Annotated in this window: 97 protein-coding genes and 25 pseudogenes (2 of these 122 running past the window's edge); 59 read left to right on the forward strand and 63 right to left on the reverse strand. The window is 68.5% G+C overall.

From position 1 onward, the window contains the following. From O5O46_RS15450 to O5O46_RS35490, 3 genes and pseudogenes are all read right to left on the reverse strand, one after another. Window positions 1–124, reverse strand: the 5' end (the start) of a protein-coding gene (locus O5O46_RS15450) for an RNA polymerase sigma factor (protein WP_269856124.1). 1,022 nt of this gene lie to the left of the window's left edge; the window shows 124 of its 1,146 coding nt (coding positions 1–124); its start codon is at window positions 122–124; its stop codon lies off the left edge, out of view. A gap of 8 nt (window positions 125–132) precedes the next feature. Further along, window positions 133–540, reverse strand: a complete 408-nt coding sequence (locus tag O5O46_RS15455; RefSeq protein WP_269855999.1) for a YciI family protein — start codon at window positions 538–540, stop codon at window positions 133–135. A 325-nt stretch (window positions 541–865) separates the two neighbouring features. After that, window positions 866–1,048 (reverse strand): annotated as a pseudogene (locus tag O5O46_RS35490) (Tn3 family transposase); the annotation flags it as partial. Between the two features lie 556 nt (window positions 1,049–1,604). On the opposite strand from O5O46_RS35490, the gene O5O46_RS15460 reads away from it, so the two are divergent. From O5O46_RS15460 to O5O46_RS15475, 3 genes are all read left to right on the forward strand, one after another. Continuing rightward, window positions 1,605–2,036 (forward strand): Rrf2 family transcriptional regulator, encoded by a 432-nt coding sequence (locus O5O46_RS15460; protein WP_269856125.1) that lies wholly within the window; start codon window positions 1,605–1,607, stop codon window positions 2,034–2,036. Window positions 2,037–2,136: 100 nt separating this feature from the next. After that, window positions 2,137–2,892, forward strand: coding sequence for an SDR family NAD(P)-dependent oxidoreductase (locus tag O5O46_RS15465; protein WP_269856000.1), 756 nt, complete (start codon window positions 2,137–2,139; stop codon window positions 2,890–2,892). 634 nt (window positions 2,893–3,526) lie between these two features. After that, the gene (locus O5O46_RS15475; protein WP_269856001.1) at window positions 3,527–3,838 is read left to right on the forward strand and encodes a cupin domain-containing protein; all 312 of its coding nucleotides are present in this window, start codon (window positions 3,527–3,529) and stop codon (window positions 3,836–3,838) included. Window positions 3,839–4,574: 736 nt separating this feature from the next. On the opposite strand, the gene O5O46_RS15485 is transcribed toward O5O46_RS15475, so the two are convergent. Then, window positions 4,575–4,778: a hypothetical protein gene (locus O5O46_RS15485; protein WP_269856003.1), complete on the reverse strand. Its 204-nt coding sequence runs from the start codon at window positions 4,776–4,778 to the stop codon at window positions 4,575–4,577. A 506-nt stretch (window positions 4,779–5,284) separates the two neighbouring features. Further along, the gene (locus O5O46_RS15490) at window positions 5,285–6,145 is read right to left on the reverse strand and encodes a helix-turn-helix transcriptional regulator (protein ID WP_269856004.1); all 861 of its coding nucleotides are present in this window, start codon (window positions 6,143–6,145) and stop codon (window positions 5,285–5,287) included. 126 nt (window positions 6,146–6,271) lie between these two features. Here O5O46_RS15490 and O5O46_RS15495 point away from each other — a divergent pair, with 126 nt between their 5' ends. Continuing rightward, window positions 6,272–7,267, forward strand: coding sequence for an aldo/keto reductase (locus O5O46_RS15495; protein WP_269856005.1), 996 nt, complete (start codon window positions 6,272–6,274; stop codon window positions 7,265–7,267). A gap of 388 nt (window positions 7,268–7,655) precedes the next feature. On the opposite strand, the gene rph is transcribed toward O5O46_RS15495, so the two are convergent. The 3 genes and pseudogenes from rph to O5O46_RS35495 all read right to left on the reverse strand — a co-directional run. Beyond that, complete coding sequence (gene rph / locus O5O46_RS15500; RefSeq protein ID WP_269856126.1) at window positions 7,656–10,253, reverse strand: rifamycin-inactivating phosphotransferase; 2,598 nt, start codon at window positions 10,251–10,253, stop codon at window positions 7,656–7,658. A 534-nt stretch (window positions 10,254–10,787) separates the two neighbouring features. After that, complete coding sequence (locus O5O46_RS15505; protein ID WP_269856006.1) at window positions 10,788–10,997, reverse strand: hypothetical protein; 210 nt, start codon at window positions 10,995–10,997, stop codon at window positions 10,788–10,790. Window positions 10,998–11,650: 653 nt separating this feature from the next. Further along, window positions 11,651–11,840, reverse strand: a pseudogene (locus O5O46_RS35495) (IS630 family transposase); the annotation flags it as partial. Between the two features lie 108 nt (window positions 11,841–11,948). On the opposite strand from O5O46_RS35495, the gene O5O46_RS15510 reads away from it, so the two are divergent. After that, the gene (locus tag O5O46_RS15510) at window positions 11,949–12,542 is read left to right on the forward strand and encodes a TetR/AcrR family transcriptional regulator (protein WP_269856007.1); all 594 of its coding nucleotides are present in this window, start codon (window positions 11,949–11,951) and stop codon (window positions 12,540–12,542) included. Between the two features lie 100 nt (window positions 12,543–12,642). Next, window positions 12,643–13,500: an NmrA family NAD(P)-binding protein gene (locus O5O46_RS15515; protein WP_269856008.1), complete on the forward strand. Its 858-nt coding sequence runs from the start codon at window positions 12,643–12,645 to the stop codon at window positions 13,498–13,500. A 755-nt stretch (window positions 13,501–14,255) separates the two neighbouring features. On the opposite strand, the gene O5O46_RS15520 is transcribed toward O5O46_RS15515, so the two are convergent. The 3 genes from O5O46_RS15520 to O5O46_RS15530 all read right to left on the reverse strand — a co-directional run bounded on the left by O5O46_RS15520 (window position 14,256) and on the right by O5O46_RS15530 (window position 16,057). Then, complete coding sequence (locus O5O46_RS15520) at window positions 14,256–14,609, reverse strand: hypothetical protein (RefSeq protein ID WP_269856009.1); 354 nt, start codon at window positions 14,607–14,609, stop codon at window positions 14,256–14,258. Window positions 14,610–15,029: 420 nt separating this feature from the next. Next, window positions 15,030–15,374, reverse strand: a complete 345-nt coding sequence (locus tag O5O46_RS15525) for a hypothetical protein (protein ID WP_269856010.1) — start codon at window positions 15,372–15,374, stop codon at window positions 15,030–15,032. Beyond that, window positions 15,371–16,057 (reverse strand): RNA polymerase sigma factor, encoded by a 687-nt coding sequence (locus O5O46_RS15530; protein WP_269856011.1) that lies wholly within the window; start codon window positions 16,055–16,057, stop codon window positions 15,371–15,373. The genes O5O46_RS15525 and O5O46_RS15530 overlap by 4 nt, the downstream gene beginning before the upstream one ends. A 912-nt stretch (window positions 16,058–16,969) precedes the next feature. Here O5O46_RS15530 and O5O46_RS15535 point away from each other — a divergent pair. Both O5O46_RS15535 and O5O46_RS15540 read left to right on the forward strand, forming a co-directional pair. After that, entirely contained in the window at window positions 16,970–17,428 is a 459-nt protein-coding gene (locus O5O46_RS15535; RefSeq protein ID WP_269856012.1) for an ATP-binding protein, read from the forward strand. Between the two features lie 235 nt (window positions 17,429–17,663). Further along, a pseudogene (locus tag O5O46_RS15540) lies at window positions 17,664–18,254 on the forward strand (TetR/AcrR family transcriptional regulator); the annotation flags it as partial. 94 nt (window positions 18,255–18,348) lie between these two features. Here O5O46_RS15540 and O5O46_RS15545 read toward each other — a convergent pair. Then, window positions 18,349–19,311: a quinone oxidoreductase family protein gene (locus O5O46_RS15545; protein WP_269856013.1), complete on the reverse strand. Its 963-nt coding sequence runs from the start codon at window positions 19,309–19,311 to the stop codon at window positions 18,349–18,351. Between the two features lie 811 nt (window positions 19,312–20,122). On the opposite strand from O5O46_RS15545, the pseudogene O5O46_RS35500 reads away from it, so the two are divergent. Then, window positions 20,123–20,733, forward strand: a pseudogene (locus O5O46_RS35500) (site-specific integrase); the annotation flags it as partial. Window positions 20,734–20,773: 40 nt separating this feature from the next. On the opposite strand, the pseudogene O5O46_RS15550 reads toward O5O46_RS35500, so the two are convergent. Next, window positions 20,774–21,765, reverse strand: a pseudogene (locus tag O5O46_RS15550) (GlxA family transcriptional regulator). Between the two features lie 52 nt (window positions 21,766–21,817). On the opposite strand from O5O46_RS15550, the gene O5O46_RS15555 reads away from it, so the two are divergent. Next, on the forward strand, window positions 21,818–22,213 hold the full coding sequence (locus O5O46_RS15555; RefSeq protein ID WP_269856014.1) for a cupin domain-containing protein: 396 nt from the start codon (window positions 21,818–21,820) through the stop codon (window positions 22,211–22,213). Between the two features lie 443 nt (window positions 22,214–22,656). Here O5O46_RS15555 and O5O46_RS15560 read toward each other — a convergent pair whose 3' ends face one another. The 4 genes from O5O46_RS15560 to O5O46_RS15575 all read right to left on the reverse strand — a co-directional run bounded on the left by O5O46_RS15560 (window position 22,657) and on the right by O5O46_RS15575 (window position 24,831). Then, window positions 22,657–22,857: a hypothetical protein gene (locus O5O46_RS15560; protein ID WP_269856015.1), complete on the reverse strand. Its 201-nt coding sequence runs from the start codon at window positions 22,855–22,857 to the stop codon at window positions 22,657–22,659. Between the two features lie 202 nt (window positions 22,858–23,059). Beyond that, entirely contained in the window at window positions 23,060–23,785 is a 726-nt protein-coding gene (locus O5O46_RS15565; RefSeq protein ID WP_269856016.1) for a class I SAM-dependent methyltransferase, read from the reverse strand. A 188-nt stretch (window positions 23,786–23,973) separates the two neighbouring features. Next, window positions 23,974–24,234, reverse strand: a complete 261-nt coding sequence (locus tag O5O46_RS15570; RefSeq protein WP_333482383.1) for a DUF6193 family natural product biosynthesis protein — start codon at window positions 24,232–24,234, stop codon at window positions 23,974–23,976. Window positions 24,235–24,456: 222 nt separating this feature from the next. After that, window positions 24,457–24,831: a hypothetical protein gene (locus O5O46_RS15575; protein WP_269856017.1), complete on the reverse strand. Its 375-nt coding sequence runs from the start codon at window positions 24,829–24,831 to the stop codon at window positions 24,457–24,459. Window positions 24,832–25,130: 299 nt separating this feature from the next. Between O5O46_RS15575 and O5O46_RS15580 the strand changes: the two genes are divergently transcribed. Beyond that, window positions 25,131–25,559 (forward strand): VOC family protein, encoded by a 429-nt coding sequence (locus tag O5O46_RS15580; protein ID WP_269856018.1) that lies wholly within the window; start codon window positions 25,131–25,133, stop codon window positions 25,557–25,559. A gap of 70 nt (window positions 25,560–25,629) precedes the next feature. Here O5O46_RS15580 and O5O46_RS15585 read toward each other — a convergent pair. After that, window positions 25,630–26,063 (reverse strand): annotated as a pseudogene (locus tag O5O46_RS15585) (transposase); the annotation flags it as partial. 208 nt (window positions 26,064–26,271) lie between these two features. Between O5O46_RS15585 and O5O46_RS15590 the strand changes: the two are divergent. Continuing rightward, window positions 26,272–26,481 (forward strand): hypothetical protein, encoded by a 210-nt coding sequence (locus O5O46_RS15590; protein ID WP_269856019.1) that lies wholly within the window; start codon window positions 26,272–26,274, stop codon window positions 26,479–26,481. A gap of 94 nt (window positions 26,482–26,575) precedes the next feature. After that, window positions 26,576–27,064, forward strand: coding sequence for a hypothetical protein (locus O5O46_RS15595; protein WP_269856020.1), 489 nt, complete (start codon window positions 26,576–26,578; stop codon window positions 27,062–27,064). Between the two features lie 225 nt (window positions 27,065–27,289). Here O5O46_RS15595 and O5O46_RS15600 read toward each other — a convergent pair whose 3' ends face one another. Further along, window positions 27,290–27,904, reverse strand: a complete 615-nt coding sequence (locus O5O46_RS15600; RefSeq protein ID WP_269856021.1) for a TetR/AcrR family transcriptional regulator C-terminal domain-containing protein — start codon at window positions 27,902–27,904, stop codon at window positions 27,290–27,292. 66 nt (window positions 27,905–27,970) lie between these two features. Between O5O46_RS15600 and O5O46_RS15605 the strand changes: the two genes are divergently transcribed. Both O5O46_RS15605 and O5O46_RS15610 read left to right on the forward strand, forming a co-directional pair. Then, window positions 27,971–29,233 carry a beta-ketoacyl-[acyl-carrier-protein] synthase family protein gene (locus tag O5O46_RS15605; RefSeq protein WP_269856128.1) on the forward strand — a complete coding sequence of 421 codons (1,263 nt, stop codon included), beginning with the start codon at window positions 27,971–27,973 and terminating at the stop codon, window positions 29,231–29,233. Between the two features lie 400 nt (window positions 29,234–29,633). Next, window positions 29,634–29,840: a hypothetical protein gene (locus O5O46_RS15610; protein ID WP_269856022.1), complete on the forward strand. Its 207-nt coding sequence runs from the start codon at window positions 29,634–29,636 to the stop codon at window positions 29,838–29,840. 128 nt (window positions 29,841–29,968) lie between these two features. Here the strand turns inward: O5O46_RS15610 and O5O46_RS15615 are convergent, their stop codons facing one another. Further along, window positions 29,969–30,511 (reverse strand): acyl-CoA dehydrogenase, encoded by a 543-nt coding sequence (locus O5O46_RS15615; RefSeq protein WP_269856023.1) that lies wholly within the window; start codon window positions 30,509–30,511, stop codon window positions 29,969–29,971. 49 nt (window positions 30,512–30,560) lie between these two features. Next, window positions 30,561–31,040: pseudogene (locus O5O46_RS35505) on the reverse strand (hypothetical protein); the annotation flags it as partial. A 1,128-nt stretch (window positions 31,041–32,168) separates the two neighbouring features. Between O5O46_RS35505 and O5O46_RS15620 the strand changes: the two are divergent. The 3 genes from O5O46_RS15620 (at window position 32,169) to O5O46_RS15630 (ending at window position 34,545) form a co-directional block, all read left to right on the forward strand. Then, the gene (locus tag O5O46_RS15620) at window positions 32,169–32,780 is read left to right on the forward strand and encodes a hypothetical protein (RefSeq protein ID WP_269856024.1); all 612 of its coding nucleotides are present in this window, start codon (window positions 32,169–32,171) and stop codon (window positions 32,778–32,780) included. Window positions 32,781–33,317: 537 nt separating this feature from the next. Then, window positions 33,318–33,728 (forward strand): hypothetical protein, encoded by a 411-nt coding sequence (locus O5O46_RS15625; RefSeq protein WP_269856025.1) that lies wholly within the window; start codon window positions 33,318–33,320, stop codon window positions 33,726–33,728. Window positions 33,729–34,020: 292 nt separating this feature from the next. Further along, a complete protein-coding gene (locus O5O46_RS15630) occupies window positions 34,021–34,545 on the forward strand; it encodes a hypothetical protein (RefSeq protein WP_269856026.1) in 525 nt (174 codons plus the stop codon). Between the two features lie 124 nt (window positions 34,546–34,669). Here O5O46_RS15630 and O5O46_RS15635 read toward each other — a convergent pair. Then, window positions 34,670–34,903, reverse strand: a pseudogene (locus tag O5O46_RS15635) (cytochrome P450); the annotation flags it as partial. Between the two features lie 200 nt (window positions 34,904–35,103). Beyond that, entirely contained in the window at window positions 35,104–36,003 is a 900-nt protein-coding gene (locus O5O46_RS15640; protein ID WP_269856027.1) for an alpha/beta fold hydrolase, read from the reverse strand. Window positions 36,004–36,088: 85 nt separating this feature from the next. Between O5O46_RS15640 and O5O46_RS15645 the strand changes: the two genes are divergently transcribed. The 6 genes and pseudogenes from O5O46_RS15645 to O5O46_RS15665 all read left to right on the forward strand — a co-directional run bounded on the left by O5O46_RS15645 (window position 36,089) and on the right by O5O46_RS15665 (window position 40,287). Continuing rightward, window positions 36,089–36,679 carry a TetR/AcrR family transcriptional regulator gene (locus O5O46_RS15645; RefSeq protein ID WP_269856028.1) on the forward strand — a complete coding sequence of 197 codons (591 nt, stop codon included), beginning with the start codon at window positions 36,089–36,091 and terminating at the stop codon, window positions 36,677–36,679. A 198-nt stretch (window positions 36,680–36,877) separates the two neighbouring features. Next, a pseudogene (locus O5O46_RS15650) lies at window positions 36,878–37,903 on the forward strand (ISAs1 family transposase); the annotation flags it as partial. A gap of 80 nt (window positions 37,904–37,983) precedes the next feature. Continuing rightward, window positions 37,984–38,100: pseudogene (locus tag O5O46_RS35510) on the forward strand (IS630 family transposase); the annotation flags it as partial. Window positions 38,101–38,163: 63 nt separating this feature from the next. Continuing rightward, window positions 38,164–38,523, forward strand: a complete 360-nt coding sequence (locus tag O5O46_RS15655; protein WP_269856029.1) for a hypothetical protein — start codon at window positions 38,164–38,166, stop codon at window positions 38,521–38,523. A 356-nt stretch (window positions 38,524–38,879) separates the two neighbouring features. Then, window positions 38,880–39,050 (forward strand): annotated as a pseudogene (locus O5O46_RS15660) (IS5 family transposase); the annotation flags it as partial. 694 nt (window positions 39,051–39,744) lie between these two features. Beyond that, complete coding sequence (locus tag O5O46_RS15665) at window positions 39,745–40,287, forward strand: GNAT family N-acetyltransferase (RefSeq protein ID WP_269856030.1); 543 nt, start codon at window positions 39,745–39,747, stop codon at window positions 40,285–40,287. 633 nt (window positions 40,288–40,920) lie between these two features. Here O5O46_RS15665 and O5O46_RS15670 read toward each other — a convergent pair. Together O5O46_RS15670 and O5O46_RS15675 are read right to left on the reverse strand one after the other, a co-directional pair. Further along, window positions 40,921–43,458 (reverse strand): SpoIIE family protein phosphatase, encoded by a 2,538-nt coding sequence (locus tag O5O46_RS15670; RefSeq protein ID WP_269856031.1) that lies wholly within the window; start codon window positions 43,456–43,458, stop codon window positions 40,921–40,923. Window positions 43,459–43,549: 91 nt separating this feature from the next. Next, entirely contained in the window at window positions 43,550–47,878 is a 4,329-nt protein-coding gene (locus O5O46_RS15675; protein ID WP_269856032.1) for a HAMP domain-containing protein, read from the reverse strand. 583 nt (window positions 47,879–48,461) lie between these two features. On the opposite strand from O5O46_RS15675, the pseudogene O5O46_RS15680 reads away from it, so the two are divergent. Continuing rightward, window positions 48,462–48,762: pseudogene (locus O5O46_RS15680) on the forward strand (IS5/IS1182 family transposase); the annotation flags it as partial. Window positions 48,763–48,792: 30 nt separating this feature from the next. Here the strand turns inward: O5O46_RS15680 and O5O46_RS15685 are convergent. Further along, a complete protein-coding gene (locus tag O5O46_RS15685; RefSeq protein ID WP_269856033.1) occupies window positions 48,793–50,757 on the reverse strand; it encodes a S9 family peptidase in 1,965 nt (654 codons plus the stop codon). A gap of 477 nt (window positions 50,758–51,234) precedes the next feature. Here O5O46_RS15685 and O5O46_RS15690 point away from each other — a divergent pair, with 477 nt between their 5' ends. Both O5O46_RS15690 and O5O46_RS15695 read left to right on the forward strand, forming a co-directional pair. After that, window positions 51,235–51,594 carry a hypothetical protein gene (locus tag O5O46_RS15690; protein WP_269856034.1) on the forward strand — a complete coding sequence of 120 codons (360 nt, stop codon included), beginning with the start codon at window positions 51,235–51,237 and terminating at the stop codon, window positions 51,592–51,594. Window positions 51,595–51,621: 27 nt separating this feature from the next. Then, entirely contained in the window at window positions 51,622–51,759 is a 138-nt protein-coding gene (locus tag O5O46_RS15695) for a hypothetical protein (protein ID WP_269856035.1), read from the forward strand. A 302-nt stretch (window positions 51,760–52,061) separates the two neighbouring features. Here O5O46_RS15695 and O5O46_RS15700 read toward each other — a convergent pair whose 3' ends face one another. Together O5O46_RS15700 and O5O46_RS15705 are read right to left on the reverse strand one after the other, a co-directional pair. Then, entirely contained in the window at window positions 52,062–52,940 is an 879-nt protein-coding gene (locus O5O46_RS15700; protein ID WP_269856036.1) for a GNAT family N-acetyltransferase, read from the reverse strand. A 168-nt stretch (window positions 52,941–53,108) separates the two neighbouring features. After that, window positions 53,109–53,750: a TetR/AcrR family transcriptional regulator gene (locus O5O46_RS15705; protein WP_269856037.1), complete on the reverse strand. Its 642-nt coding sequence runs from the start codon at window positions 53,748–53,750 to the stop codon at window positions 53,109–53,111. 93 nt (window positions 53,751–53,843) lie between these two features. Between O5O46_RS15705 and O5O46_RS15710 the strand changes: the two genes are divergently transcribed. After that, window positions 53,844–55,274 carry an amidase gene (locus O5O46_RS15710; protein ID WP_269856129.1) on the forward strand — a complete coding sequence of 477 codons (1,431 nt, stop codon included), beginning with the start codon at window positions 53,844–53,846 and terminating at the stop codon, window positions 55,272–55,274. Window positions 55,275–55,629: 355 nt separating this feature from the next. Here O5O46_RS15710 and O5O46_RS15715 read toward each other — a convergent pair whose 3' ends face one another. The 3 genes from O5O46_RS15715 to O5O46_RS15725 all read right to left on the reverse strand — a co-directional run bounded on the left by O5O46_RS15715 (window position 55,630) and on the right by O5O46_RS15725 (window position 59,489). Then, complete coding sequence (locus O5O46_RS15715) at window positions 55,630–56,988, reverse strand: MFS transporter (RefSeq protein ID WP_269856038.1); 1,359 nt, start codon at window positions 56,986–56,988, stop codon at window positions 55,630–55,632. Window positions 56,989–57,046: 58 nt separating this feature from the next. Continuing rightward, complete coding sequence (locus tag O5O46_RS15720) at window positions 57,047–58,516, reverse strand: NAD-dependent succinate-semialdehyde dehydrogenase (RefSeq protein WP_269856039.1); 1,470 nt, start codon at window positions 58,514–58,516, stop codon at window positions 57,047–57,049. 148 nt (window positions 58,517–58,664) lie between these two features. After that, window positions 58,665–59,489 (reverse strand): IclR family transcriptional regulator, encoded by an 825-nt coding sequence (locus O5O46_RS15725; RefSeq protein ID WP_269856040.1) that lies wholly within the window; start codon window positions 59,487–59,489, stop codon window positions 58,665–58,667. Between the two features lie 198 nt (window positions 59,490–59,687). Here O5O46_RS15725 and fae point away from each other — a divergent pair, with 198 nt between their 5' ends. The 6 genes from fae to O5O46_RS15755 all read left to right on the forward strand — a co-directional run bounded on the left by fae (window position 59,688) and on the right by O5O46_RS15755 (window position 66,583). Further along, on the forward strand, window positions 59,688–60,251 hold the full coding sequence (gene fae, locus O5O46_RS15730) for a formaldehyde-activating enzyme (protein WP_269856041.1): 564 nt from the start codon (window positions 59,688–59,690) through the stop codon (window positions 60,249–60,251). Further along, window positions 60,248–61,360 (forward strand): mandelate racemase/muconate lactonizing enzyme family protein, encoded by a 1,113-nt coding sequence (locus tag O5O46_RS15735; RefSeq protein ID WP_269856042.1) that lies wholly within the window; start codon window positions 60,248–60,250, stop codon window positions 61,358–61,360. Before fae ends, O5O46_RS15735 begins: the two co-directional genes overlap by 4 nt. Next, on the forward strand, window positions 61,357–62,904 hold the full coding sequence (locus O5O46_RS15740) for an aldehyde dehydrogenase (RefSeq protein ID WP_269856043.1): 1,548 nt from the start codon (window positions 61,357–61,359) through the stop codon (window positions 62,902–62,904). Before O5O46_RS15735 ends, O5O46_RS15740 begins: the two co-directional genes overlap by 4 nt. 79 nt (window positions 62,905–62,983) lie before the next feature. After that, on the forward strand, window positions 62,984–63,907 hold the full coding sequence (locus tag O5O46_RS15745) for an NAD(P)-dependent oxidoreductase (protein WP_269856044.1): 924 nt from the start codon (window positions 62,984–62,986) through the stop codon (window positions 63,905–63,907). Window positions 63,908–63,936: 29 nt separating this feature from the next. Next, on the forward strand, window positions 63,937–65,118 hold the full coding sequence (locus O5O46_RS15750) for an iron-containing alcohol dehydrogenase family protein (protein ID WP_269856045.1): 1,182 nt from the start codon (window positions 63,937–63,939) through the stop codon (window positions 65,116–65,118). Window positions 65,119–65,722: 604 nt separating this feature from the next. Then, window positions 65,723–66,583 (forward strand): PhzF family phenazine biosynthesis protein, encoded by an 861-nt coding sequence (locus O5O46_RS15755; RefSeq protein ID WP_269856046.1) that lies wholly within the window; start codon window positions 65,723–65,725, stop codon window positions 66,581–66,583. A gap of 138 nt (window positions 66,584–66,721) precedes the next feature. Here O5O46_RS15755 and O5O46_RS15760 read toward each other — a convergent pair whose 3' ends face one another. The 6 genes and pseudogenes from O5O46_RS15760 to O5O46_RS15780 form a co-directional block, all read right to left on the reverse strand. Next, a complete protein-coding gene (locus O5O46_RS15760) occupies window positions 66,722–66,886 on the reverse strand; it encodes a family 16 glycosylhydrolase (protein ID WP_269856047.1) in 165 nt (54 codons plus the stop codon). Window positions 66,887–66,959: 73 nt separating this feature from the next. Next, window positions 66,960–68,477: an alpha/beta hydrolase gene (locus tag O5O46_RS15765; protein ID WP_269856048.1), complete on the reverse strand. Its 1,518-nt coding sequence runs from the start codon at window positions 68,475–68,477 to the stop codon at window positions 66,960–66,962. A 160-nt stretch (window positions 68,478–68,637) separates the two neighbouring features. Beyond that, window positions 68,638–68,823, reverse strand: a pseudogene (locus O5O46_RS15770) (hypothetical protein); the annotation flags it as partial. Between the two features lie 88 nt (window positions 68,824–68,911). Further along, window positions 68,912–69,116 (reverse strand): annotated as a pseudogene (locus tag O5O46_RS35515) (hypothetical protein); the annotation flags it as partial. A 97-nt stretch (window positions 69,117–69,213) separates the two neighbouring features. Continuing rightward, window positions 69,214–71,787 (reverse strand): hypothetical protein, encoded by a 2,574-nt coding sequence (locus O5O46_RS15775; protein WP_269856049.1) that lies wholly within the window; start codon window positions 71,785–71,787, stop codon window positions 69,214–69,216. A gap of 874 nt (window positions 71,788–72,661) precedes the next feature. Next, window positions 72,662–73,606, reverse strand: a complete 945-nt coding sequence (locus O5O46_RS15780) for an AraC family transcriptional regulator (protein ID WP_269856050.1) — start codon at window positions 73,604–73,606, stop codon at window positions 72,662–72,664. 111 nt (window positions 73,607–73,717) lie between these two features. Here O5O46_RS15780 and O5O46_RS15785 point away from each other — a divergent pair, with 111 nt between their 5' ends. Both O5O46_RS15785 and O5O46_RS15790 read left to right on the forward strand, forming a co-directional pair. Further along, entirely contained in the window at window positions 73,718–74,566 is an 849-nt protein-coding gene (locus O5O46_RS15785; RefSeq protein WP_269856051.1) for an NmrA family NAD(P)-binding protein, read from the forward strand. Beyond that, complete coding sequence (locus O5O46_RS15790) at window positions 74,563–75,015, forward strand: nuclear transport factor 2 family protein (protein WP_269856052.1); 453 nt, start codon at window positions 74,563–74,565, stop codon at window positions 75,013–75,015. The genes O5O46_RS15785 and O5O46_RS15790 overlap by 4 nt, the downstream gene beginning before the upstream one ends. A 291-nt stretch (window positions 75,016–75,306) precedes the next feature. Here O5O46_RS15790 and O5O46_RS15795 read toward each other — a convergent pair whose 3' ends face one another. Then, the gene (locus O5O46_RS15795) at window positions 75,307–76,464 is read right to left on the reverse strand and encodes an FAD-dependent monooxygenase (RefSeq protein WP_269856053.1); all 1,158 of its coding nucleotides are present in this window, start codon (window positions 76,462–76,464) and stop codon (window positions 75,307–75,309) included. 72 nt (window positions 76,465–76,536) lie between these two features. Between O5O46_RS15795 and O5O46_RS15800 the strand changes: the two genes are divergently transcribed. Then, the gene (locus tag O5O46_RS15800) at window positions 76,537–77,094 is read left to right on the forward strand and encodes a TetR/AcrR family transcriptional regulator (protein WP_269856054.1); all 558 of its coding nucleotides are present in this window, start codon (window positions 76,537–76,539) and stop codon (window positions 77,092–77,094) included. A gap of 301 nt (window positions 77,095–77,395) precedes the next feature. Here the strand turns inward: O5O46_RS15800 and O5O46_RS15805 are convergent, their stop codons facing one another. Further along, entirely contained in the window at window positions 77,396–78,361 is a 966-nt protein-coding gene (locus O5O46_RS15805) for an alpha/beta hydrolase family protein (protein WP_269856055.1), read from the reverse strand. Window positions 78,362–78,462: 101 nt separating this feature from the next. Here O5O46_RS15805 and O5O46_RS15810 point away from each other — a divergent pair, with 101 nt between their 5' ends. After that, window positions 78,463–79,308 carry a helix-turn-helix transcriptional regulator gene (locus tag O5O46_RS15810; protein WP_269856056.1) on the forward strand — a complete coding sequence of 282 codons (846 nt, stop codon included), beginning with the start codon at window positions 78,463–78,465 and terminating at the stop codon, window positions 79,306–79,308. 262 nt (window positions 79,309–79,570) lie between these two features. Here O5O46_RS15810 and O5O46_RS35520 read toward each other — a convergent pair whose 3' ends face one another. Both O5O46_RS35520 and O5O46_RS35525 read right to left on the reverse strand, forming a co-directional pair. Then, entirely contained in the window at window positions 79,571–79,729 is a 159-nt protein-coding gene (locus O5O46_RS35520; protein ID WP_443072542.1) for a DUF6188 family protein, read from the reverse strand. Continuing rightward, a pseudogene (locus tag O5O46_RS35525) lies at window positions 79,710–80,075 on the reverse strand (DUF6188 family protein); the annotation flags it as partial. The pseudogene O5O46_RS35525 and the gene O5O46_RS35520, both read right to left, overlap by 20 nt. Before the next feature lie 176 nt (window positions 80,076–80,251). Here O5O46_RS35525 and O5O46_RS15815 point away from each other — a divergent pair. From O5O46_RS15815 to O5O46_RS15825, 3 genes and pseudogenes are all read left to right on the forward strand, one after another. Further along, a complete protein-coding gene (locus O5O46_RS15815) occupies window positions 80,252–80,986 on the forward strand; it encodes a hypothetical protein (RefSeq protein WP_269856057.1) in 735 nt (244 codons plus the stop codon). A gap of 591 nt (window positions 80,987–81,577) precedes the next feature. Continuing rightward, window positions 81,578–81,844: pseudogene (locus O5O46_RS15820) on the forward strand (DUF3291 domain-containing protein); the annotation flags it as partial. 103 nt (window positions 81,845–81,947) lie between these two features. After that, window positions 81,948–82,592 carry a dihydrofolate reductase family protein gene (locus tag O5O46_RS15825; RefSeq protein ID WP_269856058.1) on the forward strand — a complete coding sequence of 215 codons (645 nt, stop codon included), beginning with the start codon at window positions 81,948–81,950 and terminating at the stop codon, window positions 82,590–82,592. Window positions 82,593–82,611: 19 nt separating this feature from the next. Here O5O46_RS15825 and O5O46_RS15830 read toward each other — a convergent pair. The 6 genes and pseudogenes from O5O46_RS15830 to O5O46_RS15855 all read right to left on the reverse strand — a co-directional run. Next, window positions 82,612–82,874 (reverse strand): annotated as a pseudogene (locus tag O5O46_RS15830) (IS630 family transposase); the annotation flags it as partial. Between the two features lie 372 nt (window positions 82,875–83,246). After that, window positions 83,247–83,630, reverse strand: a complete 384-nt coding sequence (locus O5O46_RS15835; RefSeq protein WP_269856059.1) for a peptidoglycan-binding domain-containing protein — start codon at window positions 83,628–83,630, stop codon at window positions 83,247–83,249. A gap of 80 nt (window positions 83,631–83,710) precedes the next feature. Then, complete coding sequence (locus tag O5O46_RS15840; RefSeq protein WP_269856060.1) at window positions 83,711–84,142, reverse strand: hypothetical protein; 432 nt, start codon at window positions 84,140–84,142, stop codon at window positions 83,711–83,713. A gap of 316 nt (window positions 84,143–84,458) precedes the next feature. Beyond that, window positions 84,459–85,079, reverse strand: coding sequence for a hypothetical protein (locus O5O46_RS15845; RefSeq protein WP_269856061.1), 621 nt, complete (start codon window positions 85,077–85,079; stop codon window positions 84,459–84,461). Window positions 85,080–85,466: 387 nt separating this feature from the next. Further along, entirely contained in the window at window positions 85,467–85,550 is an 84-nt protein-coding gene (locus O5O46_RS35530) for a peptidoglycan-binding domain-containing protein (RefSeq protein ID WP_443072546.1), read from the reverse strand. Beyond that, complete coding sequence (locus O5O46_RS15855) at window positions 85,547–85,801, reverse strand: integrase core domain-containing protein (RefSeq protein WP_269856062.1); 255 nt, start codon at window positions 85,799–85,801, stop codon at window positions 85,547–85,549. The genes O5O46_RS35530 and O5O46_RS15855 overlap by 4 nt, the downstream gene beginning before the upstream one ends. Between O5O46_RS15855 and O5O46_RS15860 the strand changes: the two genes are divergently transcribed. Together O5O46_RS15860 and O5O46_RS15865 are read left to right on the forward strand one after the other, a co-directional pair. After that, complete coding sequence (locus tag O5O46_RS15860; protein ID WP_269856134.1) at window positions 85,737–85,877, forward strand: hypothetical protein; 141 nt, start codon at window positions 85,737–85,739, stop codon at window positions 85,875–85,877. The two genes, O5O46_RS15855 and O5O46_RS15860, sit on opposite strands and share 65 nt — an antisense overlap. 245 nt (window positions 85,878–86,122) lie before the next feature. Then, a complete protein-coding gene (locus O5O46_RS15865) occupies window positions 86,123–86,458 on the forward strand; it encodes a GNAT family N-acetyltransferase (protein ID WP_269856131.1) in 336 nt (111 codons plus the stop codon). Here O5O46_RS15865 and O5O46_RS15870 read toward each other — a convergent pair. Next, a complete protein-coding gene (locus O5O46_RS15870; RefSeq protein ID WP_269856063.1) occupies window positions 86,442–86,939 on the reverse strand; it encodes an Lrp/AsnC family transcriptional regulator in 498 nt (165 codons plus the stop codon). The genes O5O46_RS15865 and O5O46_RS15870 overlap by 17 nt on opposite strands. 93 nt (window positions 86,940–87,032) lie before the next feature. Between O5O46_RS15870 and O5O46_RS15875 the strand changes: the two genes are divergently transcribed. Continuing rightward, window positions 87,033–87,503 (forward strand): rhodanese-like domain-containing protein, encoded by a 471-nt coding sequence (locus O5O46_RS15875; RefSeq protein ID WP_269856064.1) that lies wholly within the window; start codon window positions 87,033–87,035, stop codon window positions 87,501–87,503. Continuing rightward, window positions 87,503–87,737, forward strand: a pseudogene (locus tag O5O46_RS15880) (helix-turn-helix domain-containing protein); the annotation flags it as partial. The gene O5O46_RS15875 and the pseudogene O5O46_RS15880, both read left to right, overlap by 1 nt. A gap of 68 nt (window positions 87,738–87,805) precedes the next feature. On the opposite strand, the gene O5O46_RS15885 reads toward O5O46_RS15880, so the two are convergent. Next, window positions 87,806–88,210, reverse strand: coding sequence for a hypothetical protein (locus tag O5O46_RS15885; protein ID WP_269856135.1), 405 nt, complete (start codon window positions 88,208–88,210; stop codon window positions 87,806–87,808). A 223-nt stretch (window positions 88,211–88,433) separates the two neighbouring features. On the opposite strand from O5O46_RS15885, the pseudogene O5O46_RS15890 reads away from it, so the two are divergent. Together O5O46_RS15890 and O5O46_RS15895 are read left to right on the forward strand one after the other, a co-directional pair. Continuing rightward, window positions 88,434–88,990: pseudogene (locus O5O46_RS15890) on the forward strand (winged helix-turn-helix domain-containing protein); the annotation flags it as partial. Between the two features lie 240 nt (window positions 88,991–89,230). Next, window positions 89,231–89,344 (forward strand): annotated as a pseudogene (locus O5O46_RS15895) (IS5/IS1182 family transposase); the annotation flags it as partial. Window positions 89,345–89,369: 25 nt separating this feature from the next. On the opposite strand, the gene O5O46_RS15900 reads toward O5O46_RS15895, so the two are convergent. Together O5O46_RS15900 and O5O46_RS15905 are read right to left on the reverse strand one after the other, a co-directional pair. Next, window positions 89,370–92,312 (reverse strand): hypothetical protein, encoded by a 2,943-nt coding sequence (locus tag O5O46_RS15900; protein WP_269856065.1) that lies wholly within the window; start codon window positions 92,310–92,312, stop codon window positions 89,370–89,372. Between the two features lie 4 nt (window positions 92,313–92,316). Continuing rightward, window positions 92,317–92,628 (reverse strand): trypco2 family protein, encoded by a 312-nt coding sequence (locus O5O46_RS15905; protein WP_269856066.1) that lies wholly within the window; start codon window positions 92,626–92,628, stop codon window positions 92,317–92,319. Window positions 92,629–92,743: 115 nt separating this feature from the next. Here O5O46_RS15905 and O5O46_RS15910 point away from each other — a divergent pair, with 115 nt between their 5' ends. Continuing rightward, window positions 92,744–92,908, forward strand: a complete 165-nt coding sequence (locus O5O46_RS15910) for a hypothetical protein (protein WP_269856136.1) — start codon at window positions 92,744–92,746, stop codon at window positions 92,906–92,908. On the opposite strand, the gene O5O46_RS15915 is transcribed toward O5O46_RS15910, so the two are convergent. From O5O46_RS15915 to O5O46_RS15935, 4 genes and pseudogenes are all read right to left on the reverse strand, one after another. Further along, a complete protein-coding gene (locus tag O5O46_RS15915; protein WP_269856137.1) occupies window positions 92,887–93,150 on the reverse strand; it encodes a hypothetical protein in 264 nt (87 codons plus the stop codon). The genes O5O46_RS15910 and O5O46_RS15915 overlap by 22 nt on opposite strands. Before the next feature lie 155 nt (window positions 93,151–93,305). Continuing rightward, window positions 93,306–93,875, reverse strand: a complete 570-nt coding sequence (locus tag O5O46_RS15920) for a V-type ATP synthase subunit D (protein WP_269856067.1) — start codon at window positions 93,873–93,875, stop codon at window positions 93,306–93,308. A gap of 110 nt (window positions 93,876–93,985) precedes the next feature. Further along, a pseudogene (locus O5O46_RS35535) lies at window positions 93,986–94,754 on the reverse strand (ATP synthase beta subunit C-terminal domain-containing protein); the annotation flags it as partial. Window positions 94,755–94,917: 163 nt separating this feature from the next. Continuing rightward, a complete protein-coding gene (locus O5O46_RS15935) occupies window positions 94,918–95,139 on the reverse strand; it encodes a cold-shock protein (protein WP_269856068.1) in 222 nt (73 codons plus the stop codon). A gap of 309 nt (window positions 95,140–95,448) precedes the next feature. Between O5O46_RS15935 and O5O46_RS15940 the strand changes: the two genes are divergently transcribed. After that, window positions 95,449–96,426 carry an L-threonylcarbamoyladenylate synthase gene (locus O5O46_RS15940; RefSeq protein WP_269856069.1) on the forward strand — a complete coding sequence of 326 codons (978 nt, stop codon included), beginning with the start codon at window positions 95,449–95,451 and terminating at the stop codon, window positions 96,424–96,426. Window positions 96,427–96,503: 77 nt separating this feature from the next. On the opposite strand, the gene O5O46_RS15945 is transcribed toward O5O46_RS15940, so the two are convergent. Then, window positions 96,504–96,899 (reverse strand): hypothetical protein, encoded by a 396-nt coding sequence (locus O5O46_RS15945; protein WP_269856070.1) that lies wholly within the window; start codon window positions 96,897–96,899, stop codon window positions 96,504–96,506. 327 nt (window positions 96,900–97,226) lie between these two features. After that, complete coding sequence (locus O5O46_RS15950) at window positions 97,227–97,868, reverse strand: carbonic anhydrase (RefSeq protein WP_269856071.1); 642 nt, start codon at window positions 97,866–97,868, stop codon at window positions 97,227–97,229. Between the two features lie 131 nt (window positions 97,869–97,999). Here O5O46_RS15950 and O5O46_RS15955 point away from each other — a divergent pair, with 131 nt between their 5' ends. Both O5O46_RS15955 and O5O46_RS15960 read left to right on the forward strand, forming a co-directional pair. Beyond that, a complete protein-coding gene (locus O5O46_RS15955; protein WP_269856072.1) occupies window positions 98,000–98,122 on the forward strand; it encodes a hypothetical protein in 123 nt (40 codons plus the stop codon). 380 nt (window positions 98,123–98,502) lie between these two features. Beyond that, window positions 98,503–98,757 (forward strand): hypothetical protein, encoded by a 255-nt coding sequence (locus O5O46_RS15960; protein ID WP_269856073.1) that lies wholly within the window; start codon window positions 98,503–98,505, stop codon window positions 98,755–98,757. Between the two features lie 669 nt (window positions 98,758–99,426). Here the strand turns inward: O5O46_RS15960 and O5O46_RS15965 are convergent. Next, the gene (locus tag O5O46_RS15965; RefSeq protein ID WP_269856074.1) at window positions 99,427–99,975 is read right to left on the reverse strand and encodes a hypothetical protein; all 549 of its coding nucleotides are present in this window, start codon (window positions 99,973–99,975) and stop codon (window positions 99,427–99,429) included. Window positions 99,976–100,176: 201 nt separating this feature from the next. Between O5O46_RS15965 and O5O46_RS15970 the strand changes: the two genes are divergently transcribed. The 3 genes from O5O46_RS15970 (at window position 100,177) to O5O46_RS15980 (ending at window position 103,080) form a co-directional block, all read left to right on the forward strand. Beyond that, entirely contained in the window at window positions 100,177–100,989 is an 813-nt protein-coding gene (locus tag O5O46_RS15970) for an alpha/beta fold hydrolase (RefSeq protein ID WP_269856075.1), read from the forward strand. Between the two features lie 18 nt (window positions 100,990–101,007). Continuing rightward, window positions 101,008–102,255, forward strand: coding sequence for a hypothetical protein (locus O5O46_RS15975; protein ID WP_269856076.1), 1,248 nt, complete (start codon window positions 101,008–101,010; stop codon window positions 102,253–102,255). A gap of 180 nt (window positions 102,256–102,435) precedes the next feature. Next, window positions 102,436–103,080 (forward strand): hypothetical protein, encoded by a 645-nt coding sequence (locus O5O46_RS15980; protein ID WP_269856077.1) that lies wholly within the window; start codon window positions 102,436–102,438, stop codon window positions 103,078–103,080. Between the two features lie 193 nt (window positions 103,081–103,273). On the opposite strand, the gene O5O46_RS15985 is transcribed toward O5O46_RS15980, so the two are convergent. Next, window positions 103,274–103,453, reverse strand: a complete 180-nt coding sequence (locus tag O5O46_RS15985) for a hypothetical protein (protein WP_269856078.1) — start codon at window positions 103,451–103,453, stop codon at window positions 103,274–103,276. Window positions 103,454–103,712: 259 nt separating this feature from the next. Between O5O46_RS15985 and O5O46_RS35540 the strand changes: the two are divergent. Both O5O46_RS35540 and O5O46_RS35545 read left to right on the forward strand, forming a co-directional pair. Continuing rightward, window positions 103,713–103,835: pseudogene (locus tag O5O46_RS35540) on the forward strand (dTDP-4-dehydrorhamnose reductase); the annotation flags it as partial. A 71-nt stretch (window positions 103,836–103,906) separates the two neighbouring features. After that, window positions 103,907–104,119 (forward strand): hypothetical protein, encoded by a 213-nt coding sequence (locus O5O46_RS35545; RefSeq protein WP_443072547.1) that lies wholly within the window; start codon window positions 103,907–103,909, stop codon window positions 104,117–104,119. Between the two features lie 222 nt (window positions 104,120–104,341). Here the strand turns inward: O5O46_RS35545 and O5O46_RS16000 are convergent, their stop codons facing one another. Next, a complete protein-coding gene (locus tag O5O46_RS16000) occupies window positions 104,342–105,091 on the reverse strand; it encodes a PIG-L deacetylase family protein (protein WP_269856079.1) in 750 nt (249 codons plus the stop codon). 505 nt (window positions 105,092–105,596) lie between these two features. Here O5O46_RS16000 and O5O46_RS35335 point away from each other — a divergent pair. Further along, window positions 105,597–105,763: pseudogene (locus O5O46_RS35335) on the forward strand (IS630 family transposase); the annotation flags it as partial. After that, window positions 105,688–106,065 (forward strand): annotated as a pseudogene (locus O5O46_RS16005) (hypothetical protein). The pseudogenes O5O46_RS35335 and O5O46_RS16005, both read left to right, overlap by 76 nt. Before the next feature lie 128 nt (window positions 106,066–106,193). Here O5O46_RS16005 and O5O46_RS16010 read toward each other — a convergent pair. Then, complete coding sequence (locus tag O5O46_RS16010) at window positions 106,194–108,989, reverse strand: molybdopterin-dependent oxidoreductase (protein ID WP_269856080.1); 2,796 nt, start codon at window positions 108,987–108,989, stop codon at window positions 106,194–106,196. After that, window positions 108,986–109,819, reverse strand: coding sequence for an FAD binding domain-containing protein (locus O5O46_RS16015; protein WP_269856081.1), 834 nt, complete (start codon window positions 109,817–109,819; stop codon window positions 108,986–108,988). Before O5O46_RS16015 ends, O5O46_RS16010 begins: the two co-directional genes overlap by 4 nt. Before the next feature lie 231 nt (window positions 109,820–110,050). Between O5O46_RS16015 and O5O46_RS16020 the strand changes: the two genes are divergently transcribed. After that, window positions 110,051–111,655: a PucR family transcriptional regulator gene (locus O5O46_RS16020; protein WP_269856082.1), complete on the forward strand. Its 1,605-nt coding sequence runs from the start codon at window positions 110,051–110,053 to the stop codon at window positions 111,653–111,655. A gap of 507 nt (window positions 111,656–112,162) precedes the next feature. Here the strand turns inward: O5O46_RS16020 and O5O46_RS16025 are convergent. Next, a pseudogene (locus O5O46_RS16025) lies at window positions 112,163–112,667 on the reverse strand (IS701 family transposase); its annotated part runs 227 nt beyond the window's last position; the annotation flags it as partial.

Genomic DNA, 112,667 nt, shown 5'->3' on the forward strand with positions numbered 1-112,667 from the left:
AAACGCGGACCGCCTCGACCAGTGCGTCCTGCACGGCGTCCTCGGCCGCCGCGAAGTCGGCTCCGCGGCGGACGAGGACGGCGAGCACGCTCGGCGTGAGGCTCCGGATCAGGGCCTCGTTCATCGATGAGGTCACTCCGTGATGGTGGGATGCGAGCCCAGGAACGGGCGCAGCTCGAGCCACTCGTGGATCGGCTTGCCGCCCGCCCCGGGGGCGGCCGACAGTTCCCCGGCCAGCTCGACGGCGCGCTCGTAGCTGTCGACGTCGATCACCATCCAGCCGGCGATGAGGTCCTTGGTCTCGGCGAACGGGCCGTCGGTGACCGGCGGGCGCCCCTCACCGTCGTACCGGACCCACGTCCCCTCGGGGGCCAGCGCCTGACCGTCGACGAACTCGCCGGTCTGCTCCAGCCGGGCCGCGAAGTCGTTCATGTACTGCACGTGCGCCGAGATCTCCTCCGGCGTCCACTTCTCCATCGGCACGTCGTTGACCGCAGCCGGCGCGCCACGGTAGTGCTTGAGCAGCAAGTACTTGGCCATCGTGTTTCTCCTCGCTGATGCGACTCATTGTGGTCGCGTTCATTGGGGGGACGGAGCCAGTCACAGGTTCTCGACATCGCCGTCCGATTTTTTTGGCTCTCGTGTATGAGCCCGGGTGAGCCGTCTCGCGGTGTCCGGGGTCCACAGCGTGGCGCGAGGGTGAGGGTTCGAAGATCGGCACCAACCAAACAACTAGGCGGTGGGGGCAGTCGGTCGACGAGAGCGCGGCGTCGTGCGCGGGCCTTTCCGTGTCCAACGACCTCGCCAGGAGCGGGTGCGTGTTCGTCGTCGACGGTGTCCGGCTCCTGGAAGGGACGCGTGCCCTGGCCGGGGCGCTGGCCTGGACGTTGAACTTGTAGCGGCCCAGGGGGTTGATGTGCCGCCCTTGAGCGGGAAGAGCCGGGCGACGTCCTCGTCCTTGATCTCGTGGACTTCGGCGGCGGAGTTGGGCGACGGCGGCGTCGAGGGAGCGGGTGTTCCACAGCACCACGGCCTTGAGGACCAGGCCAGGAGGGCGGGCTGACACGTCGGCTGAATTCCGGGCCGTCGCCAAGTCGAGGCTTCGGCAGAGCACGGACAGGACTGACGCCTTCGCTGGATGGTCCGGAAGCACCAGTAAGGAAGGTGTTGGGCAGCACAGCGATCAGGTCCCTCGGGTACGGCCCGCAGCGCCGACAATGGCCAACCGACGGCTCCTCGGCCCTCGGTCCGTCGGCCGTGCCCCAACCGAGTGCGTGGTCGATGGGGTACACGAGGGTAGGCGGCAGTTCGGGTCGCGCAGGCAGATGGGTCTACGCCAGCAGAAGAAGGGCGGGACCAGGAGCAGGCCCGCCCCCCTAGGTGCTAGTCACGCTCGGAAGACTGGTAGGGGAGGCTGAGCACCGTGCTGTCCTGCCAGCGCATCGAAGGGGGAGCCCCGAAGCATCTGACCGAGGCCGTGATCGGCCATGACCCGCGCGCGACGTGGCCGGTCCGCGCGTCCGCCCAGGAGCCGATCTGCCGGGTACTTGCCGGGAGTAGTCGTAACCTTTACAGTTACAACATGGTTGGAGGTGATGGACGGCATGAGTGCCAACAGTAGGCTGACCGTCGCCGCACACGCCCTGACCTGGATCGGGCTGTACCAGCGACGCGGCCATGAGGTCGCCACGTCTGAGCAGATCGCGACGAGCGTCAACACCAATCCCGTGGTGATCCGTCGCCTGCTGGCCCAGTTGCGCAAGGCTGGCCTGGTTGACTCGCGAAGGGGTGCCGGCGCCGGCTGGACGCTGTCGCGGGACTTGTCGACGATCACTCTGCTCGATGTCTACGAGGCGGTGGAACCGGGGCCGGTCTTCGCCCTGCACCCCGCCACGCCCGACCCCGAGTGTGTCGTGGGTCATGGCATCGCACCGGCACTGGGCGCCGTCTACGACGGGGTCGAAGCCGTTCTTCGTGCGGAGCTGGCGAGAACCACGCTTGAGAACGTGCTGCACGACGTGCTGAAAGCCACCTAATTTCGGCCGCTGGCCTCACCGGGTCGCGGCGATATAGGTGCTTGCTCTCTGCGCCCCGAATCGTAACTGCAATGGTTACATCAACCATCCGGAGAATCTCATGGGACAGCTGGACAACAAGACCGCCCTCGTGACCGGGGCCTCCACCGGCATCGGCCTGGCCGTCGCCCGCCGGTTCGCCACCGAGGGAGCCACCGTCTACCTCACCGGCCGCCGCAAGGCCGAGTTGGAGGCGGCCGTCGAACAGGTCGGCCGCGGCGCCATCGCCATCCAGAGCGACGTATCGAAACTCGACGACCTCGACCGGCTGTTTGCCGAGATCGCCGAGCGCAGCGGTCGTCTCGACGTCGTCGTGGCCAACGCTGGCGTCGGCGGCTTCGGTCCACTCGGTTCAATCACCGAGGAGGAGTACGACCGCACCACCTCCATCAACCTCAAGGGCACGGTCTTCACCGTCCAAAAGGCACTCCCGCTGCTGTCGGCCGGCGCCTCGGTGATCCTGCTCTCCTCCAGCGCGGCCCTGCGCGGCGTCCCGGGCCTGGGCGTCTACGCCGCCACCAAGGCCGCGATCCGCAGCCTCGCCCGCACCTGGGCCGCCGAACTCGCCGACCGCGGCATCCGCGTCAACGCCCTCACCCCCGGTCCCGTCGCAACCCCCGGCGGCGACGACCTGCGGGCCGCATTCCCGCAAGGCGACCAGGCCACCGCGGCGACCGAGCCCGCCACGCCGACCCCGCTCGGTCGAGCGGGCCGTCCCGACGAGGTCGCCGCCACTGCCCTCTATCTGGCCGGGGAGCAGAGCTCCTTCACCACCGGCGCGGAACTGTTCGTCGACGGCGGTGCCACCCAGCTCTAGACGAAAGCTGTTGCTCGCCACCGCCGGTCTGCCGCGTTCCTGGTTTGGGGCCACCGGTGGTGACGGGCACCTTGTGCGAAGAGCGGCACCGCATCACGACGTACCGCGGGCCGTGGAAGTCGAGCGGTCGGACTTCGGACGCTGCCCCGCCATGGCGCATGCGCCTGACGCCGACGGTGTGCGTCGAGTTGATGGAAACCTCCCACTCAATTACGCCGTCCGCGTCGGCCTTGACCTGTAACTCTTCGAGGATGCGGGCCCAGGCGCCGTCGATCTGCCGACGCCGGAGGGTCGAGTACACCGTCTCCCGCGGCCCATATCGCCCGGCCGCGTCCCGAGGCGGCGAGCCGGTCCCAGTCAGCGCCATCGGCGGCAGTAGCGAACTCCAGCCGCTCCCACCGGTGTCGGTCAGGTCCCGACCACAGCAAGATCGTTTCGCCGCCGCATCCGGCGTTCCGCACGCCACTCGCCGGCATCACAATCGCGGAGGGGCCACGTCGGGGAGGTTTTACCCAACGGTCGACCAGCGGTGGGCCGCCGTGTCGTAACGTCGCTGCCCCCCTTGATCACGATCGCGGACGTCTCCGGCGGCTCATTCGGCCCTTCGGCGAGGCGGCCCGCCAGGAGGCATGCCATGAACTTTGTCGACATACGGAGAACGGCCGCGCAACTGCCGGACGACTGGAACTCGCTCCTGCTCGCGCAGGTCGCGAGCACAGCGGTGAAAGTGCTGCGGATGGACGGACGCCCCTCGGTATCGGAATCCCATGACACAGCGGAAGCACTGCTGGTAGTGGACGGCACACTGCACCTGGTGGCCGACGGCATCGAGATCGAAGTACGCGCGGGGGAGATGTACGTCGTCGAGGCGGGGGTAGAGCATGCCGTCCACCCGGGCAGTCAAGGCGCGCTCGTCATCATCGAACACACTTCAAACGCGGCCTAGCGCAGGTTGCGGGTCGGGGCTGGCGATGCTGCCGACGTCGAGGATCCACGGTTTACGGGAGGCCGGGGTAGACCATCCTGTTCAGAGTGATATGCGGATAAGCGGGTATGGGAAGGTTCTTCCGACGGAGACACGGCCGAGAGGGGCCAACGATGTCGAAGACACCCAAGAAATCCCATCCTCCGCACGGTGAGGGCCCTACCAGGTTCAAGGAAGAAGGAACCGCTCAGCACGGCTGGGGGCCGGATATCGACGATCCCGGCCGAGACAATCCGAGCGCCCACCGCTCATTCCACCCCGACGAGTACGCCCCCAAACCTGATCGAAGCCGACCGGCCGCACCGGAGAGCGCCTCATCGAAGGGTGCACCGGAGAAATCAGGGGAAAGCCTGACCCGCGGGGCAGAGGAACAGACGACATCTGGCGAGAAGGGGATCCACGACCGAGGTCGCAAGGGTAGGTCCCAACGCCCGAGTGGCGGCAAGGACGCCTCCGCGTACACCGGGGTCGATCCGCAAGATCATCGGAAGGGCAAGAGGTAAGCAGTCCTCACCAGATGACCGGCCTCCACTGGCCCGCCGGATTACGACGGACTACGCCGGACTCGACGGCAGCCAAAACGCTGGCGCGCGGCTCACACGCCCGGCGACAGCGCAGGCTTAACTGCCCGAAACGACCGCCGGCCCAGCCTGTGGTGCGGGCTGGCGCAGCCTTCGCTTCGGTGGGTTGACTGGGTCTAGCTCCACACCTCTGGGCCGCCGCCTCGCCATTCGATCAGGTCGGGGCTGTCCAGGGCTATCTCGTCCGGGTTGATGCCAGCGCGGCGCAGGAGGTCCTCGACGTCGACGAGTGACTTCGCGACGCCGACTGGCTCGCCGAGGATGGTCATGAGGCGGCCGTCCTCCTGTGGTGGGTGCACGATGAGGGGCGGGTGCTCCATACCTCCAGCCTGCGGCGGCCGCGAGTCCAATGCAGCCGGACGGGCTACTTCTGATCTGGCTGCAACGGCGCTACCAAGGCGCACGGTGATCATGAGCTGCGGCTGCGTGTGCCTGACACGGTCTGGCTCGGCTAGACCCTGTCGAGTAGCCGAGCACTTCGGACCGGCCCGGGCCAGGATCCCTCGGCTGGCCAGGGCCTCTCGCGCGATGGCCGTCACCGATCGGGCGCGCAAACATATCGCCGCGACAGGGTGGGGCGTCGGCCTCGTCTCGTGATCGCACAGGGCCGCCGAGGGTTCGGGGTGCACGACGGGGGTTGGCGTGCGTCGATGCCAAAAACGGGGCGACCGGGTTTGCCTTCCGCTGGCTGCGGTGGAGTGCGTCGCCGATCCGGTGAAAGTCCCGGCCTCACCCGTCGGCCGCCCAGTAGTCCTGTTGTTCGGGGACGGCCACTCCGCCGACCTGACCGCCGAATACGCAGCCGATGCCCCGTGGGTCGGCCGCTTCACCGTGTGGGCGTGTCCGTTGCCCCCGTGGGGAATTCCTCGATGCCGAGTACCCGCAGCAGTTCCAGCCGCTCGCGGGTCTCGGCGTCCGCCGGGGTGAGCACCAGCAACTGCTGATCCTGGTCGGGAGTGACCAGGGTCTCGCAGTTCATCAGCAGGCGGCCCACCCGCGGGTGCACGAACGTCTTACGGTCGGCGCGCCGGACCGCCACCTCGTGCTCGGCCCACAGCCGGCGGAAGTCGGCGCTTGCGGCCTGCAACCGGTCGACGAGGCCGGTGACCGTGGGGTCTCCGGACCGCCGGCCGGTGGCCGCGCGCAGGTCAGCCACGAGCTGGCGGGCGTGGTACTCCTGTTCCTCGGGCGGGCAGACGGCGCGGGCAGCGGGGTCGGTGAACCAGCGGTACACGGTGTAGCGCCGGTCGCCGGAGAAGCCGCTGTGGTCACCCGTCAGCAGGACGGCTGCCCGGTTCTGGGCGAGGATCTGGCCCAGGTCGGACAGCACCAGGGCCGGGGTGTCGCCGAGCAGGTCGAGCATGCGTATCAGGCCGGCGCGCGCCAGGCTGGCCGCCCCGTCGGCGGGCGGAGGCTGGTGGCCGGCCAGGTGGAACAGGTGGTCACGCTCGTCCTCGGAGAGGCGCAACGCCCGGGCCAGCGCGCCGAGCAACTGGGGCGAGGGCTGACTGCTGCGGCCCTGCTCGAGGCGTACGACGTAGTCCACCGACATGCCGGCGAGCATGGCCACCTCTTCCCGGCGCAGGCCGGTGGTGCGACGGCGGGGGCCGTCGGCGAAGCCGACCTCGGCCGGGCGGATCGCCTCGCGGCGGTGGCGCAGGAATTCGGCGAGCTGCTCACGTTGCATGACCTCATCGTCCTCGCGGCGGGCGAGCCGATCCAGGGAGCGGCTCTCCCACGATGAACGCTCCTCTCCCGTACGTCGCGGCGCGGGCACAAGGTGGGAGGCAGATCGACGACGAAGGAGCACGCGATGCAGACACGAACCCTTGGCAGCAGCGGCCCGGCCGTCTCCGCGCTGGGCCTAGGTGCGATGAGCATGTCGGGCGTCTACGGCGCGGCCGACCGCACGGAGAGCATCGCCACCGTGCACGCCGCGCTGGAGGCCGGCGTCACGCTGATCGACACCGGCGACTTCTACGCCATGGGCCACAACGAACTGCTGCTCGCCGAGGCGCTGCGCGGCCGGGACCGGGACAGCTACCAGCTGAGCGTCAAGTTCGGCATGCTGCGGGGGCCGGGCCCGCAGTTCGGCGGCCAGGACAGCCGTCCCGAGGCGGTGAAGAACTTCCTGGCCTACTCGCTGACCCGGCTGGGCACCGATCACATCGACATCTACCGTCCCGCCCGGCTGGACCCGGCGGTACCCATCGAGGAGACGGTGGGCGCGATCAAGGAGATGATCGACGCCGGGTACGTGCGGCACCTCGGCCTCTCCGAGGTCGATGCGGTGACGATCCGCCGGGCGCACGCCGTGCACCCGGTCGCCGACCTGCAGATCGAGTACTCGCTGATCTCCCGCGCGGTGGAGGCCGAGATCCTGCCTACGCTGCGGGAGCTCGGCATCGGTCTGACCGCGTACGGCGTCCTCAGCCGCGGCCTCATCTCCGGGCACTGGACGGCTGGGCGCAGCGCCGACCCCGCCGACAGTCGCAGCCACAGTCCCCGATTCTCCAGTGGAAACGTCGAACACAACCTCGCTCTCGTGGAGGCTCTGCGCCAGGTTGCCGAAGCGAAGGGGTGTACCGTCGCCCAACTGGCCATCGCCTGGGTGGCCGCACAGGGCGAGGACATCGTGCCGCTGGTCGGCGCTCGCACCCGCGAGCGGCTGGCCGAGGCGCTGCCCGCGTTGGAGCTGAACCTGACCGCGGATGACCTCGTCGAGATCGAGAAGGCGGTGCCGCCGGGCGTGGCGCGCGGCGACCGATACCCGTCCGCGTTCATGTCCAGTCTGGGCGTGGGGAATTGAGCCCAGCTCTCCGGCGGGGCCCGCGCCGGAGGCTGGCTGCCGCGGTCCGCACCTATGTGGGCACAGCCCGGAGGCATCGGAGGTGCTGGGTGCCTCGACCCACCGGTGGGCCAAGCAGTTCCTTGAGCTGATGTGCGGGCTGGCCCCGGCAAGCAGTTCCGCAGTGACGAACCCGCGCTGCCCATGCCCCAGTGGTCCGCTCGGTAGGCCCGTGTTTCACAGGTGGTCGCCTGTGAAACACGCGAGCGTCCGACGGTTCACCACCCAACCACACCGGCAGTCCCACCAACACCGCAGCACTGCACTGCAAAGCCCATGAAACAAGAGGGCGTTGAAGGCGAGAATGACCCCGGTCGGAAGCTACGGGTGGGCTTCTCAGTGTGGTTGGTCAAGGCAGGATCTCGATGTACCCGTCTGTTCCGTGCAGGCGGATCCGCTGCCCGTCCCGGATCAGCCGGGTTGCCTGCTCCACGCCCACGACGGCCGGCAAGCCGTACTCCCGGGCGATCACTGCGCCATGGGTCATCAGGCCTCCCACCTCCGTCACCAGGCCCGCGATTCCGACGAACAGCGGCGACCAACTGGGGTCCGTGAAGGTCGTCACCAGGATGTCGCCCGCTTCGAGATCGGCCTCCGCCATGTCAAGGATGACGCGGGCCCTTCCCTCGATGGTCCCGGCGGAGACCGGTAGGCCGATCAGGGCGCCGGCCGGCACGTCGTCGCGCCGGTACGCCCCGGTGACGGCCTCACCATCCGATGTGAGCACCCGGGGCGGTGTGAGCGCGTGGTACGAGCGGAACGCGTCCTTGCGCTGCTGGATGAGCTGGTAATCCACCCGGTTCGAGCGCACGACGTCGTGGAGTTCCTGGAACGTGAGGTAGAAGATGTCCTCCTTCTCACGAAGCACGTTGGCCTGCACGAGGCGCTCGGCCTCCTCCAGCAGCGCCCGCTTGTAGACGAAGTAGCGGCTGACGATGCCGTACTTGGGGTACTCCCGGTACCCGATGAAGGTTCTGACCCGGTCGATCATCCGCTTGGCCTCGCCGGCCTTCTGGCCCCCGTCCGGCAGGGCACGCAAGCGTGACAGCACCTCCTGTTCCTTCTTCTGCGCCTTCTGCCGCCCTTGCTCGAAGCGCCGCTCGGCGGCGCCCGGCTCGAAGTTCCGGACGTTGTCGAGGATCACGGGCACGAGCGTGGTGGGGCGCTCGCGCCAACGTGGCCTCGTGATGTCGATCTCGCCGACGCAGCGCATGCCGTACCGGTCGAGGTAGGCCTCGATGGCGTCGCGCGCTTCGGGCCCGCCCGCGAGCTTCGCCAGCTCGTCCAGGAAGCCCTCGTCCTCGACGCCCTGCAGGAACGCCACCACCTCCGGATGCGGGCGGATCACGTCCGCGACGTCGAGCAGCGCCAGTCCCATCTCCGATGTGACGTTGTCGGGGGCCGACAGCGTTAGCGTGTCAGCCGCATTCTTCTCGCCCAGCCACTCCTGAAGCTTGTCGTTTAGCCACCACGTGGCCTCCATCCCCGCCATGATCGCCTGAAGGTTCAGCGGGTCACTGAGGACTCGCTTGTGCTCCTCGAAAGCCTCCAGCAGGAAGTCAAACAACGCCGGTCCGGTCTTCGTCCGGATGTCGCGCTCCAGGGCGGCGATGGACGCCTGGCTGCGCTCGATCAGCTCGGTGACGATGGCTGGATCGGTCTCGATCGGGGCGGACGCGCCGCGGGCCGACGGCCCGCCGGGACCCGCGTCCGGGAGCGACGGGACGAAGTCGTCGCGATCGAGGACGGTCTCCAGAGCGTCCCTGGTCAGCGGATCGCCTCTCCCCATGACGTCCAGGAGGCCGACACGGCTCGCGGGCGAGGCCAGGCGCCGGGTGACGTCGACGAACAGCCTCCCGCCGGCCTCGTGCATCGGCACCATGGCCGTCAGCTGCCACATGGAGAGCCCCAGGGGCTTCATGGGGTCGGTCATCATCTGCTGATGACCGACGGAGACGTAGACGTGATTGTCCTGGTCGCCAGTCTCGGGGATGGGGAACAGCGTCGTGATCGGTCGGCTCTGAACGATCCGGAAGTCATCGTCGACCAGGCACCATTCGATGTCCTGCGGGCGGCCGAAGTGCGCTTCGATCCGCCGCCCCAGCTGCACAAGCCGCACTACCTGCGCATCCGTCAGCGCCGGCTGCTCCTGCCGCTGCGATTCGATCGCCACTTCCTGCGTACCGCCAGCCAGCCGGGCGTGAACGGCACGCTGTTTGGCGGCGATCGACTTGGCGACGACTTCGCCGTGTCGCACCTTGAAGACATCCGGGTTCACCAGGCCGGAGACCAGGGCCTCGCCGAGGCCGAAGCTGGCGTCCACAGTGGCGACCTTCCGGTTGCCCGTGACGGGGTCGGCCGTGAACAGGATGCCGGCCGCCTGCGGGAAGACCATCTGCTGCACGACCACGGCCATGTGGACCGTACGGTGGTCGATGCCGTTCCGCTGGCGGTAGGTCACGGCCCGCTCGGTGAACAGCGAGGCCCAGCACCGGCTGACGTGCTGGAGGATCGCCGTCGGCCCCACGACGTTCAGGTACGTGTCCTGCTGGCCGGCAAAGGAGGCCGTCGGCAGGTCCTCTGCCGTCGCGCTGGATCGGACGGCGTAAGCGGCTTGCTCGCCGAGCTGGGCGAGCGCACGGGTGATGGCCGCCGCGAGATCGCCCGGGATGGCAATCCCTTCGATGGTCCGACGAATCTGCGCGCTGAGCGTGCGGATCGCCTCCCGGTCGTCCGGGTTCAAGCGCGACAACTGATCGAGCCGATCGTCGATCGACGGCGCTTCCGCCATGATCCGCCGGAAGGCGCCCGTCGTCACGCAAAAGCCACCCGGCACGCGGATGCCTTCGATCCGCGACAGCGCGCCCAGGTGCGCGCCCTTGCCGCCAACGACTGCGACCTGCGTCTGGTCAACCTCTTGAAGATCCAACACGTACTGCTCAGTCATTGCGATACCTGCCGGGCAGCCGTGCTCCGTTGCACCGCCGTGGCCGATCGAATCACCGGCGCCTCCAACTCCGTCGAACCTCTTGTCGAGCACGTCCTCATCCCTGGTTGCCTTCCCTCTGACGAGTCGGTCGGCCGCTCCGCCCAGTCGGGCGCGCACCCCCGCACTCCGCGCCGACCACCCGCAACTGCACTGCCGGTCCCACCACTGGCTCGACATCACCGCGTCCCCCATACGTCCACACGCACGTCGTGCCCCATTTCCGCAGGTTGTGGCATCGGCCGACGATTCTGCGCCCTGACCCGGGCCTTGCCGCAAGCCCCCCAGTGCGCTATAAGTTGAGAGTGGCAAGGAGAGAGAGTTCTCCTTGCCTTTGCCTTTTGCCGTCCAATGGAACTGACAAGCTTCTCGCGAAGCGGTGGCGCGCCGCATACGGGCGGGTACGAGTCGTTGGCCCAGCCGGATGTCCCATCGGCCTACGTATGCAGTCGCGGAACGGACCGGGGCGCTAGGGAACGCTGCCCAAGCGCCGTTTCAGAATCCTTCGCCGTCCAGGTGTGTGTTCAGGCGATGGCCGAGGTTGCTGACCCACTCCTGCGCCCAGGGTCTGAGTTCCGTGATCTGGTCCTCGGCGAGTCCGTAGGCGGCGAACTCCTCGTCGTCGTACCACCCGGCGCCGACGAGGCGGTCGCGGAGGTCGCGGGGGCGGAACCAGGGCCCAGCGAAACGGTACCGAACACCCACCGAGGAGGAGTGGGACGCTTTCCTCGCACACACCCGTTGACTGCACCGCGTCAAGGTCAATGACTGGGCTGGACGCCTGGTTTGGTGGAAGGACGTGGTGTGGTGGAGGACATGCGGCGGGCATTGGCAGAGGGGCAACGATCCGTTCCGGGGGTGGGCGCTGTGGTCCAGGGCGAGACGTCGGACCTGCCGTTCTTGGTCGTGGACGGCGATGGGGGAGCGATTGGAGCCGGTCGCCGCATACTTGCGGGATCTCATGCTCGGTGACGCGAACTCATTAACGTGCCGCAACTACGGGTTTGACCTGTTGCGGTGGCACCCGCTGTTGTGGTTCCTGGGATCGCGTGGGACCGGGCGACCGAAGCTGACGTCGCGACCATGGTGGCCTGGCTGCGGGCGGCCCGCACTCCGCAGCGGCGGCGCAGCCGTCCGGGCTCGCCACCGGTGGGGTCAGTGGACCTCAAGACGGGCAAGCCGTCCCTTCGGGCTGACTCTGCGCCGAGGACGAACAATCATGCTTTGACTGTGGTGCATGGCTTTTGCGCCTTCCATGGTCGCTTCGGCGCGGGGCCGGTGGTAAATCGGTGCCGGTCTCGGCGCAACGTCGGCAGGTGTTGGCCCACCGAAGTCCGTTGGAGCCGGTCCGGGCAGCACACGATCTCGACGATCCGGGCCAGCGTCCAGCACTGGTCACTCCAGCCGCACGCGGCCGGACCGGCATCCAACTCCGCCTCAGGGGCACGGAGTTGACCCGGATCGAGCTGGCAGCGGGCAACGACAGGGCCCTTGGAAGTCAAGGCCTGCCGATCGCCCGAAGCTGGCGCTGCGCCGCCAGCGGTTCGAGCGTCGGGGTGGGTTGGCCGGTGTGACCAAACCGAGGTTGATCTCTGAAGCACTCAGGCATACATTTAATTACGTACCCGTTTCGTTTCATAAATGAGGGAGGTGAGTATGCCTGATACCCGCGACGCGGAGCCTGCTCGGGGCAGACCGCGCGACGTCGGCCGGGACCTGGCGATCCTCGACGCGACGCTGAGACTGCTGGTAGAGGTCGGATACGACCAGTTGTCCATCGAGTCGGTCGCGGCCGAAGCCGGAGTGGGCAAGCCCACGGTCTACCGGCGCTACGCAGGCAAGGCCGAGCTGGTGGCCGCGGCGGTCGAGCACCGCGCGGCGAGCGTTCCGCCCGCGACTCGGACCGGCGATCTCCGGCAGGCCCTGCTGCAGACCGTGGGGTGGCTGGCCGAGCAGATCGCCGAGCAGGAGATCGGGTTGCTCGGCGCTCTGTTCACGGGCATGCGCAGCGATCCGGACCTGGCGGCGGAAATGCGGCGGATCCTGCGACGCGACGAAGCGGCAATGACCGAGCAGCCATTCGGCGGTGTGCAGGGCGAACACCTCGTCCCTGGAGCGGCCGGACTGTTCGCCGAGATCGTTCCGGCGCTCGTCGTGCACCGGCTCGTGTTCGTCGGGGAGCCCAGCGACCAGAGCTTCGTCGAGCACATCGTCGACGACATTCTGCTGCCGCTGCTACAGCGCCGATGAGCGGTGGAGAGACCCCCTTGTCCGGCCTGACGGCTGGCGGAATCCATATATCGGTGCGGACGGTTCGGTATCGATCCTCGACACAACGGAGGCAACAATCATGATCGTCATTACCGGCGCGACCGGCGCCCTGGGCGGCGCCACCGTCGAGCACCTGCTTGAGCGCATCCCCGCAGACCGGATCGGCGTCAGCGTCCGCGACGTCGCCAAGGCGCAGCATTTCGCCGACCGCGGCGTGCGCGTACGGCGCGGCTCTTACGACGACCCGGCCGCGCTACGCGACTCGTTCGAGGGCGCCGAACAGGTACTGCTGGTCTCCCAGAACGACCCCAGCGGCGACGGAATTGGCTTGCACCGCAACGCGATCGAGGCCGCGGTCGCCGCGGGCGCACAGCGCATCTTGTACACCAGTCACCAGAATGTACACAGCGAAAGCCCGTTCGCCCCGGCGCACGAGCACTCCGCCACCGAAGCGCTGCTCGCGGAGTCAGGGGTAGCCTGGACGTCACTTCGCAACGGGTTCTACGCGCACAGCCTCGACTGGCTGCTCGGCCCCTGGCAGCAGACCGGCGTCATCGCCGCACCGGCCGATGGGCCCGTCTCCTGGACCGACCGCGCGGATGCGGCCGAAGCCGCCGCGATCATCCTCACCGGACAGCACCCCTTCGACGGCCCCGTCACGCTCACCGCACGCCGCGCCGTCACCTTCGACGACATCGCCACGACCGCAGGCGAACTCACCGGCCGTGACATCACCCGAGTCGTCGTAGACGACGAGCAGTGGCTCGCCGACCGGATCGCCGCCGGCACACCCGAGACGATGGCCTACATGCTGCTGTGGTTCTTCCACGCCGCGCGAAGCGGCCACTTCGCCGAAACCGGCCCGCTGCTGGCCGAACTCCTGTGCCGCGAACCACGCACGGTCGCCGATCTCCTCACCGACCGGATCAGCGCCTGAGTTTCGGACTCGATATGGTCGCGCTCAACTCGGCTACTCAATCAAGGCCGCGGAGTGCGCACGGACCACGGCAGCACCCCCGCATCACTGCCGGCGCAAACCGCGCCTACCTGTTCTCCGGTGAGCTCACTCCGGCCACTGTCCCGGCCGACGGTGAGACGCTCTTGGGCGCGGTCACCGTTGGCTGAACGAAGCAGCGGCATTGTGTAGTTCAGGGCACGGATTCGGGTTTTGCATAGTACGGTCTGCGGTCGTGATGGACGATCGCGAGCCCGAGCGAGGTCGTCCCCGTCTCCTACCGTCACGCCCCGTCCACGCGGCACCAGCTGAGAGTGCTGTACGCCGAGCGGCGAAGGGCTCCTACGAGCACTACCAGCAGCAGGAAGCCGCAGAACTGAAGAAGAACATCATCCAGATCTGGCCCACCCCACCCCGTAAACGCGGTGGCGGAGGGTGAGTATCACGAATGCCTCTCCCGGTGTAGTTGCTCACCGCTGACCGCTGCTGTGGGTTCTGGTGCCGTCCGCAGTGAATAACGTGACTGTGGCGCGAGGACGGTCAACGCCACGGTGAACTGCGGTTCCCCCCGATGGTGATCGCATCCCGGTTGAGGCCAGTGATGGGCTTGACATCGGCTCACCGGTACGCGCGACGACCAACTCGCCAGGGAGAACGAACGGTTACCGCCAGCCGCGCGGGAGGGACTGGCGTCGAACGCCGGCCTCGCGCCGTCACCTTGTGGGACTCAATCGCTGTCAGCCGCGAAGGTGGTAGCTGTAGGCGAATCCGGACGGGTTGCACACGCCGAGCTGGTTTCTGGTCTGGTCAAAGGTGAAACCGGGCGGAACGGAGCAGGCCCAGATGTTGTTTTGTGGTGCGCGAAGGTGGTAGCTGTAGGCGAAGCCGGATGGGTTGCACACGCCGAGCTGGTTGGCCACGCGGTCGTAGGTGTAGCCGGGGGGAACGGAGCAGGCCCAACTGTTGTCGAGGTTGGCGGGCTTCGCCTGAGCCGCAGGCGCGAACCATACTGTGCATAGGGCGACGAGTGCGCAGAGCGCTGACGAGGCCGCTGCCGTGGGTCTGAGATGCGGGCGGGTGCGTAGGCGCATCAGGTGCCTCCTGTGAGAAGCCGACAGCCGTCCTCATGACGGCTGACCCTGCCCGCAACATATGCGGCTGCCGGCGTGTTCTTGGAGAGTCATATGGGCCATCCTTGGTGAGGCGTCGGGAGCCCAAGCCGATGGTGCGGACGGTGTTGCGCGGTCCGGAGGGCCTCGTCCTCGTGGGACGCTCGGTGGGCGAAGGACGCTGCGGGCAAGCCGGTGCTCACCAGCTACCAACTGGACGGCAACCCCCTCGTGCCAAGGCGCGCGGAAGCACCGACTGCTACCTCCGGCCTGCCATCGCTCAGCCCACGGAGAATTCTCCGGAGCGGGCGTCGAGAACCACGGGATCAACTCGCCCAGGTGGGAGCGTAGTTCGGGGCGTGGTGGGGGACGGCCGCGCTCGTCCGGCGGGTGGTGTCGGATTCACGGTTGTGGTGTGATCGGGGCCGGTTCCGCCGTGGACGGGGAGACGGGGCTGGGGACCGCCGGGGACGGTGTGCCGATCGTCGGGCGCGAGGGGTTCGCCGGCTCGGTCGGGCGGGACTGACCGCCGCGCACCGTGAGGAACACCAGTGCGGCCACGGCGGCCAGCGCCAGCGCGCCCAGCAAGGCGCGGCGGAGCACCAGTCGGCGGGGCGGTACCGTCGTCGTCGGCGGGCGCAGCGGCCGCAGGTCGCCGGGGCCGACCGAGTGCGCACGCGCGGCGAGCGCGGCCCGCAGCCGTTCCTCGATCGGCGCATGGGCCGTCCGGGTAGCAGACTCGTTCATCGCAGCCCCTCCAGACGTCGGCCGAGGGCGTCCAGGGCCCTGCTGGCAGTGGACTTGACGGCACCGCGGGACAGCCCCAGCGTGGTTGCGATCTCGACCTCGGTCAGATGCGACCAGTAGCGCAGCACCAGCACCTCCCGTTGCCGCCGGGTCAGCGTGCGCAGCGCCGCCAGCACCTCCCGGTGGTCCTCGTGCAGCAGCACGTCCTCCTCCGGGGCGGGCGCGTGCTGTTCGGGTGCGGGGGCGTGCGCCCGTACGGTCCTGCGCCGGCGCAGCACCGAGCGGGCCGCGTTGACGACACTGGTCCTCAGGTACGCCTCCGGGTCGTCGAGCGAGGCGAGCCGGTGACCGTGCCGCCGGAAGAGCGCGGTGAAGGCGTCCTGGACGACGTCCTCGGCCGTGGGCAGGTCGTCCACCAGCAGCACCGCGAGCCGGACCAGGGCGAGCCGACGGTGGTGGTACAACTCCTCGATTCTGGGCGGCCGTTCGGGACTGGCGAGGGCAGACGCGACGGTGCTGGTGCCCGTACCGGGGGGTGCCGGGTCGGCGGGGGCGTGCGTACGGCGGGCGAGCACGCGGGTCCGTAGCGCTCGCGTGAACCGCCGCCAGGGCGTGGGACGTTGCGGGCTGCCAGGCGCCCGGTCCCAGGGCCGGGCCGCCGCTGGTTGTGTGGCTGTCGTCATGGGTCTCCCGGAGCCGGGAGCGGGCCACCGCTGAACGACGGCCCGCTCCCGGCTCCCTGCTGCTCAGTACTGCTGCGGAACCGGCGCCGGCGTGGCGTCGCCGTGGTGCGGGCCATGACCGGGCCGCGCCGGTACAGGCGCGGGGCTCGGGGTGGCGTGCGCGGGAGACGACGGTACGGGGCTCGACTGGACGCGCGTCGGCGCCGGGACCGGCGCAGGCGTGGCCGGCACGGGCTTCGGCGTCGCCGGTACGGGCTTGGGCGTGGCCGCTACGGGCGCCGGAGACGCGGTGTGGACCGGCGAAGGCGCCGGGGCCGGGGCCGCGTGGCTGCCGCTTTGGGCCGCCTGGGCGGTGGCGGTGCCGGCGACGGCGAGTGCCGCGCCAACGGCGGAGACCCCCAGGGCGGCACGCAGCCTGCGGACACGGCTGGGACGGGATACACGGTGTGCGGACATGAGTTCCTTCGGTAGTTCGGAATCGGACATCGGGTCGAAGTGGAGGCCTCCACCCGGACAGACGTCCGACCCTGGCCGAGGTTGCAGGCGACGGCCGACGAATTTTTCGCAAGCGCGGTGGACGGCCACGGCCCGCACCCGCCGTTGTCCGACTGCCCCAAAGGAAGGTCGAGGCGATGCATGGCCTGGCCACCGATGACGCGGTGGCGGCCGGTGGTGACCACCAACTTCATGCGCCGTCCGGCGATCCTTGGGGTAGCCCTGGCCCTTCAGGCGCCACAGGTCCATGTCGAAGCCGGAGCTCTTGAAAGATGTGTCCTCGGGCTTCTTGTTCCCTTTCGAGTCCCATCGATTGAGAAACGAGTCGCCGCGCCAGTCGAGTTGGCGGGCGATTTCGGGCTCGTAGAAGTCCAGGATGCTGCGCAGGGCGTGGACGCGCCGGAAGGCGCCGGCAACGTGTTGACTGTGACCTGCGCCTACGCCCCATGCGTCTACCCGCGGCAGGCCGCTGCCCGGCGTCCGCCAGCGCCGGGCAGTGCCTGCCCCCTGGCGCACCGCCCGGAAGCCGCCGGAGAAGCCCGAAAGATCACCAAAGGGGTCCTGGCCCAGTGGAGAGTCACCGAGGAGGTGGCCGACTCGGTGCTGCTCACCGTCTCCGAACTCGTCACCAGCGCTGTGGAGCACGCCCGGCCCCCACTGAACCTGGAACTGGGCTGGGACCCCGGCACCCGGCGGGTGCACATCGAGGTTTCCAACGGAGGCCCTGCCGCCACGGACAGCGACTGGGCGGCTAGCTGTAGCCGCGGCGAGCACGGCCGCGGGCTGGAGATCATCGATCAGCTCACCACCGCGCACGGCGACCCCCAACAGCTCGGACCCGCCATCCACTGGGCCGACGTGGTGCCGCCAGCCTGACCTGACCACATCGCATGGCTCATCGCCCAGCCGAAGCCGCCTCCGCTCCCGCACCAGTTGTTTGTGGGGGCTAGTCACGACCATCTGCGAGCGCGAGCAGGCCGACGACGTCGGCGATCGGCTCCACCGCGCCTTCCCTCAACTGCCCGATGTGCCGGGCTGCCTGACTGCTGATGGTTGGAGGCAACCCCAGTAAAGTGGACCCGGAAGTCCAATTGTTCTCGGGAGCGGAATCATGCGGGATGCGCTGACACCGAAGGGGCAGGCCACGCGATTGCGCATCATCGAAGGCGCGGCCGAGGTCCTTCGGGAGAAGGGGGTCGCGTTCGCGACGCTGGACGACGTTCGGATGCGGACCGGGACAAGCAAGAGTCAGCTCTTCCACTACTTCCCTGCGGGAAAGGACGCGTTGCTGCTCGCGGTCGCGCAGTACGAGGCGGACCGGGTACTGGACGATCAGATGCCGCAGTTGGGGTGTCTGGACTCATGGGAAGCCTGGCACCGGTGGCGGGACGTCGTCGTGGAGCGGTACGAGGCGCAGGGCGATCACTGCCCGCTGAGCTCGTTGTTCCTGCAGATCGGCCGAAACAACCCGGGGGCCAGGGCCGTGGTCGTCGAGTTGATGAGGAAGTGGCAGGACAGCCTGTCCGCCGGCATCCGGGCGCTGCAGGAAAACGGGCTGCTGCCGATGTCCCTCGACGTCGACCAGGCAGCCGCCGCGATGCTCGCCGCTGTCCAGGGCGGAGTGTCAATCATGCTGTCCACCGGGAAATCCACACATCTGCGGGCAGCCCTCGACTGGGGGATCGTGCAGCTGCGGGCCGCTGGCCAACTCGGCGACTGGGACAGCGAGTTGGCCAGCGGCCGCGCGGGGCGGCCACCCGCACGAAGTTCCTCGGTTCGGGCAGACGGCCTGGCCGTCAGGGCAGGAGCAGCAGCTTGCCCGTTGTACGGCGGGATTCGATGTCCTCGTGCGCCTTCGCCGCGTCCGCGAGCGCGTAGCTGCCACCGATGTGCGGCTTGAGCTGCCCTGTCGCGGCGAGGTCGAAGACCTCGGCCGTGCGGCGGACCAGAGCGGCACGGTCGGGCACGTGGTCGAGGACGTTCGGATAGGTCAGCAGGATGCTGCTGGGAAGATCCATCGGGGTGAGCGAGGGGATGCCCATGAAGGGGCCGTAGTAGGCGTGTACCCCGTGGCGGCGCAGCGACAGCTGCGACGAACGGAACGTCGGGGCACCGCCGCCGTCGTACACAACATCCGCGCCCTCGCCGCCGGTGAGCTTGCGCACCTGGTCCTCGAAGCCCCCGCCGCTGGAGACGAGTACGTGGTCGGCCCCGGCCTCCTTTGCGACGGCGACCTTCTCCTGCCGGGAGACCAGCCCGATCACGGAGCCACCGCGTGCCTTGATCATCTGCGTGAGCAGCAGGCCGACCCCACCTGCGGCCGCGTGCACCACGGCCACGTCGCCGGGCTTGATCGAATATGACTCGGTGGTGAAGTGGTTCGCCGTCAGCCCCTGCATCATCAGTGACGCCGCCATCTCATCGGCGATGCCGTCGGGGACCTTGACCAGGGAGTCCGCGGGAATCGCGAGCAGTTCGGCGTAGCTGCCGGGGTGGTAGGCCCACGCGACCCGGTCGCCGACCGGCAGGGCGCGCACGCCGTCGCCGAGCGCGGTGACGTGGCCCATCCCCTCCACGCCCAGGGCGGTGGGGAGTGACCAGCCGGGCAGTGCGGTGGTCCGGGCGCCGATGTCCATGTAGTTCACTCCCGCCACACCGAGGCGGACCAGCACCTGCCCCGGGCCCGGAGTTGGATCCGGCACCTCGGTCCACGTCATGACCTCCGGTCCGCCGTAAGTGTTGATGAAGATCGCGTGCATGAAGAGCCTGCTCTCGCCGCTTGGTTGCCGCGTGGCCGGGGTGATCGGCCGCCACTGAGTTGGGCCGATACCGAGAACGTAGGACCGAAAAAATGGACCCGCAAGTCCAGAAAGTTGTCTGGTGTCGTGTGACACTCGATCATGACTTCCGAGCGCATCAGTGTTGTCGAAACTCACGAACGTTTCGAACGCCTCCCGTCGCCCTCGGATCGCTCCCAAAGTGGCGAGCAAGCGCTGCTCAAGGGGGTGAACGTGGGCAGAACGGCCTCCAACAACCGAGCAGTGCCGCGGCAGCGGCAATAGGGGAGCGGCGCCGTTGTCGTGCAGCGGGGCCGACTGCTGCATGCAGCAGGTCTGTGCATCAACCGGTGCTTTCGGCTGCTGCACTGGGCCTGCCGCACGAGGTCCGGCTCCGCGGCATGGGCCCGGCCAGAGGATTCCTCTGTGTCCGATGCTGCGATGTCTCTCTGGGCGTCTGCTGCAAGTGCTGCGGCGACGAAGCCAGGACCACCGACCAGGCGATCTGCTGGCGCTGCCTGCCCGCCGTCAGACCAACACACGTCTCGCGGGTCCGAACGCTTCCATATCCGAGCCCTTGCACCCGCTGGCCCAGGCCATCATCGGCATTCCTCGCCCCAACACCGGGTGAACTTGGGTCAGTCAGAACCCGCGCGTCCGGAAACTGCTGCGCGACTTGGCCGACGGAGCATCGCCCTCAGCCACGAGACCCTCGACAGCCTGCTGGGGTCACGGACGGTCGAGTACCTGCGCGGCCTGCTGGTCACTAGGCTGGCCGCGATCTCGCCGAGTCCTTGGACTGCTGTGGGGCACCTCCGCAGTCAACACTTGGAACTCCCGGCGGGCGGCAGTATTTTCCTCGCTCGGCTGGTGTCGCGAGCGCGGCTACGCGGGGCCGGTGGACATTGAGGACCTGGATTTCGCCGGTCGCCGGTGCCCGGTCAAAGTTAAGGCGCTCGGACCAAGACCCGCCAGGGGTCAGGCGAGCGAGGAGTTCGTGCTGGAGACCGAGAACTGGGACGCAGGCACGGACCGGCTGCTGCCCCGCCTACTCAAGGCCCTGCCCGTGGGCCGGTGTTCGTCACACATCGCCGCCCAGCGCGGGCAAGGTGTCAGCCCGCGCGACGTCTGCCCGGACACCGGCTTCACCCGGCTGTCGTACGGGCAAGCCCGCGCCCTGCTTGACCAGCACACTGCCGTGCGCGGGTCCGGCACCGGCTGGGACGTGCACGAGTACCGCCACTCCGGCTTGACCCACCTTGGCGAGGCGGGCGTCGCTGTTGATGCTGATGGCCGGGTCCCGGCACAAGAAGCCGGAGAACGTCCGCCGCTGTTTTCAAGCCCTCCCCGGAGGCCAGCGCCGAGCTCACCAGCCTCCTTGCCCCTGGCGATAGCCGACGCTGAGCGACATTCCCGTGGTTCGCCGGAAGAGGATGCCCCGCTGTCAATTCACCTCCGGCCCGAACCGACGCTTGTATGCCGATGGAGTGATGCCCGTCTCGCGGCGCATCAGCGCACGCAAATTGGCGGCGGTGCCAAGCCCGCTGCGCCTCGCGACCATCTCGAAACGGGACTCACCTCGCTCGATCAACCGGCACGCCAAAGCAAGTCGTTCCCCGTGAGCCACGTCAACGGCGTGGTTCCCAGTTGTGCCCGGAAACGGCGATGCAGCGTCGCTGGACTGACCGCCATGCGCGCCGCAAGGTCAGAGACCGTGAGCGGTGAGTCCAACCGTTCCTGGGCCCAGGCCAGGACAGGCGCCAGGGACTCTTCAGGCACGTCGGGCATGGGGCGCTCCACAAACTGCCGTTGTCCGCCGTCCCGGTGCGCCGCGAAGACCAGTCGCCGACTCACGGAGTTGGCGACCTCCGCGCCATAGTCGCGGCGGACCACATGCAGCCCAAGATCGAGCGCGGCCGCGCTCCCGGCAGCGGTGAGGATGTCACCATCGTCCACAAACAGCACGTCTGATTCGAGGTGGACAGAGGGGAAGCGGGCCCGGAAGGAACCAGCCCACTGCCAGTGCGCGGTGGCCCGGCGCCCGTCGAGGACTCCAGCCTCGGCCAGGGTGAAGGCGCCGCTGCAGAAGCCGACCAGGCGCGCACCGCGCGCGTGCGCCCGTCGGACGGCATCGAGTACGGCGGGGCGGCGGGGCACCTCGATGTCCGGGCGGTTGGGGACGATCAAGGTGTCGGCCGCGTCGGCCGCTTCCAGATCGGCGACTCCTGTCAGCGTGAAGAATCCGTCCCGCATCAGGGTGCGGGGCTCGGGGGAGCAGAGCCTGAAGTCGTAGAGATCACGGCCGATCTCCGGTCTGCGCAGACCGAAGACCTCGGTTGCACAGCCGAGCTCGAAAGGGTTCGAGTTCTCGTCCACGATCACGACAACCCGGTGTGCGCCCGCCGCGTGAACTGCGTGCGAGGATTCTTTCGCCATGTGCAATTTCTAGCACTCACGCCAGCCATGCGAAGTGGCTCAGGATGAGCCCATGCGTAACGAACCCATCCCCCTCAGCAAGGCTCTGGCCTCCTTCGATGCCCTGTGGAGTCCCCGTATCGTCACGCGCGTCAACGACTATGACGTGCGCATCGCCAAGGTCGAGGGCGAACACATCTGGCACGTCCACGATGACACCGACGAGTTTTTCCTGGTGCTCGACGGAGAGCTGCACATCTCCTTGCGCGAGCCCGATGGGGAGCGCACGGTCCTGCTCCCGCAGGGGGCGGTCTTCACCGTCCCCCGAGGTACGGAGCACAAGCCGCACGCTCCGTCCGGCGCCGCAATCCTTATGTTCGAGCCCACCGGGACACCGACCGTGGGCGATCGCCACGACGAGATCCCGGACCACGTGGACTCAACGACCGGTCACACACTCAACACCTGAGCCGACAGGCTTCGGACGCGCCCTTTCCAATGGCATCAGCCTCACACCGGGTCGGTTCCGTTCACCGACTGCCCGGCAAGAGCGGCGGGACTCAATCCGCGGCAGGTCTGGATCGCGCAGGGGGCGCATTCCGCCGGGCAGGTCGGGGAGTTGGAAGAAGCGCCGCCCCAGCATGTTGACGTGATGCTGGACGAACGGCGAGAAGCGGGTAGCGCGACCAGCGCGCCGATGTGACGGGGGATCACCAGGATCGGCACGGAGGTGCCGCCCGGCCCGACGGCCAGCGTCGCGCAACACCGCTGGGCCCGACGTATTGACCTTCTCGGCGAGGACTCCTACGGAGACCCCCATCTGTCCCTCCGCGCACCGAATTGCGCGACTCATCCGGAGGCCGTCGCACTTACGGCCTTGCTCATCTCACCACATGCGACGTCCACCGGTAGTTAGCCGGGCGTTGGTGCACGCAAAAACGACAGCACGAAGGTGTCCTCGACAGCCGGGAGGTGGTGGGCGTACTCGGCGCGGAAGACGTATCCCAGGCGCTCGGCCTGGGTGTCGAAGACCGGGTGCGCCCGCTGCGTTCGAGGGTCGGCCCTGAACGACAGACACGCCAGCACGTCCTGTCGAAGCTTTCGCGCTGACAACCACGCAGCCTCCCAGAAGTGGCTGCCTTGTGCCAGCCTTGGTATCCGATGCGGCCATGCGGCCCGTCTGCCGCTCGCACGATCCGGACTCGATCTCGTGACAGTGCGCTGTACGTTGTTGTGGCTGAAGGCTTCAGTGGGCTACTGCGGGTGAGAGTCGGCAAGCCCGGTGCTCAGCGGCTGGGCGGCAGAATAGCGACGGTCAGGGCCGCTGGGCGACGAAGACGAACTCCTTGCCCGGACGATCGGGTGCGTCCCGGACGTCTTGCAGCACATATCCCTGCGCCATCAGGTCTGCCTCGATCTCCTGACGCTCCCGGAATCTCAAGGTTGAATGGGACGTGAACTGCTGCCCGTCCGCAGCGAACACGTAGTTCCAGCGAAACGTCACCAGGGGCCCGCTCACCTCGACCAGCTCGACCCACCTCTCGACGTTGCCGACGTCCGGGATCTCCGTGACCCTGTGCGAGGCCGTGCGGTTCCACATCTCCCAGGCGCGCTTGGCCGGGTCTCGCGTCTCGAATACCAAATGACCACCGGGTCGCAGGGCTTCGTAAGCGCCCTTGAGCGTTCGCTGCCACGTGCGCGGGGCGACGATCTCCTGGGCGACATTTGCCGTCATGGTGACGAGGTCGACTTGCAGCGGGGGAAGAGCTGTTGTGTCACCGCAGGTCCAGCGAACCCGATCACTGCCCGGCTTGCTGCGGGCCACCTCAATGGAGGCTTGGGCGGGATCGACGCCGACGACCTCGATTCCGCGATCAGCCAGCAGGAGTGCGAAGACACCGGTGCCGCAGCCGATGTCCAGCACTTGCCTCGCATCGAGTTGCTGGGCGATGTTCAGGTAGGCGTGAAGGTCGCTGCGATCTGGATCAAGTGGGTCGTAGATTGCTGCCAGCCGCGGGTGTTCGAAGATCTCGTCAGCCATGCGTCCGAAGGTATAGCTGGTGGGCAGTCAACTGCTCTCAATTTCGCGGCGACTCGTTCTTCACAGCCACCGGCAGAGCAGCCGTCCCCTCGGCCGAGCCCCAGCCTCTTCGACTGGGCGCAGGGAGCTGGCAGGAGTCTCGGGGACGGAGAGAAGCCGTTCAGGTAGGGGCTGCTGGTAGTCCGAGATCAAGATGTCCTCTTGTGTTCCGACGAGCTCTCGGCCGACTCAAGGCGGTGCCGGTCCTTGAACTTCGCCTCGTGGGCGGGCCGCGAGTTAATCCGGGAAACGCACGAAGGTGAGTCCGCATCCGGGGGCAGACGTCGAATAACCATCGCGACGGCTGCTTCCGCTGTTGCCGTCGGACCTACTGACGCTGTCCGCAGTGGTCCCGCAACCCAGTAGCCGCCACCTGCGCGCGGCCCACCTCGAGCAATTCGCCGCTGCAGCCTCCCACTTCGCCGGAATACCCGGTCTGACGATCAGCGCCCCCGCAGCAGCCGAGGGGCAAGCCAGCGTCGGCCGCTCCCAGGCGGATCTCGAGCGTGCTGGCGCCCTGCGGGCCGAGTTTGGCGGCGTGCAGCATGCCCACCGGTCCACCGACCACGATCGCGACACCGTAATGCTGTGTCGAGGACAGTAAAGACTCCTACGCCCCTCGTCGTTACCGATCAGCCGATGGCCTTCGCGGCCACTGAGGCGCCGCTGTCAGGCCGGCTGCCACGGACCATGCCGCCGATGATGAGGAACAGGATCAGGCAGACGGTGGCCAGGATCCACAGGATGGTGTGAAACGCCGAGTCGTAGGTGCCGACGAGAAAGTCGGTGAAGCCGAAACGCTGTCCCGAACTGACCGCGCTCGCTGGCCCGGACAGGTTCCCACTGGCCAGTTCGTTGGCCACCTTTGACGGGTCCCCGGCGTCAGCGAACTGGCCTATACCGGCACGGATTTTGGACGTCAGGGTGGTGGCCAGCAGGGAACCGTATACTGCGACAGCGACTGCCTCGCTGCCCAGTCGAAGCGTATTGAGGAGGCCGGCTGCCATGCCGGCCTTCTCCGAGGCGATGATCTCCAGCGCCTGACCGTCGACCCAGACCTGCGGACAGCCCCATTCCGGCCCCGGTGACCAGCATTGGCACAGCCACGACGGCGATGGCGACGTGCTTCCCGAAGAGGGTGAGCGCGACGTCCCCAACGACCAGGCAGCCGAGGCTGAGGTAGATCGGTGGGCAGCGGCTGGCTACGGACTGTCCTGTAACTAATCTTTGCCATGAGGGTGGTTGCTCAGGACTGGATCTTGGGGATCCCCGGTGGGAGGCAGAGTCCCCCTGGTATGTTGCGCCGATGTCAGCGATCAAGAAGTTCCAAGTCACCTTCGACTGCGCAGAACCTGAGCGCCTCGCTCGTTTTTGGTGCGAGGTGTTGGGGTACGTCGTCCCGCCGCCACCGGACGGGTTTGCCACTTGGGACGATTTCAAGTGCTCGCAGCCGCCTGAGCAGCAGGATTCATGGTTCGCCTGCAGCGACCCCTCAGGTGTGGGCCCGCGACTGTACTTCCAGCGCGTCCCCGAAGGGAAAGCCGCTAAGAACCGGGTGCATCTTGACGTGCGGGTCGGCACCGGACTCGTGGGGACAGAGCGCCTCGCCGCTCTTGAGGCCGAATGCGCACGATTGGTCCTGCTCGGCGCGGTACACGTGCGAACGCTGTATGACGGCAATGATTCGTGCATCCCGATGCTGGACATCGAGGGCAACGAGTTCTGCATCGACTGAGCATTCTCCGAGCCGAAGAGATTGACGGGCCGCCTCCCTTGGGCCTCTCTGGTCTCCTATGGGGCGGGAGTTATCCCGCGAGGGCGAGGTTGGGAAGCCGAGCGATGCCGAGCATGGCGGTGTGAACGCCATCGCCTTTCAGACGGCAGTCGCGAAGGATCTTCCAGGCCTTCATCCGCGCGAAGACGTGCTCGACGCGAGCCCGGACCTTGCGGTGGGAGGGGTTGTGCTCCTCCTTCCTAGCTGGCGGGTCGGTCTGGCCGCGTCCACGGCGGTGCGGGATGAGCAGGCCGGTGCCTCAGTAACCGCCGTCCGCGATGACCGTGGCCCGGCCGAGGGCGGCCTTCGCACCGAAAGTCCCCACGCCTTGCAATCGTTGCGGTTGCCCGTGACTGGCCAGCCGACGGCGACGACGAGTCGGGTATCGGCGTCGATGACAACTTGGTGGTTGGTTGAGTATCGGTAGTTCTTCGACTGCTCGGCAACCGTATGATCCGTGTGGGGACCGCGCACCAAACCGGGATACAGCACCGGCACGGTGGCGTATGAGTCCGCGTACTACCGCCGCGGCGACACGTTCAAGGGCCAGTCCGTCGGCTGCGTTGTCCGCGATGTGCCGGGCGTGGTGAGCATTACTGTGGCCCCAACGGCAGGTCGGTTCTGCGCGCGCTCGCCGACTCGAAGAAGGCATCCGATAACCGCAAGGCAGTGTGTGAGAAGGCCCAAACTGACCCCGGCGGAGAAGGCTCGGGGCCGCACCTGGTGCGACGCCACCTACGAAGGCGGGACCTCCCTGTCGGCCAACCAGCGGGAGACCACTCTCACCACGCCCGCTGAACAGCGCAGCCAAGGCGGCCGGATCACCGCCTTCAAGAAGAGGTTCCACATCCTCGACCGCGACCCGTTCTACGTGATCGCCTGACACCTCCCGCTACGGTCAGTGGCCCCGGGCCAGCTGTTGCCCGGGGCCACCGCCTTAGCTTGGAAGCTGCTCCGCACGCCGTGAAGGGAGACACGTGACCCGTCCCGAGCCGGTCGCAGCGCACCAACTGGCCTTCCCAGCCGCCTATCTTCAGTACTGGGTCCAGTTCCCGCCTGCCGACGCCGTGCAGCTGTGGCGCGAGGATCTCGAGGAGTTCATCGAAGACCACGCTGACGACCCGCTCGCTGCCACCGACGACGGACAGTTCGTCCTGGTCGCCTGCGGAACCCAGCGCGGCGACGTTGACCTCACCGTCCAGTTCTTCACCCAGCCGCCCTCTGCGCCCGAGGCCAACTGGCAGGCCACCGTGGACGTCGACGTCATCATCGACCGCACTTTGGTCCTGGCCAACCCCGACGACGACCAGGAGGACATCCCCGTCCCCTATCCCCACGCCCAGCCCACCCAGTACAGGCTGCGGGTGCTGTACACCGACCGGCCCCAGGACTCCTACCAGCACTACCAACAGCAGGCAGCTGCACAGCTGGAGAAGAACATCATCCAGATCTGGCTCGCCCCATAGGCCTGGTGGCGGCAGGCGAGGTCTCCGCAATGCTTGGCCGGTCTTCCGGCGCTGTACGGTCACCGGCGGTGCGCGAGCAACTAGTTGTTGCTGGCAAGCAGGTTCTTGACGCCTTGCTCTAGCCGCAACAGTGGAGTTCGTGGGCGACGGCGACATGCTGACCGCGACAAGGCCGCCGTGGCGGGGGAACCGCGCACGTCGTCGTCGCCGGCCCGTTCGACTGAGCTAGCCGGGCTCGGGTTCGTCGTGGATGGTCAATGCTCCGGCGAGGTCGAGTTCGGCGACAGTGCCGTGTGCCCCGGCGCGGACGAGCAGCACTGCACCGAGCGCGGTGCTCCAGAACGTCCTGGTCTCCACGTCGAGCGGTCGGCGGGCCCTCCAGCCGCGACCGTCGATGAGCTGGCTCACGAAGCGCTCGGATTGCCGGAACAGCAACTGGAGGTGCTGGTCGACCACGGAGGCGAGTTCGGGCTTGGAGATCCCGGCGGCGAGTGCTCGCGTGACTGACGGGAGCGAGGGCATGGCCAGTACGGCGCGGGCGATGTTGCGCCGAAATGTCGCCGCGTCGGGGGCTTGGCGACCGATGCGCTCGATCCGTCGGGCGTCGTGCAGCAAGCCGAGAAAGGCGGCATGCACGAGCAGCGAGTCCTTGGAGCCGAAGTAGTAGGTGACCTGATTGGGGAAGACGCCTGCCGCGTTCGCGATCTCCGCCACGCTCACCTCGGCGCCGGGCCGTTCCTTGCAGAGCCGTGCGGTTGCCTCAATCAGTCGGCGCCTCGTCGCGCGACCGCGGTCACGCGACCGAGGCGACGTTGATCGAGCTTCGATTCGCTTCTCCACACCCAAATTGTATGTGATACAACAAGGCTCCGTTCGCTTGTATCGCATACAAGAAAGTTGAGGGGCATGTACCGGACTGAAGTCGTCGTGACCGGACTCGGCGCGATCACGCCACTCGGTGGTGACGTGGCGGCTACGTGGAACGCCCTACTTGCCGGCGAGTCCGGCATCCGCGGCGGCGTCCTGCGCGGCCACGAGGACGCCGGCCTTCCCGACACCGTCGCAGGCACGATGGCGATCGACCCCGCCGAGTTGCTGCTGCCGGTGCAGGCCAGGCGGCTCGACCGCTCGCAGCAGGCGGCCTTCGTCGCGGCGGCCGAAGCCTGGGCAGATGCAGGCGTCCCAGAGGTGGACCCGGACAGGCTCGCATCAGCGATCGGCACGGGCATCGGTGGCGTACGGACACTGCTCAAAGAAGATGACGTACTGGAGGCGGCCGGGACCCGGCGCGTCTCGCCACGTACGGTCCCGATGCTCATGCCCAACGCGGCGGCGGCGCTCATCAGTATCGAATACGGTGCACGGGCCGGGGTCTACACGCCCGTCTCGGCGTGCTCTTCCGGTGCCGAGGCGATCGCCCTGGGGGCCAGGCTCATCCGTGCAGGCGAGGCGGACGTGGTCATCGCGGGCGGGACCGAGGCCGCGATCACCCCGATCACCGTCGCTGGCTTCGCCCAGGCACAAGCGCTGTCGCGGCACGCCGACGATCCCGCGTCAGCGTCACGGCCGTTCGCCGCGGACCGCAGCGGATTCGTCCTCAGTGAAGGCGCCGCTGTCGTGGTGCTCGAAAGCGCCGAGCACGCCAGCGCCCGAGGCGCGCGCGTCCACGCGGTACTCGCGGGCGCCGGCATCGCCGCCGACGCTCACCACATCACGGCGCCCGCTACCGACGGCTCCGGTCAGATCTCAGCCATGCGAAAGGCCCTCGCGCAAGCCGGTTTGGCTCCCGAGCAAATCAGTCACATCAACGCCCACGCCACTGGAACTCCGGTCGGCGACGTCGCCGAGGCGCACGCGATCGGGGAGGTCTTCGGCCGCGCCACCGTGACGGCTCCTAAGGCGGCGCTCGGTCATCTCTTTGGCGCAGCAGGTGCGATCGAAGCGCTCATCGCCGTCCTCAGTGTGGAGCACGGCGTCATTCCGCCGACCCGCAACCTCACGGCGGTCGGGGTCGGTCCCGACATCGATCTCGATGTCGTCGCAGAGCGACGAGACGTCCCCCAGGAGGCTGTGCTGAGCAACTCCTTCGGGTTCGGTGGGCAGAACGTCTCACTTATCTTCACCAGCGCACGGCACCACGAGTCCTGTACGGCCTCGATCGCATCATGACCTACGCGAACGCACCGTTGCCCGTTTTCCGTGGAGGGTCGCCGCCGATGGATCGAACGTACTTGGCCGGGCCTGCACTCCCGCTCATCCCGGGCGAGAAGGACCGCGAAGTCGACCGGGCAGAAGGACGCCAGCGACCACTGCAGGCCCAGCGTCGCGTTCGTCGCCGCTGAGCAGATTGCTCACCTTGGCCTCGGCCAATGCCTCCCACGGCGGGCGGCGGCAGAGCGGCCATGCCTTATCTCGTGTAGTACAGGCCAAGGTGAGAGCGGTCAGCCTGGCAGCAGCCGGACATCAGCCTGCAGGCCGGTTCGATGGTGCGACCCCGCCCCTAACCGCGCCACGAGCCCTCGACCTCGCTGCCGTCGCAGCCCTGATCACCGAACGCACCGGACATCCCGTGCGCCGCGTCGTCGCCGACGACGAGGAGTGGGTGGCCGGACTGATCGAGCAGGGCCTGCTAGCCGACCGGGTGATGCTGCCGCTTGGCATGTTTCACGCCTCGCGGCGCGGCGAGTTCGCCGCCACCAGCCCGACACTGGAGAACCTGCTCGGCAGGCCCGCCACGCCGCTCGCCGAGGTCGTCCTGCCAGGCGCGGCATCCTGAGCCTGTCATCGTGGCAGTACGCGCTGAAGCCGAGCCGCGGCGGGCGTCTCAGCCCGCCGCAGCCGACTCGACCGGAGGCAGGGGATCGGCCTTCCCCGGGCACCCGCCTTGCCGCGCAAGGCTGCGCCTCACTCCCAGCTGAGTGCCGCGATGTAGTCCGGGCTGGCGATGCGGCTCTCGATGAGGTTGGGTGGGATGTCCATCTGTTCCACCACGTCCTCGGCCTGCGGGCGCAGCCGGCGGTGGATCTGGTCCAAGGTCGTGGACCAGCCATGTACCTGGCGTGGTGTCACCAGGGCGGACATCAGGTACCGCCCCGGCGCGGAGACCACCTGGTCGAGGCGGGCGGCACGAAGCAGGTCAGCTGCCACGGCACTGTCGGCGTCGTGGTCGGCCAGGGCTTCGACGGCCGCGCGAGTGGCGTGGGCGGCGGCGAGGGCCCGCGCGAGGCGGGACTGGTCGCCCCAGGCTTCGGTTGGGTCGACTCCTCCGGCAGCTCTCTTGTCCAGACGCGCTGTCAGTTCCGCGTGCAGCGCGCGCTCGTGCGTGTGAAACAAAGCGTCGAGGCCGTCCTCGCCCGGGAAGCCAGTGGCTCCCCTGGCTGGTTCGGGGGCGGGCTCTGCCGCCAGGGAGCGGGCGGCGTCCAGCAGGATCAGCCGGGTTGTCGCCACCTGCCGACTGGAACGCGGTGGTGAGGGCCTGGTAGTCGATGAGCCGGTTCTCCGAGAAGAAGCCGATCGCGCCGGTCGCGGAGCGGCAGCGTGTCACCGCCCGGTCGGCGAGCCGGTCGACCGCGGCGTTGGTGAGCGCGAGGGTCCGCATCACCTCGGGTGGCGGCCCACTGCCTTGTCCAACTCCGGTCGGTATGTCCCAGCAGGCGCTCGTCACGCGGCGAGCGAGAACGGTGGCGGCATACGCGTCCGCCGCCGCGCCGAAGAGCAGGCGTTGCTGGTCGAGGTGGTCCAGTGCCGCGCGCTCGCGGCCGTCGCGGTCGACGGTGTTGCGGCGCGCGGACGCATGCCGACCATCCGGAACTGCTTGCCGCCCCGAGTGCCCGAACGCACCGACATCGGACATCCCCCCGGGGCGGGGAGAAGGAAACGTCATGCCCGAGTCAAGCTGGCTGCGCGGGCGAACCGTCATCGGCGTGCACGGTCTCGAAGTTTCTACCAGCGGCCGCTGTCCCCACTGCATGACCATCGCGGTGTCCGTGCGTGCAGAGCAAGGGCCATTCCACCGAACTCCAAGCCCTGATCGACGCGGTTACCACCCGGCAAGGCATTGATCTGTACCGCCCGGTTTGACGAATCGTCGATAATAACCCCAAGGCACCTACAACCCAACGAAGTTCACTTGTGAGGCTTGCGGGAACGGGCCATGTGAGCTGCGATTGGGCGGGGGAGGGGCGTGCCGGAGTGCCGCCGCGTATACCTTGAAGTGCCAGCCCGGAATACTTACCGGTCGGCTTAGGCACAGGTCTTTCAGGGCCTCGTCAACAACCTGGTCGACCTCGAGCCAGTTTCATTGGAGCAGGCGCCAATGACCATAGCTCCCGTGCGGGTGAACCCTGGGCAGACGGCGAGGACACGCACGTCGTGCGAAATTCCGTTCACACAGCGGTAACTTGAGGTCGCGTAAGGGAACGTGCGCACTCGGCGCTGGTCGTCGCCGCCACCGCCGTCCTCACCTCGGGTGTCCCTGATGGCCTGCTCGGCAGGCACGCTGGCCCCGTGCCCTTGATCCAGCTCCACAAGGTCAGCTTCTTCTGCTGGCTGGCAGTGACCGGGCCTCCACGAATTGGCCCACATCCGGCGGTTGCCCCGCCTCATCGGCGTCGGCCCTGCGTAACGCCCCCGCCCGGTACGGACCTTCGGCTACCGGACGGGGCCGCCGCTGGTCCGTGCTGGCCCTCGCCCTCGGCGCCGGACTGGCCGTCGCACCCGCCGGAATGCACTTGGCGTCCGGGTGGTGACGTTAGCGTCAGGCGATGCGCACCACACCGTCGCCGGCACTGTGGTCAACGAGACAGTGGCACCGCGTGACCAGGAGCAATGATCATTAGAGGCCCACAGGTCCCAGGGAAAGCGGGAGATCGGCATTTTTTGTTGGCGCGGAGTCTGGCGCCTTGGCGGTCGGATTGGCACCATGATGGCCACCCCGCACAGTGGTGACGCAAATGACTCCTCGCGCCAGTCGCACCACAGTTGTCATCCGCCCGGGCTCCAACCGCGCCAACAACTACCGCACTTCGGCATCGCACAAACTCTGCGCCGCGTTCCTTCCCCCCTCACGTGGAAGGCCCTTCCGGCTTTCCGAAAAGGAGAAACAGTGGCCACCACCGCGAATCCGGAGCATGTCCCCACCCGCCACACCGCATCGCCCTCCTTAGCCGCCCTGCGCCGGTTGCACGCCGCCGCGGCGGTTCGCATCGGCTTCGGACTCGTCTGGGCCATCGACGCGTCGTTCAAGTGGCTACCAGCGTTCATCCACGGCAAGACGCTCAGCGATGAGTTGGGCAAGGCCGCCGCGATCCACACCCCTGTCATCCACCAGTGGATCCAACTCTGGCACGACGCGGGCACGGCCGACCCCGGTGCCTTCGCCGTGGGCACGGCGCTGGTCGAGAGCTGCATAGCACTCGGCATGATCTTCGGTGTCTTCACCAACCTGGTCTTCATCGGCAGCGCTGTGTTCTCGTTCGGTATCTGGTCGGCAGCCGAAGGATTCCACTTGCCGTGGACCAAACCGGGCATCACCGACCTCGGGCCCTCGGTGGCCTACATCTTCGCCTCCCTCGCGCTGTTCACCGCCTTCGCCGGCGCGACGTGGAGCCTCGACACGCGACTACGTCCCGCCCTGGGCAGACTGGCCTGGCTCGCCAGTCCCACCGCCGCAGAGGTCGCCGTCCGCAGATCCCCCGGTACCGCAAGGACAACATGACGCCCAGCCGTCTCGACCTGCTGGTCATGCCCTTCAGCCGCCGCCGGTCGGGACATCCCCGGGCGGCGGCTGTACCTCATCGTCATGAGGAGGGCGCCATCGCCTGTCAACACGTAAGGGGCCACTGAGCGGGGGAGTTTCGGTCAAGGGCGCGCTGTCGTCGGCTGGCTCACCACTGTGCGTTCCGGCATCGAGTGCTGGTCGCGCGAGGCACGCCGCTACCCCGGGACAACCCTTCAGGCACACCACTCGATATCAGCGTCCGAGCGGGTGGTCGCTGGTTGGGAGCCGACAGATGGCTCTGTCACGCCAGCGGCCCCCAGCGCGGCACCCCGGAGGAACGGCCATCCAGGTGGATCCGGAATCCGCACGGCGGTCATCTGAGGCGGCTCGGGCAGGGTTACGTCACCATCGCCGAGAGGCGTACCAGCGGGCGTAAGACAGGTCCCGGTCCGTGGCGTAAACACTGGAGGCGCCGAACTCCCCGCAGTGGTGGGAGGGGAGCCGTCGCCTCCCGACCGTCCAGGAGGTTCGTGCATGCGCGTTGCCTTCCGCGCGCGGTACCCGACACGCATGTGCGCAGCCTTGTTGTGCCTGGCAGTGGCCTGGATCCATGTCCAGGACCAAGGCGGCTTCCCAGGCAACCGGACCCCTGACTACGTCGGCATCGGCTACTACATGTTGGAAGCAGCCGCCATCCTTTGCGCGGTACTGCTCATCGTGGGCAGGCCGGACATGCTCCTGCGCGGGGGCTGGCTGTTGTCCCTGGGCATCGGGATCGGCCCCGTCGCCGGATACCTACTGTCGCGCGGTCCTGGCCTACCGGACTACACCGATGACCGGGGCAAATGGCTCGAGCCTCTGGGCGTGGCCAGTCTCGCTGTGGAAGGCACGCTGATCACGCTGGCCACGATCGCGGTCCTAAAGGACCGAAAGTCAAGGTCCTGATCAAACCAGCGGCCCCACTTCAATCGCCGCTAAGGGCTGTCTGGAGTCGCGAGTAGGAGCCTTCAGCCCCCAGATCGTCGCACCGGCGGCCCTCGGAGACCTTGACAATGCCCGAAGCGGTAGAAAGCCCGGCGCTCCTCGGTGCAAGCAGCCGCAGAAGTTCAATGCGAGCGGCCACTCAGGTCCCTATACGGATACGATGAGCGCGCTGGCCCAATCGCGTCCACGAACCGGCGCAGGGCCGAACCGCGTCCTCCCTTCCCCCTGAACACGGTGACCAGGAGAGTGCTCCGTGGCCGCGCTGACCAAGCCTGAGTCGTCCCACCCAGACGACGAGGACACATTGCGTAATGCTTGGCGGGACTGCCGCAACTGGTGGTCTCAACGGGCCACCACCGGCCAGAAGGTAGCCACAGTCGCTGCTGTTGCCGCCTGCGTCGCCACGACGGGAGCCATACTCGCCCACTCCCTAGGGCTGTTCTCCGCGGTCGACACTACCGTCAGCTGGACGCACGGCACATACACCGTCCCGCAGCAGTGCGCAAAGGGCGGGATCCTCCCTATCAAGATCAACAATGGTGCACCTACTGGCTCCACAGTCCGGGTAGAGGACCCCTACTACTTCGCCTCGCTTCCCCTCTACCGCTCCGGAAACTCTGACGCCTCCACTCCCGCCGTCGCGGTCCCCGCTCACGGCAGTGTCACGGTCTACCTCAAGCTGGGCGAGGCGTCCTTGGAATGCACCAACGACGCTACAGACGTGCTCAGGGTCGAATCCGACAGCCCGTCAAACCCGCCCGAGCCGCTAATTAATTGATCATTAATGACGGCACCGCGTCCTCGGGTCGGGACCACTGTTTGCCCCGTCGTGCCGGGAAAGAACCGAGTAGAGTCGCGTCTGATGGCAGGACAAACTTTCGGAGCCGTCCACGGGTTCGCGGTCACACGTCCCAGGTGACCGGGAGGCTTTTCACGCCGTAGATGTCCGCGGTCTCCGGGCACAGGCCAACTTCTTCAGCCGTTACGGCCAGGCGCAGCGTGGGGAAGCGGTTGATCAACGCGGGGAATGCGACCCGCATTTCGACGCGGGCCAACTGCTGGCCCAGGCATTGGTGGATGCCGTGGCCGAAGGCGAGGTGCCCGCCCTCCTGCCTCCGGAGGTCGAGCACGTGGGGCGGTCGGCGAGCGGCTGGGGCTGGACGCCTCGGTACGCGGCAAGCTGGAACCTTTGCGGGCGAAGATGACCAAGCTCGCCGCCCTGGGCTGGCTGCACAAGCGGGGCGACGGGCGGTTCACGGCACGTCCGTAGGCGCGCGGGGCGGGCCCGTAACTGACGGGTCCCGACGGCAATGGGGATCGCCCTCCTGCTAAAGCACTAACGGCCGCTGAAGAAGTCGGTGAGGGCGGCGGCGACGGCCCCGGGCTGCTCCTCGGGGATGTAGTGACCGGCGTCGGGCACGATGACGCCGGTCACGTTCTCGGCCCACGGGTTGATGGAGGCCGCCATATCCGGGATCGAGCCGTGGCTGCTGGAGATTCCGAGGACGGGCGCGGTCAGTCGCCGTTGCTCAAGTGCCGCGCGGTTCTTGCGCGCGGACTCGGCGGCGTCGCGGTAGTAGGCGAGGCCGGCGCGCAGGCCGCCATCGACGGCGAGGGCCGCGCCGTAGTGGTCGAGCTCTGCTTCCTCGAACGCGTCGGGCGCGAGGGACTTGGTCTTCAGGAACCAGCTGATGTACTCCCGCTCGCGGCCGGCTATCAGCGTCTCGGGAAGATCGGGCACCACGTGGAACGCGAAGTGCCAGGTCTTGAACGCCAGAGTCGGGTCGAGGGGGATCGCTTCCGGCATGGTGATACCGGGAATTCCGGCGTCGAGCAGCGCGACCCCGTGCAGTCGGCTCTCGTAGTTCAGGGCGAGGGAGAAGGCGACCCAGGCGCCGATGTCGTGCCCGGCGAGCCAGTAGTCCCGCACGTCGAGAGCGTTCACGGCTGCCTGGATGTGCGCGGCGACCGTGTGCGTGTCGTAGCTGAGTTCCGGATGCTCGGAATTGCCTTGGCCCGGCCGGTCGATCGCTATGACCCGGAACCGATCGGCGAGAGCAGGCATGACCTTTCGCCAGGCCCACCACGTCTGCGGGAACCCGGTGAGCAGGACGACGGCCGGTCCGTCCGGCCGACCGCCTTCGACGGCGTGCAGGCGGACGCCGTCGGCGTCGACCCAGCGGTGCGTGAATCCGGCCAGGTCATGCAGGGGCAGGGCGGGGATGGGGTTGGTCATGGGAATCCTCCATCGAGGCGGGTGGACCGTGATTCGACGCTAGCACGTCTTGAACTGATCAGTCCAAGATGGGAGGATGGGCCGCATGGCAGGCAAGAAGCAGTTCGACATGGACACGGTGCTCGACGCCGCGATGATCCAGTTCTGGCGCTCCGGCTACGCCGACACCTCGCTCGACGACCTGTCCCGGGCGACCGGCCTGAACCGCAGCTCGATCTACTCCTCGCTCGGCGACAAGGACGCGCTCTTCCTTCGCTGTCTGGATCGCTACGCCACGCGCTACGGCGACAAGTTCGACGCCGCCCTCTCGTGCGCGGCCGAGGACCCCGTCGCCGCCGTCCGTGCGTTCTTCGACGTCACCCTGGGGCGCATCGCCGATCCCGCCGTGCCCGACGGATGCCTGATGGCCCAGTCGGTCATGGCGAGTCCGGCGCTGAGCCCGAGCGTCGCAGAGCATGTCAAAGAGTTGTTCGGCCTCCAGCGCCCGCGCCTGCGCGCCGCGCTGAAGGCCGGCGGAATGTCCGACGAGAACGCCGAGGACTTCGCCGTACACGTAGCGGCCGTGAACCAGTCTCTCGCGGTGATGGGTAGGGCCGGGGCGAGTCCGGAGCAACTCCGGGCGATCGTCGGCGTGACCGTCGACGCGCTCGCGCGGGCGTTGAGACCGGTCGGATAGCTGGCATATCAGTGCGCCGCGGGCCCGGGCGTGCTACCACAGGCCGTGGCGAGATCGCGGAGGTCTTGCACGGCGCGGCCCGGCGCGGTTCACAATGAGAGACGCGACACCTGATGATCAAGGTTCTCGGGCGATGGTGGCCAGGGTCCTGGCTCCGCCGAGCACGGCCACCAGGCACAGCGCGAGCTCGGGCTCGCCTCCAGCACACCGAACGCCTCCACACTGGGACGACTCCTCGCTCGTCTGGACGGCGACGCCTTGGACGACGCCGTGGGCGCTTGGCTTGCCCGGTACGCCGCCGACCCGGTGGACGAACCCGGCGAGACACTGATCGGCCTGGCCGTCGACGGCAAGACTGTGCGTGGATCCCGCACCGACGGCATGGCCGTCCACCTGCTCGCCGCCGCGCTGCACGGCTGCCAGACCGTGATCGCCCAGCGTCAAGTCGCCGCGAAGAGCAACGAGATCCCCGCCTTCGCCCCGCTGCTGGACCGGCTCGACCTGCGCGGCGTCGTCGTCACCGCCGATGCGATGCACACCCAGCGCACCCACGCCGAGCACGTCATCACCGCCGGCGGCCACTACCTCCTGGTCGTCAAGGGAAACCAGAAGAAGCTGCGCAAGCAGTTGCGGCGCCTGCCCTGGCGGGAGATCCCGCTGCAGGCCCGCACCACCGGAGCCGGGCACGGCCGCCACGAGGTCCGCCGCCTGAAGGTCTGCACGGTCCAGCCCGGCCTGCTCTTCCCGCACGCCGTCCAGGCCATGGAGATCAAGCGCCGCCGCACCCACCGCAGGACCCGCAAGGTCCAGACGAAGACCGTCTACGCGGCCACCAGCCTGTCGCCCGAGCAGGCCCGCCCGGCGCAACTCGCCCAACTCGTGCAAAACCACGGGCCGTTGAGGCCCTGCACCTCGTCAGAGACATCACCTATAGCGAGGACGCCTCGCGAGTGCGCACCGGCACCGCACCCCGTGCCATGGCCACCCTGCGGAACCTGGCTGTCGGACTCATGCGCCAAGCAGGCTGGACCAACATCGCCGCCGCAGTCGATCACTACCGGTCACGCCCCCAGCACGCAACCGGCATGCTCGGACTCACAGCTTGAGAACGCATCGCCCCTGTCATACACCCCAGGCAGAGCGCCGAAACCTCAAGTCCGGTGGTTCCGAGTCGGGTGTAGCGCACGCTCTCCTCTTGTTTGGCAGGCAGTCGCCATGGAGTAACACCCCAGCAGGGATAGTCTGCGGAGCAGAACAGAAGTACTTGACGGGGAACGCGACGCTGTATGGACTGCCGCCCGAGTATGAGGTATCCGCAAGGAGGCGGGCTGACCGCGTAGCGGCGGGCGTTTCGCGAGTACATCCGTATGCGGGCGGCCGTGTTGTTCGCTCTGGGACACGACAATGCCGTGGTCGCCAAGCGGTTTGAGGGATGCCAGGGGAACGCAGTTGAGGTGATCCGTTCAGCCCGGCACACTTGCCCGATGAGTCACAGCACACTGCCGGGCAACTGGGACGGCCCCTGGTACCGCGTCCCCACGGAGCACTTTGAAGCCGCTTTCCTGCCGAACGCTGGCGAGGATCTGGAGTCCGTCGACAACGTCGATGTCTTCGTGAACCTAAAGGACGGCTCTCGGTTGAGCGCGACGATCATCACGCTCAACCAGGTCGAGGTCATCATGGCGAGATGGGCCGAAATTGGCGAAGCCCTGGGAGGCCGCTACTTCTGGTGCTCGGACGGACTCATCGTCCGCGACGCCGGCATTAGCAACATGACCAGGGTCCTGATCGGTCTGGCTGAGAACGGCAAGCTCACGCAAGTGCTTCGCCGTCTCGATGACTGACCACGGCTCCTTCAGCTGAGCTATCTCGTTCTGAAACGATCAGCGAAAGTGTGCTTTGCTCCAACTGGCCTGCATTAGCGGGCCTTTGGGTGGCAGGAGGACTTGGAGGCGGTGAGGTTGGAAATGCCTTCTGCGTCAGGCGACGCAGATGACGGCATGTGCAGGTCGTTTCCGTCCGTGCACTCTTGTCCGGTCCCAAGGCGCCCCGACCCATTCCTGTTTGCGCCCTGGGGACACGCCGTGTGGCGGTACTACCGAAGCATGACGCGACAGCGCCCGTATTCCAGCGATCTCTCCGATGCCCGCTGGAAGGTGATGGAACCCAGTCTGACGGCCTGGCTCAAGGTGATCCTACGCGCCGGGTCGTGGAGAAAACGTTTGGCTGGTTCATGCACCACCGCAGGCTCGCCCGTGACTACGAAACCCACCCCCACCGCTCGGAAGCCATGATCTACCTCGCGATGATCGACCTCATAAGCCGACGCCTCGCCCGAGAATCCCCCCGAACTGGCGTGACACGCACCTGAACTTTGAACCAAACACCACTCCGGGATAAAACGCTCCTGTAGGCGAGGAGCCACGTCCCGACGCAGGCTGCGCTCGCGCCAGCGGCGAAGTATTGCACCATCATGACGGTGGATGGCTGGTTCTCCGGGCGCTTACCGTGCTCGTTGCGGTCCAGGATCATTCGGACCAGCTCTTTGCGCCGGCCCACTTGTCCCCGTATCAGGGCCACTGTCACGAGGGCGCAGATGGCCAGGATGCTCTGAGCGTCGGACCCCTTGACGAGGGCGTAGATCCAGGCGGCGTCAAGGAGATCTCCACCCGGAGTGCACCTCCTCGGCGTCAGCGCACACCCGACTGGCACTGAGCGACCAGCAGGACCGCGACCTCATCTGTTGGAGGGCCATCTGGAGCGCTGGCGCTGCTCCCTGTAGATGCTCGGCCGCCTCTTGCCGAACTGGCGCAGCAGCGCGTGGAGTTGCTCGCCGGTCGAGTTGGTTCGCGGCGGCCCAGAGCGCGTCGAGTTCCCGGCGACGATCTCACTCGCGCGCCTGTTGGCCAGCACGAGGGCCAGCGGGTGTGGAGGAACGGGCTCCCCGCACCCGGTCGGAGTAGGTCACCGAGGCTGGCTGTGAGAGGCCCCGGAAACCCTGGAGAGCCGATGAGTGTCTCCGGATATCCTGCCTCGTCCGGAACAGGCCAGGGAGGTCCCTCACCATGAGCAGTGCCACGTCGCCCTTTCCCGATCGGATCGAGCTCACGGGGGAAGGCCTCGTCCTGCGTGACTGGACGGAAGCGGACCTGGCCGCGATGCCGGAGCTGTTCGACCACCCCGACATCGCGTACTGGACGCCGATCGTCTCTCCCTTCGACGAAGCAGCCGCCCGCGCACGACTCGACCGGGACCGGCAACTGCGGGCGGAGGGCACGGCCATCCTGCTCGCCATCACAATCGACGGCCGCACACCGCTCGGCGAGGTGATGCTGCGACGTGCCCCCGAGGGCACAGAGCTCGGTTACGCGGTCGGCCCGACGCACCGCGGTCGGGGGTTGGCTGCGCGGGCGGTGCGGGTGATGGCTGCGTATGCCTTCGAGCAGCTGGGCGTGGAGCAAGTGATCCTGGAGTTGGAGGCCGAAAACGCCGCCAGCGTCGCCGTGGCCACCAAGGCGGGCTTCAGCCTGCTCGATGTGCCGCTGATCAAGGGGGAGGAGAAGGGACGGCCCTTTGCCCTGCAGACGTGGGGATTGAATCACCACTGATCCTCAGTCTCCGTTCCCTCAGCTCGACGAGCAGCGTGTCCACGTGCTCCTCCTCGACGCCGCACCTTCGATTCTCCAAAAGGCCGCCCGTCGGGCAGGTATGGAACACGTCTTGTGGCGGACCCGAAGGCCGGAGGCTCCATTTGCGGAGCCACGAAAGCGGAATCGAGAGGGGTGGGGCGGCGGCCAATCGATCGTGCCCGTGGGCGTGCCTCGTGTGCCGTTGGTGGCCTCCAGCCGTATGGGGGGCGCCCCACGTGGGCTGGAGGTCGTGGCCGGTGCCGAGGTTCTCGCGTTCGGTTTCGCTCGGCGTCATGGGCCGTTGCAGGGGCCGGGGCAGGGTCTCGGGGGGTGCCTCTATGTCCTTCGTCAAGCCCGTTGCTGTCTTGCGGTGGTTGCCTAGGGCAGGCGGGGTTCGTAGACCGCGCGTCGCGGAGCATGGCGTACAGGACGCTGATGCGGTGGCGGGCGAGGCGGAGGAGGGCTTGGACGTGGGTCTTGCCGTCGCGCTGCACGACCCCGCCTCCGGCATCCCCCGCCCTCCCGCACACCGGCTCCCACCGGTGCGGGCGAGATTTTCGGCAAGGGCGGGTCTTCGCGCAGGAGCTGGGAACCGGCTGCGCGAGCGCGGGGTCAGGCAGGCGGCTGGCCACTGAGCGAGCTTAGTCGAACGCCGATGACGCACGTGTCGTCGTCGGTGTCGGAGCTGCTGTGGGTGAGGAGGTGGTCGAGCCGCTGGTCGAGGGTGCCTCCCGCTCGGCTGGCGGCGGTCGCCAGGAGTTGGTCCAGGCTCTCCTGGAGGGAGCGGTCCCTGCGTTCGATCAGGCCGTCGGTGTACAGCAGCAGCACGTCGTCGTGTTGGAGCTGGATCTCGCCCTCCTCGTAGGTCGTCTCGCTGATCGCGCCGAGCAGCAGCCCCTGCACCAGGGGGACGGTCGTGGCCCCTTCCCCGCGGATCAGCACAGGCGGCATATGGCCCGCCCGCGCCCACTTCAACATCCGGGTTTCCGGATCGAACAGGGCGCAGATCGCTGTGGCGGTGACCTGCTCGGTGAGGTGGTGGGCGACGAGGTTGAGCCAGGTCAGCAGTTGCGCGGGGCCGGCACCGGTGGTGGCCAGGCCGCGGAGCGCGTTGCGCAGGGCGACCATGCCCGTCGCTGCCTCGATGCCATGCCCGGCGACATCTCCGATTGACAGCAGCAGTTGCTTGGTCGGCAGCATAGTCGCGTCGTACCAGTCCCCGCCTACCAGGCTGTCGTCCTCCGCCGGGCGGTAGCGAACGGCGATTTCCAGGTCCGGGGCGTCGATCGGACCGTGCGCTGGCGGCATGATGGCCTGTTGGAGCTGTTTGGCCAGCCGGTTGCGCTCGGCGGTCTGTTGTTCACTGTAGGCGAGTTGGTCGCGGGTGGCGGCCAGTGCCACCTCGGTCCAGTGTTGGGCCGATATGTCCTGATAGGCCCCGCGCACACCGACCAGGCGGTGGTCGATGTCGAGGACGGGCTCGGCGACAACGCGGATGTGCCGGACGATGCCGTCGAGCCGCTGGAGTCGAAGCGCGACCGCCCCAGGCCTTCGGTGGTGGAGTACGGTGCGCAGGAACCGGCTGATGGCGGCGGTGTCGTCAGGGTGTGCCAGGTCCGCGAGTTGCTCCAGTGGAAGGGCCGGTGCGGTCAGCGGTAGGCCGTAGAGCGCGTAGAGCTGATCGCTCCACATGATTCGGCCGGTGGTGTGGTCCTCCTCGAAGCCGCCGATCCGCACCAGCCGCTGCGCGTGCTGGAGCAGGTGGGCCAGACGGGCCGCCTCATCGGCGAAGCGCCAGATGAGCAGCACCTCCTGACCGTGGCGAATGATGCTGACATCGATCGTGGTCGGTACCTGAACCTGGCCGACGACCGCGGTGAAGGCCATGCCTGCGGTGCTGAACGGCTCACCGGTGGCGTGGACATGGGCCACCTTGTCGAACAGTCCGTGCTCTTCGGCCGCGAGGGGATACGCCTCCAGCAGGAGGGCGCCTGTCACCGCGCTGCGGGGCCGCCCGGCCGGGTCGGTGAATCGCGGGTTGGCGTGGAGGATCCGGAAGTCCAAGAGCCGCCCGTCCGTGTCGAGTTCGGCGCGCAGTACGAGCGCCGCGTCAAGCAGACTGTCGGCGAGCTCGGCCAACTGCGTCCCGCACCCGGCCGCTGCGGTGACATGGTCCGTCTCCGCTGCGGCGGGCAGGGTCTCCAGGGTGTGGGCCGCCAGCTCGGCGAGCGCCTCGATCTGCCGTCGCACGGCGGGCTGTTGGGGGATGGGCGCACCCGGCCAGCAGATCTCCAGCACGCCTTGGATGCGTCCCTGTGCCTCGGCGGGCACCGCGACCCGGCCTCCTCGCGGCATGAGTTGGTGTGCCACGGAGGGCAGGCCAGTCGCGGCCAGTTCCTCGAACCACACCGCCTCTCGGGCGGCGAGTGCCCTGCGGGCGGGCGTGGACACCCCCGGTGGCACGTAGTGCCACCGCAGAGCCTCCTGCTCTGGGAAGCCGGCATACCCGGCGAGGCGCAGTGCCCCGCCCTGGTCGTTCGTCCAGATCGCCACGGCTGTGGCGCCCAGTGGGGTCAGGGCGTGCTCCAGGAGCGAGCAGGCCACGGCCTGCGCGTCGCTGGCGGCGAGTACGCCGCTTTCGGCCGTGCGCAACTGCACCGCGAGGGATTCTCCGGCCTCCGCGTCGGCGGCCGGGCGGTCCTCGCTGGCGACCCGGTCGAGGAAGTCGCGGGCCGCGTCGGTGAATTGGTCCCGGGCTGCCTGGTTGACGATGTCAGCGGCGAGCTGGAGTTGGGAGATCCCGGCGGCCTGCGCCAGTTCGACCAGTTGTCGGGCTGCCTCCACAGGGCTAAGCCGCAGCCGCTCCATCAGGACGCCCTTGGCCATCTCCAGCAGGGCCCGGCCGTCCGCGTCCGCCTGCGCCTGGCGCACCTGTTCACGCAGTCGAGCAACGGTGGCGGCGAGTCGCCCCACATCGGCCGGGGATGCGGAGACGTTTGCAGAGGAGCCGGACGTCGGGTCGTCCTCGCCGTCCACCGGCTCCAGCCCGTACCGGCCCAGTCCGTCGCCCGCGAGGGAGGTGTCGGTCGACGGCTCGCCGGAGGCGGCGGCGTCGGGCGTTGAGCCAACGTTCTGCCGGTGGTTGGTCACTTCGCTGCTCCTCGGTGGCGGTACGGACCCTGGCAGGAACCCAGTGGGGGTGCCGCGTCGGTCCCGGCAGGCGGACGGCCGTGGCAGGCGGTCATGGCGCCAGCCTGCGATGGATGCGGGCGACCAGGTCCTCGGCGTTGACGGGCTTGGTGACGTAGTCGCTCGCTCCGGACGCCATGCTCTTCTCCTGGTCGCCGGGCATCGCCTTGGCGGTGACCGCGATGATCGGCAGGTCCGCGTACTGCGGCATGGCGCGGATGGCGGCGGTGGCCGCGTATCCGTCCATCTCCGGCATCATCACGTCCATCAGTACGATGTCGATTTCCGGGTGCGCGGTCAGCGCCTCGATCCCGGCGCGGCCGTTCTCCGCGTGCAGCACCGTCATGCCGTGCAGTTCCAGGATGCCGGTGAGTGCGTAGAGATTGCGTGCGTCGTCGTCCACGACCAGCGCTGTCCGTCCGGCCAGCAGCGGGTCGATGCCTTCGGGTTCGGCTTGTGGGCGCACCTCTCGATCGGTGCGTACCAGGGGCAAGGCGCCGCCGGGGAGGTCAGACGACAGATGCAGTGTGATCCGCTCGCGTAGTTCGTCGAGGCTGGCCAGCAGTTCCAAGGGACGGGCACCCATCCGCCGTTGGAGCTCCCGCTCGCGTGCACCGTCGATGTGCCTGCTGTTGTGCGCCAGTACCGGCACTGTGTGCAGCGCCGGGTCGGCCTCCATCGCCTCGATGAGCCGCAGCAGTTCCTCGTCCGGCATGCCCAGGTCCAGCACCACACAGTGGCACGCCTGCGCCGCCAGCGCCGTGGCCGCCTCCTGGTGCCCGACCGTGGGGACGATATCGATGGTGTCGGCCGTGACCGTCGCGTTCGGGCCGCCCACCAGATCGGCGCGTACGCTCTCGGCGACCATGGTCAGCAACCCGCGCGACTGTTGCTCGATCACCAGCAGCCGCCGCCGTCGTCGTGTCGAGGGCTGGCCACCCGATGCCGTGGTCTGCTGGCCGCCGGTGTTCGGCTCATCGGCCGCGTCCTTGCCGCAGCCCGCGCCGGGGGCGCTCGCCGCGAGTTCCTGGTAGTCGGGGCGGGCCACCGGCAGGTAGAGGCTGAACGTGCTCCCCTCACCGGGGGTGCTCTGCACGGCGATCGAGCCACCCAGCAGGTAGGCGATCTCGCGGCTGATCGACAGGCCGAGGCCGGTACCGCCGTACTTGCGGCTGGTGGTGCCATCCGCCTGCTGGAACGCGCCGAAGATGGCTTCGAGTTGGTCTTCGGCGATGCCAATGCCGGTGTCGCTGACCCGCAGCGCGATAGCCGAGCCGTGGCGGCGCACCGCCGCGGGCAACTCGGCGCCCGCGGCGGTCTCGATGCGCAACTCGACACGGCCGGTCTCGGTGAACTTCACCGCGTTCGACAGCAGGTTCCGCAGCACCTGCCGCAGCCGGGAGTCGTCGGTGAGCAGCTCAACCGGCACACCGGGGGCGGTGACGATGTCGAATCCGAGGCCCTTCTGGCTCGTCATGGGCTGGAAGGTGGCCTCCACGTAGTCGAGTAGTCGGCGTAGCGGCACCCACTCCGGTGAGATGTCCATCTTGCCCGCCTCGATCTTCGACAGGTCCAAGATGTCGTTGATGAGCTGAAGCAGGTCGGAGCCGGCCGAGTGGATGATCTCCGCGTACTCGACCTGCTTCGTGGTGAGGTTGCGGGTCGGATTCTGCGCCAGCAACTGCGCCAGGATGAGCAGGCTGTTGAGCGGGGTGCGCAGTTCGTGGCTCATGTTGGCCAGGAACTCCGACTTGTACTTGGAGGCCAGCGCGAGTTCCTGTGCCCGGGTCTCCAGTTCCTGGCGGGCATGCTCGATTTCGAGGTTCTTGGTCTCGATGTCGCGGTTCTGGCTCGCCAGCAGCGCTGCCTTCTCCTCCAACTCCGCGTTGGATCGCTGCAGTTCCTCCTGACGAGCCTGGAGTTCCTCAGAACGGGTCTGGAGTTCGGCGGTCAGCCGCTGCGACTCCTCCAGCAACTCGTCGGTGCGGGAGTTGGCGATGATGGTGTTGACGTTGACGCCGATGGTTTCCCGGAGCTGTTCCAGGAAGTCCCGCTGCACCGCCGTGTAGTGGTGCACCGATGCGAGTTCGATGACGCCCAGCACCTGCTCCTCGACCACGATCGGCAGTACGACCAGGTGCAACGGTTCGATCTGCCCGAATCCGGCGGGCACGGTGACCGACCCGGGGGGCAGGTTGTCCACCGCGATGGTCTGGCGGTCAGCCGCCGCCTGACCGACGAGCGCCTGACCGAAGGCGAACCGCGGTGCGTCCTCCTTGCGCGGCTCCGGGCGCCCGTACGACCCGATCATCCGCAACTGATGGCGTTCGGCGGTCTCGTCGGCAAGGTAGAAGCCGCCGTACTGGGCACCGACGAGCGGGGCCAGTTCCGCCATGATCAGCTGCGCCACCAGAGCGAGGTCGCGGTGGCCCTGCATCATCCCGGAGATCCTGGCGAGGTTGGACTTCAGCCAGTCCTGTTCCTGGTTGGCCCGGGTGGTCTCGCGCAGCGAGCCGACCATCGCGTTGATGTTGTCCTTCAGGTCGGCGACCTCGCCGGACGCCTCCACCGTGATGGAGCGGGTCAGGTCTCCCTCGGCCACGGCGCTGGTGACCTCGGCGATGGCGCGTACCTGCCGGGTGAGGTTCCCGGCGAGTTCGTTGACGTTCTCGGTCAGCCGCTTCCAGGTGCCCGATACGCCCTCGACCTCCGCCTGGCCGCCGAGCCTTCCCTCGCTGCCCACCTCGCGGGCGACGCGGGTGACCTCGGCGGCGAACGACGAGAGCTGGTCGACCATCGTGTTGATAGTCGTCTTCAGCTCAAGGATCTCGCCACGCGCGTCCACGTCGATCTTGCGGGTGAGGTCGCCGTTGGCGACCGCGGTGGTGACCTGGGCGATGTTGCGGACCTGACCGGTGAGGTTGTTCGCCATCGAGTTGACGTTGTCGGTGAGGTCCTTCCACGTCCCGGCCACGTTGGCCACCCGGGCCTGGCCGCCGAGGATGCCCTCGGTGCCCACTTCGCGGGCCACGCGGGTCACCTCGTCGGCGAACGCGGAGAGGGTGTCGACCATTCGGTTGATCACGTCGGCGAGCGCGGCGACTTCGCCCTTCGCCTCCACCGTGATCTTCTGTGACAGGTCTCCTCGGGCCACCGCCGCCGCCACCTGCGCGATGGAGCGCACCTGGCTGGTGAGGTTGGAGGCCATCACGTTGACGTTGTCAGTGAGGTCCTTCCACGTCCCGGAGACACCGCGCACCGTCGCCTGACCGCCGAGGTTGCCTTCGGTGCCGACCTGGCGGGCCACCCGGGTCACCTCGTCGGCGAAGGAGGACAGCTGATCGACCATCGTGTTGATGGTCTCCTTCAACTCCTGGATCTCCCCGCGCGCGTCCACCGCGATCTTCTGCGACAGGTCGCCCTTCGCCACCGCGGTGGTGACCTGGGCGATGGACCGTACCTGCGCGGTGAGATTGTCTGCCATCACGTTGACCGACTCCGTGAGGCTCTTCCACGTCCCAGAAATGCCCTTGACGTCGGCCTGGCCGCCGAGACGGCCCTCGGTGCCGACCTCCCGGGCAACACGAGTGACCTCGTCGGCGAAGGAGGACAGCTGATCGACCATCGTGTTGATGGTTTCCTTCAGCGCCAGGATCTCGCCGCGAGCGTCCACCGTGATCTTCTGCGACAGGTCGCCCTTCGCAACTGCCGTGGCCACCTGGGCGATGGACCGTACCTGCGCGGTGAGGTTGCCCGCCATGAAGTTCACCGAGTCGGTCAGATCCCGCCAGGTGCCCGACACTCCCTTGACGTCGGCCTGGCCGCCGAGACGGCCCTCGGTGCCGACCTCCCGGGCCACCCGGGTCACCTCGTCGGCGAAGGAGGACAGCTGATCGACCATCGTGTTGACGGTGTTCTTCAGCGCCAGGATCTCCCCACGCGCGTCCACGGTGATTTTCTGCGAGAGGTCGCCCTTCGCCACCGCGGTGGTGACCTGCGCGATGTTGCGTACCTGTGCGGTGAGGTTGCCCGCCATGAAGTTCACCGAGTCGGTCAGGTCGCGCCACACGCCACCTACCCCGGGTACCTGCGCCTGGCCGCCGAGACGGCCTTCACTGCCCACCTCGCGGGCCACCCGGGTCACCTCGGAGGTGAACAGCGAGAGTTGGTCCGCCATCCCGTTGAAGACCGTCGCGATCTCCCCGAACAGCCCCTCGGCGTCCTCCGGTAGGCGGGTGCCGAAGTCCCCGTCCCGTACCGCCGTCAGCCCGGCGAGCAACTGCCGCAACTCCGGCTCACCGATCGCCTGCTCCACCACTGCGGCGCCCTCCGCCTGCCGGCGCGCGGCGGGCGGCGCCTCCTTGACCCTAGACTCACGCATGTAGTTCCCCACCCGCTGACGCTCGGTCGGCTATCTGTTGTCGTCGAGCAATTATTGCCGGTGCCAGCGTACTGTGAATCGCGCGTGGCCACCGGGCGACGGCCCAGTCCTTCGGCACTCCTGCGGTCCACGTAGGTCTTGTAGCGGCCGAGGATGCCGGTGCGGCCGGTCCACTGGCCGACGGCGCCGATCTGGACCGCGTGATGCGTGTGCGGAACGGCGCACCGGCCACGGAGACCGTCTTCACGTTGCGATACAAGCGGCACCACTGACCTTGTAGGTGTGTTGTCGGCATGAGTCCGGTTGCGGCGAGGCATCCGTCGATGAGATCGCTGCGGTACACAACCGGCTCGAACAACGGACTGCAAACCGCCACGCTGACGCAGACGGATCTGCCCGCACCAACCTGACCGCTTCGATGCCTGTGCAGACGGACCTGCACCCGGTCTTGAACACTTCGTGCCCACACTGCTGGGCGCGAGCCGACCTCGTCTTGTCAACAGGGCTCCCAGGCCCGGGCATACTCAAAGGCTCGACTCGCGTCCCTGAAGGCCAGCTTCCGCCGACCTTCGCTTCCCATTAGGCCTACTCCTCGCGCGGCAACCGTTCCCACCTGCGCAAACGGCACATCAAGGCCGTCATCCCGGAGAAGCGGGACCAGGCCGCCAACCGAAAGAAGAAGGGCAGCCGGGGCGGCCGACCCATCGGACACGACGCCGACCTCTACAAGGAGAGGAACACCGTCGAGCGTCTGATCAACAAGCTGAGAGCCTGGCGAGGCATCGCCACCCCGCTACGGCAAGGCCCCGGGCAGCTACCTCGCCGGCTTCCACTTACGCGCATCGATGGTCTGGATCAAAGAACTTGGTTTCGCCACTCATTGATCACGACTCGATGCTCACCCTGGTACGGGCCTACAGCCAGCGGTCGTACCAGGCGCGGATACGCCGGAGGGCGTCGAGTTGATGGGCGCGCTCGTTAAGCCCGTGGCCCTCTCGGGGGTAGACGACGAACTCGTGCTCGACGCCGAAGTGGCGCAGTGCGCGGTGGAAGTGGACCGCTTGGCCGAGTGGGACGTTGGTGTCCTCCTCGCCGTGCAGGATCAGGACGGGGGTGCGGATCCGGGACACGTAGGAGATCGGGCTGTTCCGGTCGTGGATGTGCGGTCCCGGCCCGTTCCAGCCGGTGCTGCCGCCGAGCGCCGCGTCCATGATTCCCCACTCGCCGGTCCCGGCCTGCATGCCCCAGTCGCTGATGCCGGCGCCCAGCATGGCGGCCTTGAACCGCTCGGTCCGGCCGATGGCCCAGGCCGCCATGAAACCGCCGTGGCTCCAGCCGGAGATGCCCAAGCGTTCGGGATCGGCGACTCCCTCGGTGACCAGCAGGTCGATCCCGGCGAGGATGTCGGTCCACTCGTCGCCGCCCACCGCGCCCGCCACCACAGCGGCGAACTCATGGCCGTGGCCCGACCCGCCCCGGGGATTGGGCAGGAAGACCGCGTATCCGGCGGTCGCCAGCCACTGGCCGCAGTCGACCGCATTGAGCGTGAACTCGTCGGCATGGCGGAAGTAGGGGCCGCCGTGCACCATGGTGACGAGCGGGAACGGACCCTCGCCCCGAGTCCGGCCGGCAGGCAGGATCAGCAGGCCGTCCAGCCGGAGTCCGTCGGACGCCTGGTAGCTGAGCCGTTCCTGGACACCCCAGCCGATCCTGCGCAGTTCGGGACTGGTGTCGCTGAGCCGGAGCAGTGGCCCGCCCGTGGGTCCCGCGTGGACGTTCTTGGGCTCGCGCGCGGTGCTCATCAGCACAGCGAGGGTCTCTCCGGAGTGACTCGCAGTGAGCCCGGCGAGCGTGCCGGGCGCGCAGGACAATCGGTGGAACCGTAGCGACTGCGGATCAAGCCGGTGCAGCGCGGTATCCAGCCCGTCGGCGAACAGCGCCAGCGGCGGCCCGTCGGCGACTTGCACCAGCTCGGTGGGGCAGGCGGACATGCCGACCGTGAGATTGCGCTGTTCGACGGTTGGGCCGGTCGCCGGCGAGACCGTGTCGATCACGGCGAGCGCGCCTACCAAGTGCCCAGGGGTCACCGCCAGGTGGGCCAGATGCCATTCACCCTCGTGATTCCACCAGACCGGGGACTGGGCCTCGATTCCGACTGGGCCCAGATCCTGGACGGCTCCCGTCTCCGGGGCGACCAGATGCAGTCTTGCCGTCGTGACGCCGGGGTCGAGCTCGGGGGTGGCCCAGCTCAGCACGGCCAGCGGGCCGCCGTCCGGACGCTGGGTCACCACTACGACGTGGCGGTCCCCGAGGCCGTCCACGGTGCGGACCACGCCGGTCGCCAAGTCAAGCAGGCGCAGCCGGGTGACCGGGAGGTGCCGGCCCCAGACCTTCGCGTCGTCACCCTCGGCCTGCCGGCGTTCGTCCTCCGCAGTGGGCTCGACCTCGGCGAGCAGCACGACGGTGCGGCCGTTGGCGAGCGGGTAGTAGTCGCAGATGCCCCCGCGCCACCTGGTCAGGGACTCTGCCTTGGCGTTGTCCTCACTGCCGTCCAGAAGGATCCGCTGGAGTTGAGCGGTGCCCCGCTCCTCGCGGTCGGAGGTGAAAAACAGGGAAGCCGAGTCCGGCGCCCACTTCGGGGCGGCGTCGCGGGCCGTGCCGTCGGTCATCCTGCGCGGGGCCGCGCTGCCATCGGCGGCGGCGACCCAAATAGAGCTGTGCGGACGTCCGTCCCTTCCGCTGTTCGCGACCACGCCGTAGGCGACCAGGCGACCGTCCGGCGAGATGGCCGGCGCCACGGGGGCGGCCATGTCCACCACCAGTTCCGCGGTGAGCAGGTCGGTCGACTCGGGAATCGGTCGCGGTGCAGGGTGCGGCATGCGGACTGCCTTTCACTCGCCAGTACGACAAACGGACATCCTGTCGCACTGGCGAGCCTGTGTCAGTCGGGCTCCGGAGAATCGGGCCGCACGCGACCCTGCCCCCAATGCCCTGCCACAGCCCATGGCCGGCACTGGACACGTCCCGGCGGAAGAATGGCGAGCTGCATGCCTGATCGTCGGTATGAGTCGGGCCATTCGCGAGGGCGGATCGATGAACTCCTGTACCCCTTATGCCATTTACACATGCCGTGCCAGACGATCCACCGGACCACGCGTCGCCACGAAGGCGAATCCGCAGATTGATCACGACTCGATACGCCCTAGTAAGACGGCCGGCAATCGCGTGGCGAGGCGAGGGCCGCCCGTGAGAGTCTGCGCGCATGCTGAAGCCCTCTTGGAGCGATGCCGCGTAAGCAGCCGGCAGCGGTGCGGGCCGCTCTCCGTTTTCACCCGCGCAGTCTTCAGAGTTTCTCGGTGATTGATGGGGTGTCCGCCGCGACGCTGGGGGAAATACAGCGTCTGGAACGAACCCGGGGCAGGCCGGGGGAGGTTGCTCGTGATCTCGCCTGGTGGAAGCAGCAAGCCGCCGAGATGTGCCGTCGGCGCTGGCATGGCCTTGGCTCCGGACCGTACTACTACGGCTATTACGGGTGTCCCTGCTGCGACTACGACCCGCCCGAGGGCCGGTGGGGACTGGAGCGGGTGCTCCAGTCCCTCTCCCGCCGGGCCCGCCGTGACTTCGCGGCAGTGGTCAAAGAGGTCGACGTCCACGTCCTGGACGCGACCTATGGCGGCGAACCCGATACCCCTGGCTGGTGGGAGCAACGGATCTGACTGTGTCGCCAAGCCTGGACGCGCTTGATGTCTGCTCACGAGAGTGCGTTCGACGACTTCAGCAGCCGGGGGGCCGTGGAGGTGCTCGACTTCGACGTCGTGGCCGCGTTCGCGAAGTGCTCGGGCAAGGATTTCGGTGAGGCCGCTGGCCCTTTTCCGGACTAAGGGTGGTGCCTCATAACGTTGGTGCCACGAAGTTCTCGATCGTGAGCTGGTGCGTGAAGGTGTCGAGCAGTTCCGGTGACTGGTCGAAGGTGACGCGGTAGAAGTTGTGGAAGCTGGCGAGCGCGGCACGATTAGCGTGGGCGAGTAGACGGCGATTTGGCCGCGGGTGTCGAGAACGTGGCGGCGTCTCCGTGCCAGGGGCGTAGCGGCCACGAGCGGCCGTGCGACAGTAGAGGACGACGAGTCATGGACCCCAAGCAGATCGCACAGGAGCCTCCTGCTGGCTTGTGTCAGTCGTGTTCTCAACCGTCTTCTGGTGCATTGCAGGAGAAGCCGTACGCGGCGAAGTCGGTGAGCGGGAGGTATCCGATGCGCTGGTAGAGGGCGTTGCTGGTGGGGTTGGCCGGGTCCGTGAACAGGACGACCTCCGTCGCGCCTGCGGCCAGCGCGGCCCGGCTCACCTCGACCGTCACGGCGCCCGCATAGCCACGGCCCCGGAGGTGAGCCGGGGTGTAGACGGGATCCACCCGGACCATGCCGGCAATCATCGAAGTCGAGCCTGCCATGGAGACCGGAGTGCCGTCGGAGGTCTCCCAGAACGTGAAGTGTTTGTCCGCGAAGCGTGCGTTGTCCCTGGAGTCGGCGTCTACGGATGGTGCCTCTCCGACGGCGGCGACGAATTCACCGCACCAGAAGATGAGTTGCTCACGGTCCTGCTCGCCCGCGACTCGACCCCGGCCCTCTGCGCGCGGCTCCGGTGGGGTGAGCGTGCCGAGACGATAGAGACGGCCCCGCCAGCTGCGCATCGGCGTTGCGCCTGTGTGCCGCTGCCAGGCCTCGGCGAAAGCGGCAGCGGTGTCGTGGTCCCCGACGATGCCGGAGAGGGAGTGGCCGACTCCGGCCAGGTGGGCGGCGAGGGTGTCGGCATGCTCGGGGGCGAGCGGGGTGAGGCTCAGGCGGCCGGACGGAAGGCGGTAAAAGATGGCACGGACCTTGCCCCGTCGCTCCAGTCGGCCGAATACGGTGGCTTCGGCACCATACGCGTTCGCCCCACGGGTTCGCAGTCTCTCGATCACTGTCAGCGGCGTGGTGTGCAGGGCGGGGCGCGATCGCAGGAAGTCTCCGGCACGGGTGAGAAAGTCGTCGAGGTCTTCGGTGAGGTGCCAGTCATCCGGGCGCATGCTTCATGATTCCTCATGCACCCGGCTCCTGATGGCGATTCCTGGAATAGGCCCGTGTTGCTCTTCTTCCTCAGGTGGTCCGGTCTTCATGGAAGTGGGGACACAGTGGAGCGGAGCGCGCGCGTCAGGCCCGTCAACTGGAAGTTGGCTGGCCTAGTGGACGGTGAGTCAGGGCATGCCTTGATGGTCCGGGCTGTCGAAGGTGGTGTGAGGAGGCCGAGCAAGGCGCTCCCAGAGGCTGCCGAGGTGTGCGTGGAGGACGTCCTGTGCCTCGTGCGGGGCGAGGTGGCCAACGAGGACGTGCGCGGTAAGGCCGTCCGCGAGGGCCAGGAGAGCGCGGGCCTCGCGTTGAGGGTCGAGGAGGTCCACGTCATCGGTGGCTTCCGAGATGAGGTCGGCGAAGGCGCGCAGTAGGGCCGCGTAGTTGGTCTTCAGGGTGGTGGCGAGTGGTTCGCTGATCGCGGCTTGGGCGACGAAGGCGAGCCAGACCCTGGCTTCGGCGTGGTGTTCTTCGCGAAGTAGTGAGATCTCGGTGGCAGCGTGGCCCAGGATGGTGCGGGCTGACTGGGCGGGGCTGCTGATGAGGCGGGCCTTGACGCGCTCGCTGATCCGCTCGCCGACGTGCCCGAGGGCGAAGACGAGCATTTCTTCCTTCGTGCGGAAGCACCGTTGAACGGCGCCCATCGAGATCTGCGCGCGGTCGGCGACATCGCGCAGGGTCACGCCGTCCAGCCCTCGTTCGTCGGCCAGGCGGCACACGGCATCGGCAATGACGCGGCGTCGGTTGTCGTGGTCCACCTGCCTGGGCATGGCCGCCTCCTTTATTCGATGCAAGCGTATCGGTTCTCGGGCTACCGTTCCGACGCAAGCGCATCGGAACATGGGATGGAGAGGGCACGAGTCATGCAGGACGCCCTGTGGACACTGCCGGCGACCGCGCAAGCGGCGGCGGTGCGCAGCGGAGACATCTCGGCCGTTGAACTGATCGACAGCCACCTTCAGCGCATCGCCGAGATCAACCCGCAGGTGAACGCGGTAACCCAACTCCTGGCGGAGCGCGCACGCGACGCCGCGGCCCAGACTGACCGGCGACGCGCGGCGGGAGAGGAACTGGGGCCCCTCGCCGGCGTGCCGTTTACGGTGAAGGAGACCACCGCCGTCGAAGGCGTGCCGACCACGTTCGGTACGCCGCGTTTCCGTGATCTGGTGGCGAAGACCGATGCGCCCCCGGTAGCCCGGCTGCGTGCGGCCGGGGCCATACCGATCGGGCACAGCAACATGCCCACGTTGATCCTGGCCGGAATGCACACGCGCAGCGAGTTGTTCGGCGACACGGTCAACCCGTGGGACAGCAGCCGGACTCCGGGCGGCACCAGCGGGGGTGACGCGGTGGCTGTCGCCACGGGCATGGCGGCACTCGGGCTCGGCAACGACTCCGGCGGCTCGGTGCGCGTGCCCGCCATGTTCTGCGGTGTAGCGGCGCTGAAGCCGTCCACCGGCCGCTTCCCCGCCGACCACCGCATCCTCGGCCCGGACGACCCCGGCCCGGCGTCCCAGACCCTCGTCACCGACGGCCCGCTGGCCCGGACAGTGGGCGACCTGCGGTCGGCCTACGAGGTACTGGCGGGGGCCGATCCGCGGGACCCTCGCGCCGTGCCGGTGCCCGCCTACGGCGAACCGCTCCCCGGACCGCTGAAGGTCGCGGTCGTCGCGGACCCGGGCGGGCACGGCGTCCATTCCACGGTTCGCTCAGCCATCGAGACCGCGGCTGACGCGCTCCGCGACGCCGGATACGACGTGCGCGAAGTACCAGACGTGCCCCGGATGGACGAGGCCCTTGAGTCGTACGGCAGGATCACCGTGACCGAGTTCGCCCCGACCTGGCCCGTGGTCCGCAAGCTGCTCGGCAACGGCGGGGACCGCTACATCGAGATGACGATGGAGCAGACCCCGCCCGAGAGCGCGGACGAGTTCATGAAGTTGATGGGTACCTGGATGAACATTCGCCGCTCATGGGCCGAATTCCTCGACGAATACCCGCTGCTGATCGGGCCATCGTTCACCGAGCCGCCGGTCGAGCCGGGGCTGGAGTCGCGTGACAGGGCGGGACGCGACCGGGTCGGGTCGGGCATGCGCCTGTGCACCGTGACCAGCTTCGTCGGCGTGCCCGGCGTGGCAGTGCCGACCGGTGTGACCGACGGGCTGCCATCCGGAGTCCAGATTGTTGGGCGCGCATTCCGGGAAGACCTGTGCCTGGCTGCTGCCCAATCTCTCGAGGACCGGCTCGGAGTACTCACACCCCTCGACCCGCGCCTGGAAGTCCGGACTGATTGAACCCTCGGTGCCGTGGAGGACTCGACCCCTGGGCCGGGCACAAGCCCCGGCGGGTCAGGGCGAGGTGGACGGGCAGCGGGTCCAGGCTGGGCATGACGCTCACCTCGGACTCACACGATCGGGGCACCGTCCCATGAGCACACGAAGGGTGGGGAGATCCACAGATCATGTTTGGCCGCACCGCAGATCAGGGGTGGCCGAATTCAAATATCGCCATCAGGGGACGTTCAGGGCGGCGGGGATTGTGCGCGGGATGCGCTTTGTCTCGGACGGTCCGGGGTGGCCTGGTCGCCTGTGAGTTCGAGGACGCCCCGGCGGACCGTTTTCCGGTCGCCGGGGCTCCGACCGAAGCCCGCTACGGGGCTGTGCCGGGGGCTGTTGCCGCGTGCGCCCGGCGCGATGCCTGGGCCAGGTCGAGTTCGGTGGTCTCGGGAGCGAGCAGGTGCGAGAGCAGCGCGCCGAGGGCGAGGACGGCCGCGCCGACGAGCAGCACGAACCGGATTCCGAAGTGGGACAGCCCGATCGGCAACAAGAAGGTGCCGATCGCCGCGCCGACCCGGCTCATGGCGGCGGCGAAGCCGACGCCTGTGGTGCGGATGGAGGTGGGGAAGACCTCCAGCGGGTAGACGGCGGTCAGCGCGCTGGAGGCGGCGTTGAGGAAGATGAAGAAGAGGAAGCCCGCCACGATCAGCGGCGTGGACTTCGGCCACGCCGCCACCACCGCCAGACAGGCCGCGGTCACCCAGAACGGCGGAATCAACAGCTTGCGGCGGCCTATCCGGTCGACCACCAGGCAACCGGCGGCGACGCCGAGCACCGCCGTGACCGAGTAGACCATGAGCGCCAGCGTGGCGTGGTTGCCCATGCCGAGCGCATCGAAGACCGGTGTCCAAAAGGTGCCGATGGCGAAGTAGGGCAGCACCAGGCAGGCCCAGAAGGCGCTGGCGAAGACGGTGCTGCGCAGGTGCTCGCGGGTGAAGAGAGCACGGAAGCTGTCCCGGCCCTCCCGGTCGGCGATCTCCGCCTCCACGTCCACCTCCACGCCGTATCGGGCGATGAGTTCCTCGGCCTCCTCGCACCGCCCCTTGCTCAGCAGCCAGCGCGCCGACTCGGGAACTCCACCACGCAGCGCCAGGCACACCACGGCGATCACCGCACTGCTGGCCAGCGACCAGCGCCACCCGCCGTGCACTCCGGCCAGCAGGGCTCCGACGGCCGTCGCCACCATGTATCCCACGTACCAGCTCACTTCAAGGCTGGCCAGCAGCCGCCCCCGCTTCCGGCGCGGCGCGTACTCGGAGAGCAGCGGCGCGCCGATGGCGTACTCGCCGCCGATGGCGACGCCCATCAGCAGGCGGATGGCGAACAGTTGCAGGCCGTCGACAACGAAGAACTGCAAAACGGAGCCGATCAGGAAGACCAGCATGTCGAGCAGGAAGACCGGACGGCGGCCGATCCGGTCCGCGAGCCAGCCGAATAGCGGGCCGCCGACGAAGATGCCGATCAGCGGCGAGGCGCCCACCAGGCCCTGCATGAGGGTCGACAGGTGAAGGTCGGTGGCGAGCGCGGTGAGGGCTGCGCCGATACCGCCGAGGATGTAGCCGTCGATGCCCTCGCCGATCTGGGTTGCGAGCATCAGCCGGGTCTGGAGGCGCTTTAGGGCCTGCTCGGGGGCCAAGGCGGCGGCGTCCGGTGCGTGTCTCAGTGCGGGCATAGGGACTTCCTTGTCCGGAGTGCGAACGGGGACGGTGGCGAGGCAGGACGCGGGAGGGTCAGGCCGCGGGCCAGTCGAGGGCGATGTACTTGGTCTCAAGGAAGGCTTCGATGCCGTCGTGGGAGCCTTCTCGTCCCAGGCCGGACTGCTTGACGCCGCCGAAGGGCGCCGCGGGGTCGGAGACGAGGCCGCGGTTGAGTCCGACCATGCCGGCCTCCAGACGCTCGGCGATCCGCAGCGCCCGGGCGACGTCGCGGGAGTACACGTAGGAGGCGAGGCCGTAGGAAGTGGCGTTGGCGCGGGTCACCACTTCCCCGTCGTCGTGGAAGACGGCGATGGGGGCGACCGGGCCGAAGATCTCCTCGTGCATCATCCGCGCGTCGTCGCAGACGTCGGTGAGCACGGTGGCCGGGTGGTAGAAGCCGGGCCCGTCGGGGGTCTGGCCCTGGGCCGCGATCCGGGCGCCGCGGTCCAGGGCGTCGCCGACCAGCTCCTGGATTCGGGCGAGCGCGGCGGCGTTGACCATCGGGCCGAGTTCGGTGCCCTCGGCCAGGCCCGGCCCGGTGCGCACGGCGGCCATCGCGGCGCCGAACTTCGCGGTGAACTCCTCGGCGACCGACGCGTGAACGTAGAAACGGTTGGCGGCGAGGCAGACTTCGCCGCCGCCGCGCATCTTGGCGTCCATCGCGCCGCGCACCGCCGCGTCGACGTCGGCGTCGGCGCAGACGATGAACGGTGCGTTGCCGCCGAGTTCCAGCGTGGTGTTCATGATCTGCTCCGCCGCCTGGTGGAGCAGCAGCCTGCCGGTTGCCGTGGAACCGGTGAAGGAGAACTTTCGGACCCGCTCGTCCGCCATCCACACCCCGACCACCTCGGCGGCGCGGTCGGTGGGCAGCACACCGAGCACACCGGCCGGCAGTCCGGCCTCGGCGAGCAGTTCCGCGACGGCCAGGGCGGTGAGCGGGGTGTCGGGGGCGGGTTTGAGCAGGACCGTGCAGCCGGCCGCGAGGGCTGGGGCGATCTTCCGGGTGGCCATCGCGGCCGGGAAGTTCCACGGCGTCACATGCGCGGTGATGCCCACCGGCTGCTTGACGATGACGTGGCGGAAGCCCCCGCCCGGGGCCTCACCGAAGCCGGAGCCGACCCGCACGGCTTCCTCGGCGAACCAGCGGAAGAACTCGGCGGCGTAGCCGACTTCGGCGCGCGCGTCGCGCAGCGCCTTGCCGTTCTCCAAGGTGATCAGCCGGGCAAGGTCGTCCAGTTGGGCGTGGAGGAGCCCGTGGGCGCGGTGCAGGATCTCGGAGCGCCCACGAGGCGGGGTGGAGCGCCAGCCAGTCGCGGCAGCCTCGGCGGCGTCAACGGCTGCGCGGGCCTCCGGGGCGCCGGCTGCCGAGACCGTACGCAACGGCTGCTCGGTGGCGGGGTCGAGCACGGTGAACTCGCGGCCGTCCGCGGCGGGCGACCAGCGCCCGCCAAGGTACACGTCGCCTGCGCCCGGCGGTCCCGCGGCGATCTTCTCGGTCTGCATGGCCTGTCCGTCCTGGTGATGCGCGTCCCGTGGCCGTCCACGGGGAATGTGGACGGGACTGTAGGAACGCGAAATCGACCGGAACAAGGGAGCTACCGAGATCGCAACACGGGTTGCGCTGAGGCCAACTGCCCTCACCAGGTCCAGATCAGGTGAAGCGCGGCCTCACCGGCCGGGGCCGGGGCTCCCAGCCCAGCTGGGCGGAGACGCGTTCCGCCGCCAGCGCCGTGGCACGGCCGGCGGCCGGCAGCGAACCGTCCATCCGCTCGTAAGGAGCGGAGATGTTGAGGGCCGCCACGACCCGCCCGCGGAAGTCCCGTATCGGCGCGGACACGCCGACGAGGCCCGGCTCGAACTCCTCGCTGACTTGGGCGTATCCGTCCCGGCGGGCCTCTTGGACGCGTTGCCAGACGTCCTGCACGGCGTGCACGGTCGAGCCGGGGAAGCCGTCTGCGAGGTCGCCACCGCCCAGGCGCAGGTACAACTCGTCGGGCGTGCCGTCCATGAGCAGGACGCGCCCGGCGGAAGTGCGTGCGGCGGGGACGCCGCGGCCCTCCCAGCCGTGCAGACGGAAGTCGTGGCCGGATACCGAGAGCAGGGTGAGGACCTCGTTCCCTCGCAGCACACACAGGTGCGTGGTCTCCTCCAGGTCGGCGGAGAGCGCGTGCATCACCGGCTCGGCGGCGCGCACGAGGCGGTTCTCGGAGGTGCGCGCCACCAACGAGAAGAGCCGCCAGCCGAGGCGGTACTCCAAGGTGTCCGGGTCACGCTCGACGATGTCCTCATCGGCGAGCGCCTTGAGCGCCCGGGAGACCTGGCTCTTCTCCCGCCCGGTCAGTCGCGCCAGCCGCACCACGCCCAGTCCGCCGCGCTCTTGGGCCTCGGCGGACGCAAGGGCCTCCAGCAGCTCGATGTCGCGGCGCAGCCCGTGGCCCAGTTGGCGGGCCCCTTCAGTCGGGGAGGAGGACGTCACACCGCACAGCGTAGAACCCCTCGCCCAGCACGGTGGTTGCGGTCATCGCAACCCTGGTTGCGATTGGCGTCCCTGCCTTGCCGGTGCCCGGTGCGGCTCCTAGATTCGCCGCTGCGAGCCGCGAGGTCCCCGGCGTGACGGGCATCGTGCAGACCCGAGGCGGCTGGTCCGTTCCCGTTCTTCCTGGAGGAATGCCTCATGCCCTTTGCCCCGACCGCGCTCATCGGCGAGTCCTTCATCGGCGAGGGCCCCAACGCGGCGCACACCAACATCGTTATCGGCCGCGCCGGCGGCCCGGTGGAGACGGCCTGGGTCTCGGCACTCGCCTCGCCCAGCGTCGGCTACGCGCCGTTCGTCACCGTGGTGCGCCCGAACGTCCCCGTCAAGCCGCTCACGCTCTTCGTCAACAAGGCGGCGGCCAACGGTGAGCTGCACCAGCGGGCGACCTGGGGCTCCGCGCAGGCCGGCCTGGCGCGGGGTGTCGCCGACGCCGTCGAGCAGGGGGTGATCCCTGCCGAGGAAGCCGAAGACCTGCTGATCGTCGCGGCGGTGTGGGTCGATCCGGCGGTGGACGACCTGGATGCCTGCTTCCGCAACCAGCGCGCTGCCGCCTTCCGCGCGGTCGCGGCCGCCGTGCACGCCGAGCCCGGCGTCGCCGAGGTGCTCGCCGCCGCCGAGGCGGGCCCGTCCAACCCGTTCTACACACCGAGCGCCGAGCAACTCGCCGCGTCCGTGCCGACCCTGGAGGCGGCAGCCCGATGAAGATCACCGACATCACTCTCGATCGGCTGCGGCTGGTGCTCGACCCACCGTTCCGCGCGGCCTGGGACCCGGAGCCGCGCCGCCACTTCGACGCCACCATCGTGCGGGTGCACACCGATGAGGGGATCACCGGCATCGGCTCGGGCGACACCATGGACGGCTTCGACGCCTTCCGCCCCCTGTTCGTCGGCGAGGACCCGCTGGACATCGTCCGGCACGTCCGGGCCATCGAGACGGCCAACTTCCATGGCGGCGTCTACTGGCCGCTGGAGGCGGCGCTGTGGGACATCATCGGCAAGGTGCACGGCCGGCCGGTCGCCGAGTTGTTCGGCAACGCGGCCAAACAACTGCCCGCCTACGCCTCCTGTGGTGAGCTGAAGTCCCCGCAGGAGCGGGCGGCCACCGCGCTACGGGTACGCGAGGCCGGTTTCCGCGCCATGAAGATCCGCATCGACCGCAACCGGATCGACGAGGGCGTCGCCGCGGTCCGCGCGGTGCGCGAGGAACTGGGCCCGGACTTCGACATCATGGTGGATCTCAACCAGTCCTGGCGGATGGCCGGCGACACCGCGCCCTCCTCGGACCTGGCCACCACCCGTAAGACCATCGCCCGCCTGGCCGAGCTGGACGTCTTCTGGATCGAGGAGCCGCTGCCCTACGCCGACGTCGAGGGCTACCAGCGGCTGCGCTCGGAGAACCCGGGAGTACGGATCGCCGCCGGGGAGATGCACCACTCGGCCACCGAACTACTGCGCTACCTGGAGCAAGACGTCCTGGACGTCTACCAGATGGACGTGGTCCTTGCGGTGGGCATGCACCGGGCGCGCACCCTGGCCGAGGTGGCGCACCTCAAACACCGGCACTTCACGCCGCACTCCTGGACCAACGGCATCGGCGTACTGGCCAACCTGCACGTCTGCGCGGGCGTGGGCGGGGGCCCCTACTTCGAGTTCCCCTACGACCCGCCGGGCTGGACCCCGCAGCGGCGGGACTTCATGCTCGCCGAGCCGGTCGCGGTGGACGCGGACGGCAGGATCGAGGTGCCGCGCAAGCCCGGCCTGGGCGTGGACCTGGACGAGGACGCGGTGGACCGCTGGAGGGTCGCATGAGCACCACACCACCGACCGTGGAGCACCTGCTGTCCCGCCCGTACGGCGAGTGGCGCGCGGCCGCCTCCCAACTCGCCTTCGAAACCCGGCCGTTCATCGACGGGGCCTTCCTCGACCCGCTCTGCGACGCGGCCTTCCCCAGCGTCTCACCCCGCGACGGTGCCGTGCTCGCCCACATCCCGGACTGCGGCGCGCCCGACGTGGACCGCGCGGTGCGCTCGGCGCGTAGCGCCTTCGACGACGGCCGGTGGCGCGGGCTCGACCCGAAGGAGCGCAAGCGGATCCTGCTGCGCTTCGCCGAACTCGTTGTGGAGCACGCCGAGGAACTGGCCCTGCTGGACACCCTGGAAATGGGCAAGCCGATCACGGAGTCGGTGCGTGTCGACGTGGTGAAGGCCGCGGAGACCCTGGCCTGGTACGCCGAGGCGATCGACAAGTGGTACGACGAGGTCGCCCCGGCGCCGCGCCACGCCCTCGCACTGGTCACCCGGGAGCCGCTCGGCGTCATCGGCGCGGTGGTGCCGTGGAACTACGCCCTGCTCATCGCCGCCTGGAAGCTCGCCCCGGCCCTCGCCACCGGCAACAGCGTGGTGCTCAAACCCGCGGAGCAGACCTCGCTCGCAGCGCTGCTGCTGGGGCGGCTGGGCAGCGCTGCTGGCCTGCCGGACGGCGTGCTCAACGTCGTACCGGGGCGAGGGGAGACGGCCGGCCAAGCGCTCGGCAGGCACCCGCAGGTCGACAAGATCGCCTTCACCGGATCCACCGAAGTCGCCCGACTCTTCCAGGTCTACGCGGGCGAGTCCAACGGCAAGCAGGTCGCGGTGGAGGCCGGCGGTAAGTCCCCGCAACTCGTGCTCCCGGATGCCGACCTCGCCGCGGCCGCCTCCGCCGTGGCATGGGGGATCTTCTACAACGCCGGCCAGACCTGCAACGCGGGCTCGCGGCTCGTGGTGCACCGGTCGGTCAAGGACGAGTTGCTCGCGCAGATCGTCAAGACGACCGAGGCGACGTTCACCGTCGGCGACCCGCTGGACCCGGCCACCGTGATGGGCCCCCTGGTCGACGAGACCCAGGCCCAGCGGGTTCTGGACTACGCCGAACTCGGCCGACGCGAGGGCGCCTCGCTGGTCCTCGGTGGCGGCCGGGTAGCCGTGACCGGGCCGGACGGCGAACCCCTGGACGGTCCGTACCTGCAGCCGACCATCCTGAACGGCGTCGGCAACGCCTCCCGGGTAGGCCGCGAGGAGATCTTCGGCCCGGTGCTCTCCGTAATCGACTTCGGCGGCGGCGCGGAGGAGGGCGTCCGGATTGCCGACGACTGCGACTACGGCCTGGCCGCCTCCGTCTGGACCCGCGACCTCGCCACCGCACACCGCGCCGCCCGGACACTGCGCGCCGGAACGGTCTGGGTCAACACCTTCGACGCCAGCGACGTCATCACGCCGTTCGGCGGATTCAAGGCCACCGGCGCCGGACGCGACAAGTCGCTGCACGCCCTGGACGCCTACACGGCGCTGAAGACCACCTGGATCGACCTGGGCTGAGGCGCGCCCGGTCCTGCCCTACGCCGGGGCGCCCGCCCCGGCCCACCACCCGCACTTTCGAGCCGTAGTGAGGCACACCATGAGGATCGGATTCATCGGACTGGGCAACATGGGCGGCCACATGGCCCGCAACCTCCTGCAGTCCGGCCTGCCGGTCACCGTCCACGACACCCGCGAGGAGGCCGCCGCCCCGCACCGCGCCCTCGGCGCTACCTGGGCGCCGACCGCCGCGGCGTGCGCGGCCCAGGCCGACGTCCTGATCACCATGCTCCCCACCCCCAGGATCGTCGAGGAGGTGATGCTGCGCGACGGTGCAGCGGCGGCGCTCGCCCCCGGCGCGCTATGGATCGACATGTCCACCTCCACACCGACCGCCGCGCGCCGGATACGCGAGGAGGTCCTCGACGCCCGCGGCGTCCGCGTCCTCGACGCCCCGGTCAGCGGTATGGCCCGGGGCGCGGACGCGGGCACCCTGCAGATCTTCGTGGGCGGCGCCACCGAGGACTACACCCGCGCGCTACCCGTGCTGGAGGTGCTGGGCGACCCGGACAGGATCCTGCAGGTGGGCGGCCACGGCACCGGCTACACCGTGAAGCTGATGATCAATCTGCTCTGGTTCAGCCACCTCGTCGCCACCTCCGAGGTGCTGGCGGTGGGCGTCAGGGCAGGCGCGGACCTCGACGTGCTGCGCACCGCGCTGCTCACCAGCCCCGCCGCGTCGCACTTCCTGGAGCGGGACGCGCTGTCCGTACTCGCGGACGGCGACTACGACGAGTCCTTCGCCATGGCGCTGGCCTGCAAGGACCTGGGACTGGCGGTGGACCTCGGCCGGGACGTCGGGGTGCCGGTAGAACTGTCCGCACTGGTCGAGCAGGTCTACCGGCGAGCCAAGGCCCAGTACGGCGACCTCGCCGGGGAGATGGCACCGATGCGGCTCTACGAGGAACTGGCCGGACAGCAGTTCCGGCTGCCCGCCCCGAAGCAGGCCGCGCTCACCGCCTGAAGCCCCAACCACCACACAGGAGCCGCACCATGTCCGCCCTCTCCTCAGCCGCCGGGGCCTCGTTCACCGTCGACCCGACCTGCGCCACCATCTTCGGGGCCGGCAGCCTCGCTCGGCTGCCCGAACTGATCGCCACCACCGGCCATCGGCGCGCCTTCGTGGTCACCGACCCCGGCCTGGTCGCCGCGGGCATAGCCGAGCGCGTCACCAAGGTCCTGAACGCCGCCGAAGTCGAGTGCGGCCTCTTCGCCGACGTCGCACCCAACCCCTCCACCGGCAACGTCGACGCCGGCGCCGCCGCCGCCCGCGCGTTCGGGCCCGCCGCGGTCGTCGCCCTCGGCGGCGGCTCCAGCCTGGACGCGGCCAAGGGCATCTCGCTGCTGGTCGGCAATCCGCACGCGCGTGCCGCCGACGCCGACGAACTTTGGGACGCCGCTGACGGCCTGCCGCTGATCGCCGTCCCCACCACGGCCGGCACCGGCGCCGAAACCAACGGCTTCGGCGTGATCGAGGACGTTGCCGCGCACCGCAAGGTCTACCTCGGTCACCCCTCCGTACGGCCGCACACCGCCGTACTGGACCCGGAGCTGACGCTCGGCCTGCCGCCGCACGTCACTGCTGCCACCGGGCTGGACGCCCTGGTGCACGGCGTGGAGTCACTCGCTTCCCGCGGCGCCAACGCCGTCTCGGTCGCGTACGCCACCCAGGCGGTGGCCCTGGTCGGCCGCTGGCTCCCGATCGCCTACCGGGACGGCGCCGATCTGGAGGCTCGCGCCCAACTGATGCTCGGCGCGCACTTGGCCGGGCGAGCGCTCACTCTCTCCGGCCTCGGCCTGGTGCACGGCATCGGCCATGCCTTGACCGCCCGCATCGGGACCCCGCACGGCGTGGCGCTGGCCGCGGTCTTCGAGGAGGTCATGGAGTTCAGCGCCGAAGCGGCAGGCACGGCGTACGAGCAGGTGGCCCGAGCACTGCGGGTCCGGCCTGGTGTGCCGGATCCGGCTCCGCGCGACTGGGCGAGCGCGGCGATCGGCGCTGTCCGCGAGATCTCCGGCGAGATCGAGGTGAAGCGTCCGCTGCGCGAACTGGGCGCGACCAGGCAAATGCTGACCTGCGTCGCCGCTGGCGCTGTCGCGGACGCCGTCACCCGCAACGCGCCGAAGCCCGCCACGGAGGCGGAGGTCCAGGAGATCCTCGCATCCGTCTTCTGACGGCGTCTCACCTCGCCACCACGAAGCCGCCGCCCCACCACGCGTCCGCGGGCCGCCGGGGCAGGGCCGCCACGGCCACTGATGGGGCGTCAGCGGCGCTCATCCGCTGGCCACTTCCACGGCTCACCGCCCCTCGGACGGTGGTACAAGTCCTGGCCGCTCCATTACAGGCCACCGGGTGAAGAGAGCCCGCCGCGCAGCCTGACACACCTTCGGGCCGGGCACTCCGCGCGCCCGGTCAGCCGCTTGCCCGATCTGCTCACCCCTGGCCCCAACCGGAAGGCACGGACCCAGAGCAGCGGCCCGGGGCTCGATCGGCAAACGGCGCCGGAGATCTCCGTCGAGGACCGGGGGCCGTGGCCACCGCCGACCCGGCACGTCTGTCAGAGAAGCGCATCTGGTACCTGGCCGCCAACCTGCCCCACCCCTGACGGCCGGGCCTGGCGGCAAGGATTCGGGAACTGAAAAAGCCCACCCACGCCGCGACCGCTTCCTCGTGGCGTACGTCTACCTCGTCATCATGCTCGGTACGGCAGTTCGTGGTGCGCGGTCACATGGAAGGCATTCGGATCAGCCATCGCCTCTCTGCTAGCCTCTCGGTTCCGTGAGTCTCACGGTTACGGTCGTTCACGCATGTCAGCGCGCTGGACGTGGCGGGAGTCCGACCGCGGTTGTCGACGAGGCACCGCTGAGTGCTGCTGAGCGTTGTGCGGTGTCAGCCGCCGCGGGCACATCGCACGCCGTGTTCGTCTCAACCGAGCAGCAGCGACACGGCCGCCCGGCCGTGTCGCTGCGCTTCTTCACCGGAGCTGGGGAGTTGCCCGCCTGCGGGCACGGCACCGTGGCCGCGCTGGCTGTACTCGCCGAACGCGCCCGCACGCCGCAGTACGAGGCCGTGCTGCGATCCGGCGGCCGGAGCTTCCTCGGCCGGGCCACCGGCGGCGGCAACCGGTACGAGGCTGCTTTCGATCCCGGCCCCGTCCAACTGCGCGCCCCGGCCGCGACAGAGAGCCAACTGGTCTTTTCTGCCTTGGGTATTGATTCCGAGGAAGCGTCGGCACAGTGTCGTATCGCCTCGGTGGGGCGGCCGCGGATGCTGGTGCGAGTCGTCGATCGCGAGGCCCTGGCGAATCTGGCACCCGACATGACCCGGCTTCGAGACGCTTGCGACCAGCTGGGACTGCTGGGCTGCTACGTCTACAGCACGCCGTCACCAGACGGACGGGCCACGGCCCGCATGTTCGCACCCTCGATCGGTGTCCCCGAAGACATCGCCAACGCCAACAGCACCGCCTGCCTGGCCGCACACCTCGCCGAAGACGGTCTGTCAGCACTGCACGTCGACATGGGTGACTCGCTCGGCGAGCCCGCCACCATCATCGCCACCACTCGTCCCAGGCCCGCAGGCCCGCTGGTCCGCGTCGGCGGCACGGCGACGATCGTCAAGCGCATCTCCCTCGCCTGATTCCGTATCCGCGGCGCGGACCGCGCGTCCCGTTCCTGCGCCAGCCCCCGCTCGTCGTCCGCACGACAGTTGGACACCGACCGCCGGGCCAGTGGGGCAGCGCGCTGTCGGGGGTTGTGATGTGGACGTAGTCCACGATCAGGGACTGCGAAACTGGGTGTTGCCGTTGGCGTCACCGAGCCAGTAGCCGCCGACGGCGAGGTTCATGATGAGGTAGATGGGATGGTCGAAGACCCACTTGATGCCGTGGGTGTCAGCCGGGGTGCGGGTCTCGTAGGCGTGGCCGTCGACAGAGAAGGTCACGGCGCCCGGCGACCAGTTCCCTCGCAACGTTCGGTACGGCCACGGCCCATCGAGTACGCACGGGGGGAGTCGGTCACGCGCCGCAGCGGTCGGAGACGGGCAGTTTGCCGGTGATGAGGTACCTCGTCTCCGCGGCACGGGCGCACCCGGAGTTGAAGTAGGCCGTGTGTCCCGTGACGTTGGCGACGAGTAGAGCGCTGCCGGTGATCTCGCGGTGCAGACCTTGCGCCCATACCAGCGGTGTCGACGGGTCGTACCGCGTGCTGGCCACCAGGATCGGTGGGGCACCGGTGATCTTCTGCGGCCCCCAAGGATCGGTGGACGGCAGCGGCCAACCCGCGCACAGGTCCGTCATCAGCCAGGCCTCAGAGGAGGCGCCGGTGTGCTGGGACAGGGCGCGGGCCTGCTTCAATCGCGCGGCGGTGTCGGCGTAACCACGCAACTGTGGCGGGAAGTCCATGCAGCCCACTGCCGCATAGGCGTCTTGAGGCTGCCCGACGTCGGAGTTGTCGGCCATCAGTGAGGCGTCGCCGTCCTGTGCCTGGGCGATTGCCGTACCCAACTCCTGCCAGGTGGAGGGGAGCAGCGAACTGGTCGGCCCAAACAGCAGCAGGTTCGGCAGCACCATCTGGATCGCGTCGGCGTTCACCGTCGTCGCACCGCCCTTGGCGTGCGGTGCGGGGATCGGCGTGCGGGCCGCGCGGGCCACCAGTCCGTCCCAGATAGCGGTCACGTCCTGGCCGTGCAGCGCACACGACCTCGACGCCGTGCACCACCGGGCGAACCGGTCGAACACCTCCGACAGCGAGGACGCCTCCTCGTCCAGGAAGGTGGCCGGGGTAACGGCGTGGTCCATCGCACCGTCGAGCACCATCGTCTGAACCTGGTGCGGGAATAGGCGGGCATAAGTCTGGCCGAGGAACGTACCGTACGACACGCCCAGATAGCTGATCTTCCGCTGCCCCAGCGCGGCACGGATCACATCCATGTCACGGGCCGCGCTGACGGTGTCGACGTTGGCGACCAAGCCGGGCGCCGAATGCTTGATGCAGGAGGTGCCGTAGGCCGCGCTCTGTCGCTGGACGGCCGCGAACTGCGCCTTCGAGTCAGGGAAGACCGCTACCTTCGGCGACAGCGCCGCACCGGTGCACGCCACTGCGGTACTGTCCCCGACCCCGCGCGGGTCGAAGCCGATGACGTCGAAGCGCCGCTGCAACTCGGCGGGCAGCACCATCCGCCCCATCTCGGAGATCACCTCGGCACCCGCCCCGCCAGGACCACCCGGGTTGAACAGCAACACCCCCAGCCGATGCTTGGAATCCAGAGCCGACAGCCGGGACAGATGCAGGGAAATGGTCGGCCCATGGGAACGGGCCCACGACAGTGGCACCCGAATGTCCGCGCACTGCGCAGGGCTCGCCCCCGGCCCCGCATCGGCACACTTAGTCCACTTCGGCGCGGCCGCCACGAACGACGGCGTGGACGGCCCGGCCGACTGCACCGCCGCAGCGTTCCCAGACCACGAGCCCAAGCCCACGGCTACCAACAGCAACGGCACGACACCGCGCGCCGTCCAGCGTAATCTCACCATGCGTCAGACAGTACTGGCTCACTATCATCGCGGTGTAGGCCGTGGCGCCGACGTTGGTGCTGATGGCTAGCGCGGGCAAGGCTGGCCACGGATGATGCCCCAGCGAAGTGGGGCAGCCGATCGTGGCTCAGTCCAGAAGCAGTGACGGATCTGCCGTCTCCTACGGTGGGCCGTGGCCGTCGAGGAAGCGAAGCAATACCGCAGCTTCCGCGCGGAGCCGCGCGACTCGACCAGCGTGGGCGGGTGCAGTCAACTGTGCTGCGGCTTCTAGTCGTTCGGTGACCTCGGCTCGCACGATGTCCGCCACACTGCACTCGCTCAGCTCACGCCGCGCCGCTTGGGTAGCGGGCAACTGGCGGCGGTACTGGCTGGCTGGTCAGCCGCAGGCACGCTTGAATGCCTTGCCGAATGCGAACTGCCAACCGTAGTCGACCCAGGCCGGCGGGCCCCGCCTTGCGGTTCGCGTGAATGGCGTTCGCTGGGGCGCCGGGCTGTCGGCTCTCCCATATGAAGGGCACCTCGCCATCCAAGGGCGTTTGGGGCCCAGTTGCGCAGCGTAGGCGAAGAGGTCGTCGCTGAGGTGCTCGACGGTTTCCCAGCAGTCCATCCCAGCGAACCAGCCTTGCCTTCCCGAATCAAGCCCGACCGGCTGCTGCCGCCTGCCTGAGACTGCCTCGGCCCAAGGCGTGTTGACGCCTTGGGCCGAGGCGGCTTGCCCGCCTCAAGCGGTACCACATCACTTGCTCAGCTTGAGCCTCCACAAGCCGCGTCCGTGTGTGGCGGCGACGATGGTGTCGCCCGAGGGGGAGAGGGTCAGGTCCGTCGTGACCGAACTGGGCAGACCGCGGCCGAGCCGCGCCCAACGAGTCGGGTTCCTGACGTCCGCCGTGTAGACGAGGTGGTCGGTGGCCAGGATCAACTGGCCCTTCGCGATGACGAGCGCATCGGCCGGAAGGTCAGGTAGGTTGCCGCTGATGTCCCTCCAGGTACTGCCGCCGTTGAGGGACTCGAAGACGTGCCCGACGCCAGCGCCGGGAATCCACTTCCGCGAGTACGCTCCGTAAACGGCGTAGACGTGAGCCGGGTTGGCCTGTTCGCTCACCAAGCGAGTGAGGTAGCGGTTCGGCAGGTTGGGTGCGGTGATCGTGTGCCAGGTTCCGCCGTAGTTGGTGGCGATGCTGCTTTTGAACCCAGCTCCGCTCTCGGTTGATGGCAGGCAGGGACCACACCAGCCGACGTAGTCAACGCCGTTGTTCGCCTCGACCGCGGTGGTCGAGGCGTTGGCGCCGAGATCGTAGACGTTCTTCCAGTCGCAGCTGGCCGCCGCCTTCGAGCAGACCGTGTCGAAGCCCTTCTGGGTCTCCCAGACATACCGGCCTGATATCACCCATTGGTTGGGGTCGGTTCTGTCTGCCGTGAAGGGGGCGATGAACTGCATGTTCGGATCGCAACCCGCCACCGGCGCGTTGATCTGGCAGCTCGGGCTGATCTCCCGAAATGCCGCGGCCTTGCCATCGGAGCGGCCGCCGTCGGTGGTCACGGCGATGTCGCCGTCAACATATTCAACAGCCGCCCGGTCGGCGTTCCCCGGATCCACGATGACATCGCCGCCATCACCGGCGAACGGCTGGATCACATCATGTGAGTTGCCCCGCACCAGGGTCCCGCCGTTGTCCTGAAGACCGCCCCATAGCGCGGTGCCACCGTTGGGGTCGCGACCCGCGCCGACGTAGAAGTACTGGAGCGTGTGCAAGCCGGCGTTGAGGTCCTTCCAGCCGGCCGTGACGGAGTTGGCGGTCGGCCGGGACCAGACACCGCCGTCGCTGCCCACGTATACCGTGCCGTCGCCACTGATCGCGATGGCGTGCTGGTCCGTGTGGACCGTGGGCGAGCAACCGGTGGCTGTCCCGTAGCAGGGCAGTGTGTAGTTCCAGAACGGCGCGATGGTCTTCCAGGTGGCTCCGCCGTCGCGGGTCTCGTAGATCTCCTCCAGGCCGACGTACGCATGCCGGGGGTCGCGCGGGTCGACCGTGACGTACTGGTTGTACCAGGAGCCGACACCCGGTTCGTAGGAGGATGGAAACCCTTGCGCGGACCCGGACTTGGCGAGGGTGCCCGCGTCCGCGACCAGCGTCCAGGGCCCGTTGGGATCACCGTTGGCCGACTTGTACACGCCCTTGAGCGTGGTCGACTGCAGGGGCGAGGGCCGCTTACCGGAGTAGTAGGCAGGTGACTGGATGACCGCGTACAACGCGCCGCCGTCGGGAGCGTAGGCAAGGCTGGTGCGGCCGATGTCGGAGTTGTCCAGCCCGGCTGGCTGGATCCGCCGGAACGAGCCGGGCGCCCCGCCCTTCGTGGACAGGTACAACCCGTCGAAGGGGGTACCGTCGCGGAACCCGAGCGCGGCCAGCACTGTCCTTCCGTGACTGCCCGGTCGCACAACGACGCTGGAGATGATCGAGGTCCGGGTCGGGTCCTTGTCGGGATTCGGGTCCGGTCTGAGTACCGGCTGCCACGGCTGGTTCGGTCGGCTCGTCAGCGGACGCCGCCACAGGCCGTGGCTGGTGGCCGCGAACAGGTACGGGCCGTTCGCCGTCAACCCGGCCACCTGGGCGTTCAGCAACTCCGACCCGCCGACCCGGTGGAACGTCCGGCCGTGGTCGGCGGAACGGTAGACCCCCTGGCCGGTGTAGTTGTCCGCACTGGTGTTGGCCTCACCGGTGCCGACCCACAGCGAATGGTCGACGGGGTTTACCCACAGTGCGCCGATCGATTCGGTGGACTCGTGCTGGAACTCGGGCGTCCAGGACTTGCCGGCGTCGCTGGATCTCCAGACGCCACCATCGGCGAACCCTGCGTAGACCCACCGTCCGTCAGTGGCGAGTGCGGACGCCCGGCCGGTCACCAGACCCCAGCCCGAGCCGTAGTCGGAGAAGGACGGGTCGGCGTAGCCGGGCGTCTCGCTGTTGGTCGAACCACTGGTCACCTCCGACCAGTTGCCGCCCCGGACCGGCAATCGGTCACCGGCGGCCGCCCCCTTGGCCAGGGCAGCACCGGAGACCGAGGCTGACGGAGCGGTGCGCGCCGCGGCGAACTGGAGGGTCCCGGCGACCGGGTCGTCAGGATCTCCTCCCTCGTCGGCGGGCTGGACGCCGGAAGCCTTGTTGTGGTGCACGTGACGTGCGAGCGCGGAGAGTTGCCGGGTGGCGGATGGGGAGTCAGGTCTTGGGGCCGCAAGCGCGGTTGTGCCGCCGGTGAGAACCGCGGTGACCGCTATGGCAGCCACCAGCAGTCTGGAACGTTGAAGCATCAAATGCCTCCTGGGCATGACGGGACACGCTATGTATCGCGCGGTGCTCCCGCCACCACAGGACGCCGGTGAGCGTAGAGGCTCACTCCATCGCTCGTACAGCCCCAATGTGAGCGTGCGTTACGTCTTCAAGGCGACGAGCCGCTTGCTGGACCGCGGGCGCGCTCCTGGGCAACGCGGTGATGGCCCCGAGCGGGACCGTCAAGTCAGCAGGTATAGCGCCGCGTTATGGGGCTTGGGGGCTACCCAACCTCGGTCCTGATGGTGCATGGTGTGCAATGTCACATCGCATACGGGAAGGAGGTGCTGCGTTCCCAGCGGCACGGCTGGCATCCCTTCCAGCCCACCGTCAGGGCCGATATGGGCTGAACACACCAGGATCGTCAGCCGAGTTCCAAGGCCATGCCATCACGCACTGCAGATGGCCTGATCCGTCGCGATTGCGGCCCCACCTACGCGAACGTCCCGTCCGGGCAGCTCGCTCCCGCCGTGTCAGCCAGGACGGGCCGGTCGTACACGAGGGGCTGCCTGGTGGCTCAAGGCAACGCACGCGACTGACGTGAAGCAGGGTTGCGGGGTCTACGGCGCCACGTTCGGGTTGCGGCCCGCGGCAGTGGAGCTGTCCACGATGGGAATGAGGCCCTGGGGCACGGCGGCGTTGGGCCCACTGGGGTGGGTGGCACCAGGAGCACAGATCGGGCATTTCTGCGTGATCATGGGCAGCGGCAACGCTCGGTGGTTGTGAGTTGAGTTGGCCGGTCAGGCTGCGACGCCGAGTTCCCTGCGGGTCCGGGTGGACGGACTTACGCACGGCAAATCCGCGCTCCCAGGGGGCCAGGGTCGCGTTGAACTCGTCTTGATCAAGACGCTTGAATCAGGGCTTGGGGCGGTGGTGGGTGGTAAGCAGTCGCGTCTTTGGGGGCGTTCGTTCCCTCTGCCGCCAGGTTCCGGGTGGTTCTCCGTGGTGGCGGCGGAAGGCTGCGGCGAATGCGAAGGGCGAACCGTAGCCGACGGTGTCGGCGATCTGGGCCAGGCTGAGATCGTCGGCGCGCAGGTGGTCGCGGGCGAGGGTCATGCGCCATTCGGTCAGGTACTGCATGGGAGCCTGGCCGAGTGCGTCCCGGAACGCCCGCGCGAAGGCGGCTCGGGACAGGCCGCTGATGGCGGCGAGTTCGGGGACCGTCCACGGGTGGGCCGCGTTCTCGTGTATGGCCTGCAGTGCGGCGCCCAGCCGCGGGTCCGCGGATGCCCGGTACCAGCGCGGTGCGGTCGCGCTGCGGCGGAAGTCGCTGCGGATGGCCAGGACGAGGAGTAGGTCCAGGAGGCGGTCCAGGGCGATCTGTTGGGCGAGTTCGTTCCGCACCAGTTCGCGGGAGAGCAAAGTGATCACGTCCCGCAGGGGGTCGTCGTCGGCCGCCGAGAGGGTCATGACCTGGGGGAGTGCGTCGAGCAGTCCGCTGCCGACATCGCCGGAGAACTGGTAGGCGCCGCACAGGAACACGGTGGCCTGCGGGTTGTCCCCGGGTCCCATCTGGGCGTGCCGTGCCCGGAACTCTTCCGGCTCCAGACATTCGGCGCCCGGCTCGTGCCCGATGTAGTGGTTCGGCCCGCCTCGTACCAGCGTGACCGTTCCCGGTATGAGCTCCACGGTGCTGCCGGGGGTGTCCAGCCAGAGGTAGCCCCGGCCGCGGACGACCGTGTGCACCGACAGCTGTATCGAACCGCCCAGCCGCAGTCCCCACGGCGGTTCGGCGACCGTCCGCGCGAACACCGCGCCGGCGGCCCGCGCCCGCACCAGGTAGTCGCTCAGCACGTCCATGGGATCAGCTTGACGAGCACGAGCACCAAGGGTCAAGGGGCGAGAGCTTCACGTAAAAACTCAAGCGAATCACACATGGAATATCTTGCTCCGGGCCTCAAGCATGGAGCCATGAACAACGAAGCCTCCACGGCACTCATCCTCGGCGGCACCGGCCGGACCGGTTCGCTGCTGGCCGACCTGCTCGCCCAGCGAGGAAGCATCACCCGCACCGCGGCGCGTAGCCGAGCGGACATCCGGTTCGACTGGGACGACCCGGCCACCCACACGCCCGCCCTGGCCGGTGTCGACCGCCTCTATCTGGTCACACCCACGATGCGCGTCAGCTACGCCGACCAGGTCGGCGCTTTCCTGGACCTAGCCGAGGCGGCCGGCGTGCGCCACGTCACCTACCTGAGCGTCTACAACGCCGACCAGGCCCCGCCGGAGATCGACATCGCGGCCGTCGAGGCCGATCTGGCTTCCCGGCACAACATCACGCACTCGATCCTGCGCCCCTCGTGGGTGATGCAGAACTTCGCCGACGACCACCTCCCGGTCATCGAAGGAGTGATCACGGCCCCGAGCGCCGGTGGCAGGGAAGCCTTCGTCGACGCGGCTGATATCGCAGCGGTCGCGGCCGAGACGCTGCTGGACCCCGAAACTCACGCCGGCGCCGTCTACTCGCTCACCGGCCCGGAGGCTCTTGCCTTCGGTGACGTCGCGGACACCATCGGCTCCGTGAGTGGCCGTCCCGTCGCCTACCGCGACATCGACCAGGAGATGTGGATCAACGGCGCCCTCGCCGCGGGCGTCCCCGCCGACTACGCGGTGATGATGCGCTGGCTCACCGGCGCCATCATCGCCGGCAACGGCGCCGCGCCCACCGGCGACATCGAGAAGGTCACCGGCAGGCCGGCCACCACCTTCCGCGAGTTCGCCGAGCGCGACGCCCACGCATGGACCTCGGAGGCGAAGTGAGCAAGACCGTCAGCGACGACACTCCCCTGGTCGGGGCGAACAGCCCGTTCTTCCGCATCATCAAGGAGGGGCTGGACGGCCTGGTCGACGGGGAGGACTACTACGACCTGCTGGCCGACGACGTGGTCTTCGAGTACGTGATCACCGTGCCGGGGTACCCCCGGCGGGTCGAGGGACGCCAGAGGATCATCGACCTGTACCGCGACTACGGCGACTACGTGAAGCTGCACGGTGCGGACAACCTCCGCGTGCACCGGGACCGCGAGACCTCGACGGTCGTCCTGGAGTACGAAGTTCACGGCACGTCGGTCCCGACGGGGCGACCTTACGACAACCGCTTCGTCTCCGTCGTGACCATCCAGGACCGCAAGGTGGTGCACTGGCGCGACTACCTGGACCCCATCGCCGTCTTCGACGCACAGGGATGGCCGCAAGATCACCATTCGTAACAACCACCGCACGCGCCGAGGCCACGTCGACCCGCAACGCGCGTTCCGTTGTGTAGCTGTGGATCCCCGGTTGGCGAAACCGGGGATCCGCCCTGATCATTGGTGCACTCCCCGCCTCAATGACACCAACGGAGAACTGGTTTACAACGCACCACCCGCTCCCACAGGTCGTCCGGGACAAGAGCAGCACGCATGCGGACACCCTGCCCACTGTGACCGTCAACGGCGAGGCCCGGAGGTCGACTTGTCCGGGAAGGTGATGGCGCTGACCTGGCGGAGACGTGAATCGGATCAGTTCAACCGTGGTGGGACCCAGGCGTGATGCCGAAGGAGCATGCGCGTTGCGGCGCGCGAGGGCGCCACTCGCATCGCTGTGTTGCGCAGGGCGACGGCCAGTGGGTGGGAGAGCTGCTGGCCCATCTGCCCGGCCTGCCGTGCGGCCCGCGCGACGGCCTGGCTGCGCGGTCGGCGCTCGGCGTCATAGCGGGTGAGCGCGGCCTCAATGGTGGGCTCGTTGGCGAGCGCGGCGGCCAGGGTGACCGCGTCTTCCAGTGCCTGGCAGGCGCCCTGTCCGAGGTTGGGGGTCATCGCGTGTGCCGCGTCGCCGAGCAGGGCGGTTCGGCCGAGCGTGTAGGAAGGGAGCGGCGTGCGGAGTTCGTTGACGTCGTGGTGTAGCACGGCGGTGGGCCGGGTCGCATCGAGTAGGGCGGGAATCGGGCTGTGCCAGGTGTGGAACCGTCTGCGCAGTTCGGCCAGTGGGTCGGCGAACCGCGTCCCGGCGGGCAGGCTGAGGACGGCGTGCCACTCGGCCCGCCCGTCATGGAAGGCTATGTGTCCGAACTCGGCCCCGTGCCCCCAGGTCAGCTCGAAGTCGGTACGCAGGTCGACCGCCTGCTTGGTGATGGCACGCAGCACCGTCGAACCGCTGTAGACCGGGCCGGGGTGGGCTGGGAAGAGGTGGCTGCGCACTTTGCTGCCAATGCCGTCGGCCGCCACAACCAGATCGGCGTCAAGGACCGTGTCGCCGCAACCGACCCGAACCGTCCCGGGGCCGATCTGCTCGACCGGGCCGGCCTCGGAGCCGATCACCAGTGCCTCGGCGGGTAGGGAGTCGCGTAGCAGCCGGTGGAGGGTGGAGCGGGGGATGCCCATGATCGGCGTGCCTACCGCCTTCTCCAGCGCGGAGCCGTCCATCCGGGCCAGCCAGCTGCCGTGAGGCGTGCGGGTGCCGCCACTGTACTGGCCTCGCGAGGCATCCCGTACTGTCTCGCCCACGCCGAGTTCGTCCAGTGCCCGCAGGCCGTTGGCGGCCAGTGAGATGCCGGCCCCCGCGTCCTCAAGCACGGGCGCGCGCTCGACCACCGTCACTTCCCAGCCGATGCGGCGCAGTCCGATCGCGGCGGCCAGCCCGCCGATGCCGCCTCCGACCACCACCGCCGTGTTGCCCATGCCGAAGCCCCCACTTCTTCTACATCTGTAGAAGGCACTCTAGTCGAGTCTCTACAGGTGTAGAAAGGAGCCATGACTTCGGATCGACGGATCCTCCTCGCGGACGCGGCTCTCGACGTACTCGCCGACGTAGGGATCCGTGGGCTGACCCACCGCGCGGTCGACCGCAAAGCGAGCATGCCGCCCGGCACCACGTCGGCCTACTTCCGCACCCGAACCGCACTACTCACCGGACTCGTCACACGCCTGGTCCAACTCGACCAAGCGGAACTGCAAACGATGGCCAACGAGCGTCCCCCCATGCGCACTGCCGAGCAACTGGTGGACGGCATGGCACTGCTCACCCGACAGCGACTCACCGGCGAGGGCCGCCGCCGCTCGCTCGCCCGCTACGCCTGCGCCGTCGAGAGCGTGCGTGACCCAGAGCTGCGCGAGATCCTCGTACCCCGCGAGAACGCCGGCCGTGAGGCCGTCCGACTGTTCCTCGCCGCGCACGGCGTGACGGACGTCGAGGATCGCACCCACATCCTGCTCACCTGCATCGACGGACTAATCTTCGACCGGTTGGTGAGCGGCGGCGATGTACCACGCGAGGCCCTCGAAGGCCTGGTCGCCGCCGCCCTACGTTAGGCCCCGGGGCCGCCACGGACCTGCTCGAACCGGCCCGCAGCCTCGTCCGGTTCCGCCGCCCCACGCCCTCATTCTGAAGCGATCAGTAGGGGACCTCTACGAGTTCCCGGGTGTAGTTGGCGGGAGTCCCTAGGTTCTGTTGGCGGCTCCGTACATGGGCTTGCCTTGCCGCAGTACTTGACGCGTCCCCGAGGCGCCCGGCCGGTTGGAACGATCCGTCCTTGTTCTGACGCGCTTCGTGACTGACTGGCCGCTGCCGACCGGGTGCTTCCCGGGCTCGGTCGGTACGACTGGTGATGGGCTATTTGGTCTGCACGTGGCCGAGCGATGGGTTGCTGCGAATCGCTTCGATGGCTTGCTGCCACGCGGGGTCACCGTCGTAGAGGGCCGACCGCAGGTAGGACCAGGTCATGCGCTGGGTGACCGCCAGCCGTTCGGGGTCCTCGTCGTCGGTCTCGGCGAGACTGTAGCCCATGATGCCGCCGAGGTAATGCTTCGCGCCGGGGAGGGCCAACAGGCCGTCGGCGCCTGGACTGAGGTGGTAGGGCTCGGCGTGCCAGTCGGCGCCGCGGGTGGTGGCGACGGGGTTCCCGTCGTCGTCGCCGTAGACGACCAGGGTCCGCGTGGTCAGGTGCGAGAAGTCGGTTTCCAGCTCGGGATATCGCTCGCGCATGGTGTCGGTCATGCCCTCGGCGCTGCCCGTCGAAGCGAGCAGTACCCCCGCGCTGATGCGGGGGTCACGCAGGTCGAGGATGGTTCCGCTGTCCGGATCGGTCGCACGCGCACCGAGCAGCACACTGACGGTGTTGCCGCCCGCGGAGTGACCGACCACGGCGATGCGTGCCGGGTCGAGCCGTCCGGCGACCACTGACGCTTGGGCCTCGATTGCGTTCAGATCGTCGAGGATGAGCCGCAAGTCGTCGATCCGCGATCGCCAGAACAGCGGGTAGCCGGGGGCGTGCTTGTCCAAGCCGAGCCCGCCGCTGGGGGAACTGAGGTGGGTCGGCTGGATGACGGCGAATCCGTGGCTCGCGTAGAAGTCGACGAGGGGCGAGTAGCCGTCCTTCGACTTCAGATAGTGCGTGCTGCCGCCGCCATGAGACAGGAGCACGATCGGAAGGGCGTCGCCCTGTACGGGCGCGGTGACCCGCAGCTCCAGGGGGAGGCCGCGATCGGGCGCCGGCAGGGTGACGGGGTTGACCGAGACGGTCGGAACTGCTTCCGGAACGGGGATGCGCCGAGCGAGTTGGACGTAATTGTTGGTCATGGACCCACGGTGCGGCCGATCGTCGTGGTCAGCCAGGACTGATCTATCCAGGACCAACCCCGTCCTGGATACGGCCCCGTCCGCGCGCGCATACTGACGACGTGATCGACCGGCCCGGACTCGCCGAATTCCTGCGTCGCCGGCGCGAGGAGCTCTCGCCGTCGCAGGTCGGCCTGCCTGAAACGTCGCGTCGCCGTACCCCCGGCTTGCGGCGTGAAGAAGTCGCCGTGCTGGCCGGCGTATCGAGCGACTTCTACGCGCGACTGGAGCAGGCCCGCGGCTCGGGCCCGTCCGAGCCAGTCGTGGCCGCCCTCGCTCGCGTGCTGCGATGCACCCCCGATGAGAAGGACCACCTCTTCCGCCTCGCCGGCGTGCCCATCCCGCCGCGCCAGGTCGGTCGCCACATCGACCCGGGATTGCTCCAACTCGCCGCACACCTCGATAACCTGCCGACGTTGATCTACAACGACCTCGGAGACGTGCTCTACACCAACGCGCTCGATGACGCTCTAGCCTGCCGTCGCGAGCTTCGGCCTGGGCGTAACAGCAATGTCTATTGGCACTGGTTCACCCGCCAAGGGTCACGTGATCGCATTCCGGAAGCAGATCGGGCACGCCTGTCTGCGGCTCACGTCAGCGACCTTCGCGCCACGTACTCCCGCCGCGCCGAGGACCATCAGATCACCACGCTGGTAAATGACCTCGCCACCCGCAGTGAGGAGTTCCGGACGCTGTGGGACCGGCACGACGTCGCCGTCCGACGCTCGGACCTGAAGGACGTTCAGCACCCCTCGGTCGGGCTGATCCGGCTGCGCTGCCAGGTGCTCGTGACACCCGACGACGGTCTCAGGACGCGAATCCTACTGCCGCTGGAGGGCACCGACGCCGCCGAGAAACTTGAGCTGCTGCGCATGCTCGGCACCCAACAGTCTCGCGAACCAGAGTGAACACGGACAACACCGGTCCAGTCCCATCGGCGAACTCGACTCCTCGCAAGTTCGCTCACCAGAGTCATCGACTGGCAACCCCCCTGAGGCCGTCACTTAGTCGTACGTTCCTTCAACAGCGGTTTGGAGCGGGAATTGGCCGACAAACGGCCGCAGAGCAGATGGCAGATTCTCACTATTTCGCGGTCTGACTACGCGGGTTCTCATTGGCCGCTTAGCCCGACCAGGCGCCGAGGTCTCCTCCCGGCAGGGAGGCGAAGCGTCATCCTCCTGGTCCTGGAACTTGCCACGTTTTGAACGAAACGTCGGCCGGACACGTCAGGTGCGTGCCGCCGTCGAACACCATCCGCAGGGTGCCGGGCTTGAAGGCGACCGCAGACAAGACCGTTTGCCTCGAACAGCGGGAGGGCTGCGGCCACATGCTGAGTCTCCGGTGTCAGAAGCACGCCGGGAGCGGTACGGATCGAACCGCACGAGAGCCGAGCGGGCCCTTCCAGCGCGACGTTCCAGCCCGCGTCGAGGGCCAGCGTCAGTTGGTAGTCAACGGTGATCCTGGTAACACCCTGGCCGCGGAGATTCACAGCCCATCGGTCCTCATGTTCGACCGGCCCCGCTTCAGTGCTCATCATCCCACCATGGTGCGTGTCGTTGCAGGTGCCGAGAACTCTCGGCTCCGATCGTTCCGCCCGGGGCCGGTCAACGGTCCCCAGTGATTCCGCCGGAGCCAGTTCCACTGAGAATCCGCGAGCACTGCTCTCGGTCCACATGGCAAACCGGCAGCTCACGCCAAGATCTACAGACAACTACTACGATGCGACAGGATGGTTGCTGTCCCGTCGCACTGCGGTTGGCAGATTCGCAATCTTCCTCCTTCGCAGTGGCAGATACGCGCTGGATTCGAACGGCTTGACCGGCTGTTCCGGCGAGCTGCTTGGATCTCCGTATGACGGATTGGTCGCAACTCAGCCATGCATACGGCTCCGCGGAAGACATACCGGGACTTCTGGAGCGGATCTCATCGGACCCGAGCGCCGAGCTCTGGAACGATCTTTGGTCAGCTCTGTGCCACCAGAGCAGCGTCTACTCGGCGAGCTTCGCGGCACTGCCCTCTCTGACAGCCATCGCTGAGGAAGAGGACCACAAGGAGCGGCTGAACGCCCTGATGCTGGCAGGCGCGATCATGGCGGGTGCGGAACAACCGCACGGGGCTGGCGACGTTCGAGAGAAGTACGCAGGTGAGGTCGCAGCTCTGCTGCGCGTGGCGAACGAGCACCTGCGCACGCCCACCGACCGTATCGAGTACATCTACCTGCTGGAGGCTGTCTTGGCCTTGGAAGGTGTTCCGGTGTGGAGCCAAGACCTGGCGTGGGGGCTTGTTAACGAGGAGTACGAGGTCTCCTGCCCCGGCTGTGAGACCAGTCTGTTCATCGTTATAGGCGAGTACGGATACTTCTCCACGAGCGGCGACTACGCCGTGGAGGGCAACGTCGACAAGAGGTCTTTGCGCCCTGCGGTTCCCCGGGACTTGAAGGGCATCGGCCGCCGCCTCCACAGTGTTGCGCTCGCCGACGGCCGGGATGACGTCGCCGCGGCGATGACCTACCTCTTCGGCCGTGCGGTCTGCCCCGACTGCGGAACGGACTTCGCAGTGGCCGACCAGGTCGCCGCCAGAGTTTGAACCGCCGGGGTCGCCGACTCCGGCGGAAGGCCGCTGCCACGTTCAGCCATCGGATGCTTTCTGCGGAAGCCATGTCGTTTGAGAACGACGGAGGCCAGAGTTCTCAAACGACATGGCCGCCTCGCCGGCTGGCTGCTCACCAACTGCTGGAGGTGGTGGGACAGGACATTTGCGCTGACGCCGGTGCAGGCCAGTTGTGCTTTGACAGCGAACCCAGTCGCTGCGTCATCCAACCCGGTCGACGCCGCTGGCGTCGCCTGGGCACACCAGCTTGAGCGGAGCTGTCGATGCTGCTCCTCCGCAGTTGCGGTGCCGACGTGGAGTTCCACGCCGGCAGGCAGCTCTACCGGCCCCAGCCCCCGCAATGACCGTTGCAAGAGGCCACTTGGAGAGGGGAACGCAACTTCGACATGACCCGCAAAGGCAGCTACCTTCACCTGCTCTTCGGCGATCGCCCACGGTGGCATAGGAGTTCGTTCAGGCTGAGCTACCCGCGATGGGATGAGTTGGTCATGCCCGACGATTCCTCGCCCTCATGCGTAAGCCACCGAGCCGGGTCCACACCAGGCACCCTCAAACAGGGAGAGACGCATGCCCCATCTTGCTCTGCACACATTCGGTGTCCTGAAGTCACCTCTCGCCGGTCCCGCACCTCTTACGCGGGAGTTCCACGTCAGCGGCGAGGCCATCTACCGGAAGATCAGCCAACACCCCGGATATCTCGCGCATGCTGAAGCCGCAGACGGCGTCCGGGGCGCACACTTCGACTTGGACTGGGGTGCATGGGGAGAGTTCGCCGTGCCGACCTGGTATGGCAAGGGCCATACGGTGGAAACCACCGCCCTGGCCGCGACCTTGGGAAATGTAGTGGGGCGCTGTCGATCCGGCCACGTCTCGTTCGACGCCATGGTGTGGGGCGCCTTGCCACACGATGACGTGACGGGACCTGACGAGGGAACACGTGGATCAACTGCTGAGAGTCATGAACTTCAACGTCTCGAGTGACGGAATCGGTGCCGGTGAGCACCAGAGTCTCGAGCGGCCGTTCGGCCACGACCATCCCGAGAGGCTGTTCGCTTGGGCCGGAGCCACGGCGAGCTGGCCCATGCGCACGGATCCCGGTGGGAGCCGGGGCCTCGACGACTACTTCACGCGGGACTTCGCACGCAACATCGGTGCCGAGATCATGGGCCGCAACAAGTTCGGGCCACAGCGCGGGCCGTGGCAGGACCATGACTGGCGCGGCTGGTGGGGAGAGGAGCCCCCGTTCCGCACGCCGGTGTTCGTCATGACCCACCACATGCGTCCGTCGTTCACACTCTGCGACACCACGTTCCATTTCGTCGACGGCGACCCGGCCACGGTCCTCGAACGGGCGCGGGGAGCGGCGCAGGGCAAGGACGTCCGGCTTGGCGGCGGGACCACCACCATCCGGCAGTTCCTTGATGCCGGCCTCATCGACACCATGCATGTGGCGGTCTCGCCGGTAAAGCTCGGGTCGGGACTACGGCTGTGGGAGTCCCCCGATGAGTTGCTCGACCGGTTCCACCGGGAGGTCGTGCCCAGCCCGAGCGGCGTGACGCACCACTTGTTCTGGCGAAGGTGACGCGAGGACCCCCTCGAGTTCAGGCTGCGACGGCGAGGGGGCGTCCGCCCCAGCGGAGGCCCTTCTCGCTGCGGATGTGGGCGTGTTCCTTGCGTTGGGCGGCGGGGTACGTCGGGGTGGCGGGCGTTGGCGTTGCGCCAGTGCAAGTAGCGGTGCAGGGCCGGGCTGCACCGGGTGGCTGCGCTGGTTGGAGTTGGCCGGGGTGAACTGGCGCAGCCGACCGAAGTGGGCCTTGACCGGGTTGGCCCAGGAGGCGTAGGTCGGCGTGAAGCACGGACGGACATGGCAGACAAGGAAACCCCGGCTGTCGAGCCGGTCGAGGACAAGCTGGTGGACGAGGTCGTCGAGCGGTTGATGGACCGTGCCGACGCCCGTAGTCGGTGGTGACGGGCGTCGTTGACGTCATATGCGAGACGTCAACTCCCTTGTGTCAACGGTGGTTTTCAGGACTCTCGGCGCCGGTCGTCGATGATGTGGCGGACGAAGGCGAGGTGATCCGGGTCGTGGCCCGGACTCGGGATGTTCGGGTGCCTCCACATCAGGCGGAGCTGCTCGGCCGGCTGCCCCGGTGGTTCGGCGCCCGGTCAACTGAGTTCGCGGTTGGCCGATGGCCGTGGCGGCTGTCTGGGCAGCCGCCACCGCTCGGACCGGGATTCAGCAGCCGGAGGGACCTTCGCAGCGCAGTGCGCCCCAGGTCTTGACGCCGACCTTGCCGTCGGGGTCCAGTCCCAGATCATGTTGAAAGCCCCTGACGACGTCACGGGTGTGCTGCCCGAAGATGCCGTCTATCTCGGAGGGGTCCATCAAGTCCCATTTGGACAGCAGGCATTGCACCTGGCGGACGCGCGGGCCGCGGTCACCGTACTCGGTCAGCCCGGTGCCGTAGTAGTAGGTGCAACCGAAGTTGTTCCTCGGCGCGTGAGCACGGGCCCCGGAGTGGGGCTGGGCGATGGCGGGGGCGGAGGTGGCGAGCACGCTCGCGGCCACGATGGCCGCGCTCGCCAGCAGGGCGGGCAGGGATGAGATTCGACGCTTCACGAGGACGCTCCTTGTGATGTGCGGGTGAGTTGGTGCGGTGTTCCGCCCTTCCCTCGCAAGGGCGGAACACCGAATGCGGATCAGTAGTGGTAGGTCCAGGCCTTCGCGTACATGGTGTGCTTCTTGCCGTGGATGGTGAGGCGCAGGTAGTACGCCTCGCCCGCCCGTAATTTCTCGGCCACGTCGAGCCGGTACTGCTGGCCGTTGTTGCAGTAGCCCTCGTTGACGCCCGCTGTCTTCACGACGTGCTTGTCTCGCGTGCGGACGATCTGGGCCTTGATCGTGGCGCCGTCGTGGCCGTAGCAGCCGAAGTTGACCTCGAGGTTGTTGACGTCCGGAACGAAGTCCGGGGTCGGCCAGTAGGACTGCGCTTCGTGGGTGCTGTCGCTCCACAGGAGGTGCCAGCCGGCGGCGGGCGCGTTCGGTGCGGCCTGGGCTGGGGCACCGATGGCAAGGCCGGTGCCGAGGGCGAGAGTGGCGGCCGCCGCGGCGATGCCCTTGCGATGGATCATGGTGTGCTCCTTCAGTGTGGATGAGGACGGTGCGGGGTGGACTGGTGTGCGGTCCTAACCGCTCAGTGATGGAAGAAGCTGGCGCCGGACGCCCTGTGCCGACGGTGCGCTCGGCACCTCTCCCCCGTCTGAGTGCCCGGCGCCAGCCACGCATCGAGATTCAGGGGGCCGCGCGTTGTTGCGCAGCCCTGTACCGCCGCATGCAACAAAAATCCCCGGCAACCGATCGCGGGAGGCAGCGAGGTGAGACTCCCTGCTCACGAGGCACTGCAGCTGGCATGGGGCGGTGCGTAGGTTGTCGACCGCGGACAGCGGCCTACGGCTTCCAGACCGTGCACCCGTTGAGACGCGGAAGCCTGGGGACGTTGGCGCAGGAACGGAACTCCCGCCCATGGACCCAGTTCACCGCCCAGGTCCAACGATCGTGCGCGCCCTGGCTGCCGTCGACCCAGTAGGGGCCGCACTGGTGCCAGTTGTGCTTGCCGTCGTCGGACCAGTCCAGCCAGACGACGCTGTTCTTGGGGGCCCGCCAGACGTGGGCCCAGTAAACCGTGCCGTACTTGCTGTCGTGGCCGTACTCGAGGCGGCTCCAGGCGGTGTCACCAATGGGTTTCGAGGTCGCCAGGTGCCGGTTGGTGGTCCCGTTGACGTTGATGGGCGGGGTGGGCCCGCAGCTGCCGTTGATAACGCCGTCGGGCCGGGCGGCGGATGCATGGGCCGGGGCGCCCACCCCGGCTGCCCCGCTGAATGGCCTGACGGCGCCGGCAGTTGCGTTCGCGACGGCAACCCTGGTCGGCGCAGCGGCTGTCGCGCCCGATAACGCCGCGACGGCCGGACCGGCCGCTGTCGCCTGGGCGGGCGCTGTCAGGCCCAGGGCTGAAAGCCCTGCGAGGGTCGTGGTGGCTGCGAGCGCGGTCATGCACTTGCGGACGTTCATAACTCGGTCATCCTTCCCTTGTGGTGAGTCTGCGCGGTTTACCGTCGAGCCCTGGCTTGCGAAGACCACGGTGCACGGCAGTTGCCAGGAGAACGAGAGGTGTTCGGCCAGTTGGTGATTTCTCGGGACGTCCCACCTTCTGAACTGCCGCCACGCGGCATGGCGTGACGCTGTTGCGGGACGGTTAAGGCATGACCCTCGTGATTCGCCGTTTCGACCTTGGATCTTGGGCGGCGCCATCGTCGTCGTCCCGACGGCCGAGCTCGGGGTAAACCACGGGTTGATTCCGGCGGCGGCCTACCGTCCCGGTTTACGGGACAACTTCTCCGGTGGTCCTCAAGCCTGTCGCTGACCTGTATTTCTTCAGCTTTTGGAACGACCTCTGGGTCAGTTGCCGTGCAGGGCCTTCCAGGTCCGGGGGCCAACTATGCCGTCGGCATGCAGGTGGCGCTTGGCCTGGAAGGCCCTCACCGCCTGCTCGGTGGCCGGGCCGAAGTCGCCGTCGACGTTGGCATGTGCGCGGATGGCTGGGGCGGTCCCAGCAGCGGCGGCCGACGCGACGTCGGGGTCGTCGCTTGCAGGGCGCGGTGAGGCCTTCCGGTGTTGTAGTGGCGGGCGTACTCGGCGAGTACGCGTCGCAGGTGCTGCTCGTTGTAGATGAGTAGCCGATCGGTGCACTCGGCACGCACGGTGCGTATGAACCTCTCCGCGTGTGCGTTCATCCGCGGAGTCTGCGGAGCACTCTTCAAGGTCTCGATGCCGTCGGCGGTGGAGACCGCGTCGAAGGTCTGGGTGTAGCGGCTGTCGCGGTCGTGCAGAAGGTAGCGGAAGCCGGCGGCGCGGTCGCCTGGGTGTACTGACCGGGGACGTTGATTGAGTGGGTCCCGGACCGGGCGGTGGTTCGCGCGTGGCCTTCGGCATATGCCGACCGGGGTTGAGGTGTGTCGCGTTTCTGTGCCGGGTGCTGTCCACGGACTGAGTGGACTGCTCGCCGCTCACGCCGCGTATGAGAAGGCGTCCTTGAGGGTTCCGTCGCGGAGGTCCTGGATCGTCTTGACCAGGCGTGCGCTGCTGGCCGTGTCGAGGTCTTCGTCGCGTTCGATGGCGACGATGCGCTGGGCTATGCCTCGCTGACGACGGACCTTGCGACGTGGAGTGGTCGCGAGTTCGGGCACCTTGACTGCTTGTTCGTTCGTGAGGGCGATCGGGGTCGCCATGTCGGGCGCCTGCTCGTCGACACTGTGGCGGATCGGTGCCGCCTGCGGGGTTTGAGGGAGCTGCAGTGGCAGACACCGGTGTGGAACGAGGACGCGATCCGTATCTACCAGCGCCTCGGCGCAATAGACGCGACGAAGGCGCGGTTCACCTGGGGCCTGTGAGCGGCCCCGCCTCGGAAGGGGCACGGGCCGGAGTGATGGGCCGGGTCGGCAGCGGGCTGGAGTAAACGACGCTCGTGGTGATCGAGCCCAGGGTGGCCAGTCGACCCGTGATGCGTTCCAGGTCGCGCATGCCCCGCGCGAGGACCTTGAAGATGAAGCAGTCGTCGCCGGTGACGTGGTGCGCCTCGATGACCTCAGGGGTCGTGTCGATCAGGTCGTGCAGGGGCTTGTAGTTCCCCGAGGGGTAGGCGAGGCGGACGAACGCGGTGATCGTGTAGCCGAGGACCTCGGCGTCGAGGGTCGCGGTGTACCCGGTGATGACACCGGCGTCTGTCAGGCGACGGAGCCGGTCGCTGGTAGCCGACGGCGACATCGTGACCGCGCGAGCGAGGTCGGCGATGCTCACACGACCGTCCCGCTGCAGCTCAGCAATCAGCGTCTCATCGGTGATATCGAGGCTGACCCGTTCGTTGTTCGGCATGAGGCCCAGACTACCGGCGGATCAACGGCGGATCGAGTCTCGTGCCGCTGGTTACCGGTTCCCTCGGGACGTGGGAAGCGGTCGAATAGAGCCATGAACGAGAACGCCACGGCAGACCAGCCCGCCACCGTCGCCGGCACAGGCCCGCGCGAGACAGCGGGTGCCATCGCCCACTTCAGCGCCAAGCTGGCCTACGAGACCGACCCGTCCGACCTTGCCGCCCTCCGAGCGGGGGCCGAGCCGCCCATCATCGTGGACACCCGGTCACGGGAGTCCTGGGACCAGGGCCACATCCCCGGGGCCATTCACCTGCCCGGCAACCAGATCCCGACGCGAGCAGCGCAGTTGCTTCCCGACCCATCGGCCGACATCGTCGTGTATTGCTGGGGCCCGGGCTGCAACGGCTCCACCCGCGCGGCGCTGGCGCTGTCACGGCTGGGCTACACGCGCGTGCGCGAGCTGATCGGCGGGTTCGAGTACTGGGCACGCGAAGGCATGTCCATCCGCACAAGCTCGGGACGCACCCGCCGTCCCGTGGACGACCTCACCGCCCCTATCCGCTGATGTTGGTGTCTCACCCCAACGCGGCACCCAGCCCACGCCACCGCCTGAAAGTTGTCCGTCTCGTCGTCGAGGACGGATGGCCGATCAGCGAGGTCGCGGCCCGCATTTTAGGTGTCCTGGCCCAGCGTGAAGCGGTGGGTCGACCGCCACCTCGCCGGCGAACCCATGACAGATCGCTTCTCCCGCCCCAGGACCTCTCCGACCAAGTCCGCGGCGAGCAGGCCGGAGGCCTGTTCAGAGGCTCTGCGTGACTTCTGGACCCTACAGGGCGGGCGGTGCGTTGGCGGTCGGCGACTGGGCGGTCACGGAGCCCTCCCGGGGATCGTGCCACCGTGCCCTTCACAGTGGTGCAACTGGGCCAGGGCCTGCCGCAGCCGGTCCGCCGAGATCCCACCGTGGTGCAGCGCGTCGTACACCGAACTGTGCCGCCGGAGGACCTCCGGCTCCAGCGGCAATTCGACCGACGTCTGCACCGGACCGGCGGTGCACAGCATCGCATCAGCGAGTTCGAACAGCGCATCGCCCGGACGGTACAGACAAGTGCGCGACTGGCCTCGGAACGCTGCCAGTTCGCGCAGGGCATCGACACCGGGCCGTGGGAGAAGGAAGAGTTGCACCGCGGCCCTTGCCTGATCAACTGTCAACTCGTGGTGACAAGACATGATCACGCATAGGCCGCCCCGCTGTCCCAAGAACCGCGGATCCATCCTGCTCCCGACCAGCCCATGTCGCTTGGAGTGACCGGGAACTCAAAATGCAAGGAACCTGAACGTGTTGCGGGCGGCGAGCTTGATCACGGGGTTGATCCCCTCGCTCTTGGCGTTGCTGTGCCCGGTGTGGATGAACACCTAGATCTCGGGCCACTACTGAGCTTGTAGTTGTGCTGTCGTAGGGGCTGGCAGTTGGTGATCGTCGCGGTACGTCTGGATGATGAGGTATCCGCAGGGTGGTGGTCTGACCGATGAACGGCGTGCGTTTCGCGAGCAGATCCGTATGGAAGCTTCGGAGATGTTCGCTCTGGGGCAGAGTAATGACGTGATCGCGAAGCGATTACGGGTCAGCGTGCGATCGGTGCAGCGGTGGCGTCCGGCGTGGAATGATGGTGGACCACCGGGTCTGCGTTCTGCGGGATCGCCTGGTCGGCCGAAGCTGAGCAAGGCCCTGTTCTGCAAGCTGGAGCGGGAGTTGGCCAAGGGACCGGTCGCTCATGGCTGGCCGGACCGGACCTGGACCCTGGAGCGGATCAAGACGGTCATCGGGCGGCGGTTCCACAAGAGCATCACCCTGTCGGGCATCGCGCAGATGCTGCGGCGCCACGGGTGGAGCCACCAAGTCCCCGCCCGCCGCGCGTTGGAGCGTGACGAGCAGGCGGTCACCGGCTGGGTGAAGGAGACGTGGCCGTAGGTGGAAAGGCTGCGGCGGCGCGCGGGGCCTGGCTGGTCTTCGAAGACGAAGCCGGATTCTCGATGACGCCGCCGACCTGCCGCGAGGAACTTCCATCGGCCAGCCGCTCGACCGAAGCGACGGCCAGACCGTCCAGGTCGAGCGGCAACGTCGTAGAGTTGTCCAAGCCCGTGGTCCCCGATGATCAAGCTGCGTAGAAAACAGGCATGATGGCCCCGGGCGTCTTGCGTCCGGGGTGCCGCGCCGTCCCAGCAAGAGTCTCGTCGAGGGTGACGACACGTCAGGCTTTCGGTGCTACCACGCCGTTCAAGTTCGAAGGCCCCGATTACGAGACGCTTCCCGCCAGTTCCGAGGCCATGATTCACATCGCTTCGATCGATAACCTCACTAAGCGCATAACGGTCCAGACCGCACCCACCTGGCGAGGCGCCTACTAGGCACACACAAGACAATCTACCTAAATCAAAGGCTCGTTCCGTGCTGGAGCCAGGCCAGGAGTTCGTCATGGCGGATCTGGTACACCGTGCCGGCGGAACGCAGCAGGCCGACGCGGTGGCACCAGCGGAGGAACCCGACGAGGTGCCAAGGCAGTTTGCCGCGGGTGGCCAGCACGACTCCGGCGTACTGGCGGGTGACGTCTGCGACGAAGCCGGGCCCGGCGGCTAGGCCGCAGGCGAGGGATGTGGCGACGGCCAGCGGCCAGTCCACCCGCAGCCACTCGATGTTCAGCGTGGCGTACAGGGTCAGGCCGGCCACGATGAGGCCTGCGATCAGCCCGGCTGTCGCGTCGTTGCGCAGCGGTGAGAGGGGGGTGGGCACCCCGGGCGGGTCGGGGTCGGGGTCACCGCCGTTGGTGCGCCGGGCGGCCCGCAGTCCCAGCGGGACGCCTACCGCCAGGGCCAGCGCACCGGCGCCGCATCCTGCGATCACTCCGATGAAGTCGCCGAGCGTGCCGACGAGGGACCCGGCGGCCCCGGCCAGGACGAGGGCGGTGGGCAGCCCGCCGGCCACCAGGTGCCGGCGGTCGATGTCCGCCCGTACCGACAGGGCAAGACCGAAGCCGAAGACCAGCGTGAAAGCGATTGCGACCGCGAGCGCGTATCCCACCCCGAACAGCGGCGTGAGCGGTGGCAGCAGCGCCCAGCCGAGGAGCGCGCCGAGGCCGATCCTGCGACAGCCGAGCCTGCTTCGCAGGCGCTGGAAGAGGATGCGCCGAGGCTGGATGTGCCGCGCCCGTGCACTCCAGGCGGCGAGGAACGGTGCGGGGGAGAGGAGGAGCAGCAACGGGAGGCCGGGGGAGGGGAGTTCGTGGCATTGCCGGAGGCAGATGGTCAGCAGGACGAAGGCGGGCAGCCAGCATGCCAGGGTGAGCCCGGCGGCGGCATAGCGGGCGGCGCGCGGGCCGGCGAGCGGCCACAGCAGGTGGACTGCCAGGTCACGGCCGCCCTCCGCGCTGCCCGGGTCGGCCGGTGCTGTGGTGCCGCCGTGCAGGTTGGCGGCGAGTAGGCGGAGCCAGCGTGTCACGGCTGAGTCGTCGGCGTAGGGCTGTGGCACTCCTTTTGGGTCGGGTTTGCACAGTGTTGGTACGAGCTGGTTGAGGAGCTCGTCGCGCAATTGTCGTAGCCCGTCGGTGGAGGTTGGCGTGCCGATGAAGGAGCGGAGTGCCGCGGCCCCGGCGTCGGACTGGGAGGTGAGGGACGCCAGCGTGAGCATCCAGGGGGAGGTGAGCAGGTCACCGAGAACCGTTTCTGGCTTGGCCAGTTCGGGCTCCAGCCCGGCGAGTCGGGCTGTGTTGTAGGCGCGTTGGTGGAGGTAGTGCCAGCCGTCTGCCGGGGATACATCGTTGATCTGGATCGTCGCGCAGTCGAGCAGCCGGTCGTCGCCACCGCTGAGCCTGATGTAGTTCGCTGCTCGACAGGTGATCACCAGCGGCCCTTCGAACCGGTTGAGCTGGGTGAGCGCGGCGATGGCGTGGCGCTGGTCCGATCCGGCTTCGTCCATCTCGTCGAGGCCGTCCAGCACCGGCAGGATCCGTCCTGACGCGAGGAGGTCGCGGGCTTTGGTCTCGGAGCCGCTGAGGTATTCCCGGGCCATGACGGTGCTGAGCCAGTCGGTGAACGGGACGTCGGTGTCCCAGCCGGCGAGGCCGACCGGTACGGGTACGGGGCCCGGGTAGGAGGCGCGGGTGAGGAGCTGGTGGACGAGTTCGTTGGCGAGGAGGGTCTTTCCCGATCCTGGTCCACCCGTGATGACCAGCCGCTTGGGCCTGAGGGCGTCCAGGAAGCGGGCGATGCTGAGGAAGTCGCCGTGCGGCCAAGCGGTTTCGGGTCCTCGGCCAACGTCCGGCAGTGTCTTGTAGGTGATGTTGATGGCCATCGTGTCCCCGCCGAGGAGCTGCCGCCGCCGCTCGCTCGACTGTCGCCGCACGATCTCCGCCAGATCCTGGCGTGCAGCTTCCCGGGCCGATCCGGACCGCCGAGGCCGGCGGAACAGCGGGACGGCCCACGCCGTGAGCGCGCCGCCGACCACGGGGGCTGGCAGCCAGGCGGCGATGGGCTGGCGCGGGGAGAGGAAGGGGAAGACGCTTAACCCCGCCACGACACCGCCCGCGACGGCGGAGCCCAGCACGGTCCGGACGCGCTGTTTCCGCGAGATCGGTGTCATGGCTATCGACGGGTACGGCGAGTCCGGGTATTCCTCCGGCTGTGGCGCAGGGATGTCCTCGATGACGCAGTGGGCACCATGGTCGGCCAGGGCCTGTGCGAAGCCAGGCAGCGCGGCCAGCGCGCTGATCGGGACGGCATCCAGGACATTCGCGGTGTCGGAGATCTTCTTGTCTGTGGCCAGCACCGCGACCAGGAGCGGCCCGCAGAACAGGGCCGTCCCCGACGCGCCGCTCCAATTCGACCCCGCAGACAGGCCCTTGGGGACGACCCCTGAGTCGACGTGCACGGTGAGCATGCCGGACTTCATGGCGTGCAGCGGATCGACGTGCCCCCGCACCGGCATGGTGTCGCGCCGTTTCGGTCTGGAACGGTCCACGACTGCGTCGGGGAAGCCAAGCCCGAGGCATGGAACGCGGTCGCCGCCGCGGATCCGGCCGAACCGCACCGGAGCCGTCCGGGGAGGCTGCCAGGCCGGGTCCGCGATCCGAAGCAGCGCACCGTCTCGTTGAGGGTGCGCGGTAGTGTCGACGGGGTGCGGGGGCCATATCAACTCGGCTGTTACCCAGCTGGTGCGGCCCTCCAAGTCGAGGCGCCGGACCTTGATCTCCCTGCGGATCGCAGCGTCTTCGACGACATGGTAGGCAGTGAGCAAAAGCTGATCGGACATCAGGTAGCCGGTGCCGAAGTTCTTCTCCTTCCGGGTTGGATTCCAGATCTCCATGACCCGCGCCCGGTCCATCGGCTTACTCCGGCAGCTCGTCCACGCTGCTGGAGATCTGCGCGTCCTCGCCATCGGCGTCGACCGGCTGCAGAGTGAACTTGATCCGATGTGTACGGTCCACGTTCGCCACCCCGTGAGCCTCACCGGTCCAGGGGAGGACGAAGACCTTGGTCCGGGCTCCGATCTCCTTCCTGACGGCCAGGGTGAACTCAAGCTCCACCGGGCCGGTCCTGAACTTCAAGGGCTCGTTCTGACCCTCTTGCATGGCGCGCTGGAGCTCGGCGCGGATCGCACCGACCGTCTCTCCCAGCTCCGCCCACGGTTCCTGTGACATGCCGTACGCCCCCTGCTCGACCGCGTGGTTCGCTCTGCGCCGAACATAGCCGATCCAGTGGGCTCCGCTGCCCGGTTTGTGATGACGGGAACGCAACCTCCACCAGACTGCGCCGATGACGCTCACCCTGGTCGCTGTCGTCCAGCACGACACCCTCGTAGAGGTCGCACAGGGACAGCTGGGCACCGGGGTGAGGTCGCTCGCGGCGGACGATGATCCGGGTGCCGTCGGGATGTCCCGTCAGGTCGACCAGGCGGGTCAGCTCTGCGACCTTGGCTGAACCGCGCAGGGAGCCGCCCTGTTCCAGGGCCGGGTGCAGACCTGTCGGGGCAGGGTCTGGATCGCGCGGCGGACCGGTTCGGTGACGGGGTGTCCGACGGAGAAGCGCGTCTGGATGCCCTGCCGGCGCAGGCTGCGCAGGTGGGTCAGGAACGCTTCGGTGCTTCCGGCGTTGTCGGTGCGGATGAGGATTTCGGTGCCGTGGCGGTGGGCATCGCGGATCTGTGCGAGGTCGCCGTCCAAGACGGGGATACGGCCACTCCGATCCTGTGCCGTGGACTGGTTCCCCCGTGATGCTGAATCCAGTCACGCGCCCGCGGTATGTCTCACTGCCGCGCGGAGAACCAGGCGTTGCCGCCGAGCGTCCAGACCGAGACGTGGGTGACGCCCAGCCCGGCCTATCGGCGGCGGACGAAGTCCTCGTGTTCAGCCTGCTCCAAGGCCAGGTCCGCTGCCGCGAGCTCTTCGGTCAGCCGGGGGATCCAGTGGCGGCGCAACGCGCGCACTCGCTGGCGGGTGCGGGCCGCCTCGTCGCCGACGGGGCGGGCGGCGGCGCGGGCCGTGGCGTACTCGGCCGCTGCTCGCACAGCCTCCTGGTAGGCCCACTGCGCTTGCGCCAACGCGGTGTTCCGGGGCAACGGTTCGGCGTCGGCTCGGACCGCCGTGACGTGGGAGAACCCGGCGCGGTGGCGCACGCCCATGGATGTGGACCACTCGACGTCAACTTGCGCGGAGGCAGCCGGGCACGCCATGTCCAGAGCGCGTTCTCCGCTCAGCAGGAGGCCGCGCAATGACCACTGCTCCGCTTCGCGTGACCGCTCGTGCCAGGCCCGCAAGGCCGCCTCCTCGGCATGCAGCCTGCGTTGGTGCTCGTCGCGCAGGATGCGCAGCTTGCGCTCCAGCAGGTCGGCGCCGCGGTTGGCGGCGTCGAGCTTGCGGCGCAGGCGTCCGGCCCGGCCGGGTGGCACGCGGTGTGTCGTGGTCGTCCGTACTGCTCCTTCGCCTCTGGCGGTTGATGTGCGTCGATCAATTCCGCTGGCAGCATTGTGAGTTGGCTGCGCGGCAGGGTGAGCAGCACTTGCCAGGCGCGCTCCCGTGCCTCGTCGAGAGGGCGTGCCTCGTCCACGCGTTGTGCCATCAAGCGGTGCAGGAAGGCGTCGGCCAGGTCCAGGCGGCGGGTGTCGGTCGTGCTGAGCGCGGACCGCCCGACCAGGTCGGCCAGCTCGCGGACCTGCCGGGCACGGGCGAGGGCGGCGAGCAACTGTGCGGCTACGTCAAGGTGGTCGGCGCGGGTGCGGCCGGGCCCGGCGCCCTTGCGCATCAACCGGGACAGCGAGGACAGCGCGTCCACCGGCGGATAGACCTCTTGCGCGTGGACTTCGTGCGACAGCACGATCTGGCCTTCGGTGATGTAGCCGGTCAGGTCCGGGACCGGGTGGGTGATGTCGTTTGCCGGCATGGTCAGTACCGGCAGGACGGTGACTGAGCCCGGCCGCCCCCGGATCCGCCCGCAGCGCTCGTACAGCGAGGCCAGGTCGCTGTACAGGTAGCCGGGGTAGGCGCGGCGTGCCGGGATCCCCGCGGGCGGCGGAGACTTCCCGCAGCGCCTCCGCGTACGCGGTCATGTCGGACATGACCACCAGGGCATGTCTGCCCTCTTCGGAGGCGAGGTGCTCGGCGACGGTGAGTGCCAGGCGGGGGGTGAGGATCCGTTCGATCACCGGGTCGTCCGCGGTGTTGAGGAGCAGGACGAGTTCGCCTGCGGCGGAGAAAACAGCGGGCTTGGCGAAGGGCCCCTTGTCATAGCCGAAGCTGGCGATTTCAACGCAGACGACTCCGCTGAGCATGCACGACCTCCCAGGAGTGGGGATTGGGCACGCAGGCTTTCCGAACGAACCAGCCCATAAAGCATCACCGGGACGACGTCACACGAAGGGTGGTGAGATTCGCAGACCAGGGTTTAGGCCCACCACAGGGCAGGGGTGGCGGGTCACCACCGACCCTGTGAACTCAGCAATAAGTCCCAATCCGCCGGACGTTCTCGGCCCAGACCCCCTCGGAGTCCTTGACGACGTCGAAGATCACCCTGTCGCCGGCCGTCAGTCCACGGACGCGGCAGCACCCCTTGACGGCCAAGAAGTCCATGATGGCGTCCGGCTCTCCGTCGTCGTCTCGCGTGATGACGCCATGCCCCTTCTCCGGGCTGAACCACTTAACAGTGCCACTGGGCACACCCCTCACCCCTCTCAAGAGCAGGATGTGAATCCAGGACTCTGGCCAGAGCCTTGCGGTTCGCGCAGGCTGCGGCATTCACCCAGAAGGATGAACAGGACCCCGGCCAGGAACCACGGGAACAGCAGCTCGGCACATCACACACCGTCACGCACGCGGTAGCTTCGCGTTGGGCGGGGCCACTGCCACGGGATCAAGGACTCAGACCCCGCACCTTTACTGGATCTGGGCGGCCTCGCCCTCGGGGGCCGACCGCCGGTCAGCTGGCTGCAACCAACCTGATGGCCGGGTACGCCTAGGATTGCGGGGGTGACGGCAAGAACCTGTGACATCGAGAAGGCGGCCGAGGTGCTGCGTGCCGGAGGGCTGGTGGCCCTCCCGACCGAGACCGTCTATGGTCTGGGCGCCAACGCCGAGGATCCTGCCGCCGTTGCGCGCATCTTCGAGGTCAAGGGGCGTCCGCCCTCCCACCCGCTGATCGTCCACATCGGCGGCGCGGAGCAGTTGGACGAGTGGGTCCAGGACGTGCCTGCGACGGCGCGCCTGCTGGCCGAACACTTCTGGCCGGGGCCGCTCACGCTGGTTCTGCGGCGCGGTCCCCGCGTACCCCTGGAGGCGACCGGTGGGTTGGAGACGGTGGCCGTGCGCGTGCCCGACCACCCCGTCGCCCTCGCGCTGCTGTCGGCCTTCGGCGGCGGTGTCACGGCTCCGTCCGCTAACCGCTTCGGCTCGGTCAGCCCCACCACGGCGGACCATGTCCGTGCCGAGCTCGGCGATGGGGTCGACTTCGTGCTGGACGGTGGCTCCTGCGAGGTCGGTGTCGAGTCGACCATCGTCGACGTCACGGGTGATGTCCCGAGTGTCCTGCGGCCGGGTGGCGTGACGCGTGAGGACCTGGAGGCGGTGCTGGGGTGGCCGCTTGCGGTTCCTTCGACGAGCCGTGTCCGGGTGCCGGGGCAGCATCCGTCGCACTACGCGCCGCGGGCGCGGGTCGTTCTGGTCGAGTCGGAGAAGGTCGTCGCCGAAGCAGAAAGTGCGCAGGAGCTGGGGCACCGGGTGGGCGTGTTCCTTCCCTCCGCCTTCGCCGGTACCCCGGTGAAGGCGCATGCTGTGGTGACGGTTCCCGACTCTCTCGCCGCGTACGCGCGTGGGCTGTACGGGTTCTTGCGCGAACTCGACTGGCAGGGGTGCGACCTCATCGTGGCCACCTTGCCGGTGGAGGAGGGTCTGGGGTTGGCGATCGCCAACCGGCTCCGCCGTGCCGCGGGGCCTCGGTCCACGGTGTGACCATCGGCGCCGTGACTTGAAGAAGCTGTTTCCCGGCTGCGGCTGCAGGAGATGTCGGCCTGGGTGGTTGCGTGCGGTCAGGGTGCGGGAGGGACGGCGCGGGCCAGGGGTTCCAGGTCTCCGTACAGGGCGGCGTGGAGTGCGGCGGCGAGTTCGCGGGCTCGTTCTTCTCTCCGCACGCCGTGCATCATGAAGTAGATCGGCCCCATGTAGGCGTCCAGGTCGACCTCGTGGCTTTGGATCAGGCGGGTGATCGCGTCCCGGAGTGCGTCGTTGACGGTGTCGGCGACAGCGTGGCCGGGGCCGGCGGTGAGCGTGTCCGCCTTCACGCTCCACAGTCGGCGTTTTTCGGATTCGATGGCGACGAATACAACGTTGTGCGCCATGGCGTTGCGGTAGACGTCGTGGAAAGCGTCGGTCCCGGTGGCGTCCGGGATGAGGTGGGCGGGGCAGGGAACCGGCAGTGGCTGCACCGGTGCATTCTGCCAAGAGGTGACGTCAATGCGCGCCCGCGACGCGATGACGGGTCACCTTGAGTGATTATCTCTGCTTCGAACCAGCGGCTTTCGCCTTCTTGCGGCCCCTGACGCGACGCCGGCGCACCGTCAGGGGCCGCTGACACGCGAGCGCCATGTCGCCTCCTCCAACGTCACCGCGACAGGCAGGACACGCTGCCGTCAACCGCGTCACGCTGCCGGGGAGGCAGTCTCCACCGCCGGAGCCTGCGGCAGGCACCCCGTTGTTCCTCCGACCGCGGCACATCACGCTGATCAGCCGCGGCCGGGAGCGGTCAGGAGCGGTCAGGATGCGGCGACGACCGCCGCATCGAGGCCACGAGAGGCGACGAGCTGTGCACTGCCGTCGGCCAGGCGGTAGCACAGGCCCACCACGGCAGCCTGGCCGGCGGCGACCTTCTCGGCGAGGACCCGGGAGCGATCCAGCAGCAGGTCGACGGTGTGCCTTATGTGCTCGGCGAGGATCTCCTGCGGCTCGACCTGTCCGGCGGCCCGTGCTGCCAGCACGCTGGGAGTCACCCGTTCGACGACATCCCGGATGTATCCGGCCGGTGTCATGCCGTTCTCCAAAGCGGCGCACGCTGCGCCGACCGCGCCGCACGAGTCGTGACCGAGGACCACGACCAGCGGACACCCGAGGACGTCCACGCCGTACTCGATGCTGCCCAGCACCTCCGGGCCCACGACGTGGCCGGCGGTGCGGACCACGAAGAGGTCGCCCAGGCCGCGGTCGAAGATGATCTCGGCGGCCAGCCGGGAGTCGGAGCACCCGAACAGCACTGCGAAGGGCTGTTGGGACGGTGCGATCTCAGCGCGGCGGGTGGCGTCCTGGTTGGGGTGCTCGGGGGCGCCGACGACGAAGCGCTGGTTGCCTGCCAGCAGCAGCTCGAAGGCGTCGCGGGGCGTCGGGGTGCTGTACTCGGTCATGGCCGCAGCCTACGAGGCGGATCGTTCGTTGGCAGTGCGTGGATGCTCACAACGCTGATGCGGGGCCCTTTGGGGCCTCGCTGGGGGCGTATCGGCTGCCCCCCGGGTCGGATGGTCACAACGGTGCCGACGTGCGTGAACGCGTGGCGAAGTGGGGGACGTCGTGGAACGGACGTGCGGTCATAGTCAGCATCGCGGTGGCCACCGTGATCATCGCGGTGGTGTCCGTCGTAGTGCGTGACCTGCCCAGGTGAGCGTCTATGAGCTGTTCGGCGAACCGGTGGTGCGGAGCTGGCGTGCCGCAGCCGGCCGGCAACCGGATGGGCCGCTAGATGACCACCCGGACGGGCGGCGCGGCGTTGGGCCCGATTCTCCGGCGGCGCCCGCGCATCCGGCGGATCGTGCGGAGCCTGCGGGACCGCCCGCCCGGCTGCACCGTTCTCCCAGCGGTGCAGCCGTCCCGTGCCCGTGCGCCATGTGCACAGACGGTGTCGGCGGCGAGTCCTTGAGACCGCCGACGGAGTGGAGGATGTCGTAGGCGAGGGGCAGCGCCGTCACCGTGCGGCCCTTGTCCCGACGGGCCCGGGCGTAGTCGGTGATGTCTTCCAAGTCGAAGGCCAGCAGGTCCTTGCCGGTGACGATGCTCATGCGGATTGGCGACGATCTCCAGTCCGAAGGCGTTGGACGCATGCACGACCTGGTGCCCGGCGGGAACGTTGCTGAGCATCTGCAGGGCGGTGCCGGTCTCGTCCATGAAGTCGAGGGTGGCGTCAAGGGGCCACTCGTACGGTTCGGGCACGAGGAAGGTATTGGCGTGGCTCGCCTCCAGGAAGATCTCGCGAACCCGCGCGCTTTTGAAATCAGACAAGAGCCGCAGAACACCCTATAAGACGGAGGGAATGCGATGGTCAGCGGTGGTGCGTCTCCGGGCCGCGTGGCGTGACGCGGGCGGACATCCGGAGAAGGTGGAGAAAGTTCGGCGGCATCTGGCTGGGCTGGCGGGTGGTGGACGGCCGTGTCCCTCATCGAACGGGAGGCATACGTCCGTGACCTGTTCGCGCCGCTGCGGTTGGGTGAGGGACTGCTGGGCGAGCTGACCAGGCGAGTGGGCGTGTTGGAGCGTGAAGCGACTGGAGGCGGGTTCACGCTCAGTCTCGTTGACGCCGAGAGCGTGTGGTCCTGTTGCTGTCGGCGGGCAAGCACACCATCGGATCGGCCCGCACCCACCGATCGCTGGCCGACCGGCCCGACGGGCCGTTCAGCGAAGCGGACGCGTGGGCGCCGGGCGAGCTGATGCAGACGGACTCCACCCCGCTGTCGACACCGCTGGCCATCCATGCAATTCAGCAAGATCCGCTGGCGGAATCCTCCGGATCGCCGGCCAACAGCACCCTTGATGACGCAGGACACATAGAGGCGTTCGCCCTTCGCGCGGGGACCGCCGGACAGTCGTTGCCATGCTTCGGGCGGCGCTTGGGCGATGAGAGGGTCGATGCGCGGGCCGTGGCTTCCCACACTCAAGCCGTTGACCTGCGGCGATGGAGAAGTCCGGCTGGAGTTAGAGGATCGTCAAGGTCGTCAGCCCCGTCGCGCCGGTGACGCCGCCCGCCAGGCACTGCAGGGCGCTTGGCTGGGGCAGGGGGATGACTTGGAGGAGCTTCCGGCCGTGGAAGCGGCCGTGGGTGACGGTGCCGGTGACCGGGGTGACCACTTGGCCGACCACGGCTGTACTGCTGCCGCTGATATCGGCGGTGCTGGAGTCGCCGGTGTTCCAGACGTAGGTTCGGCGGGCCCGGAACCCTTCGAGAAGGTTGTTGCAGCCCGTGAAGAGCGTGAACTCCTCGTGGTAGCCGCCGCTGCGCACCGCGCCATCGCTTCCGACGCAGGAGCCGAAGCGACCGTCAACTGTGACGCGGACGGGTCGCGCCTGGAGAGTGACGCTTGGGTGGTAGCTGACGGACTCGGTTCCCTGGCACTGCAACAGCCCGGCGCCGCGGGGGTGGGCGGACGCCGGCACCACCGGCGTAACCGCGCCGAACACCACGGCGGCCGCCAGGGCGACCGCGCGCAGCCGCTTCCCACCCGCCGTCACGGAGGATCTCTTCACACTGAGGACCATGGGGCATTCCATGCCCCGCTTGCTCATTCCGAAGACCGGCGCACCGGAGTACGGACGGATGCCAGAGCTCGCATAGCGGCGCACGGCCCGGAACGCACGCCTACCCGCACAGGCCGTCTCAGGCGTAGCCTCGTGCCGCCCCTTGACCACCTTCCGCAGGGCCCTGCGCCGGAGTGAGCCGGAGAGAGATTGCACACCCTGGAGAGCGCCACGCTGACCGTGCCGGGGGCGCGGCTGTACTTCGAAGTTCGCGGCGCTGGACCGCTGTTGCTGCTCGTGCCGGGCGGCGCCTCCGACGCCGAGGTCTTCCGGGATCTGGCCGACGAGCTCGCGGCTTGCCACCGCGTTGTCACCTATGACCCACGCGGCATCTCCCGCAGCCGTCTGGACGGGCCGCTGCCCGAACCATGGCTCGACACCCAGGCTGACGACGTCGCACGGCTACTCGACCACCTTGCCCGGGAGGGTGAGGCTGTGCAGGTGTTCGGCAGTTGCGCTGGCGGGCTCGTCGCACTGGAGCTCATGGTCCGCGATCCGGCGCGGGTCCGGTTGGCCGTCGTCCATGAGCCGCCCGCCGTGGGACTGTTGCCGGATGCGGCACGGCACGCAGCCTTCTTCGACGAGGTGTACGCGACGTTCCGCCGGGAGGGCGTCCCGGCGGCCCTGGACAGGTTCCGGGCCCTCTTCGGCGGCAAGGCCGCCCCGCGGCTTCGTGAAGCGGCCGACAACAGCGAGTTCTTCCTCGCCCACGTGATGCTGCCCTCCTCCCGCTGTGTGCCCGATCTCACCGCGCTGGCGGCCGTGGCGGACCGCATCGTCACGGCTGGCGGCCGGGAGTCCCGCACCTACGACGTGCACCGTCCGGCGGTCGTCCTCGCGCAGCGGCTCGGCCGGGGACTGGTGGAGTTCCCCGGCGGGCACGTCGGCTACGCCAAACACCCCGCCTCGTTCGCTCAGCAACTCGCGGGAATCCTGGCCGTCCCACGGCCCGCAGCCGGCTGACGCGCCATGCGCATCCTGATGGGAGCTCAGAACTGCGGCTTCGGCCCGGCCTCCGTGCTCGTTGCCGTCTCCCGGCTGCTCTCCGGGCACGAGCGGGTGTTCATGGGCGACGGCGTCTCGGCTGCTTTCGCCCGCCGCAACGCCACCGCCTTCGACGCCGTCCACGAGCTCACCGAACCGTACGGCAACGGATCCGTGCTCCTGGACCGCCTGCTGGCCGACAGCGACCATGTCGTCTCTGTCATGGACGCCGATCTCGTCCTGCGCGCCGTCGTGGCGCGCCGACCGGTGGTCCTGGTGGACTGCCTGTTCAGCTTCTGGCAGCACCGCGCCCCCCTGACGCGGATCCAAGATCTGTGCACGACCCTTCCCCGCACCTCCTTCCCGGCGGCCCGCCGCCACCTATTGCACCTCTCACCGCACGAACGCGTCCTCGCCGCCCACCTGCTGGCCGACCACAGCGTGGTCCAGAACTTCCCCGACGTCTCCCGGCGTATGGCCGAGTTCACCGACACCGGCATGCACCACACGATGCTGCTGACCGGTCCGCTCGTCGATCTGGACGGCCTGAAGGAAGCGGCAGCAGGCGAACCGGCGGCGGTCGAACCGCATTACGACCTGCTGATCAACATCGGCGGCTTCAAGAACTTCCTCCTGGACTTCGAGGCCAACAACGACTACCTCCGCCTCATCGACCGCTGGATCCCGGACCTGCTCATCGACTGGCCACGATTCAGCCGCGTCCTGGTCTGCGGCGGCCCGTACGCCGGACACCGCTCCAGCAGCCACCGAAGCGGCGGACGACACGTCGACCGCCGCTTCCTCCCTCAGCGCGAGCTGCTGCGACAGGTGGCGAGAACACCGCACTCTCTGCTCGCCCCCGGCCTGTCGGCAGTCAACGAGACCACGCTCCTGGGCCGGTTACCTCTGGCGCTCCACGAACAGCACTACGCGCACACGTTCACCGTCCGCAACCTCGCGGGCACCCTCTTCGGACGCCTGGCGGGCCGGTTCGCGGACGTCCTGCCCGGCCACCCGCTGCCCGAGGACGACTACTCCGGCACCCAGGCCCTCGTGACCGTCGCGGGCCGAATCGTAGAGGACGACGACCTCTACGCGCGGTTCCGCAGCACCTACAACGAACGCATCGAGCAATACCTCTTCCTCCCACCGGAACAGCGGTGTGCGGGAGTGGCTGAACTGCGCCGCCTCCTCGGCGGCCCTCCCGCCCCCTCGGTCATCGCCGCGCTCCTGACGGCCCAGTGACCTGAGACGACAGGTTCCGGTGCTGAGTTTCAGCGCTTGAGTTCTCACTTCGGTGTCTTGCAGCTCCCTCGATCGGGTTATGACCACCAGAGCCGCCAACTGTGGCCACTGTGGTGCGTGTTAACTGTCGGCAGCCCCTGCCGGAAGCGTGGTGGCAAGCACGCCAGGCCCGACCGTGGCGTGGGGATCTGGATTGACGCGTTCATCGCGCCCGTTGAGTCGACTTTGCTCTCGGTCGAGTGCTTCGGGAGCTTGCTGGTCGACTTGGCCCGCGAACGGATCGTCCGGACGCCCTGGACGCTGGTGGCGGGGGATCTGTGCGTCAACGCCGAGTTGCTGTGGGGTGGGGTCGTCGGGCGAGCGCGCTTTGACAACCTTCCCTCCCGGCACGCAGCTCCCCTCGGACGAGCTGCCGAGTGGTGGGAGGACGACCCTCCACCGTGGGGACCGTCCCGCGAGCAGGCGCGCGTACTGGCCGGGGGCGATGCCATCCTCGATGTGCTCTCCGCCCTGCGGGCGGCCCCCTACGGGGCTGAGGACATCGCCGTCGCCTTCTCCAGTCTCGACTTCACCAACCCCGCCACCCTCGACCACTACTGGGCCGAGGACGGCCGAACGGTCCTGGCCTGCTACGCCCTGGCCACCTCGCAGGTGCGCCCGTTGGACTTCAACTCGACCGGTGAACCTGGTGGGCCGACGCACCCTGTTCGAACGTGCGTGGTCAACACCTTCAAGCTCGGGGACCGCAGCCCCTGCCTGGCGATCGAACGGGTTGTCTCCCGCCACTTCGCCTCCGTGCTGGTCTACGGCCACAGATACGGGTGAGATGTGGCCTCCTGCCGCGGGGGAGCGGCAGGAGGCCCACGAAGGGCCGCACCCACCAGGGAGGCACGGTCCGGTCAGGCTATGGCAGCCGATGAGCGGTTGCAGCGGGAACGCGCAACGGCCGGTTCAGGGCTTGTCGGGGCCGTCCGCCTGGGCGTAGACGGCGCCCGTGGCCTCCAGAGACGTTGTGGTCTTACGGCAGAACGACGAGCCCGTTCCGCTCTGGGGCGCCCGAGTGCCAGGGGTCCGCGCTGACCGCATTGGCGTTGACGCTCACGAGCCGACTCCACGGGGCGTCATCGGCACTGGCGGGCATGGTGAGCAACCCGAAGAACGCGGCGATGCCGAGGAGGATGGTGGTGCTACGACGCATGAACAGGCCTTTCACGTAAGGGGAGTGAGTCCCGCGAGGACTGCCCTTGCCGGTGGCCGACCATGCGTCAGGTCACCCGCACGGGGACGCAGAATCGATCACTCGCCCCGGGCGCTGTCAGACGAAAGGCAGGGAAGGCGGTCAAACCGCCGCCCGCCGCCGGGCTTGAGCTGGAAGGCCGCCCGGCGGCGGCCCGCAGGCCCATGCGGCGAGGAAAGTGCCCGGCCCCTGGATTCTGCGTTCGCTACCGTGTCGGTCCGTGACGGTTTTAATCATCGGGGGTAGTGGTTTCCTGGGCGCGGAACTGGTCCGGCAGGCCACTGCGGCGGGGCACAAGACGGCGGTGACGTTCGCCTCCCGGCCCGGGATGGCTTCGGGTGTCGCCTGGCATTCGCTCGACGTCCGGGACTCCGTGCGTGTGGCCAGGGTGTTTGCCGAGGTGCACCGTCGGTCGTGGTCAACGCGTCGAGCGACCAGTCCGACTGGGCGGTCACCGCCGACGGCGCGGTCCGCGTGGCGCTGGCCGCCGTTGAGCAGGGCTGCCGACTGCTGCACGTCTCCAGCGACGCAGTCTTCTCCGGTGCGCGCGTCCGCTACGACGAGAGCTGCCTGCCCGTCCCGGCTCGCGGACCGACCGTTGAAGCCAGCCCTACTGCACTTACATGACCGCGGTGACGGGGCTGGGACGCTTCGTCGAGGTCGTCCTGCACCGGTTGCCACCCCGGCGATGAAGAACCCGGGCTCAGCTGCCGGTTGGTAAGTCGGCTGAGCTGCCGAGCGTGCAAGGGACATGGCAGCCCAACGCCCGTTCGGCGCTGCCATTACGCGACCGGCGGGGACGTGAGAGAACCAACCGACCGGCGGGACGGGCCGCCTGCGTGTACGGCGTCAGCGGGTGAACAGCTCGAAGGGTACGGCGGGGCGACCGCGGAACCGGGCGGACGCGGCCATCATGGTGCCTTCCAGGAACGACCGGCAGTAGTGCTCGGGGTCCTGGTCGGTGAGAGCCTCGATGTAGGTGCGGTGGGCCATCAGCGACCGGACGGCCCGCTCGTATCCGGCACCTGCGTCGACGGCGTGCGTGGACTGTGGTGAGCCGGCCACGGCCACGTACCGCACGCCGTTCCACGGTTCGAGACCGTGCTCGGCGAGTTCGGGGAAGATCCAGCGGTTGCCCGCGTCGGCGACGGCGTCGAGTACGGCCCGGCCCACGGCCCGGTGGTCGGGCGTGTTCCAGGTGATGCCGCCCCAGGTGTCGTGGTGGTTGAGGGTCAGCACGAGTTCCGGGCGATGGCGCCGGATGGAAGCGGCGAAGTCACGGCGCAGCGCGGTGCCGTACTCGATGACGCCGTCGGGGTGGCGGAGGAACTCGACGGTGGAGACGCCCACGGCGGCGGCACTGGACCGCTGCTCCCGCTCGCGCAGGGAGCCGGCCGTGGCGGGTTCGAGGCCGTCGATACCGGCCTCGCCGAGGGTGGCGAGCACGTAGACGACGTCACATCCCGCGTCGGTCCAGGTCGCGATGGCGGCCGACGCCCCGTATTCGAGATCGTCAGGGTGGGCGACGATCGCGAGGGCGCGCTGCCAGTCGGTGGGCATCTCGGCCAGTTGCGAGGGCGCGCCAACCGTCTCGGCCATCTCGGTCTCCTTCGTTCGCGGTACGGCGCAGCGTAGAACCTGTCCGGCAGATCTTCACAGGCCCGCGGCGCCCGGCGCCGCATTTCGCCGCGTCCTCGAAGTCGCCCGAGCACGCCCGGTACGAGATCGATCCTCCGCCTTCTGCACGCACGCGCGGACCACCTTGGCTTTGAGGGTGGGCACCAGGAAGGAGATCGCATGCGGCTGCGGCGCTAGACGCCCCACACGACCAGAGACCCCCTTCCTGGACGTGCGGCGGCATGGTCCCGTCCGTAGGCGCCCCCGTCGCAGACGGGCGGGACCGCCTCACTGCCTGAACTTCCGAGCACAGGAGGAGAAGTTGACGACGTTCGAAGCGTTCCCCCTCGCGGCTGCTGCACCCCGTAGTTGCTGCCAGCATCCCAGAACGCGGGCTGCACATCCTCAGAACGAGCCATGACTCGAATCGTAGGAGCTGGCGCCGCGGTTCACCGCTGGAGGCGGCTCAGGTGTCCAGAATGATCACGTGGCTCAACGTGTGCGCGGGCGGGAGATCGATGACGACGAGGGCGCCGGTTGCTGCGGATCGTTCGCCGGGGCACCGGGTTCGTGGTGACCTGGCGGCGGGCGCAAATGGTGCTGCTGTCCGCGCAGGACATACCGGTGGACAAAATTGCCGAGGTGACGTTCACCGGTACGCCCTGGCGTGCGCGCTCGTCGAAGCCGACCGCGCCCGGCCGGGGGACGGCCGGGCACCTCACCGCGCTGCCCGGCATCACAGTTCTCGACTGGGCCTGCCCGCCGCTTTGGCCGTCGCTGGTCGCGAGACGTGGGCCGCGGCCCACAGTCAGTACGCGGCGCAGCCGACTCCCGACCGGCCGGACGGGGCGATCATCGCGACCACTGCCCCCCGGCGGTGGGACGGCGAGCCGATTCGTGTACTGGACCTCATCCCCTGCCAGTGGGCAGGCATGCCGCTCCGCCCGTTCGGGTAGCCCGATTCATCGGCCGCAAAAGCAACGGACATCGGTGGGTCCAATTGGCGCAAAAACTCACATCCCTTGCGACCGATGAGACTCGCGGATATGCGTAGGCGGCGCGAGCCGGACTCTCATGTGCGTGTTCATACGGACCCTTCCCGTGGCGGGTGCTGCCTGGCTGAGCAGCCCGGTAGGGCGCCAGTGGCGCGATGCTCCTGGATGGCCAGCCAGACGCTGTCGCGCAAGAGCGGTACTTCGGTGAAGCGGATGCCGGTGGCGTCGCGGAGGGCGTTGGCGAAGGCGGGAGCGACGGGGTTGAAGGGGCTCTCGCTCATGGACTTGGCGCCCAGCGGGCCGATGGCGTCGGAGGTCTCCATGAAGTACACCTCGGTGCGGGGGACGTCGGCGTAGGCGGGCAGCCGGTAGCGGCGGAAGGCAGGCGTGGTCACCTTGCCGCGCCCGTCGATCAGGACCTGCTCGAAGAGGGTGGCGCCGAGCGCTTGGGCGACGCCTCCCTCCACTTGGCCGCGGCACTGCATGGGGTTCATCACTTTGCCTGCGTCGGCCGCGTGGACGCTGCGCAGGATCCGCATCTCGCCCGTCTGCGGGTCGACCGCGATCCGGAACCACTGGGCGTTGAAGGCCACCGAGCGTGGTGAGCCGCCCCAGTGCCCGTCCGCGGCCAGTTCCACGCCCTTGTCCCTGGCGGCTGCGTGGAGTTCCTTGAGGGAGACGGGCCGTCCGTCGCACTCCACCGCGTCCTGGTCGAGCCGGCACAGGCTCCGGGGCGTTCTGGAGTGCTCGGCGGCGAAGGACAGGATCTGCCCGGCCAGGGCGTTGGCGGCCTTCATCACCGCCTTGCCTGCCACCACGGTTCCGGCCGAGCCGAAGGCGCCGGTGTCGTGGCGGACCACGTCGGTGTCGGACTGGCGGATGGCGATGCGCTCGACCGTGGTGCCCAGGGCCCCGGCGGTGATCTGCTTGTGCACGGTGGTGGTGCCGTTGCCGAATTCTGCCGTGCCCACGGCGATGTCGTACGTGCCGTCCTCCAGCAGCGTCACCGTCGCGTCGGCGTAGTGGCCGCCGGGCGGGCCGGTGGCGATCATCGACATCGCCGTTCCCTGGCCCACCAGCCACCCCTCCGGTGCGTCGTCTGAGCTGCGGTCCTCGGCGATGGCGTCGCGCACCACCTTCAGGCACTGGTCGAGGCCGTAGGAGGCAATGTGCAGGTCCTCCTCCTCGCCGCCCGGGCTGATCATCTTCTCGCCCGGGCCGATGATGTTGCGTTCCCGGAAGACCAGCGGATCCATGCCGAGCCGGCGGGCGATCTCGTCCATCGCGGACTCCACGGCGAAGGTGACCTGCCCGAGCCCGTAGCCGCGGAACGCGCCCGCGGGGACGCAGTTGGTGTAGACGCAGTAGGCGTCGACCTTCTTGTGCGGCGCCCGGTACACGGCCATCGACTCACCCACGCTGTGGAACATCACGGCCGGGCCGTGGTTGCCGTACGCGCCGGTGTTGGCCACCACCCGCAGTTGAAGGCCTGTCAGGGTGCCGTCGTTCTTGGCCCCGGCCTTGATGGTGATGGTGAACGGGTGGCGGGTGGTGGCGCCGAAGAACTGCTCGGCTCGGGTGAACTCCAGTTTCACCGGCCGCTTCAGCTTCAGCGCCGCCAGGACCGCGATGTCCTCGACGAGCATTTCCTGCTTGCCGCCGAATCCGCCGCCGACCCGGCCCGCGATCACCCGGACCTTCTCGGGGGGAAGGTCGTACAGCGCGCAGAGCGCACGCCGTGTGAGGAACGGCACCTGGGTGCTGGAGCGCACGACGATCCGTTCCTGGCCGGTCTCCTCGTTCTTCTCGAAGTAGGCGACACACCCGTGCGTCTCGAGGCTGGCGTGCTGAACCCGCTGGGTGCGGAACGTTTCCTCGTAGACCACGTCGGCTTCGGCGAAGCCTTGATCGACGCTGCCGATCTCGCCGTGTACCTCGCCGACGATGTTGTTCTGCGGCCGGGCGATGCGCGTCTCGGGGTCCTTGGGGTGGATCACCGGGGCGCCGGGGGTCATCGCCTCCTGCGGGTCGAGTACGTATGGCAGTTCCGCGTAGTCCACCACGACCCGGCGGCAGCCCTCCTCGGCGGCCCCTTCGCTGTCGGCGACCACGGCGGCGACCCGCTGCCCGACGAAACGCACCACGTCGTCGAGGACCCTGGTGTCGTCCGGGTCTTCGGTCGGGTGCTCGTGCCGGGCCGAGGAGTAGAGCCGTTCGGGGGCGTCGTGGTGGGTGAAGACCGTGTGCACACCGGGGACGCGCAGGGCGTCGGAGGTGTCGATGGAGACGATCCGGGCGTGTGGATGCGGGGAGCGCAGCAGCTTCATGTGGAGCAGCCCGGGGATCTCCACGTCGAAGGTATAGCGGGCGGTGCCGGTGACCACCTGCGGCCCGGCAGGCGCCCCCGGGCTGCGGCCGACCGCCTGCCCGGCGCCCGGGTCCTCGGCGTGCTTGACCCCGCGCACGGCGTCCTCGATCGCCCGGTAGCCGGTGCAGCGGCACAGGTTGCCTTTCAACGCGCGGGGCAGGTCAGTGAGCTGTTCCTCGTTCAGCTTCGATGTCGTCATGAGGAAGCCGGCCGTGCAGAAGCCGCACTGGAACCCCTGCGCGTCCAGGAACCTCCGCTGCATCGGGTGGAGTTCACCATCCTCCCCGGCGAGCCCCTCAACCGTGGTCACCGAGCGGCCCTCGGCCCGTACGGCAGGGTAGAGGCAGGAATGCACGGGCTCACCGTCCACGTGCACGGTGCACGCCCCGCAGTCGCCCGCGTCGCACCCCTTCTTCACCCCGAACCAGCCGCGTTCCCGCAGATAGGTGCGCAGGCACTGGCCGGGTCGGGGCTCGGCGTCGCAGAGTTCGCCGTTGACACGGATCTCGAAGGTCATCGCCCCGACTCCTCGGTGGCCTCGGTCAGTTCGCGTCGGAGCTCGTCGGCGAACCGCATCGTCATGTGCCGCCGCCAAGCAGGCAAGCCGTGGATATCGTCGAACCACTGGTCATCGGCGACGGCGTTGTTGATTGCCGCGCGCAACTCGCCCGCGCTCGGGGGCAATGGGAACCACAGCCGGAACGGACGCACCGTGGCCGCGCTGATCGTCACGGCGAGCGAACCATCCACGGGATCAAGCGTCCCGGCGAGCAACGCTGCCGAACGCCCGAGCCCGTACAGCGACGCCTGACGGAACGCCGTACGGCAGGCCAGGGCGCGAGCGGGCAGCGTGACCGAGCGGAGCAGTTCGCCCTCGTCCAAGTCCTTCACGCCCGCACCGATGACGAAATCCGTCACGCGGGTGCGGCGCAGCGTGCCGTCCTGCGCCTGTAGCAGGCACTCGCCATCCAGGGCGGCCGTCAGTGAGATCATCGGCCCGGCCGGGAGCCCGTTGCACAGGTTTCCGCCGACCGTGGCCGCGTTCCAGATCTTCCAGGACGCCAGGAATGCCCGGCAGCACTGCTCGAACAGCGGGCCCGCCGCCCACTGCACGGACTTCGTGAAGCGGGAGAGCTGGGCGATCGTGCACGTCGCCGCGACCTCCAGGTCGCCCGCTGCGGTCACACGCAGCGGCTCCCACCCGGTACGGCTCAGGTCGATGAGCCGCCGCAGGTGCGGCTGCGGCTCGGAGAACAGATAGGTGCCGCCACCCAGCCAAGCATCCCCCGGCCGCCAGACGCCGCGACGCCGTGCATCGCATACCTCCACAACCGTGTTCAGATCCACGTCGCCCTCCGCTCCTCGGCAGCTCGATGCGGCGATTGAAGCAACGCACCGCCGGTCGCGACGACTGGTGTGGAGCACGGTTTTCGGCCGCCGGGCCGCTTTCCGGCTGGAGGATCAACCAGCCAGGGTTATGCAGCCCGAGGCCTGGCATTTACCATGCCCGCACTCGCATTCGCCTTGCGAGTGCGAGGTGCCGGGTACAGGATCCGGCGCCGGGCAAGGAGCAAGCACATGTACGTCGAAGACCTCCTTGGACTCGAATCCCTCGACCTGCGGCTCCTGTGGGCCGATCACGAGCTCCTCACCCAGGAGATCACCGGCGTGACTGCCACCGACCTGGAAGACCCCAGTCGGTTCCTCCAGCGCGGCGAGCTCGTGCTCACTGGCCTGGTGTGGTGGAGCCCGGACGGCGGCAGCAACAAGGCGGACCGGTTCGTCTCCGCCCTGCGTACCAACGGTGCGGCGGCGCTGTTGGCAGGCGAGGAAACCCACGGCTTCGTGCCCGCCCCTTTGGTCGAAGCCTGCCGCGCTCACCGCATCGCCCTGCTTTCGGTCCCCGCCCACACAAACTTCCGCACCATCACCGACGCGGTCTACCTGCGCCGATGGGGCGACCTGAACCGCAAGGCGAGCAATGCCCAAGCGCTACCGGAGCCGGTGCGCCGACAACTGGCCGACCTCCTTGCGCAGAAAGCACCCATAGGCGATGTGCTGACCTGTTCCTTCTCACACCTGGAGGGTGTTACCTGCGCCGTGGTCAGTGCGACCGGCCGCACCCTCGCCACGACGCCGGACACCGCCGCACCCAACCCGACCGCCGTACGCTCCTCGCTGACCAAGGCCTCCGCCGCAACCATTCCGCTCGGCTCCAGCGCGTCTCCCTACGACGCGCTCTTTCTCCGCGTCCCAGAGCTGGACCAGGCACCACCCCGCGTCCTGGCCGAGATCGCCGACGTCCTCGGCGAGCGTCTCGCCGATGCCCGAATCGCTGCCACGTCACAGCGCGAACGTGCGGACCACCTCGTCAGCCTCATCAGCCATCCCATCGACGCCCCATCAGCCATCACCGCAGCCCTGACCGCGTGTGGCCTTCCCACCCACCAGCCCACCGCCGTTGTCGCCGCCCGCGTCACCGGTGCCGCAGAAGGCCAAGAGGCGGCCTGGGCCGCCGGCGCCCTCGGCGAAGCCCTCAGCCACATGGACGCCAACACCTTCGCGGTCGGCTCCGCCCGCAACGGAGAGGCGATCGCCGTCGTGACGGGAAGCACGCTGGGCGACCTCGCCGAGCACCTACACACAATCTGGCCCACCCTGCACGCCATCGCCCCGCAGGCACTCGTGCACGCAGGCATCGGACCCACGGCCGCCACGCCGAACGGGCTCAGCTCCAGCTTCGCGCAGGCCCGCTTCGCCCTGTCGGCCGCACAATCCGCCGAGCCGACAACCTCCGCCCTCCGCGCTGCCGAGCACATGACCACCCTCACCGATCTACTCGCCGGCATCCCCACCGAAGTCCGCACCGCATTCCGGGAGCGCCTGCTGGCCCCTCTCATCGCACAGGACGAGAAAACCGACGGTGCGCTCATGGAAACCCTGGAGGTCTTCCTCGCCCACGACGGCTCTTGGACCCGCTCGGCCGAGGCGCTCCACGTGCACGTCAACACCGTCCACTACCGCCTGCAACGCATCGAACAACTCACCGGCCGCGACCTGTCCCGGCTCACCGACCGCCTCGATCTACGCGCGGCGCTTCTATGCGACCCGTCCGGCAAGCGCCTCACGCCGGTGGACCAGCCCGGACGGCCGACGTCCTCTACAAAGGCCGGTCGACGGTGACACTCGTGGACTTCACCCGAGCCGTGGCTCGACGCCCACTGCAGGCTCCAGTGCCTCGACCGCGGCGCATCACGGCGACGCCGCCGCCCGCGCAGTCTGGCCCGCCGCCGAACGTCCATGCATCTCGTACACCACTGGCTGGCAAAAATGCGGCGCGTCCCGGAGGGATGCGAGGCGGCTAGGATCTCTCTGACTTCCAATCAGGTGCGACGGGGGTCACGGCCGGGAGGTGATCTCAGCCGTCCGGCCGCGGACCTGGTGCTACCCCAACGCGAGTGCTGGGGGATCCGCCGCAGCCGCAGAGGCAGATGAGTCGATGACGTGCCCCGTGTTCCCCTGCGGTGAGCACGCGTTCTTGCCCGCCTGCCTGCTCGATCAGGTGGATGACCGCTTTGTGGTCGGCGTAGAGCCCGACCCAGTCGCGCCAGGTGTTGCGGGCCGTGGTGACGTCGGCGGCGAGTCATCAATGACGAGTCCGAGCTGCTCGCACTGATAGGAGTCGTCCTCTAACCCGCCACAGGGCGACTGGCGAGGTTCAGCAGCCTCGGCGTGGGCGGTCAACTCGCCCTTCCCCTGCAGCACATAGGCCATGCCCCGGCCTTCAAGTGCCGCCCGAAAGTCCGCGTTCGCCCCGCACCCGGTCTCGGCGACCACCACGGCGGGCCGCAGCCCGATGGCGGCGAGCTCGTCGAGCATCTCCAGCGCGAGCTGCCATTTCGGCCGGTGACGCTCGCCGGCGGGGATGCGGCAACGGGCCCGTCGGTTGGCCGCATCGGGTTCGTCCCAGCTTGGCGACAGGAACAGCCGCCACGACAACGGACAGGAAGCCGTGTCCGAAGCGGCATGCACACTGACTGCGGTCTGGCAGTTGCCGACCTTGCCCAAAGTGCCCGAGTACTGCCGGGCCACCCCGGGCGAGGACTTCCCGTACTTGGGGAAGCCGGTGTCGTCGATCACCCAGACCCGCGGACGTACTACCGCGACTGCCCGGCGGGCCAGCCGGCTGCGAACG

It is taken from the genome of Streptomyces sp. RPT161 (assembly GCF_027533845.1).
Lineage (GTDB): Bacteria > Actinomycetota > Actinomycetes > Streptomycetales > Streptomycetaceae > Streptantibioticus_A > Streptantibioticus_A silvisoli_A.

Excerpts from the sequence above, each read along its gene's own strand:
- O5O46_RS15455 (WP_269855999.1), bottom strand. The coding sequence starts at position 540 with ATGGCCAAGTACTTGCTGCTCAAGCACTACCGTGGCGCGCCGGCTGCG.
- O5O46_RS15460 (WP_269856125.1), top strand. The coding sequence starts at position 1,605 with ATGAGTGCCAACAGTAGGCTGACCGTCGCCGCACACGCCCTGACCTGG.
- O5O46_RS15465 (WP_269856000.1), top strand. The coding sequence starts at position 2,137 with ATGGGACAGCTGGACAACAAGACCGCCCTCGTGACCGGGGCCTCCACC.
- O5O46_RS15475 (WP_269856001.1), top strand. The coding sequence starts at position 3,527 with ATGAACTTTGTCGACATACGGAGAACGGCCGCGCAACTGCCGGACGAC.
- O5O46_RS15485 (WP_269856003.1), bottom strand. The coding sequence starts at position 4,778 with ATGGAGCACCCGCCCCTCATCGTGCACCCACCACAGGAGGACGGCCGC.
- O5O46_RS15490 (WP_269856004.1), bottom strand. The coding sequence starts at position 6,145 with ATGCAACGTGAGCAGCTCGCCGAATTCCTGCGCCACCGCCGCGAGGCG.
- O5O46_RS15495 (WP_269856005.1), top strand. The coding sequence starts at position 6,272 with ATGCAGACACGAACCCTTGGCAGCAGCGGCCCGGCCGTCTCCGCGCTG.
- rph (WP_269856126.1), bottom strand. The coding sequence starts at position 10,253 with ATGACTGAGCAGTACGTGTTGGATCTTCAAGAGGTTGACCAGACGCAG.
- O5O46_RS15510 (WP_269856007.1), top strand. The coding sequence starts at position 11,949 with ATGCCTGATACCCGCGACGCGGAGCCTGCTCGGGGCAGACCGCGCGAC.
- O5O46_RS15515 (WP_269856008.1), top strand. The coding sequence starts at position 12,643 with ATGATCGTCATTACCGGCGCGACCGGCGCCCTGGGCGGCGCCACCGTC.
- O5O46_RS15520 (WP_269856009.1), bottom strand. The coding sequence starts at position 14,609 with ATGCGCCTACGCACCCGCCCGCATCTCAGACCCACGGCAGCGGCCTCG.
- O5O46_RS15525 (WP_269856010.1), bottom strand. The coding sequence starts at position 15,374 with ATGAACGAGTCTGCTACCCGGACGGCCCATGCGCCGATCGAGGAACGG.
- O5O46_RS15530 (WP_269856011.1), bottom strand. The coding sequence starts at position 16,057 with ATGACGACAGCCACACAACCAGCGGCGGCCCGGCCCTGGGACCGGGCG.
- O5O46_RS15545 (WP_269856013.1), bottom strand. The coding sequence starts at position 19,311 with ATGCACGCGATCTTCATCAACACTTACGGCGGACCGGAGGTCATGACG.
- O5O46_RS15555 (WP_269856014.1), top strand. The coding sequence starts at position 21,818 with ATGCGTAACGAACCCATCCCCCTCAGCAAGGCTCTGGCCTCCTTCGAT.
- O5O46_RS15565 (WP_269856016.1), bottom strand. The coding sequence starts at position 23,785 with ATGGCTGACGAGATCTTCGAACACCCGCGGCTGGCAGCAATCTACGAC.
- O5O46_RS15575 (WP_269856017.1), bottom strand. The coding sequence starts at position 24,831 with ATGGCAGCCGGCCTCCTCAATACGCTTCGACTGGGCAGCGAGGCAGTC.
- O5O46_RS15580 (WP_269856018.1), top strand. The coding sequence starts at position 25,131 with ATGTCAGCGATCAAGAAGTTCCAAGTCACCTTCGACTGCGCAGAACCT.
- O5O46_RS15605 (WP_269856128.1), top strand. The coding sequence starts at position 27,971 with ATGTACCGGACTGAAGTCGTCGTGACCGGACTCGGCGCGATCACGCCA.
- O5O46_RS15625 (WP_269856025.1), top strand. The coding sequence starts at position 33,318 with ATGCGCGTTGCCTTCCGCGCGCGGTACCCGACACGCATGTGCGCAGCC.
- O5O46_RS15640 (WP_269856027.1), bottom strand. The coding sequence starts at position 36,003 with ATGACCAACCCCATCCCCGCCCTGCCCCTGCATGACCTGGCCGGATTC.
- O5O46_RS15645 (WP_269856028.1), top strand. The coding sequence starts at position 36,089 with ATGGCAGGCAAGAAGCAGTTCGACATGGACACGGTGCTCGACGCCGCG.
- O5O46_RS15655 (WP_269856029.1), top strand. The coding sequence starts at position 38,164 with ATGAGTCACAGCACACTGCCGGGCAACTGGGACGGCCCCTGGTACCGC.
- O5O46_RS15665 (WP_269856030.1), top strand. The coding sequence starts at position 39,745 with ATGAGCAGTGCCACGTCGCCCTTTCCCGATCGGATCGAGCTCACGGGG.
- O5O46_RS15675 (WP_269856032.1), bottom strand. The coding sequence starts at position 47,878 with ATGCGTGAGTCTAGGGTCAAGGAGGCGCCGCCCGCCGCGCGCCGGCAG.
- O5O46_RS15685 (WP_269856033.1), bottom strand. The coding sequence starts at position 50,757 with ATGCCGCACCCTGCACCGCGACCGATTCCCGAGTCGACCGACCTGCTC.
- O5O46_RS15695 (WP_269856035.1), top strand. The coding sequence starts at position 51,622 with ATGTCTGCTCACGAGAGTGCGTTCGACGACTTCAGCAGCCGGGGGGCC.
- O5O46_RS15700 (WP_269856036.1), bottom strand. The coding sequence starts at position 52,940 with ATGCGCCCGGATGACTGGCACCTCACCGAAGACCTCGACGACTTTCTC.
- O5O46_RS15705 (WP_269856037.1), bottom strand. The coding sequence starts at position 53,750 with ATGCCCAGGCAGGTGGACCACGACAACCGACGCCGCGTCATTGCCGAT.
- O5O46_RS15710 (WP_269856129.1), top strand. The coding sequence starts at position 53,844 with ATGCAGGACGCCCTGTGGACACTGCCGGCGACCGCGCAAGCGGCGGCG.
- O5O46_RS15715 (WP_269856038.1), bottom strand. The coding sequence starts at position 56,988 with ATGCCCGCACTGAGACACGCACCGGACGCCGCCGCCTTGGCCCCCGAG.
- O5O46_RS15720 (WP_269856039.1), bottom strand. The coding sequence starts at position 58,516 with ATGCAGACCGAGAAGATCGCCGCGGGACCGCCGGGCGCAGGCGACGTG.
- fae (WP_269856041.1), top strand. The coding sequence starts at position 59,688 with ATGCCCTTTGCCCCGACCGCGCTCATCGGCGAGTCCTTCATCGGCGAG.
- O5O46_RS15735 (WP_269856042.1), top strand. The coding sequence starts at position 60,248 with ATGAAGATCACCGACATCACTCTCGATCGGCTGCGGCTGGTGCTCGAC.
- O5O46_RS15740 (WP_269856043.1), top strand. The coding sequence starts at position 61,357 with ATGAGCACCACACCACCGACCGTGGAGCACCTGCTGTCCCGCCCGTAC.
- O5O46_RS15745 (WP_269856044.1), top strand. The coding sequence starts at position 62,984 with ATGAGGATCGGATTCATCGGACTGGGCAACATGGGCGGCCACATGGCC.
- O5O46_RS15750 (WP_269856045.1), top strand. The coding sequence starts at position 63,937 with ATGTCCGCCCTCTCCTCAGCCGCCGGGGCCTCGTTCACCGTCGACCCG.
- O5O46_RS15765 (WP_269856048.1), bottom strand. The coding sequence starts at position 68,477 with ATGGTGAGATTACGCTGGACGGCGCGCGGTGTCGTGCCGTTGCTGTTG.
- O5O46_RS15775 (WP_269856049.1), bottom strand. The coding sequence starts at position 71,787 with ATGCTTCAACGTTCCAGACTGCTGGTGGCTGCCATAGCGGTCACCGCG.
- O5O46_RS15780 (WP_269856050.1), bottom strand. The coding sequence starts at position 73,606 with ATGGACGTGCTGAGCGACTACCTGGTGCGGGCGCGGGCCGCCGGCGCG.
- O5O46_RS15785 (WP_269856051.1), top strand. The coding sequence starts at position 73,718 with ATGAACAACGAAGCCTCCACGGCACTCATCCTCGGCGGCACCGGCCGG.
- O5O46_RS15795 (WP_269856053.1), bottom strand. The coding sequence starts at position 76,464 with ATGGGCAACACGGCGGTGGTGGTCGGAGGCGGCATCGGCGGGCTGGCC.
- O5O46_RS15800 (WP_269856054.1), top strand. The coding sequence starts at position 76,537 with ATGACTTCGGATCGACGGATCCTCCTCGCGGACGCGGCTCTCGACGTA.
- O5O46_RS15805 (WP_269856055.1), bottom strand. The coding sequence starts at position 78,361 with ATGACCAACAATTACGTCCAACTCGCTCGGCGCATCCCCGTTCCGGAA.
- O5O46_RS35520 (WP_443072542.1), bottom strand. The coding sequence starts at position 79,729 with ATGTGGCCGCAGCCCTCCCGCTGTTCGAGGCAAACGGTCTTGTCTGCG.
- O5O46_RS15815 (WP_269856057.1), top strand. The coding sequence starts at position 80,252 with ATGACGGATTGGTCGCAACTCAGCCATGCATACGGCTCCGCGGAAGAC.
- O5O46_RS15840 (WP_269856060.1), bottom strand. The coding sequence starts at position 84,142 with ATGATCCATCGCAAGGGCATCGCCGCGGCGGCCGCCACTCTCGCCCTC.
- O5O46_RS15845 (WP_269856061.1), bottom strand. The coding sequence starts at position 85,079 with ATGAACGTCCGCAAGTGCATGACCGCGCTCGCAGCCACCACGACCCTC.
- O5O46_RS15860 (WP_269856134.1), top strand. The coding sequence starts at position 85,737 with ATGAGTAGCCGATCGGTGCACTCGGCACGCACGGTGCGTATGAACCTC.
- O5O46_RS15855 (WP_269856062.1), bottom strand. The coding sequence starts at position 85,801 with ATGAACGCACACGCGGAGAGGTTCATACGCACCGTGCGTGCCGAGTGC.
- O5O46_RS15870 (WP_269856063.1), bottom strand. The coding sequence starts at position 86,939 with ATGCCGAACAACGAACGGGTCAGCCTCGATATCACCGATGAGACGCTG.
- O5O46_RS15875 (WP_269856064.1), top strand. The coding sequence starts at position 87,033 with ATGAACGAGAACGCCACGGCAGACCAGCCCGCCACCGTCGCCGGCACA.
- O5O46_RS15885 (WP_269856135.1), bottom strand. The coding sequence starts at position 88,210 with ATGGATCCGCGGTTCTTGGGACAGCGGGGCGGCCTATGCGTGATCATG.
- O5O46_RS15900 (WP_269856065.1), bottom strand. The coding sequence starts at position 92,312 with ATGGACCGGGCGCGGGTCATGGAGATCTGGAATCCAACCCGGAAGGAG.
- O5O46_RS15905 (WP_269856066.1), bottom strand. The coding sequence starts at position 92,628 with ATGTCACAGGAACCGTGGGCGGAGCTGGGAGAGACGGTCGGTGCGATC.
- O5O46_RS15910 (WP_269856136.1), top strand. The coding sequence starts at position 92,744 with ATGACGCTCACCCTGGTCGCTGTCGTCCAGCACGACACCCTCGTAGAG.
- O5O46_RS15950 (WP_269856071.1), bottom strand. The coding sequence starts at position 97,868 with ATGACCGAGTACAGCACCCCGACGCCCCGCGACGCCTTCGAGCTGCTG.
- O5O46_RS15975 (WP_269856076.1), top strand. The coding sequence starts at position 101,008 with ATGGGAGCTCAGAACTGCGGCTTCGGCCCGGCCTCCGTGCTCGTTGCC.
- O5O46_RS15985 (WP_269856078.1), bottom strand. The coding sequence starts at position 103,453 with ATGCGTCGTAGCACCACCATCCTCCTCGGCATCGCCGCGTTCTTCGGG.
- O5O46_RS16000 (WP_269856079.1), bottom strand. The coding sequence starts at position 105,091 with ATGGCCGAGACGGTTGGCGCGCCCTCGCAACTGGCCGAGATGCCCACC.
- O5O46_RS16010 (WP_269856080.1), bottom strand. The coding sequence starts at position 108,989 with ATGACCTTCGAGATCCGTGTCAACGGCGAACTCTGCGACGCCGAGCCC.
- O5O46_RS16020 (WP_269856082.1), top strand. The coding sequence starts at position 110,051 with ATGTACGTCGAAGACCTCCTTGGACTCGAATCCCTCGACCTGCGGCTC.